Below are 115,343 nucleotides of genomic sequence, written 5' to 3' on the forward strand. Positions count from 1 at the left end.
TGAAACCTTCTTGTCTTCATCGGCAAGAATAGGGTAGTTAAGCTTGGTGCTTTGGGTTTCTTCAATATCGCCAACCCATCCCTTGTGAGATTCAACACCATCAACACTCAAAGCGATCGCTTTTATGTTGCGCTTATCAAATTCTGGCTTGAGCTTAGCAACGGTTCCTAGCTCAGTGGTACAAACAGGGGTGAAATCTTTAGGGTGCGAAAATAGAATTGCCCAGCTATCACCGATCCACTCATGAAAATTAATCACGCCATCAGTAGAGTCTTGAGTAAAATCGGGTACGGTATCGCCTAAACGCAGTGTCATAGTTTTAGTTCAGTCTTCGTTGTTACAAATCTAAGATACAAGATTACTGGGAAAATCGCCAGTCTTATAATGCGGTATTCCCATCGCTTTACTGTAGATTATGGCATAAAAACTATAAACTAGAGTTAGGCTTAACTTTACTTTATGGGTTTTGATTATTGACATTGTGCAATCTTTACAGCAAACTTGATATCTGCAAGTGAGAAGCAACATCTCACTTACAAGCTAACAGCTAATTGCTAACAGCTAATTGTAGTCCTAAAATACCAAACGCGGAACTGGCGGAATTGGTAGACGCGCATGTTTCAGGTACATGTGTCGAAAGACTTGGGGGTTCAAGTCCCCCGTTCCGCATCATACAGCGCTTTGCGCTCAAACCCAAACCAAGAAGAATTTTGAAAGCGTTGCAAAGCAACGCTTTCAAAATTCTTCTTGGGGTTCATTTACTCAGTAATTGCTGTAAAAAACTCGCTAGGCGAGCTTTTTTATTGTCGAAAGATAATTGCTTGATTGCCACCCTTTTGTAACTCGTAGGGAACTTGCACAATTTCTGAACTAATGCCTTCGCTAGCTAGAATGCTACATACTTGATCGATATAAGGCGATCGCACTTGAGCAAGCGTTAACAATGGAAAAATCCTGACTTCTTCGGCAATACGACAAAGTTCACGAATTGATTCTAAATGGAACTCAAAACTTAGATGCTCGGAATAGAGAAATAGAAAATGGGAACAGAGCGCAAGTTGAAATTGTTGATTAGGAAACTCTAGTTTCGGCAATTCAGCCTTGATATATCTGCCTTCAGCTTTCCCGCGATCATAATCTTCTAGAAATAGTGCGATCGCATTTTCGCGATTAGCACGTAAATCATCAGGGGACTTGTGATAGATCCATACCCAATTGTCTGGCGTATTCCGCACCTGCTCAATAATATCGTCTACACAAGCATCAAAGCGGCTTTTGATTTTGCTTGCCGTAAATTGATATATGGGATCTATCGATGTAACTTGATAACCTGCGGTGGTCATCTCAGCATTAAAGCTCGCAGGCCCATCACCAATACCAATGATGGATTTATGGCGATCGCCATCCGACAACCCAAACATCAACTCATATTCAGCCTTTGACCTTCCAAAAGGCACAATCTGATCTAATATCATTTTTCACTTTAGGCTCAAGTTACAGCGCTTTGCGCTTTCTTAAAACCCAGATAAATTTTGAAAAAGCTTGCTTCGCAAGCTTTTTCAAAATTTATCTGTACTACACAAACCCTAAATAGGCTGCAATAGATATTTAAGCTGTGCGAAGAACAGCTTAAATATCTATTAATTCAAATTACATAATTTCCAGTTGAGAATCATCACCGACGAGAAATCGTAATGCTTGTGGACGTTTCGGTGAAACCTGCATTTTTACCCTCTGTCCAAGCACACTATCAACAATGCGCTGATGGATACCCGTAATATTAGTGTCATTGAGGATCACGCTATGTTCAATATCAGTATCGATAATCGTGACGCGATCGCTAATGCTCGTATAGGGACCAATATAGGCATGTTCGAGGTGACAGTTTTCACCAATAACTACAGGTCCCCGAATTTTGCAGTTAGTAACTTTAGAGCCTACTCCAATTTCGACACGTCCGCTAATGTTGCTGTCAGCATCCACTTCACCTAGATTCTTAGACTTCAGTCGGGCATCCAGCACAATCTGGTTGGCAGCAAGAATGTCATCCTTTTTACCTGTATCTAGCCACCACCCCTCTAGCTCTGAAGCAGCTACATTTTTGTCAGTGTCAATTAGTTTCTGGATCGCATCGGTAATTTCTAATTCACCTCTAGCCGATGGTGCAATTTGAGAGATCGCCGTATGAATTGTGTTTTTGAAGAAATACACACCAACTAGCGCCAGATTTGATGCAGGATTCTTTGGTTTTTCCACTAGTTGCAGCACCTTGCCCGATTCGTCAACGGTTGCAACCCCAAAAGCAGTAGGATCAGCCACCTGCCGCAATAAGATAAGAGCATCTAGTTGTTTCTGCTGGAAATTGGCTAAAAACTTCTCCAATTGGGATTCGATTAAGTTATCACCAAGGAACATGATGAAAGAGTCATCACCAAGGAATGGCTGGGCAATTTTAACCGCATGGGCTAGTCCTAGAGGTTCAGCTTGCAGAATATATTCGATCTTTGCACCAAAGCGATCGCCATTGCCTGTTTTGGTTTTTACTTCCTCGCCAGTTTCAGGGCTAATGATAATGCCAATATCCGTAATCCCTGCCGCAACAATGCTTTCAATGCAATACCAAAGAATCGGCTTATTAGCGACGGGGACTAGTTGTTTTGCACCTGTATAGGTGAGTGGTCGTAATCTTGTGCCTTTACCACCAGAGAGAATGAGAGCTTTCATGTTTTTGGTTTTGGATAGTGAATACGAAGATGGGCAGTACCAAGCGCTGCCCATTCTAAAACTAACGATAGGATTTTTCGGTTAAATAAGCAGTCAGAGCTTCTTGCCAAGGACGCATCTTCAAAGTTGTGATGCTTTCTAAGCGATCGCTAGTAAGCGCCGAGTTCATCGGTCTAGTTGCCTTAGTAGGAAATGCCGAAGCAGGAATTGACTCAATGGGATGGGAGATATTGGCGAGCTTTAGAGCTTGAGTCGCAAACTCATGCCATGAGCAAATGCCTGTATTCGCTCCATGAATTACCCCGATAGTGCCTGATTGCAAAAGCTCATCTAACAATCTAGCAGCATCGTAGGTATAGGTCGGTGACATAAACATGTCATTGACTACCTTCAGGGGATCACCTGCCTTTGCTTTTTTGATGATTGTCTCGATAAAGTTGCCACCTTTCCCACTTGCCCCTGCCTTACCAAATACGCTAGAAATTCGCAAAATTAGGGATCGCGGCGTAGTTTGCCTAACTAGATTCTCACCTGCAAATTTGGATGCGCCATAAATGCTGATCGGATCTGGCAGATCTGATTCTGTATAGCCAGATGACTGATCGCCTCGAAAGACGTAATCAGTACTGATATACACAGAAAGAGCATCAATCTCGCGACAAGCCCTAGCTACATGTAAAGCACCGAAAGCATTGACCTTAAAAGCTGTTTCAACTTCTTGCTCACAATCATCAACCCTTACATAGGCAGCACTATTGATCACCACATCAAATTTTTGACTGGTTAAAGCTTTTTGTACTGACTCTGCTTGTGTGATATCCACATCAGCACGAGTCAAAGCCGTGAGTTGATAGCGATCGCTTTGCGAAAAGTGACTGACAATATCTGACCCTAACTGACCATTTGCCCCAATCAAAGCAACTTTGAGTACATTCGTCATCTGGCGTACCATTCTTTATAATGCTCTTGGAATACCTTTTTGTCTTTGACCGCTTGCCACCAATCAGCATTTTGTTGATACCAAGCAACGGTTTGGGCAATACCGCGTTTAAAGTCCCATTTCCGTTCCCATCCCAAGGTCTCAGCAGCACTAGGGTCAACGGAGTAGCGGTAGTCATGACCGGGGCGATCGCTGACATACTGCATTAATGATTCAGGGCGGTCAAGCAACCCTAAAACAGTTGTCGCAACTTCAATCCCATTGATTTGTACCCTCGCGCCAATGTTATAGGCGTTACCACTTTCACCCGCATGGAGTACCGTATCAATGCCTGAGCAATGGTCTTCTACATACAGATAATCCCGAACAGCTTCACCTTTACCATAGATGGGCAAAGACTTTGACTCTAGAGCGTTGGTAACAAAGAGCGGAATAATCTTTTCAGGATATTGATAAGGCCCATAGGTATTTGAACCACGAGTAATTACCACATCTAATCCGTAACTAATCCCATAGGAAAATACCAGATGCTCCGCTCCTGCCTTTGATGCAGCGTAAGGACTACGTGGTGACAGAGGATCGGTTTCCAAAGAGTGGCGATCGCTACCAACTAAATCCCCATAAACTTCATCAGTAGATACATGGAGGAATCGCTTGATTTGATGCTTGCGTGCTGCTTCTAATAGCAGTAATGTTCCCTCAATGTTGGTGCGAATGAAGGGCAAGGGATCACGTAGACTTCGATCAACATGGCTCTCAGCCGCAAAGTTGAGAATTGCATCCACACCATTTACCGCTTTTTCCACATCTTCGGGATTAGCAATATCCCCTTCAATGAAAGTAATGCGATCGCTAACATCCTTTAGATTATCAAGATTGCCCGCATAGGTAAGCTTATCGATTACCACAATCTCCCAAGTTGGATGATGGGTCAAGGCATAATGCACATAGTTAGAGCCAATGAAACCTGCTCCACCTGTGATGAGTACTTTTTGAAATCTTTCTGCTGAACTCATGCAAATAACTCCGCTTCTTTTAATAGTTTGCCAACAGCATCCTTAGCAGACACAATTGGTGTATCACTAAGTTGCCATGCGATCGCTACATCAGGATCGTTCCACAGTAGACAGCGATCCTCCGCAGGCGCATAGTAGTCTGTAGCTTTATAAGCTACTTCTGCCACGTCAGACAATACGGCAAAACCATGGGCAAAGCCTGCGGGAATCCACAATTGCTGATAGTTTTCGGCGCTGAGAATATAGCTAACTGATTGCCCAAAAGTTGGTGAACTTTTCCGTAAATCGACAGCAACATCTTGAATTGTGCCAACCAAAGCTCTCACTAATTTGCCTTGGGGCTTACCAATTTGATAATGCAATCCTCGCAAAACATTTTTTTGCGATCGGGAATGATTATCTTGAACAAAATTAATATCTAATCCTGTTTTTTCAACAAAAGTTTGATGATTATAGGACTCATAAAAAAATCCTCTCGCATCCGCAAATACTTTAGGAGTAATCAGTAAAACGTCGGGAATTGCTGTAATTTCAACTTTCATGCAATGTTGGTTAGATTCTATTCTAATTGAATGCGAGATTTTAAATTTATAACTATTCTACCTGTATTTTTCAAGAAACTTTTCAATAATTATTTAAGTAGATGGGCACAATTAAATATAAAGCCCCAAAACCTGCGGGGCACGATTTAATAAAGGTTTTGACTCTATTTTTTAATTATTCCCAGTTACTTAACCTACCTAACCATTAGCTTAATACTTAAGTAGTCATATCAATTTAGCTTTTTAGGGATTATAGTTAAGCGCCAATTCATCTACTAGACATTCTTGTGACAAATTTTGATAAAGAATTTATATTTGTGCGATCGCTTTCTTGATTGCGTCTTCTACCAACTCGGCCATTACTTCATATCCTTTAGTATTTGGATGTAGACCATCATCAGATAATTCTGTTCGTAGCCTGCCTGTATCATCTACCATATGGTTGTGATAGTCTAGATAAACATGTTGATGTTTTTGACAATAGTTTTTGAGCCAGCTATTCAAAGTGCAAATCTTTAGATTTGCCTGTGGTTCTGTCTGGTTAAGTGCACTCCAGTCATTAATGGGCAATACTGAACCAAAGATCACTTGAATATGGTTCATCTGAGCCAGTTCACTGAATGATATATAGTTGCCCTCTACCATGTCTAACGTTGTTGCCCCTGTATTACCAGCAATATCATTAATCCCAGCAAGGATCACTACAACCCTAGGCTGAAGTGACAGCACATCGGGGCGAAAGCGGACGAGCATTTGTGGTGTCGTTTGAGCCGATATACCCCTATTAATATATTTTTTATCAGGAAAAGTACTTTCTAAATCCCAAAATTCAGTGATAGAATCACCAAAAAAAACAATGCGGTTCTCACCTGTTGTCGGAGGAGGTAGGGCAAGATTATGTTGGTGATAAATTTGTAGTTGTGCCCAATCATCTAAACGAGATTTTTGCTGTTCCCATCGTTGCCATAAAATTGGTAAAATCAATTTGGCGATCGCAATAGCTATTAGCTTAAAAATATTTTTTGCTTGCTGCATCTGAATTATGGGAAATCAATTTCTGATAATTTAATTCTTTTAATAAAGCTTTTTGCGGAAAAATTATAATTCCTGAATCACATGTTTTCTAAGTCTAAATTATTTATTTTATCTATTTTTATTGTGCTATTTCTATGCATTGCTTCTCCTGTCCTAGCTCAAGAAAGTGGTGGAGAAGGTGGTAACAAACAAACTCCTGTACAAGTCATTGTCCAAATTGTTATCACAGCTATTGCCTTAAGCATTCTCAACAAATTTGACTTGCCCTAAATCTAACGTCAGTTCGGATTAAGCTGGCAAATTTCAAAAGCCCAAAAATAAAAGCCTTGCTTAGCAAGGTTTTTATTTTTGGGCTTTGAGAGAGGATTTGCTACGCAAACCCTCTCTCAAAGCCAGTTTCAAATTATCCCGAACTCGCGTTAAATCTATTAATATCTATTAATAGCAAGCAGCAGCTAGTTACTCTGAATTAAAAACAAGAGGAAATGTTGAAAGCGTAGCATTATTAAATATTAGATAAAAACCTAGTTTGTGTTGCAATTCTAATATCCTGCCACCCTAATCCAATCATACTAGCTACAAATAGGCTATATCCTGGTTCCTCAAGCTGTGAAAATATTAAACCAAATACGAATACTGTTAGCATTAGGTACTTAGAAAAATCAGTCACACAAACATAACGCCAGACTACAAATGCCATATAGAAATATGCTCCTAATCCCATAAAACCTAAATCTCCCCAAATACCAGCCCAACCAAATAGGGGTGAAAATAGACTCGATTGATCGCCCAACCAACTAGCAGCTACTGTTCGCCAAATCTCTTTGCTAACAGGATGTATAGTTGCGCCTAGTGGAGCTAGTAAATTCCAGTATGTCTCTAACATCCATCCACCTAATCTGCCAACTGTATGCCCAGGACCTAATCCAAATAACCAGTTAAAAGGAGAATGAAAATATTGAGGAACAAGACGAAAGGTTGCAAGTTTTAATCGAGTTGCTTCCCCATCTGGACCATAAATCTCTGGGCGAATCCACACTGTATAGGAAGTGAGATATTCAATATTATAAATTGCCCAATAGAAAACACTCAAAAATATAGATCCTAGTATTAAGTATATTAATGTTTTTCTAATATCCTTGATATTGATTAGATAAAGGAGTACATATCCAGCTATAAATGATAGTAACACCTGTTTTGTGTCTGAAATAATAATATGATTAAAACAAGCTAGAAATATCACAATGCGAAACCAAAGTGGTTTAGTTTTGGCTGTAACTAAGTAGTAACCCGCAAAAGTCATAGCAACAGAACCACCTAGCACATGCCCAGCTCCCTGCCCAATAAAAATCCCTTTGATATTGTCTTCTAAACCTTCTAGTTTTTCCATATGAAAAACATACTTTTGTACATAAGCAAATAGCATGTTAATCATGGCAGCTTGTAAAATCCATTTGCGAAATCGTTGATAGATTTCTATCGTCATCGGTATACTGACAATCGTTAAGATGACAATAAATGGTTCAGCAAGTAATAAATAATCGAGAACCGCATTAACCACACCTGCTTCATTTAATAAAGCACTAATAAAGACAACTATAAGAAAAAGGAATAAACTCAGTAATATAGTTTTGGAAATTGCAATTTGTTTAAGATCTTTACTCCGAGATTTCAGTAGTACTGATCCACAGGCAAGTGGAATTGTTACAAAATGTAAGAAGTTAATAGCAGTTGGTATCTTTAAAGCTGTAAAAACTCGAGGAAACAATGCTGTGCCAAGCCCAAACAAAGTTAAGCTTGAGTTTGTGATATACCCTTCTCTTTTGGGTGTTGTTTCTGCTAATGTTCTCATGTACTAGTCCATGTTTTGTTACTAAAAATATGGATGCCAGTTCATTTTTTTAGGATCGTCTGGTAAATCTCTATCAATCGTTTGTAGTTATCTTCAGCAGTATATTTAGCATCAAATTCATTTCTCGCATTCAGTCGCATCTGACTTAGCTCTTGGGGATGTGCCAATAACCACTTGATTTGCTCTGCTAAGTCTGTGGGATTACTTGGGCGAAAGAGCATTCCATTATGTTGATGTTCTATCAGCTCAGAGATCGCCCCAATATTTGAAGCTATTACTGGCGTACCTTTAGCAAAAGCTTCGATCGCTACTCGTCCAAAAGTTTCAAACCACTCAGAAGGAAATACCAGAAAAGCAGCCTTACCAACAATCTTATACACTTCTTCTAAGGGTCTGCGTCCCAACCACTCGATTTCTGGCATTTCCTTAGCAGCTTCAGTTACTAAACTTGCCATAGGACCATCTCCTAGAATTTTGAGAGGAATTTTACCTTCTAGTTGTCTCCATGCATCAAGCATTACGCCCAAGCCTTTTTCAACCGATAATCGACCGACAAACAAAGCATATCCACCATCACCGTTATCAGGCTCGGGGGCTGGGTGTAGAAAGTTTGTTTTGAAGGAAATTTTTTCGGCGGGCAATCCACCTTGGATGAATTTGTCCACAGCAAACTTGCTGTAGACAATAAATGTATCTACAGCATTGCTCCAAGTTCCTAGTAGCGAATGAAAGCTAATTGTTGCCGCAGTCATCGCACTAGCGCTACGACTATTTCGGTAGCATCCGTGAATTATTCCTGATATTGGTACTTTGCCCAAGCAATCTTCACAGATCCGACCTTCTCGAAAAAACAAAGCATTGGGGCATAGTAAACGATAGTTATGTAGAGTTTGAACTACAGCGACACCTTCATCTTTAGCTGCATAGTATGCCGAAGGGGAGATTAGGGGAAATGTATTATGAAAATGGGCAATTTGTGGCTTTTGTTCACGAATTAGCGATCGCAGATCACGATAAACCTTACCATTCCATAAAGTTTTTTTAGCCAAAAGTAATGGATTCACCTTGGCAATATCATCGTTATCAAGAGTATAACGAATAACCTCATGACCATGAGATTCTAGCAAGGCGCTTTCAGTAGCAAAAATTTGCTCTTCGCCACCAGGTTGTTGATAGTAGTTATGAATCGTTAGAATCCGCATCTATTCCTCCTTTTGTGACAAAACTTTTGCATAAACATCAACTAGGAACTTGCCCTTGGTTTCCCAATTAAATAGTTGATTGACTCTCTGCCGACCAGCAAGTCCCATTTGCGATCGCAAAGTTAGGTCAGTAGCTAAACGATTTATTGCCTGAGCTAATCCTGTCACAGCTTGTTCAGGATCCAGTGCAGGAATTTTAAAACCCGTCTGGTCAGTTACTTGAACTGATGGACCACCTAAATCAAGACAAATTACAGGTCTCCCTGCTGCCATCGCTTCTAAACACACAAAGCCACCTGATTCATGCAAACTAGGATGTACTAAAGCTATGCAACTAGCCAACTTTTGTAATAGTTCATCTCGTGGCATTTCAGCCAAAAACTTAACTTGATCTGCAATCCCTAAATCAGATGCCATCTGCAGTAAACGATCTTGTTCTGGACCATTACCAATCAGCCAATATTCTGCTTCTTTGGGTAAGTTTGCTTGAGCAAAAGCTCTTAGACCTAAGTGAAATCCTTTCCAATGCAAAAATCTACCAATACTAATAAATCGAAGGGGCACAGAATCGGGAAGTGGGAAGCTTGCTAAATAAGTTACTTCTTCGGGTAATAAACCTACCTGAGAAAGTACTTCAACTTTCTTTGCTCCTAGTTTCGTGAGCCGTTCCGATGTCTCTGGAGTTGTCGCCCAATTGAGAATACTGCGACGTACAGTCATACGAGTAAAAGGATCGTGCTCACCAACCCAGCGAGCACAGCCACGCAAAAACTCGTAAATTTTGCCGCGCCCGCTAAAGTTTTGCTCAAAAGCTTTAGGGGTTGATTCGCCGCCGCCGACTGGACCAAAAATAAATGGAATCGGTAATAGAGACAAGAAACTGGGAGTGGAATATTTGACAAAGGTAACATGATGAGCCAAATCAAAGCCTATTTCACGATGCAACTTGAGAGCTACAAAATATGCTTGAATCTGCCAAAGATAATAGTGAATTTGAAAGGCTCCCTGCCCCCATTTCCACCCAGCCCCCCAGATAGGCAGGGTAAAATAAACAAAGTGCAGATTAGGGACTGGATTCCGTTCTAGCTCAGCTTCGATCGCCTCACGCCCATCGTCAGGTCTAGTCAACACCCAAACTTCGTGATAACGTGCTACCTCGCGGGCAGTGTTCCAACCAACTCCTAACTCCGTACCACGTCCTGGTTCACAAGCATAGGCAGACAAAAGTATCTTCATCTTCCCAGTGCCTCCTTGTTGCGAGGAATATCCAACACCAATTGACAAAATTCTAGGTACTGCTTACTGATTTTTAAGTAATCAAAATCTTGCGATCGCTGTTTTGACTGCTCCCGATAATGTTGTTTTAATTCTGGTTGAGTCAGCACTTGCAGCATTCCTTGAGCTAAGGCATCAGGATCACCTGTTTTTACTAATATGCCATATTTGCCATAGTCAACAATATCTTTCATCCCACCAGGAGCATCAGTTACTACTACGGCTGCGCCACAAGCCATTGCTTCCTGCAAAGCGATCGGGCAACCCTCCCAAGCAGATGCCAATACAAATAAATCGCAATTTGCCATATAGCGATAGGGGTTGGGATCATATCCAGGCATACATACTGATTCTGCTATACCTAAGCTCTGACATAGAGATTCAAGCTCAGATCGCAAAGGTCCTTCTCCTAAAATTAGCAGTCTAGCTGGAGACACCTTAAGCACTTGGGCAAATGCTTGAATTAAAACATCAAGTTGTTTTTGTTTGGCTAATCTGGCGGCTGTGACAATAACTGGGACATCTGAGTTTTGGAACCAATCATGGTTAATGGTTTCCTGAGAGAGTTTGTCCACACTTTGAGGATTAATTGGATTCAAAATTACTTGCATGGGTATCTTTGCAGCAATCTTGAGTGTTTCTACTAAATCTGTGACTGTATCTTTAGATACTCCAATTAAACCATCTCCAAAAGGATAGGTGTAGCGCATCAAAACTGGGAGAAATCGGAGATGAAGTTTATCACGATGCTCAATACTAGCCTCAAGACTAATAATGTTATGTTCTCCTATAACTACCTTTGTCTTGGTTCCTGCTAAATATTTAGCCCAAATTGCTACAATATTAAAATACCAAGGCATCGGCAAAATTATATCTGGTTGATATTCTCGCAGATAACGGGCAGTTGCCAAGAGAGAGAAAGTAGTTCGTTTTACATTCAGAGTAATGACGGGAAGATCTCCGCATTTGGCTAATTCCGCATCACTAGCATTTAAAACAACGACGTTACAATCTACTCCTAACTCTTTAAATCCTCGCACAAGTGCGGTGCAGAGGTTGGTGAAAACACCTCCACCAATATTATGTGTCAGTATAGAAATCTTAGGTGTGCTCATTACTCTATTTACTGTATTTCTATCATTGTTATTGTGTTGACAAGCTCACCATTGATGTTTTGTAAATGCCCCGAATTATTTTCTCATCACCAGATTGGTGACATTGGCTAAACATTGTGCTGCGGCAACTGGATTGTACTGAGCCATAATTTGTCTAGAGCGATCGCCCATAGAAGCAATTAGTTCTGGATGATCTAAGAAGTTTTGAATTAGATCAGCTAACTTATTATGGTCATCTGGTGTAAATACATAGCCATTCTCGCCATCAATAATCAGTTCTGAAGTGCCCGCACCTTGAGAGCAAAGAATTGGTTTACCTAACAACATAGCTTCTAAAGTAACTACACCCCAAGTATCTTCCAATGTGGGGAATACAAAAATATCTGCATTGCGAAAATAGCTACCAATAAGATCATAGGCAACTCTTCCTGTCCATTGCACGCGATCGCTGAGATTATGTTCCTTGCAAAAGGCTTCTAATTCCTCACGTTGCTCACCATCTCCTACTACTAGAAGAGTGTAGTGGTTATAGCCTCTTTCTTGTAATACTGCAAAAGCTTGGAGAAGTAGTGGTAAACCCTTACGAGGAACTACTTGACCAACAAATATGAAGACAGGACGTTGGTCTGACGAGATATCTAACTCAAAACCTTCAACATAACTGGGAAGAGTACGCTCATCTGGTATTTCATAAGGTTGCACAAAAACCTTGTCCTTGTTAGCATTCAGTATTTCAATTAAGTAGTTTCCTCCTGTTTGGCTATTACTGATGTAGGCATCAGCCATCCAAACCATTAGTCTTCTCACGAATAACCTAATTGGCGAGTTGCGATAATCAACTCCTGGGGAACTTCCCTCATAAGCAATGATGACTCGCCACCAGAGAAACGGTTTTAGCAGCAAAGCTATAATTGTCCAAATACCAAATGAACTCGAAAATATAACCTTTGGTTTTAGTTTAATCAAATGATTGACAATTTTTAGCGATAAATTTGTGAAATTATTTCCATAATTACTGTTGTTTTTAGTAATCTCAATTACCTGAAACTTGCCTACAATCTCAATTTTGAACGTCCCTTCTAAGTTCCTAGCAAATCCAGGAAAAAGTCCTGTAAATACTGTCGTTTCAGGAAATAAACTAGTAAATTCACTTAAGACAGGTTGCCAATAAAACCATGCCACAGGAAGAAGCCACGCAATACGAAAACTGTCAACATTCTGCATTTTTCAGTAGTAATAATAAATAACTAAGTTGTAACAACAGATACAGCAATGGCGGTCAAAAATTAGAGTTTTGATTTAAAAAACTAGTAAATCCTAACATTGGGTATGGAGAAAACTAATTTAAGGAGATATCTAATATCATAATCCTGATAAGTAGCGAGGAAGAACTCTTCTATCATATTTTTTACTATTCTAACCTGATTGATTCGACACAGTAATATAGGCAATATTAACCTAGATGAATCAGTCTAAGAAATGGATACTACTACGGTTTAAGAAATATGTAAAAATTCTCATGGCTTTAATATCCGACATAAAGGGGAATATGCTTACCACTACCTGAGTAGTTTGGCAGACTGCGATCAAGCAGATTACGTGTGATCCTACCTTTTATTTCTCTCACATAAGTTGTGTAATTGAAACCATTACCGTAATTAATTTCTCCTAAAGTAATTGAAATAGAAGACTCATTATTGATGAACATAGGATAAATTTGAGTGCCATCAGGTGCAGGCGTGGTCGTATAAGCTAAACCGCCCAATAGTTCAGTTCTACCAGTATTTTTAGTGTCAATGAGCGTGCCTCCTCGTTCAGTTTTTAGTCCAAAAATCCAAAGATTACCACCATTATTTGTAATGTGAGTACCAGCATTTTCTACATTAAACTGTCTAGCCCAAATATTTTGTTTCCCAAATTGCCAATTACCACCTCCGACATCCTCAATAAATACATCACCAGGTCCTGTCATATCTCCTCTAATGTCAAGTAGATTTTTTAAAACTACAGTCCGTGAAGAAGCATTATCAACTGTTAGGGGAAAATCATAGCCATTTGCGATCCTTTCAATGACAACAACTTGGCTAGTCCCGTCAACTACCTTCAACTTCGCATCCTTGCTAATCGCTCTAACTCTACCTTCAGTTCCTAAAATTCGTCGTACATTATTGCGAATCAGAACCGTTCCCTGAATTTCAAATGTGCCTCCTGCAGGGAAATAAACAGTTGTCTTGCCAGAGTCGATCGCTGCTTGAATGGCAGATGTATCATCTTTCCCATCATTGGGAATTGCTCCGTAAGTAACAACATTTGCCCAGGGAGTTTGAACTGGATCATCCCAAGGAACATCAGGAGTCTCCTTAATCGGCAAATTCAGAGTTTTTAACGGAGAGTCAGACAATCTAACGACAGAACCAGTTACAAATTCAGATACCTTTGGTGCATTTACCCCATTTTTGCCGCTTTCAATGGCTACCCTATAACCTGACGTATTGATATTGCGAGCTAACATGCGATCTCCATTACCAATTGCAGGTTGAGATGATGCTTTACCCACGCCATTTAACGAGGAGTCAATGATTGTCATTTGCCCAAGCTTATTGTTAATTACGGGTACTGCATTGTAACTAGTCAAATTACGAATATTAATTACTTGACCGTAATTTAAAAAACCATAAACACTTTGATTTTCTAAATGGATATCCTCAAAAGTTTGGCTATTGACAGTACTAGAAGTCATAATGCCATACTGAAATCCTTTGACTGTTAATCCTTTGATCAAAAGTGGTCCAATCTCATCGGCAAAATCCATATCAAGACCGATCACCCCACGACCATCCCTAGATTGTATAGTTACATAACGCATCGTCCCTTGATTACTAGCATTAAACTGAATTCCACTAGCACCTAGATTTCCCGCACCTATATCCACCGTCAAATTTCTAATTGAATTCCCAAAGCGCTGTGCAGGAGCGGGACCTGTGAAGATAACAGCTTTTGGTGTATTGGGATCAGTAAAACCAGTAGCTCTATCTTTGAGCTTTATAATTACTCCCTTCTCACTTTGTCCTTGGAGAATGATATTTTTGTAATCATTACCTGTACCTGCTGTGCCACTAGCCCAATTTAAAGTCTTAGAAACTAAGTAGGTTCCATTTGGTAAGTAAATAATTCGCTTACCATTAGGATATGCATTCAGAGCTGTTTGGATCGCATTAGTATCATCAGTCACGCCATCTCCTTTAGCTCCATACTTGCTCTTAACATTAATAACACCCGCATCATCAGGAAAAGTAATATTTTCAGCCGATGCGCTTCTAATATTTAATATAGAAGAACAACCTGTGGTAATTACTGGAACTGCTGATAAGACAATTAATAAGAAGAAATCCTGCATAACCATCTGCAAACCAGACAAATTCAATTGTTGTAATGTAAATGGCTCTTTAGGAATTATTTGCCGATGCATATTAGGAACCTGATGCTCAAGTCAAGTAATTGATGAAGTCAATACGATGTTAAGAGTAATTAATTACCTATTTAAACTTGACGATTGTTCTCCCCAACCTGTATACCATATATATTGATCCTGACGCGTAAATAGCCAATTCAACCAAGTAACTAGAAGGATAATAGTCCCAAGTACAGGTATATTGGCTAAGCTAACAATCTTTGCCTTACGTTGCATAGAAGGAGTTTTATTACTCAAACTATTTGAACGAATACGATAGCGTAAAAGCATTTTAGGACATCTTGCCTTGCTCACAATCCCACTTGTACGGCTCCACCATTCACCACTTTCTTCTTGGCTTAAAGAAAAAGGAGCTTCAGTGAATGGATGTTGTTTCATAATTTCCGTTTTTACCATCCATGAAGATGGCATTGGAATATAGCGTGCAGGGGCAAGCGCACGTATTTCACCTTTTTCGTTGGTTAAGTAATGATCAGCGCCAACAAAGTCACATCCAGTAGCTTTAGCATGATTAAGTTGGATTAGTGTTTTTCCATTACACCAAACATCATCACCATCGCAATATGCGACCCAAGGCATACGAACATGATTTAAGGCTTTATTACGAACAGCCCCTAATGGAACTAGGGGAAGTCGAATTACTTCTAGTCTTGGATCGGAGACTAAAGAATTAAGTGTTGCATCAATCCAGTTGTTATTCTCTTCAATGCAAAGAACTATTTGACCAATAGCTAAATCTGAAAGAATGGACTCAATGGTGTCTCGTACAAACGGTTTTTCAGCGTCAGTCATGGCGGTAACGATCGCGGCTACTTCAAACTGAGTACCACTTTGATTATTGTCGCTCATATTTGTTCCTCTATAATTCAGCGCTCTGTTTTATTAAATGTTATATTTTTAGTGCTTACGCAAAAACTCCTTGAAGCTCTCATTTTATCGTAGTAGGAGCAATTCATGAATTGCTCCTAAATTTTGCTAGCAATTCTCATTATGAAAAATGAGATCTTTGAAACCCTTATACAAAGAGGCTTGAACAATTATTTATAATCTCGGAAATCGCTGAAAGTCTATAGACTCGTTCCATAATGAGAAATGAGAATTGCTGAGATTTTGCTTTAAGTGGTCTGTTAGTCTTAATGCAAATGCCACAATCATGAAGGTGGAATTTGCTTGTCCAGAAGTAACAAAAATAGAACTACTTGCTACAAATAAATTTTCCACCCCATGAACATTGCAGTTAGTTCCCACTACACCATCCTTAGGATTTGCTGACATTCTAGTAGTTCCAACTTGATGAAATCCATCTCCTGCCTTTTCCCAAACACTAGCTTCAGGATCATCAGTTACATACTTTAAATAACCACAGTTGTGTTTTCTTAAATGCTGATCCCAATATTTATGGGCTTGAACTACACCATCAATATCTTGCTGTGTAAATTGCAGATTAATATTGAGCTTTCTCATGCCTAACACATCACGTTCATCGGATAGGCTCACATTACTATTAATGTTAGGTACTTGCTCACTGTGATAATGTAGAGGATACTCGTTAGCAGCACTATATACAAATAATGCTGGAATTTTTCGTTTGGCAATATATCTACTGTAGCCAAAACTAGGAACAAAGGTAAGAGTTTGAGCGAAATCCCTCAAGACATTTCTTACATGCGCCCAATATATTCCTTGATCTTCCTTCCCGATCGCTGCTTTTCGCATCGCCGTTGAGGTTAAGTAGTTTTTGAGAATAGGCATAGTCAAGGCGAGGTATGCCGAAGATAAAATGCCGTTTTGATGAGATGGATCGCCAAACTTCGGAGATCCTAACCAAGCCACGATGTTTGGAATCTGCTTTTCATTTAAAAACTCACGAGTGAATGAGAAGCGACGACGTACATAGATGTTATCTGGATCGCGATCAAATCCATATACGGTATCTTTGGGTGGTGTTGTGAAATGGATAGCAGCAATATCACCTGAAAGATGTCCCATATAGAACTTTCCTAAGAGACCACTATGGTTACCAATACCTCCATGATGTTTGCTATCGGAAGCAAGTAGTAAACGCGTTGTATTTACAGCACCGCCTGCTAGGACATACTTTTGGCATTTAATGTAAACAGTCTTACCACCTATAGTCTTGCCTTGGATTAACTCAACGCGATCAGCTTGATCGTTAGTAAAAATTTCAGTACAAGTTAATCCATAAACTAGTTTTATTCTTGGAGATTGTTTTAAGTCATTAAAATATTCTTTGCCAAAATTGGTAGGGAGTGACCAGCGCTCTAATGTGGATGTTAAGACTTCGGTATCAGGTAATTTAGGGACAATCGATTTCTGCTCGATATTAGGAATATTCTTGATATTAAATTCTGATTTACCGCAAAAGAAATAGTCAGAAGCCCTTTGAAAGTAACCTTCAAGCTCTTCATAGGTTACCGGCCAATCAGATTTTGGGATATAGTCGCGTTTATCAAAATCTATTGGATCGTAAGGGACGCATCGCCCACCCCAGATGATCGAAGTTCCGCCCAGTTGCCGCCTTGTGCATTCCGACATTGGGGCATGCAAATTGGGATCGAAATAGCTCGGTTCAGCAAGATTTTGGATGTCCTCGGAAAAGTCTAAACGTCCACTCTCTATTAAAGCAACTTCAAATCCTGCTTTGGCTAACTCTAGGGCTACCACAATACCAGCAGGCCCTGAGCCAACTACCGCAACATCTGAATTCAAAATAGTCAGATTTTCAAGACTTTCGGCATCAATGAACATTCTGATTGTACCTTTAGTTAAATATCCAGTTAATTTAAAATGTTTTGCTTTACAAATCCTTGTTTCACGTAGATATCTTACCCCCTAGATTCAACATTAATTTATCTAAAAGTTATGAAAAAGTTATCTCTTAAAGTTATCGAATTAATACAGTTGACTAAATGTTTACTGCTTTAACGTCGGAGGTCTTTGATATCTGAAACATCCTTCATTAGAAGCATTGAGCTGTTTATCATGTTTGAACTCCCAGTAACACTTATAGAGCCAGCTTTATTTTTATTCAACTGTAATAATTCTTATAAAATCAAAATCTTAAATCGCTAATGTCCAATGTTTTCGATATAGGTAGTAAGCAAATAACCACCAAAATGCGAGAGTGCTTAAGCTAAAAAGAAATCCCGCAGTAGTGGGTTCAGCCCAGCTTAAAAACAAATGTTCTTCTAGCCAGTTATAGGTGGATTGAGCACTATTATCCGAGCCTACGTGTGTCTTTTCCAAAAGCTTAATCATTAATGAAGAACTGACATATACAAAGATAGAGTTTAATCCCAAAACCTTAGCTGGATAACTCCAACGATAGTATTTTCGTACTTCAATCAACTCAAAGCATACTGCTAATAGAATCAACGCAATTCCAACAGTAAACATAGCATAGGAGCTAGTCCATAATTTTTTATTAATTGGCATCCAGACATTCCAAATTTGTCCTAATGCCATGCAACAAATACCGAATAGTACAAGTGTCATGCTCTGATAGGAGCTAAGTAATTTTTTAACTTCTACTTCTGCATGAAGCCAAGCTCCAGCAAAATATCCCATCAGGACGATCGCGATCGAATTTATCATCCCAACCCAACTCATGAAGCCAAAAGTGCCCACCTCACCGTGAGGCATTCCATTAGCTACATATTTTGGTTCAGGGACAGGGAAAGCTGCGTAGGCAATCGCATATCCGATCAATAGCAATACTGTTACTCCCCATTGAGCTTTACGAGGCAATTTGAGGACGATTAAAGCGGTAGCTATATAGGATAAACTAATCCTCTGCAGTACTCCAGATATTTCAAATTTACCCCACTCATAAGTCCAAAAGCCATTAATCGCTAATCCTAAAACAAACAAGATGACACTGCGCCTAAGTAATCGCCAATACAAGGCTCTTCTTGGTTTATGGTCTTGTCTATATCTAGAGAGCGAAAATGCCATAGACACGCCAACGATAAATAGGAAGAAGGGAAATACCCAATCTGCCAAGGTACAACCATTCCAATAAGAATGGGATAACCAAGGATGAACTGACGGAGCCAAATCAGCGACATTGACGAGAATCATTGCAGCGATTGTGATGCCACGAAAAGCGTCTAGGGACTGTAGACGCAGAGATTGATTATGATTTTGAGGTTTCATAAACCAGCTCTTTAGCAATTTCAGAAGTTTGTTGCTTAGTGATTACTTTAGTCAGAAAGTATTTACGAATTATCTCAACATTTTTCTCCACTTCACGACGGGAATAGCGAGGATAAGTTGGCAAATAAATTAGTTCTTTTTCTACTTTCTTGGCGTTGGGACAATCGCGATAAAATTCGGCAAATTGCTCTGAATCAGCAGCGCTAGTGAAGTGTCCAGCTCCTACATGGCGACCTTGCTCAATCATAAATTTGATCAAATCCTCTCTCTGAGCATAGAGCATGGGGAACCAAAGATAGGTATGAGAACCATCATCGCGTGATGGAGGTAATACCAATCCTTCAATATCTTTTAGACCCTCATGATAAATATGGGCATATTCGATTCTCGTCTTGATATCACGATCAACGTTATTCAATTGTGATAAGCCAATTCGCGCTTGAAATGAAGTGTACTGAGATTTATAAATCTCAGGTAATTCCTTGCCAGGCTTGCTGGTCTGTGGCTTTCTCCGAACCTTGCTATTAATAAACTCAATATCATGGAGATAGCTAAATCTGATAATCGGATAGGTGAATAGTTGAAAGATTAGAGGTAGACTAGCCAGATCTTGGATCAAACCTTTTTTAACCTTTTGAGCGATTCCAGGGAGAGGAGGATAGGAAAAGTTTTTTAATTCAGCACGAATCTTATCAACTACATCTTGGCGATCAGAAACTATAAGTCCGCCTAACCATGTAGGGATGTTTTTGTGCATTTCAAAGCTGAACACACCAACATCACCAATTGTGCCAACTGGTTTTCCATCCTCTTTTACACCAAAGGATTGGGCGGCATCTTCAATCATTGGGATGCTAAAGCGATCGCAGATTTCTTTAATTCGATGCGCTTCAGCCGCAAGACCATGTAGGTGTGTAATTAGAACGGCTCCTGTGTTTGGGGTAATGAGACGCTCTACTTCAGATGCCGAGATATTACAAGTTTGATGATCAACATCCGCAAATACAGGGCGACCTCCCGCAAAGATTACCATATTGATCACATCAACAATGGTGTAGGGAGAAAGAATGACTTCTTGTCCTGGTTTGATTAGAGCTTTAACAGCGAGGTATATTCCTAAACGGCATTGATAAACACATAATGCATATTCAGTCCCAAATCTTTCGGCAAGTACTTTCTCAAAGGTATCAATTTTTTTGCTGTCTTTCTGAAATTGACCAATCAAGTTAAAGCTCAAAAATTCTAGGTAGCTGTTTAAATTTGTATATAACCGATTCTTAGGATTAGGACCAAAATTTAACATGTGTAGATTTCCTTAGTAAAGTACAGAATCTTGAAAAAATCAGGAATTGGGTTTTATAGAAAAAGGCAAAGTAATTAAGACAATTACGAAACCCTATACAAATTGTGCTGAACTAAATAGAACAGGTCTTTGAGGTTAACTCTTGTTCAAAGATTAAGACTAGTTCAACAAAGCTACATTAATAGATCTTCCTTCATTAATGCTTGAACTGTTACAATAATAACAATTGTTCATAAATTAGCTGTATAACCAAGTTATACAAAAGGTATAGTTTGGTTATATATAGCAATGTAAGTTTTGCTTAGAAGGTATTTATAAAATAATTGTTAAGCTAATGAATAGCCCTATCTACAAAGGCTTTAAGCATTAACTGGCAATTTGCTGGAAACTTAGTCCAAATATTTATACAGCAATGGGTTTAGTCAAATTAATATTTGAATTTACAAATACCTTCTAGGACATAAAAACCAAATAAGTGAAGGCGGCCGCCTTCACTTATTTGGTTTTTGATTTGTTCTAGCTATCTCTTACATTGCTATAGCTGCCTTAAATTTTAATGATGAGCTATAGCAGTACAAATTTTTCCTAGAGTGTAAAAACTAAAATAGGAATGGTGATGCGTCTCATTCTCATGCCTATTAACTCAAGGATTGATGTAATGATGTATCACTTAGCGAATCATTGATTTTAGCTGGATTTCTACTGCTTGACCTGAGGAATTTCTTTTGACTCCTTAGATTCTTTTGGTAAAATCTCCACCTTTAATTGAGTTCCATTTGGGAATGAGGAACCTAACTTTATATCTAGAGATTCACCTTTAATTTGGACATTTATTTGCTTACCATCCCAATTCCAGTCAACAAGGTTACCATCAAGCAGTTGATTTTTGATACTGATCGATTTATTCAGCCAATCTTTAGGAATACCTGCCCCAATGATTAAAGTTGGTGTATTTGTTGAACGATTAACATAACTCAACATGTCTAATTGCAGTAGTAGCATCTCAGCAGATGTCCAGTAATGGGGTGTCAGTTGGGTTGGGTTAACTCTACCGCGCAAACGCTGCCATTGAGAAAAACTCTTGGGTAACGCTCTATCACTGGGATCATCGCGATCGCTCGCCCAAGTATATAAACCTGATGATGCTTGATTTTGCCAAATCCATTTCAGTGCTTGCCATAGTCGGTCTGGCTGATCGAGCATCACCCATTGATGGGCTTCAGCAATATTAGCTTGCATTGATGGGGTGCTTGGACGAAATGCTCCAGTCTTATCTCGTAAACCTTCCCAACGTTTTTGAAATACTTGGTTAAGTGCATTGCGATCTCCTTCAGCAATACCACTGGGCCAAAGTCCATCGGTAAAGGCAGAAAATTCAGGTTGGGGAGCTTTTGATTTTGGTTGCTGAGGGGCTGATTGCGTAGATATAGGATTATCTTTTTGCCAAACTGCTTTTAACTTTTCGGCTTGCAATCGCCATAGTTTCGCAGACTCAGATTGCTTGAGGCGATCAGCTAAAGTAGCTGCATCAAGCAAAGCGCGATAACTAATTACATTAGCTGAAGGATCAATATTAATAGCATTAGGAACGTTTTCCATTTTTCCTGATGAAAGATCAACCCTCACCAATTCAGAGTTTTCGGCGAAGGGGAACTTAGCTGCGCTTAAGATCGGATAACCGGGGCGATTGGTAGCTAACATATCACCGATCAACTTGGCTTTGCGCTGAATATGTGACCATAACCAGCGATCATAGTCAGGCTGCTTGAGGGCGATCGCTACTTCTTCGAGCGCCCAAATCCCTAGTGCAGGAATATCGGCTTCAGGAAGGGTACTATTAATGAAATCATTTTCAGCAAAATAGGGAGATAGTTGCTTAGCTAAATCGAGTTGCCCTGCACGCGCTAGAGCGACCATTTGATAAGCGCCATCACGGAACCGCGATAGGGGATAGCTAACGGGATCGGTTGGGTAGGTGCGGTTTCCAACAATTCCCATCGTGAGATGTGCGATCTGAGATTTTAAGCTATCTACAAATTGGGGATCTGGTAAATCTAGGACGAGATTAGATGTGAGTGCGGTCGATGGCGTTTCTATATCAGCGATCGCCTGATTATCTTCAATGAGCACACTTGCATTGTCACTAGGATTAAGCTCAATGCGAGCATATCCCCAACCATGAGGGTCTTGCCATTGCGAACGGTTAGATTGCTCACGACTCCATCCTGATGTACTTTCACTACCTAGATATACCTTTGCCTGTTTAGGAATATCTTTAATTACCCAGCGATCGCTAATCAGCAGACGATTACCGTTCCAATCAAGGGAGGGAATGGCGGCTCCTGCGGGACCAACACTACGAATTGCGATAACTAGGCGATCGTCAGCACTAGTTAAGGATTTGAGATTAAGTTGCCAAATTCCTGCTTTGGGTAATGACCAAGATGCTTCGTAGTATTTAGTTTTTGTAAGGATTTTTGGTGCTTTTTGCGGGGCAAAATCGGTGAATTGCTGTTGAATTTCATTGACGGGAAGGCGATCGCTAGTTGTTTTGATATTTCCTTGGCGATCGACAACCCAAATCGAAACCCCGAAGCTGCCTGCCTGTGGACTAAAACTGCCACCGATATCATGAAAAGATTTATTGGTCGTAGAGCTGGTGGGACTTGCCAATACGACATGCCCTGCGTTACGCAAACCAAAATCGTCAGGACGTAGCTTTATTTGGGCTTCCACTTGCTGCTGGGGCGTGCCATAATTCCAAAGGTTCGCTGCAATAGTAGTAAACTGAGTGCGGTTATTGATCCCAGCACTGACAATCAGAATCACTGCGAGGATTAGACTGATTATTCGTAGGCGAGTTAGCAGACTAAAAGCAACAACGGTCAGTAATAAAGGGATGAAATGCAACGAGTAGATAAATGTTTCATCAGCACCATAGATGCTATGCATTCCAAGCTGAGCTAATAGCGTCAATCCCAGCACAATCCGTAGCTTGTTATGCTGCTTGATTGTCGCAAATGCCCATAAGCCCAAGCCCAATAAGGCAGTCCAACTGACGATAGCAGCAGTTCCCCACAAACTGCCTGATGCTGGAGCCAAAAGATTAGCCTCTATCTTTATCCAGTCAGGACGAATTGCAAAATCCCCAAACTGAGTGGCTGGCATGACCATCGTTTGGTAGAAGAAAGCACTTAGGAAAGATAAAATACCACCACTAGGCGTAGCAATAAACTTCTTCTCACCAATAAAAGTCCCTGGCTGAAACGGAAATCCAGAATTGGTAAATACAATCCGTTGCAAAATCCATAACCCTGTCGCTAGCAGTAAAGAACCGACAAAAATCTGGATTGCTTTTTTCCAGCGATTATTTACCAACGTTGCCAAAATGCCCACCATTGAGTTAGTAATGGTAATACTCACCGTGATCACATTAATGGCAATATACCAAGCCCCTGTAAACGGACGAAATTGAGCCAGAGTAACAAAAGCTAAACCTAAAATGAAGGTTAGAGAGGCGAGAGGAAATGACTCAGGAATAATCAGCCAAAAGATCGAAGCCGCACTTACTGCACCAACTAGACTCAGTAAGGTAGCATCCAGCCGATAGCAACCCATGATTCTAAACAAGGCGTAAAGCGCACCGATCCAAAATGTAGAGACACCAACAGCCACGAGTCTAGCGGCAGCAAGAGGATCGAGATGAAATAGTTTGCCCGTCAGAAAGACTAGGGGGAAAACGATGAGAGGGAATAGCGGATGTTTGTTATTGCGACCAAAATCACTATTCAGGCTGGTGAGATTACCAAAAACAGTGGGGATATCTCCACCAAACCAGACATCTTGTGCGTATAAATCAGTAAAAAGAGGTGTAGGAAGCTTATAAGTACCAATATAGGTTGAAATAGCGATCGCGATCGCTAGTCCTACTATTATGAGAATATCAATTCGATACTGGCGAATAAAGTTTGCTAATGGTGGAGCAAAGTTAAAATTAATTGCTTTTAGTTTGTTCATTTTTACCTGAAGTTACTCTCGCATCCTAATCTTTTTAGCAGGTATCCCACCAACAATAGAATAGGGTTCTACACTTTTCGTGACAACTGCTCCAGCCCCGATCACCGAGCCTTTACCAATTGTACATCCGTCTAGAATGGTTGCACCTGCTCCAATCCAAACATCATCTTCAATGATGATTCCTTTTAAGGTGGGAGTCTGCTGCCTAAATGGAATATTACGATCTTGTAATCCATAGTTAACAGGAACAATAGTTACCTGTGGACCAATCAAGCAACCATTACCAATAATCAGATCTCCATGTCCATAAAGAACCGTGAATGAGTTTACAAAAGATGAATGTCCAATCTGAATCTTGCCACCATAGGTTCGGAGGATAGCAAATGAGCTAATTAGAGTATTGTCGCCAATAGTAATTGTGGATTTATCTCCTTCAGATGGATCTGCTTCCAGTGACGCATATTTGCCGACATTGACATTATTGCCAATAAAAATTTTTTTCTTATTACCACGTATATCTGCCAATATACTTACATCAGCAGATTTACCAATCGCACCTAATCGAGATCTTTGGTATTGCCAAAAAAGCCACTTCAAAATCAATTTGGGCTTCATAAAACCACATCTTTGTTTGTAATTTTCATTAAATACTATATTTTATATTCAGAGCAAGTTTTTTAGAAAAATCTTAACCTTAAATAGGATTAAAGATATTTGCCTAACAGATTATTATATAAATGTCTTTGACCATTTATATCTTCTAAAAATCCAAGACAATAAAACTGATAATCCTAGAATTATCAGAAAGTTTATAATAATTTGTAATAAGAGTATGGAAGTAAAAATAGTATCAAAATTAAATGCCCCTTTAAATATAAAGAAAACATGGAATCCATAAATACCTAGGGAATACTTTGAAATAAATTTAATAAGTCTAGGTGCTTGATACTTTGATAAGATAGCAAGATATAATAGAAGCCAAGAACCAAAAACAAGAGAAAGTCTCATGTAGTGATCTAAAGGCGATTGATCGACCTGAACAAGAAAATGACTACTTGTAAGAACCCACTCCAAAACGAAAAATATTAATGATAAGCAAAACAATATAGTTAGTTTGATTTTTAACCATTTGTTGAGCTTATTTAACTTTCCCTCTTGATATTCTTGTGTAGTAATTATTGGTGTAAATATATAGGGTAGAAAATTCAAAGGATTATAGTCCCAATGAATAATATTATTAATAACTTTGATATAAGTCCCTTGCAATCCTATATAATTGCTAATTGATTCAATCGATGAAAAAACAAATATTAGTGTAGACGAAAGAAATAGTAGAGAGTAATTGATAATTAATTTGGTTGATCTCTTTTCACGTCTACTAATAAATGAATTTAAAATTGCAGCAAGAGTAGTTAGAAAAATCAAAGAGAAGAAGAAAAAATATGGTGTATTATTACCACTAACTATAAATTCGCCGAAAAGCTTAACTGATGATGTAGCTCTCTGTATTGCTTCAAGTTTACCTACAAATAGGATGTCGAAAATGGTGATTGCTCCTACCCAAAATGCATAAAGGGATATCAGCTTAGGTAGACGAGTTTTGATGAAATAGCTAATTCCTAAATTTGTACTTTTGTAATAGAAGAGGAAAAGAGAAATTTGAAGAAATACTGGAACTGCTAAAGCACCAAACATTCCACTTAATATATATGCACTTAAAGCATAAGTCCAACTATTTGCTATCAGAATTTCTGGGATATGGAAAACTTTTGTTTTATATGCAACTATAGCGATCGCAAAAATAGCCCGAAGGAAGTCAAATCCTTCAAATTTTTGTAGCTTGTCTGTAGTTGGATTTTCTGCAACTAAGCTTGATTGATAGCTCATAATAAATATGTTTTGAGTTTACAAAAACAAAAAATACACAAGAAATCTAAAAAATTGACTATCTATTTAGACAAATTAAATAGCTGATAAATTAATTATATAGTAATCCTAAATAGTTTGTGGAAGCACAACCCGAAGGGTTGTACTTCCACAAACCCAAAAATCTACAAATGATTTAGGACTGCTATAGCAATGTAAGGTTTACTTAGGACATAAAACCAAAATAAGTGAAGGCGGCACTTCGTGCCGCCTTCACTTATTTTGGTTTTGATTTGTCCTAGCTATCTCTTACACTGCTATATATGTAATTAACTGAAATTCAATAAATTTGTTTCTTGCTATTTTTTTGAACTTATTTCTTTGAAAATATAAACTTTACTAATTCCATAGGTCACTATAGAAGCAATTAATGACGCAATTATAAAAGCAATAGTATCTCGAAACTGAGCTAGTATAGTTATTGGGAATAGGAGATAACGAATTAATAGAGAAAACACAATTGTGACTCCCATGCCTAATAGTTGTACAACTGTATAGTAAGAAAATTTATATTTAAATGAACGAGTTTTCTTTTTGTTGTCTTTGAATGTAAATCTACTTTGCAAAAAATAACTTAGGATAGTGCCAACTACATACACAATAGCAATAGACATGACATATTCCCAAGCAGAACCATATAAGAACCTGCCAATAAAATCACGTAGAACAATAGTTACTAAAGTTACAAAACCACCTACTATAAAGTAGATAGGGTATCTAGAAAATATATTAAAAAATTTGCTTTTCATTATTTATTGTATTTTGTTATATTGATTTGTGTAACTTCAGTGATTTGTATTAATACCTACTCAAGCAAATAAATATATCTAGTCAATATATTATTTAACGAATTTTTGAAGAGATGAGTAGCTTAATAAATGAACAGTCGCCAAAGTAAGAATAATGGTTGGCAATGCATTAAAAACTGCTTGTAAATCAATTGGAAGTCCCATTATTAATACAGAGTTTGACCATCCTAATATGCTAAATAAATTTACAGTAATGATCGTCAAAATGTATAAGTAGTACTTGTGAATAGCAAAAATACCCAAAGAAAACTTCGACAAAAAAATAACAATTTGATTTGATTTTAGAGAATTAATATTGGTACAACTAGTAAAAACTGCTAAAGCTCCACAAACTATTGAAACTCGAGCATAAAGACCAATATTTACATGATATGACCTCAATAAAACATCTTGGCATCCAAACACAAAAAAGCATAGGTATAGCAATAATACATACTTCTTTCTGATTCTTTCATTTTGTTGATTAAATAAAAAATAAGCTATTGGAATATAAACAATAAAATTGTCCAATCTCCAATAAGCTATATATGTTCCTGTAACATTTAATATTTCAAAATAGACTAGGGATAATACGATTAATGATAAAGCTATATTGTTTTTAATGTTGTGTGATTTAATTTTCAAAAAATAATAGGTCATTACTGTTAAAACAATAAGAACAACTATAAAGTAAAACACTGAATCACCAACTATAGGTAATGGTGGAGAAGTTCCAGATAACAATTGGTATATTTGAAGATTAGGTATGTACCAAGAAAAAGTTGTATGTGACCATAGCGATTGTATAAATGATATGCAGTAGTAAATAGAAATATGTATAGTTGTCCAAAAAACAAATATCTCAAACAAACGCTTACATCTATTTATACAATATTCAATACCTGTAGATTGCAATTTTGCTATTAACAAAAATAAAGATGTTAAAATAAATAAAGGTACTGCTAATGGGGTTGATATTAAATATATTTGATCGAGAATAAAATTTGCAATCCCAGAATAACCTAATGTATCTTCACTAATTATACGTACTGGTCTTATATGTAAGATCAACACAAGACAAATACTGATTGCTTTTATAAGATCTAATCTAGTGTCTCTATGCTTATTATCTATTTTTTCTGTGTTTGACATATTCATATTTAGGTTGTATTTGGATTATCAAAATGTAATATTAAGCTTTAATTTAATCAAGCAGATTTTTTGCCTATTAGTAAAACTGACTTCCCTAAACTGTAGAAAATCAATGGATCAATTTTTCTGGATATAGGAACCATAAAATTATCCCAAAATTGGATCTGTTTTAGTGACGGTGTTCTTTGTTTTAAGAATAATTTGTTAACAATATTTGCTATCAATCCAACGCAATCTAAATAAATTAACTTTGTGATTTCAATATTATGTGGCAAGATTTTTCTTATCATTGATTTGTTGTAACGACGATAATGACCAATACTAGAATCGAATGAGGAAAAAAGGCATTGATGAGCTGGACTTAAAACAATCAAGCTACCATTAGTATTTAATAACTGAGTAGCTTTAATAAGTTCTGAGTTATCTTTGTATATGTGTTCTAATACATCTATGTATAAGATTGAATCAAATAAAATATTTTTCTCAAGATTATTAATAGTTCCATTTAGAAAATTATGTTTAGTTGACTGAGATAAATTAAAGTTTAATTTTAAAACTTGTAAAAGAGCATCATCTGGTTCTAAACATAACCATTTATAGTATTGGCAATTTAAAAACATAGTAGTGTTATTCCCTATGCCTGCACCAACCTCTAATACATAACCATGAATAAACTCGGCTATTAAAAACTTTATATAATTTTTCCAATTAGTTGCTTGAGCAAAACCATCTAATTCTTTGCCAATGTATTTAAAGTTAATCATGATTTTATCGACAAAAAACTATCAATGAAGTATTTATAATCACGGATAGGAATGAAGTTAGAGCTATTACGTGTAGATAGAATAATCATACTAAAGATAATTCCTGTAAGTACAAGCTGAAATAAAGTTAAAATTATAAAGCCAAATACGTTAGTAGCCCAACCTGGTATTGCTAAGTTTGTGCCAAATTTAACTACTATAGTGATAAGCAACACTAGCAATGCGATGGCTAATAGGGTAACAACAACCATTAAAATTCTCGTCCCTACAACATCACCATACACAGCGATCGAGCTTAGCCCATGTGTTACGAGCGATACAAGATTCATTTTCGGCTGACCAGCTAATCGCCTTGCTCTAGGTATAGCTACTTCAATATAGGGGATGCGAGAGCGCTGAATACTTGATGAATAGTGATTCCAAATTCCTGAGATAACTACTATATTTTTTAATATTGAATAAGGAATTAAACTGAAATTACCAAAACTTATTTCTTTCCCTACAAGTAATCGATAAATCCTCTTGTAAATTGAGTAAAATGTTTTGAATGTGAAATTTTCAGATCGTTTGCTTCGCTTAGCAAAAATAATTTTATTTTGATCTGTTTTGTCAAAGATATTGAGCAAGTTGTCGATTTCAAAAGGATTATCTTCTCCATCTCCATCCATGACAATAACTAAGTCTGTGGATAATTTTTGATATATGTGGCACAGACCGACAGCGATCGCTCTTTGATGACCAAGGTTGCAGCGTAGTCTAAGAATATTAACAGCTTGAATTTGATGGTACTGCTGATTAGCCAAAGATGTTGGTATTGGAGCTGTTGAATAGTCATCAACAATGACTATTTCTAAGTTCACTGCTTGAGTAAACTTTACTTCATCAATCAAAGGAAGCAATATCTCTAAAGCTTCCCAGTCATTGAACGATGGAATAAGTACGATTAATTTCTTTATTGTATTACTCATTATCTTTATCCTTCTTGCTGTAGTTTATTAGATATATCTGAATCTAGAAGTTTTTTTGACCTTCTAATTTGTTGTAGGAAGTAATTTTTTATTGAATCTGGATTAGTAAAATATACAATCATGATTATTCCAATTAATCGATGAAAACTAATGGGAAAAATATCAAAAGTAGGTACACAAAAAACTAAGAAAATGCCAATTGCTACTGGTATAGGTTTATCTGATCTTCTCGTTATAATCGCCCATAGTGCTACTGGAATTGCAACAATATAATGATGTTCATAAACTGATGGTGAAATTAATAGACCTAATGCAATAGCGTCCATAGAATGCCCGTAGAATCTAAATGCCTCATCCCAACTATCTGGACTTTCCGCGATCGTATATTGCCCTAATTCTTTATAAATTTTTTCTCTCTGAATAAACCGAATAGTGAACCAAACTAAAATTCCTAATGTAATTAGAGTAACAATAATTGGAACAATATCAAAAGAAGTATTGTTTAATTTATTAGGTATCTTAAAGAAGTTATAAATTACGCTGTTAATACTATTGTTTCGGTAAGGAGTTGGCTTGCTGACATTTTTCATGTAATCCAGAAAATACTTTATTAATGTCCAGTCTCGCCCAAAATTTGTCTGTAATATAGCAATAGCACCTATGCCGATAGATGTTGCTATAAGAAGTAGCCATCTTCTCATAGCAATCCAAGGAAGAATTAAAATGAATGGATATAGCTTAATGTGAATCCCAAGTGCTACAGCAAATCCACTAATGAATGGATAGCTTCTTTGGACAAGAAATGCAACTAGAAAACAGTTTAATATCCACAGATTGGTTTGATGAAAATTTAAAGTTCTAAGAACTGAGTTATTAAATAAAAATAGTGATGCAACAATTATAGAAGCAGGAATCGAGCCTAAATTCATTCTTCTAGCGAATTCATAGGTTAGGTAATAAGCTAAAATAACTAGTAGAAACTGACAACATTGAAACAGATAAAAAATTATTTGCCAACCTTGATCGTCATTATCAATAGGTAGGAATGGTATGTGAGTTACTATGGGATGTATGAATGCCATTACCTGTCCTACTAAAGGTGGATAGACATAAGGAGTATCCTGATTGATGTATGGATTAATTCCATTAACTATCGCCTTAGCTCCAAGTTCAAAAGCAATATAATCCGATTTAAATCTCCAATCAAAAGTTGATTCGGAAATATTAAAAAGAAAATTCAAACTTACCAATAGTCCTGCTATCGGTGGAAATATTTCTTTTAAGCTTTTATATCCTCTTTTTTTGATTTCAAACCAAGTAATCAAGGCAATAGTAAATGAGGCTAGTCCTCCGAATATTTCAAATGGCATTCCATTTAATCTTGTAAAGTTTAGAAATGGTGCTGCATTTATCTTTCTTAAGTGCCAAAAGAAAAGTGGTAACAAGACAATGATTGCTAACAGTAAAGAATAAATCAGTAGAGAGGGTATGTAATTTGTGAATCTATGTAATTGAGATGTACTTTTATAATCATCTAATTGTTTGTTTGTCATTATAGAATTTATATCTAGTAGCTTTCTAATGGTTTATTGTTGTTGATGTGCGTACAAAAAACAAAATATTTTAAGTTTAAGTTGAAATTATTAATGATTCGTTATGTATTAGACTTCAAGACGAAATAATTTTTCAGAAAATTCGGATTCGTGAAGTAAACAAGTATTGATAAGCCTAGTAATCTATGGAAGCTGAATGGAAATATTTCACTGGTAGGCATACAAAAAACTAGAAAGACACCACAGTATACTGCTAGAGAATGTTCAGTCCTATGAGTTATAACTGCCCATAATGCCAATGGTATGGCAATTACATAGTGATGTTCCCATACAGATGGGGAAATTAGAAGAATAAATGCGATCGCATCAATTGAGTTTCCATAAAGATAAAAAATTTCAGCAATATCATTCTTTATGATTTTATCATAAATTTGTTTGCGTTGAATAAATCGAATAATAAACCACACAGAGACTAAAAAAGTCAATATAGTAACAACTATAGGAACAAGCTTAAAAAGTATATCTAAATGCAAAACCTTATTAGGTATTTTAACCAAGTTAAATACTAAACTCCATATAGAATTGTTTCTATAATTAGTTGGCTTCTCAGGGTTACTAAGATATGAAAAAAATTGAGACCATAGACTCCAATCATTAAACCAATTTGTTTGAACTGAGACAATGGCTATAACTCCTACAAATGTCCCAATGATAGCTTTCCATCTTTTGGTCGCAATCCAAGGGAGTAATAGAACTAGGTTATAAAGCTTTATATGCGTACCTAAAGCAATAGCAAGCCCACTCAAAAATGGGTAGCGCCTAAGTAAAAGAATACCTAGTAGAAATGAGTTAAGAATCCATAAATTTATTTGATCAAATGTTATGGTTCTAACAAGGGGATAATTAAATAAAAAAATGCCTGAAATCAAAAATGATCCTGTCAGTTTTTTGATTTTTAGATCCTGTACGAATAGAAAGGTCAAATAGTAAGCTAGGGCTATTTGTAAAAACTGAGCGCACTGATAAATGTAAGAAACAGCAGTCCAAGCTTTAATATCATCCGCGAAGGCAAATATAGGGTTATAGACTAAAAATTGGTATAGATATGAGAGAATTTGTGCTGATAGAGGTGGATATAGGTAGCAGGGAGGAGTTCCAGTATAAGGATTAGCGGCATTAATAATTGCTCTGGCAGCATTTTCATAACACATGAAATCACTGCTTTTTACATGAACAGTTTCAACCAAAATAAAGAGATTATTTAAAAGAACTAGCACTGGCAAGACAATAGGAACTATTGTGGATATGCTTTTATTCTTTTGCTGCTTTATTTGTAGCCATGCTATGAATACGAGAATTATTGTAGTAAAGAAACCAAAAATTTCAAAAGGTTGACTATCAATTGTATTAGGAGCGCTTCCGTCATAGGTGGATTCAATGATTGGCAGCCTCAATTTCCAAATTATCAGTGGTAGTATAATTGTTGCTACTAATACTAGAAAAGAGGACAAGGCAAATTGTAATTTTATGATTACACTCTTATTCATGATTCTTACCTGTTTAGGGAGATATTAATAGTAACATACATAAATCATAAATACATCGGCAAAATAACAGGCAATTTGCAAATTTATCCGTCCTTTTTAATTTGTCAGGCTAATTTCCAAAGTACTGCCTCTATCAACTAATTTTTCCTAAGGCGATCGCTGAAATTCCACTCAACATTAGTCCAATCCCAAACCATTGAACAGTTGCCACCTTTTCTCCTAATAAAAAAGCTCCTGTCACTGTTGTTGCCAAAACCGTTAAACCAATGATGACTGGATAAGCGACAGAGAGATTAAACTTACCTAAAACCACAATGTAAAATACTGTACTCAACCCGTAAGCAGTTAACCCTCCTAATAAATAGAAATTCAATGGATTTTGACCAGAACCTAACTTAAGCAGTGCTTGGGCTATGGTATTTAGACCTACTGTAATTAAAATAAGTATTGATGAAATAAGAAAACTTTGCATAATTTACCAAAAAAGGACAGTCTATTTTTTATTGTGAATTGATGATTGGAAATCCCAAAGTTCAATTTGTTTGGGATAAGGTGTTTGCACATATTTACCTAATAGCTTTTCCCACCAGCGAGGTGGATGTGGGAGAGAGGCAACTTGAATGCTTCGACAACCCGATAGCCAAGCACCAAAAACATCTGTATGCCGACTATCGCCAATTACAACAACTTGTTTTGATGATAGTTGCATATGCTTCATCGCTTTGCGAAAAGCACTAGGAAATGGTTTCTTAGCTGGACTAATTGCAGGTATATTGAGATGATGCGACCAATATTCCACGCGATAACGCCTTTTGCCATTTGACAAAAAGAAAAATTGAAATTCTAAATCCTTTGCCTGTGCAATCCAATCTTCGGCATGAGGAGATAGATAGCGATCATCCTCAGAAACGATAGTGTTATCTAGATCGAGGATAACTCCCTTGATTCCCAAAGATACTAAACGATTAAGATCAATAGAAGCCAAAGTATCAGCCTTGCTTGGAAAGGAAGTCATTGTTTAACCTGTTGATTATTTATATTTAAATAAAATTTATATCTCACAAAGTTTTAAGTAATAAATCCGTATTTTTTCAAAACTAGAATGCCAAATGTTATAGCAACCCAAGTTAATACGGTTAGTAAGATCGGTTGATCATTTAGCAAGACTTCTTCTGGGCGCTCAGTTTGACCACCTACCTCGTTATCAGAATTGCGTCGAGCAATCTCTTGGGGATCACTTAACAACTGATAGCGAAAAACACCATACATGACAAAGGGTAATGTGATAAGCATCCATGATGTTGAGGCTCCACGTACAATCGGTCCAGAACTCCAAAGGGCATAGGTAATGATTGTTCCATTAGTTGCTACGGTTTCCATCCGATTCAATAGTGATAGAGAATAGCGTTGGAGGACAGCACGGGATTTCTTGCCCCTTAGTTCTGATAATCTCAGCTCAGCTTTGCGCTTTTCAATGCCTAAAAAAAGAGCAAGCATGGCAGTACAAAGGATGAACCATGAAGATAGGATGATCCCTGTAGCCGCAGCGCCAGCACAGGCTCTTAAAATAAAACCGATCGAAATGGCAACGACATCTAGAATGACAGTACGTTTGAGGCGGAGATTATAGGCAACTTGAAGAAGTGCATAACTTAAAATAGCTAAACCTAATCCTGAGTCCCGCCACCAACTGATAGCTAGAGCCGATAATAGAAAAGTTACTGCCATAGCGATCGCTGTTGGCACAGCAACTAATCCAGAAGCGATCGGACGTTTTGATTTAACTGGATGTTGGCGATCGGACTTTACGTCAAGAATATCGTTAATCAGGTAAAAACTACTGGACGTAGCACAAAAAAGGCAAAAGGCTAGTAGTCCACCCCATAAGGACTTGGTGGTAATTTCAAAGGCAAAAAGAGGAGCTGCAAATACAACTAAGTTCTTAGTCCACTGCTTAGGACGCAATGCTTTCAAATGGGCAGAAAATAACTTTAAACTTGATGCTTTGGGCATTTTTGGGGGATGACTTACGGTTAAGTCTTCGTCAAATTCTAGATTTTGCTCTTCTTTTTCGATTGCCATAAGTTTTGAGGAAGGTATGTAATGAGATCTTAAGTAGTTTTGGCGTTCAATACCTTTCGAGCTTAACTATTTAAACCTGATATATCTTTGTATAAAGATAAGTAACGGTGGGCTTGAACCTCAGGAGCAAACTCACGTAGGCTCTTAGCTCTAGCATCATACTGCAATTTCTGATAACGCTCTGCATCTTCTAACACCCACATAATTCCATGAGCTAGCTCTTCAATTTCAAATGGAGTCACTAGATAGCCATTGCGTTGATGATCAACAATATCTCTTAATCCAGTGTTGCTAAAAGCAACTACAGGAGTACCACAGGAAAGGGATTCAGAAGCTGTTTGACCAAATGCTTCTTGAATTGATGGCACGATGGTGACATCTGCGGCTGAATAGGCTATTGCTAGTGAGATATCATCCTGTAAATAGCCCAAATAATGAGTTCTAAATCCTAAATCAGTTTCTTGATCTGGCTTAGATGCACCAAACACAACTAGCTCTACCCGATCTTGCCAACCATTTTGAGCGATTTTCTGAAGAGCAGGCTGTAATAATTGAAATCCTTTGCGTGGATCAGAGGTTGGGTTGAGTGCTCCAAAAAGGATGAGTTGCTTGTCTTGGGGCAGATTGAGTAAGTTACGAGATACGGAGCGATCAATGGGTTTATATCTCTCAGTATCTAGCCCTAGAGGAATTGTTTCTATCCTTGTATTTTGAAAAATTGAGCTAGCTTTAGCGCATTCCGCCATCCATGAGGACGTTGCGACAATGGTTAGATTGAGATTGCTCCAAGCTTTAACTTTTCTTTCCCATATCCAATGGGACAGATCATTATGGCGATCACTATTTAATTGGGGACAACCACCACAAGATACCTTGTATTTTTCGCATTCTTGGGTATAGACGCAGCCTCCTGTAAAAGGCCACATATCATGTAATGTCCAAACTAGGGGCTTTTTAAACTTTGGCAATGTCTCAATTTGCAGATAGCCATTACAAACCCAGTGCAGATTAATAACATCTGGATTGATGTGAGCAACCTTTGCCGCAAGGACATCAGGAAACCACTGGGGAGAAAACATATCTGATTTATGTTTAGGATAGAGCCGCAGTGGTAGCCCAGAAACAGGTGGTCCCAACTTTGTCAGGAGTGATTTTTCAGGAATCACAGTGCGATCTTTACTAAATTTAGCTCGTACTAGCATTTGTGAAGAGCATCCTATGGACTGCAATCCCTGACTGAGCCTATATGCAGCTCTTGCGCCTCCATTATCAATATCGGAGGTACTCAGATGTAAAATTTTCATGTTTTAGAGAGTATTTGGAGCAAGAGTATCTTAGCTAGGCTTTTTAGTCTGCAATAATCCTTTACGCTCCATCTCTTTCAAAGATGCTTGCAAAACTTCTGGATTAAGTGGTTCTTGATGAAGATACCAATCTAGATATTGGGATAAACCATCCTTGAGAGATGTAGGTTGCCATTCGCCCAATTGAGTCTCATAGTGGCTCATATCAGCAACCGCATGGCGAATATCACCCACACGGAAACGTCCTGAGATCTTATACTCTGCTTTCTTATTTAAAAGTTGAGCGATCGTTTCAACAACATCAATTAACGTCACTGCCTTGCCACTACCGACATTAATCGTGGTGTTCAAAGTCTTTTCGGTAATGATCGATTTCACAACAGCATCAGCAATATCGCCAACAAATACAAAATCTCGTGTCACTAATCCATCTTCAAACAGTTCCAATGGACTTCCTTGAGAGATCGCATTGGTAAAAATACCAATAATGCCAGTATAGGGATTCCCTAACTCTTGTTTGGGACCATATACATTCTGAAAGCGCAACGTTACTAAATCGATCGCTTGACTCTCGCAATAAATTTCTAATAGTTGCTCTTGCCATAGTTTAGTTAATCCATACACAGAGGTAGGTTTGGTGAGATAGGTTTCTCGCATTGGCAAAGGCTGCAAAATCTCCCCTTCAGGACTACAAACCTCCCAGATGCCACGTTGTAGATTTTCTAGGAATCTTCCCTTAGGGTAAAGCACTGACTTGCCGTCAGTGTAAGCGCCATCACCATAGACGGCACGGCTTGAGGATAAAACTACACGGCGCGGTTTGTGATTAAGAGAGGAGATTAGCTCCAATAGTTTCGCTGTACCATTAGCATTGTCCTGTACATAGCGGCTAATTTCGTACATTGACTGTCCAGTACCAGTTTGGGCCACTAAATGAACAACGACATCAGTACCTTCAATTATCTCTTTGTAATTAGCAATGTCTTGGATATCTGCTTTAATACATTGAGCACGAGCTTTAATTTCTGGAGCGAAATCCTGTGACTTAGTATGAACCTGAGGATCTAGAGAATCGAGAACTATGACCTCAAATTCAGGTGGGATCTTTTCAATCAACCACTTGCCAATAAAACCTGCTCCACCAGTAATGAGGATCTTCATAAACATACTTCCTGTGAGTTAATATTTTGGGGGGACTTTAGATAGGCAGCATCCCTATCTATTTTGGTTAGTATTTCTTAAATGTGAAACGACTCATAGCCAGTTCATCTAGCTGTTTATGCTTAATTCTCAAGAACACTTTTCTAAGAAAGTAATAGGGAAAGAAAATGGAAATCTTGGCTTGTTCAAGTAAAAATGGAATTGTTTTCTCTTGATCTTTGGGCTGCTCCGCTTTAATAGAATAGTCATCCAAGATGCTACCAGTTGGCACTCTAAAACCTCGACGATAAACATTCATGTAATTTGAACCATGAACAACTTCGATCCAGACTGGTTTGCAAAATATCTTTTTAGAAGATTGACATACCTCATACAACTCCTTGTGAGGGCGGCACAAGCAAGTATTAAAGGATTCAGGATTATATTTTTCAATTAAACTAATGAAGTGATTGGCTAATTCAAAGTCAAAATAAAGCTTGCCTTCAGCTAATTGATAGCCAAAGAAAAAGTTTAACGTCTCTCCATTCTGTTCCTCGAAGTTGTCTTGAATCAGTTGGACATAGTCCTTATGAATAGCGTCATCATTATCGAGCCAAGTCGTAATTAGATATTCACAGTCGGCTGGAATATATTGACGAACGACATTTCTTACTTCGTCAGGGAATTCACCATAGGGTAAAGGACAATCTAAATATACTGGAACAAAGTTTTCCCATTGCTTGTTATAGTCAGCAATCTTTTGTTTAAAAGGTTCAGGTGTATCAACATCAAAAAAAACTAGCCATTTAAAATTTTGATTTGATTGATTGGAGACAGAGGGAAAACAGAATTGGTCAAATAGATTAAATCGTCTTTCTAACCAAGCAGGCTCACATCCTGGTCTAAGTTCTGGAAAACTTCTGACATTAAATTTAGTTAGAAAAAAATGATTAAACTGTCCCACTTTATTTTGTTTAGTAATTTTTTCAAGATTATTCTCAATCATTGGGTGATTCCTGTAATTTCTACTACTTGACCTGTTTTAGCGCTTTCGTAAGCTGCGTCGACAATCTGCATATTAATTGCTCCCTCAATTCCTCCAGATATAGGTGTAAGTTTAGTCCTAATACATTCAAAAAAATGTGCCATTTGGCGATCATACATCGATTGTGGGAAGTGAACCTTGCGCGGAAAATTAAAACCTGATTTTACCTCCACTATTTCTTCTTGTTTCTTGAATTTAGATAATACACGATTCCAGATGGAACGATCCGCTTCATTTTGTTTTTGGGTACAAGGTAATATTAACCGAGTAGGAAAGATTTGCCCAAATCCATTTGTTCCGTAAAGTTGAGTGCCTGCAAGAGGACTATCAACATAAGGTTGCCACCATCCTGATTCAATGTAGGAAGTTGTACCATTATCCCAATTAATAATGATTATGCTTGTATCATCTACATCGAAATTTTTGTAGTAAGTCCCAATTTTGGCAAACACACTTATAGGTTGTGGGTCATTGAGCAAAAATCTTGCTGTATCAATGGCATGAATACCCACATCAGCGATCGCACCGCCTCCTGCAAGTTTTTTGTCAAGAAACCATCCGCCTGGTCCCCAATGGGTATGGACACCACAGCCCTTAGTGCGAATAATTTTACCGAGTTTGTGGGTCTGAGAGCGCAACCATAAAACCTCTTCATCGAAACGCCAACAGTGGGCAACTACTAATACTGTGTTTGATCGTAAACTTGCTTCTATTACCTCCGCACTTTCAACAGCATTCATCGCCATCGGTTTCTCCACCATGACAGGGATTTTGGCGTTTAGAGCCGCGATCGTTTGGGGAGTATGCAAGAAATTGGGAGTACCAATGACTAAAGCGTCAAACTTCGCCTCAGAAATGGCTTCTTCGAGTGTGGAATACTGATGGGGTATCGCAAATTTTTGAGTAAAGGCAGCAGCTTTATCTAAAAATTTTTCAATTACTGCTACTACCTGTCCTCCTTGGTTTTTCACAGCTGAGGCATGAACATTTGCAATATGTCCTGCCCCAGCAATGGCAATCTTGAGAGTCATAATCTTTTCCTAGCTAATGTTGCAAAAAACTAGAGCAAACTCAACCAAAAAGTAAGGAGGTTGAGTTTGTCTTTACCAAACTCAACCTCCTTACTTTTTAAGAAATGCTTGAAATTGCTTTAATTGCGATAACCACTCTATGGAAAGACGACATCCTTCGTCAAAGGAAACAATTTGTTGATATCCCAGAATTCTCTCTGCTTTGTCAAAAGGAAGTTTATATTGAGATTGCTGTAGCTCTGCCATCATTTCGTTTACGACAGGCTCTGGTTTTTTCTCGGTTTTAGTCAACTCTTCAACCTGTGTTACTGAAGGTTTATTCCGTTTAGGAATTATATTCTTCAGGTTTTGTTTGAAATCTTCGGGGACTGATGCTAGAAATTTCTGTACAAATTGTGAATTTACAACTGAACCAATTAATTCTTGTTTGCGGCTATGTGTAAACTCAGGTACTACAAGATTGGGGATTTGGTTGGGATCAACTCCGAAAGCTTCAGCAAAGGGGCGGTAAAAATCAAACCATGTTACCTGTTCGCGATCGCCTACAAAAAATGCTTCGCCATCTGCTGCGGGAGTTGTCATTCCTAACTGAATTCCATGAATGAGGTTGTCAATATAGACGCTATTACAAACACCTTTACCCTCATTGATGAAGTAGGCTGTTCCTTGGCAAAGCTGATTTGCTAGCTCTGACACCCAACGCGATCGCGGACCAAATACAATTCCAGGTCGGAAAATTACTACCTCTACTGCGCCATTTTGCCTTAATTTCAACAATTTTCGTTCTGCATAGATCTTAGCGGGATGGGCAGGAAATTGTTGCTTTTCCACAAGAGGACTTGCTTCAGTAGTGCCAACCGCAGGCGCAGAACGATGGACAATCATAGAGCTTAAGTAAATTATGCGACGCACTCCTGCTTTCTGAGCTGCTTTATATGCAGGTTCAACACTGCCACGAATTAACCCAGGACTACCTAAGACTGAGTGAATGACTACATCACAACCTTTGAAGGCAGCCGCTAGTTGGGATTGATCAAAAGCACTAGCAATCTGATAATCTAAGTTTTTGGGGGTTAGGCGCTCAGCACTAGCCTGAGAACGCACAATTGGGCGGATTTCATGCCCTTGCTCATAAAATACTTCGGCGGCACGATTGCCAACAAATCCACTGGCTCCAACAATCCCAATTTTCATTTTTCACCTTAAACTCGCTAGGGTTCATAAAAGCATAATGCGTCAAATTAGCAGATCAATATATAGATATAGTCAAGTACATGATGGAATCTATATAGTGTTTCTCAGTCTAATGAAGTACTGGTTTGTGGAAACAACCTTCTGTACTGTGCTGTGCTATATCAAGGTTTTAATATGGTCTGCTAGTCTTAGGGATAGAGCGATGATGGTGAGAGTTGGGTTAGAGTAACCTGCTGTGGGAAAGACAGAACTACCAGCAACAAACAAGTTAGAAACACCATGAACTTTGCAATTAGCATCAACAACGCCTTGTTTAGGATCATTGTTCATACGAGTTGTGCCCATATGGTGATGCATTGCCAAGTTTTCAAATTTCCAGTTTTCGCGTTTGTTAGCAAACTCTAATTTACCAAGCCCAGCTTTATCGAATTCTTCTGCCCAGATTTCCTGTACCCGAATAGCATTTTGAATATCAATGGGATTTAATCGCCACTGAATTTCAACTTTATTTTGTCCTAGGAAATCTTTCTCTGCACTCAAAGTAATGCGGTTATTGGGATCAGGCGCTTGCTCCAGTTGGTAGAAAATTTCAAATTGTGAAAATCTCATTTTTTCATAGGGCAAATAAGACCAATCACCACGACGTAGAGCAGGAATTTTTCTAATGCCTGCCCAGAACCCTGCAGCAAGAATATAGTCACTGCCACTTAAAACTGTACTCAAATTTTTGGTGATATCTTGCAAGGGTTTGCGATCCCGTATTGCCAAAATCATAGAGCGTAATGCTAGGGTTGCTTTCCTCTGACGTTCTTGGGGCCTGGGGAAAAGCTGAGCACCGTTGTTCAAGATATGTTCTTGCCGCATCAGCTCTTCCGAGAGGCGCACCCTTGCCATTACAGGAATACCTTTGGTGCGGTAGATGTCATAAAGGGCTGTTTGCTCTAAAAGGCGATGGTCATAAGGAATCAATGAACAGCTCAGAATTGGACGATCCATGAAATATCGCCCCACTACATCATTTTGATTACCTAAGCCTAGTGTTTGTTGTTGGTTAGATGCTAGTAACAGGCGCGCATTCTCTAAACCTCCAGTTGCTAAAATGAAGATCTTTGCCTTTAACCAAAATTGTTTATCCTTTGATGCAGCAATACGCAGACTTGTCACAGTCTGATTACTTTCATCAGTGACGATCTCCACAACAGTGCCATAAATTATTGTGGTGATGTTATCAGTTTGCCTAATCTGCCTAGGGTATTCCTCTGTGAATGGATACCGAGGTGCATACTGGCTCATAGATGTGCCAATGCGATCGCTTTTAAAAGGTAGACGTACGGCGCGGCGATCTTCCCAATCTTCAGGCTTATAAGCATAGGGTCCTATTTGGCAAACTTGATGTGCTCTTTCATAAAAGGGATCAAGATGCTTTTTTGTAAATGGCCAACCACTATAAGGCAGCCAATCCCTTTGTTCAAAGTCGATCTCATCTAGTGGAAGACAACGAAATCCATATTCTTGATAACCATTTTGCCCTTCCCAAGTATGAGAAGTGCCGCCAAATTGACGCAACCTTGTACTACTGACTACGGGATAAGCATCACCAACGGCATTACCATCACTGAGGGATTGAATCTCTGGATCAAATTCAAAACCACCACTTTCTAGGACAGCTACTTGAAAATTTTGATTAGCAAACTCACGAGCAATGGTAAGCCCTGATGGACCAGAGCCAATAATACAAACATGGGTTTCTAGCGTTTCTTCAGGGGATAGCGATCTTGCATCAATAATCATGAGCGGCTTTTAATGTAGACTTCAAAATCACAAACAGAATCGGTTATGGTTATTTTCGCATTAGCATTTGTTCAACGTAAAAATAACCATAATTAGTAAAGAATATTAATCATCATGGCTTTGCCCCTCAATGACAATTTCTTGATAACTACCAGATCGCACAATTTGTCCATTACTCATTTCATAGACGCGATCACAATGTTCAACGGTTGTTAATCGATGAGCAATCACGATCATTGTTTTTGTACGTCCCAGTTCTCTAAGCGCTTCACTGATTAAACTTTCAGTTTCATTATCTAAGGCAGATGTCGCCTCGTCTAAGACTAAAATTTCGCGCTCGTAGTAGAGCGCCCTTGCAATACCAATTCTCTGACGTTGACCTCCAGATAGACGCACTCCATTCTCGCCAACAAAAGTATGCACACCCTCAGGCAATTGCTCAATTAACTCTGTAAGTTGTGATTTTTTAATTGCAGCGTCTAATTTTTGTTTGTCAATTTGTTCATCAGGTATGCCAAATGCAATATTCCTTTCAATAGTATCGTCCATTAAGAAAATAGACTGGGGAATATAGCCAATTAGATTTTGCCAAGATCTCAGGTCTTTGTATATCGACTCACCATCAACTTGAATATCTCCAGATTCAGGTATTAATAAACCTAAGAATATATCGCTGAGAGTTGTTTTACCTGCGCCTGATTTGCCAATTAGCGCAATTGACTCTCCTTTGCGAATTGTCAAAGAAACATCTTTTAAGGATTGTCTGGCAGCCCCAGGATATGAATAACTTAGCTCGTCGATAACAATTTTGTCTGTAAAAGGATGAACTTGAGTTGTTTTTGAGGAATTTACTTTCCTAGACATTCCTAGGTACTTTAATGACTCTGGGGTTTCTAATTCCTTTAAATCTAAGTAGATTCTATCAAGGGTGGGTTTATTATTCCGTAAGACTCCCATACAGGTTAACAACTGACTAGCTGATGGAATAATCCTTACCGATGCGATCGCGAAAATACCCAAGACAGAAACTAAGCTGTCAGAACGTTCGGCAATAACTAGTGATAAAGATACAAAACCAACTACAAATGTAATCAAAAGCGCTTCGACAACAATTCGAGGAAGTTGTTGGAAGGAGTGAAATAGACTAGCCGCTTTTGAGTACTTATTAGCTTGTGCAAGTAACTGATTTTCAAAAAAGCTCTCACAACCAATCAGTTTTGTCGTCTTTAACCCTCCAATTGCATGGTTGACAACTCGAATTGTTTCTGTATTAGCTTCTAAACCTTCCTTGCCCCAAAGCGCAACCCTATGCCTAAAGTAGTGAAATGGTACGATTGCTACTAAAAGTATTCCAAAAATACTAACTGTCGCCAGTAGATCAGTCTTTGCCATTAACAGCAAAATAACAGCTAGGACAAATGCATTAGCAATTGAGTTGAGAAGTGGCACTGCGATCGAATAAGTAAAGTTAGCAGACTCTGTACCGATATTCTGAATTACATGTGCTGAGTTTGTTTTTAAGTAAAATGTGTAAGGTAATGATAGATAAGTACGCAACATCCTGAGTCGAAGCCATACTTGCTGTGTATAGCAAAACTTTAATACATAATTCTGGATTCGATAGTAGAGAAATGACTTAAAGTAAAAAAGGATAATAATTGCTAATCCAATTAGTGCAATGAATTGATTAATACTTTTTAAGTTGAGATATCCATAAAGACTGTATAGCCATGCGCTACGTTCAATCGTCTCTGGCTTTACAGCTAAGCCAATAAATGGACCAATCAAACCTATACCTATGGCATCCAGCAAAGATATAACAACGAAGAAAAATACAATTAGCAGAAGATCTATTTTTCTAGTTGATATGACAAACAAAAATTGTGACAGATACTTCATTAATCAACGTATCCTTATATAGGATTTGGGGAAATAGTTTTTAAAAAATATTTTAACCTAAAACACAAGAAATTTAAATTTATGAAAAATAATTTATATAAATATACCAGTGATTGGACTTAAGTATGCACCCAAATTCCAAATTATTTTATGATTACTGTAAGTTCATAATATTTTAAAGTAAATAATAATAATCAAATTATTTTGACTATTCCAGATATACTCTCAAGAAGATGGCAAAGAAATATTTGTGAAGTTCTATCTAGTTTTTAAAAAAGCCCAAATTGTTTTAACAGGACATATTTGCTGATTTGCTGAACTGCCATATTCATGTTGACTACTGTCAAAAATCAAGTCGAAGGTGCTGAAATCAAAACACTAAAACAAAACCTATCAAATCTCAGGCTCTGATCATCTAAAGAATGATTGATGTATTTGCGCGCTTTTCATTGGTAAAAGATGGGTATTTTAGGATCTATTCTCTATTAGATAACCAGTGGCAAATCTCACAATCAAGAAAATGAAAGGCAGGAGTTTTGTAATTTAGACTACTTAAACGAATTTGTCTTCAAACGTAATTTAATCTCTTGTGAGCAACTAGATACTAAAAAGCCTGTTGACTAGCATAATATAGTTATAAAAGAAATGATTTTATCAAATACACCTACTCTGAATATTTCAATATGTTTTTATAAAAATACTCATTTCAATTTATACATAAATTCCCCAAACTGAGGTTATATAAAAGTTATGAAAAAGTTATAAGGTTATTTTGTCTTGGTTTGCAAATATTTTTAGCTCTTGTTCTCTTTGCCAAGATATGTACCAAGTAAAGAGTTAGGATTAATCTATAATTAAGTGTTTCAACAAGCAGATAAATTAGAAAATACCTTAATAAAAAACAATCTTTTTCTGTTTGTAACATCAACTATAAATCTAAAATCGTTTTGTACAAGTAATGCGGTCAAGAAATATGATAAGATTTGTAAAGTTTTGTTGGCTTTGCTGTTGATGTCAATATTTATAGTTCAGAATAATAGATAAATTTATCTGTTAAAATGATTAATACATCTGTTTTATGGTAGGAATCAAAAATGTTTTTAAAAGCGTTTATTTGATGGATTTGAACCTGTATACTTGCCTGTTTGATTTCATGATTATTTCCTATCCCTTATAAAAAGCTTACTACGTTATAATTTAAGAAAGTTCATTGCATATGCATAAAGATGCTATTCCTAGCCAAAATTTAATAGTTACTCCTGTATCTATATTATCCTTCGACGAGCAAATCAATCTGATGATAGACTGGGCGAATAAAAGCTTAAGTAAGATGGTTTGTGTTGCTAATGTTCATATGTTAGTTGAAGCTTGGCAAAATTCTCCTTTTGCAGATGTACTGAAAGATGCTGATTTAGTTACACCTGATGGTATGCCTTTAGTGTGGATGATGAAGATGCTAGGGCATCAAAAAGCTCAGAGAGTGGCGGGTATGGATATCTTTCAAGCAGTTTGTAAACAGGCACAGACAAACCAAATTAGTATCTTTCTGCTGGGATCAGAGACTTATGTACTTGATAAAATTAGCCAAAGATTACAAACAGAGTTTCCTGATTTGAAGGTAGCTGGAACCGAATCTCCGCCATTTCGCCCATTGTCTAATACAGCAGATATGGATATGGTACAAATCGTAAATGCCAGTGGAGCAAAAATTTTATTTGTTGCCCTAGGATGCCCTAAGCAAGAGTTATGGATGGCACAGCATCGTGACAAAATTCAAGCTGTTATGATTGGAGTAGGCGGAGTTTTTCCTGTTTATGCTGGAGTACTCAAAGAAACTCCAAAGTTTATGCAAGTGTCTGGGTTAGAGTGGGTATTTCGACTTTCTCAAGAACCTCGTAGGCTCTGGAAACGTTACGCTACAACTATTCCTATTTTTATATGGCTGATGATTAAACAAGTTGTTTATTCTAGTATTAACCAGCAGAAACGCAATACACTTAATTAAGGCTTTATAGATACTAAATAAATCCCAAAATGCTTTCCTTACAAGCATTTTGGGATTTACTAGGTTATGACATCAGGTTAAGATGCTGTATACAACTACTAAAAAATAAGCCTTAAATAGATAGTAAAAACACTACCTATTTAAGGCTTATACAAGCTAATAAACATGGCTATAGCTATATTTACTTGTAGTGATACAAGGATATATATTGACTCGGTCAAGCTTATTACCGTAAATTAAATCCAAGTTCTAATGGGTTAAGATATATATATTCCTTAAGTGTATACAATGCAAATTAGAGACTAATTTGAGATCATCCTTGACTTAGAGTTAGCACTGATCACTTAATCCTCGTATGTACGGAAATCAACATGCAAAGTGAACAACATTCTCAAATATCACCTCAAAAAAGTGATGTGAAGCGCTTTTGGACAACTAATTTAGCGAATGCACAATCGGTAGATGATGAGGGTGGGTTAAAATTTGGAAATGTATTGCAATCCTTGCAGAGACGATTACCTGTAATTGCTAGTGTAACTATTGTAGTGACTTCTTTAGCTGTATTTAGGTCTGCTACGAGTAAACCAAATTACCAATCTGGATTTGAAATTTTAGCCAAACCGATCACGGAAGAGACTCGTGTTATTTCTGCTGTAACCCTAAATAATAGAGATACAGAAGCTACAAAGGATACTAAAGAAGCTATTAGCCCTACGACATTAAAAATATTAAAGAGTTCTAGAATTCTTACTCCGATCGCGGAAAAGCTAAAGGCAAAATACCCAAATATTGATGATGATAGCCTGGCTGAAGGTCTAACGATAAAGACAGAAAATCAAGTTTTAAGTGTCAGTTATCAGGATAAAGACTCTAAAAAAGTCAAGGAAATTCTCGATTTAGTTTCTCAGGCATATCTTGCCTATAGTTTGGAAGAGCGTTTATCTGACGTGCAACAAGGACTTGACTTTGTAAATTCTCAATTACCACAAGTCCAAGAGAGAGTTAGTAATCTTCAGGATAAACTCCAAACTTTTAGACAACAATATAATCTTATTGATCCAGATTCCAGTAGTAAACAACTAGCGGCAGAAACTAGTACTATTGCTCAACAGAAGCTAGAAACTAAAGTCAAACTAGATGAAGCACGTTCGCTATACCAAGATCTAAGTCGGCAAGTATCTGAACCAGTGGATGAAACTAAGGTATCATCACTGCTCCAAGACAACCCAAGATATCAAGCAATTTTAACGCAGATCCAAGTTGTAGATGGTCAAATTGCCAAGGAACTGAGCATATATCAAGAAAATACTGATAAAGTTCAAGCATTAAAGGATCAACGTGCTAATTTGATTCCATTATTACGTCTTGAAGAGGAAAGAGCTAAAGAGCTAGTTGCAAGTCGCATTAGAGATTTAGAAGCACGTAGCGAAATATTAGCACAAGTAGAAGAGAAGCTAAATCAGGAAGTAAAACAGTTATCTAGCATATCTCGACAATATACCGATATTCAGCAAGAAATTAAAATTACTAACGATAATCTCAACCAGTTTTTAACAAAGCGCGAGGCTTTACGTATTGATGCTGGACAACGTAAAACACCTTGGCAAATTTTGACTCCAGTAAAAGACCCTGTATCTTCATCCGCTGATGTTAAACGGAATGGAGTCCTAGGAGCAATACTGGGGCTATTGTTAGGTTCTGGATTGGCTCTACTGCTAGACAAATTGAGTAATTTATTACGTACACCAGATGAAGTTAAAGATGTCGCTAAATTGCCTATTTTAGGAGTGATTCCATTTAACTCAGACTTAAATCAAGAGGAAATTATAGATGATACTTCGGAAATTATTCCTTTAGAGCGAAACTTGATAGAGAATGAGGCTTTACATACCCTTGGGAAACCAACAAAAATTGTGAACTTAAAATATTGGATAAATCGAGCAACTAAGGGGCGAAAGTCTGATTCTAGTTCTATAAAACCTTATTATATGACTTCTATCTTTTTAGAAGCTTTCCGAGCACTTTATACCAATATTCGTTTACTTAACCCTGATTTAGAAGTTCGTTCTATCGTTATTAGTTCCTCTATGCCAAGTGAAGGTAAATCAACATCTTCTGTCTACTTAGCACAGGCAGCAGCAGCATTGGGCAAAAGAGTTCTATTAGTAGATGCAGACTTGCGTCGCCCCAATATCCATGAACAATTGTTACTCAGCAATACTCTTGGACTTAGTAATCTAATTTCCACGGATCTAACTTTTGACCAGGTATTACAGCGATCGCCTATTGAACCAAACTTATCGATTCTTACTTCTGGACAAATACCCCCAGATCCGACGCGGTTACTTTCCTCCCAAAAAATGCAGAATTTGATGCAATTATTTCAGGAAAGTTTTGACTTAGTAATTTATGATACTCCTCCTTTATTAGGGTTGGTTGACTCAAAATTGATTGCTGCAAAAACAGATGGTATTGTTATTGTGGTTGGATTGGATAAGGCTAAAGCTTCTAATCTGACACAGGCTCTAGACCTACTAAGCAATTCTCCAATAGGAGTCTTTGGGGTAATTGTGAATGGTTCAAAAGATTATGATGCTGATCTCAATAAAACCTATAGTCTGTATTAGATTAAATAAAATTATTATTACATCTTTGCAAGTTACCCTTATTACTCTAATATTTGCCTTTAGGTAGATGCTTCCATACGTGAAGATATCTCTTAAGAGATTATGGAACCCTTGATTTTTTTTGCTGTTATTTGGTTATTGTGGTTGATTAGTTCTAGATCGTGGAAACGACGATTTGTACTGCCATTAGCTATTATCGGATTGCTTTACCTATTTATAACTTCTCCAATTATGCTTGCTTTGGCAAGCCAAGGGTTGACTTTTGCTATTCCTCAAGACTCTGGAGAGAATGCTGATGCTATTGTGATTTTAGGACGAGGTGAATCCTTACGATCGCCACGAGTGGATTTAGGTAATGAACTCTGGCAACAGAAGCGTGCTCCTAAAATATTTGTTAGTGGAATGCTGGATGCTCAGGAAATTGCTACACATCTAAAACAAAAAGGAGTACCCCATTTCAAAATTAGTGGAGAAAGTTGCTCGCAGAGTACGGAAGAAAATGCTCAATTTACGACAGCATTACTTTACCCACAAGGTATTCAGAAAATCTTACTGGTAACTGATGTTCCACATATGTTGCGATCGCAAATTTTATTTCAAAGCTATGGGTTTAAAGTTATTCCTCGTATGATTCCTTTACCTGTGCAATGGAGTAATAATAAGCAACTCAAGGCTGTTTTACGAGAATACGCAGCTTTAATTCATTATCAATGGAATGGGTATTTAAGAAATAGAACTCAAGAAGAAATTGTGAATCCATCTGAAAAGGTTAGCGATCGCCTTAAGAATTGGAATTGCCGAATTAACATCTAAAGTATAGTCGCATCTAGTTGATAGCTGGAACCAAGAAGAGAGTTGCGGCGCTTCGCGACACAACTCTCTTCTTGGTTTTATAGCTTAACTTGATTGGCTATAGCTATAGCTCTGAGTAGTTCGTAGCAAAGAATTTATATTGAGGTTTTACGGCAATACTCAAAACTAAATTAATTTAGTTTTGAGTATTGCCTGATCGGTAGATGTGATTTTTTCGATAGGGGCTAAAATATACTGAGATTAAAGTTTCTTAATATTTAGGCAATTGTATCGTGCTAATTCAATCAGACTGGCTCAAAAGGCTACGAGGTCACTCGTTTGACCTAGAGTTAGGGGCGATCGCTATTATTTATTTTGTCCAAGGCGCAATGGCAATCTCGCAGCTTGCCGTCAGTTTCTTTCTTAAGGATGACTTAGGTCTTAGCCCTGCGGAAGTTGCATCAATGGTGGGAATTACAATGATCCCTTGGACAATTAAGCCCCTCTATGGTCTGATTTCCGACGGATTCCCTATATTTGGTTATCGCCGCCGCCCATACCTACTAATTTCAAGTGTGCTAGGGATTTTTGCATGGTCAAGTATGGGGCTATGGGTGGCAACTCCGTTTTGGGCGATCGCCATGATTGCCTTCGGTTCTCTTTCACTAGCTTGTTCGGATGCAATTACTGATGCCTTGATTGTGCAGCGCGCAAGACTGGAGCCAGAGGGAGATGCAGGATCTTTGCAGTCATTTAGCTGGATTGCCTCATCCATTGGCGCAATTATGTCTGCCTATTTGAGTGGATATTTGCTAGAGCATTTCGGTGCGAAGTTTGTATTTGAGATTACGGCAATTTTGCCTCTATTGGTAGGGATTTCTGCCTTTGCGATCGCTGATCCACCGATGTCCACGGTATATATTGTTGCGCCTGACAAATCGGCAACTAATCTTGAATCGGCGACACCTGCGGCTCTATCTCGAAATTCACAGTTATGGATGTCGCTGAAGTTTAACTTTGGTCAGTTACGCCAAGCCTTTACCAACAAAGCCATTTGGCTCCCGACACTTTTCTTGTTTATCTGGCAAGCAACGCCCAGTTCAGATACTGCGTTTTTCTATTTCACTACTAATGAACTGAAGTTTAACCCTGAATTTTTAGGGACAATCAAGTTCTTTGCAAGCTGGGCAGGTTTACTCGGCGTATGGCTATTTCAACGCTTTTTTAAAGCAGTACCAACCCGCAAAATTTTCTTTTGGACTACGATTATTTCCACAGTTTTAGGACTAACCAGTTTATTACTTGTGACCCATACCAATAGAGCCTTAGGCATTGACGATCGCTGGTTTAGTCTTGGTGATAGTCTGATTTTGACGGTTGCGGGCAGAATTGCGTTTATGCCTGTTTTGGTTTTGGCAGCAAGGCTTTGCCCTGAAGGGATCGAAGCGACTTTATTTGCGTTGTTGATGTCGGTTATTAATATCTCAGCGCTCTGTTCATTTCAATTAGGGGCTGTGCTAACCCATTTTCTAGGGGTTACGGAATCCAATTTCGATAATCTTTGGTTATTGATTACAATTGCGAATATCAGTAGTCTCTTGCCACTGCCATTCTTAAAATGGTTGCCTGACGAAAAGAATGGTAAGTTTCACCAGTCTAATCAAACGACAGCTTTACCTGAGTCGCAATCTTTAGACATCAAAAATCCATTGGCTGGCGAGCAACCTGAAGTGGTTTTACAAGAAAATCCATAGATTAAAAAATGGAAATCGACTACATTGCTTTATTTGTTTCTGATGTGGGGCGATCTCTAATCTTTTATCGCGATGCGTTAGGATTTCGCTTTGAGAAACCTGCTAAACCTGATAGTGCTGAGGGTTATAGTGGCAATCTGAAAATAGGACTTTATGATCGCAGTTGGTTGCCAAAATTATTTGGCGATCGTGGTAAGCAAATTATCAGTGGTAATCCCTTTTTACTATCAATGACCGTTGATGATCTCGATCTGGTCTACCAAGAATTATGCGATCGGCAGACTCGTCATAATGTGGACATAATTGCACCGCCACAAGTTATGCCTTGGGGACAAAGAATTCTATTTTTGAGAGATCCTGATGGCAATCTTCTGGAAATTGTACAAGTTGTGAACTAAGGTACTGATTTCGCTAAACCGCTCAAGTCATGGAATAAATTCTAGGAGAGAGTTGCGGCAATTCGTGCCGCAACTCTCTCCTAGCTATCTCTTACATTTCTATATCATCAATGTTTTTTTCGCCACAGATGATAGACCATTGCCCCAAGAAATGCTCCCGTTAAAGCTAAGGGAATTAACATTAAAGGTAATAAAACTAGTCCTACACCTTCAGCCGCAGCAGGAGGGCTGTCTGAAGAACGTTGCAAACCGCCCCGCGATCGTACTGCTAAATCTAGTAAGTATACAAATCCCATCACAGAGACGATACAAAATAGTGTAGCCCCTATAAAAACAAAAATCCCTAGTATCATAGATCTCTCATGAAGTCCTGCAATGAAACCGCATACTATCCCCACAAAGGAGCCTATAGCAAAAGTGTAAGTCAATGTTTCAAGCATTAAGATTTACTCACTAAAAGTAATCCTATTATTTTATATAGCGTTTACCAGTCTAGTGAAGTATAGATTTGTTTCCCCGCCTTTGGCGGGGAAACAAATCTATGTACCTCGCTTGATTGAAAAACGCTATATCAACAGAAAAGCGATCACTTAGTTATATTGAGATACGAAATGAGGCTTACCTATTTTGTGTCTTGTTATGAGATTTAGAATTCACACTTTAAGCGAATTCTAATTTTGAGATTTACTGATATATATTTAACTGTGGTTAAAACTTTAAAGGTTTGCAACACCTATGCCTACCCAAAACGATATCCCCATTGCCCAGAGGGTCAGCGATCCCCAGCGATCGCCCCAAAAGCAAGTACCAGCCAATCCTGTTGTGCGATCGCTACAGGCGGTTCCTTGGTGGGGATATGGTTTAGCAGTATTAGCCTTTCTCTCGCCGATCGTGAGCACCCGCATTTGGTTTGCGCTAAATGCCAATGCCACCAATGCCCCGCAAGCAAATGTGTCCCCATCGGAAAAAGTTGCTTCAGAGCCAAAATCAGAACCTCAAACCGAGCGTCCTTCACCTATTCCGACAGTTGCACCATTTATCAGTACAAATACAGCAACTCCAGCTAATAAAGCCGCCAGTGATAATCCTGACGTAGTTGCCAATGAGCCTGATAGTCCTCCCGATCTCTTTGGACATCATCCTTACAAAGAAGCTCCTGCCAATCAACTACGCACCATTAGTAGAGCGAGTGACGGCTATGAAATCAAACTGAGGGAGGCGGCGGCAAAAAGTTATTTGAGTATGGAGGCAGCCGCCAAAGCTGATGGTGTTGATTTTGCGGTGATTTCTGGATTTCGGACGATCGCTGAGCAGCAGCAACTTTTCTTTGAGATTAGTAAGCAACGCAATCAGACCCCAGCCCAACGCGCTAAGGTCAGTGCGCCCCCCGGGCATAGTGAGCATCATACGGGCTATGCGATGGATATTGGTGACGCATCTGTACCAAGTGCCAATCTTTCAACCAGTTTCGAGAAAACTGCCGCTTTTCAATGGCTCCAAAGTAATGCAGCTAAGTACGGCTTTGAAATGTCATTCCCTCCAAACAATTCTCAGGGTGTGATGTATGAGCCTTGGCATTGGCGCTTTGTCGGTGATGATGACAGTCTGGCTACTTTCTACAAAAAGCAACCTCGTAGTGGTTCGTTTATTAAAAAGTCATGAACGTTACCACCACTGATTTACTAGCGATCGCCATTTTTACGATCACCATGATGTCCCTCGTCGGTACGATGGTGGGTTTATCGCCGATTGTCCCTGCGGTGATCGCAATTGCCTTAATCAGTGCATGGGGTATTGACATTGGCTTTTGGCAAGGTAAATTTGGTGCATACGCACAAGCATGGCTGAGGGCAAGAGATCCTAAATACCGCGAGCGTGTTTCCTATCACGAAGCAGGGCATTTTTTGGCGGCGCATGTCTTGGGCTTTAAAGTGATCAACTATGCGATCGCGGGAATTGTCGGTCAATCTTTGGGGGAAGTCTTAGCTAGCGAAAGTTTTAACGGTATCGAAGGCGGCGTAGAAATTGAAGTAGATCATTCTGCTAATTCCGTCAATCTCCTAGATCGTTATTGCACCGTCTACATGGCAGGAATCGCTGCCGAGCAACTCATGTGCGAAGGCGAAACGGAAGGCGGCTTAGATGATATTCAGCGTTTACGTCAAGCTATTTCGAGTTTGCCAAATCCAATGGTGCAAGAACGTTGGGCATTACTGAATGCCAAAAATTTACTTGGCGATCGCCGTTCCGTTTTAATTGCCCTTGCGGAACAGATGCAAAATGGAGCTTCCATCGAAGCCTGTTATCAAACAATCGAGCAGGCGGCTCTAACTATCAAATAAGGTGCTTTGCACCTTTAAAAGATTAGGGTTGCGGCGCTTTGCTCTGCAACCCTAATTCTTTAGTGGGAAGGGAGTATTTGACTAGACAATCTGATTAACTTTACCGACTACAAACTTTAAATAACGCCCTTCAGCAAAGGCGGCAGGGACAGGATGATCGATGGGTTGTCCTGCTTCATGGATAATTTGGATACGCCGATCGCTCGATTCCGCAGCAGTGGCAAGCATTTCCTTAAAGGCTTCGGGGCTAACTTGGCTAGTGCAACTTGCTGAAACTAGTAAACCATTGGGCGCGACGCATTTAAGGGCGATCGCATTTAGCTTGGTATAAGCACGAATTGCCGCAAAACGATTTTGCTTACTCTTGGCAAAAGTGGGTGGATCGAGGATCACAATATCAAAGGTTTGTTGCTCTTGTGCGTAGCGATGCAGCAGATCAAAACAATCCGCAGTTACAAAATTGTGGCGATCGCGATCGAAATTATTCAACCGCACATTCGTATCGGCAACAGACGCTAAATGTTTGCCAATATCGACATTAGTAACATGACTAGCGCCACCACGCAGGGCATAGAGCGAAAATGCCCCCGTATAGGAAAAACAATTCAGTACCGTTTTACCTTGGCTAATTTCCCCGACAAAGCGACGGTTTTCGCGATGGTCGAGAAATAGCCCCGTCTTTTGTCCAGTTTGCAAATTGACCTGAAACAATAGCCCATGTTCCTTGACCGTGATATCTCCCTTCGGCTCTTTACCCCATAGCAATTGAGTTTTGCTCTCTTGCGGATTTTCACTTTCAAAATTCTCTAAATGCTTTGTCCGCCATAAAATTCCCTGTAAGGGAACCACCGCTAACAAGGCATTCACTAACCAATCAAGGAGAACGCTTGCCCCCTCCATATAGGTTTGCACCACCGCATATTCCCCATACAGATCAACGGTAATCCCTGCCAAGCCATCCCCCTCACCAAAAAGCCATCGATAAGCGGTGCAGTTCTGTTCGCGCAAAGGCGATCGCAGTTCCCATGCCGCTTGTACTCGCGCTTTCAACCAACGCGGATCGGGTAACTGTCGCTGCGAAAATATCCGAATCGCGATCGGCCCTTTGTTATCCCAGAGTCCAAACCCTGTCCAGCCGCCACACTTGACCCGCACCCATTCCCCCGTCTCAAAACGTGCTTCTCTAGGCAATCTGTCTCGATAAATCCAAGGATGTCCTTGAGCCAAACGTTCTTTAAGTTGAGTAGAAACAATAATTTCGCGCAGCTTTGCCATTAATTTGTTCTTAATACAGTTACTAGTTGATTTTTATTTGTTGAAGTTTATCGATTAAATCACCACGTCGGAAAGTAGCAGATAGTTGCTGTAGGGAAGTTTCATTACTACCATACAAAGACTCGAGAGCTTGTTGAATATCCTGTACTGCATGATTAAAATATGCTTCTCCATTTTGTTCAATCAATTTTTGAGCTTGATGGAAATTGAGATGACTAATATCATTCATTTTAATTTGGAGATCGTGGAGCAGTCTCTTTCCCATTTGCATCGCAATAAAGCATGAAGCATAACGAATAAAGTCGGGATCTTGCGGTTCTGGGCGCTTGCGTCGATTTTCGGCAAGTCGATATAGTTGCACAGCTAGAACTACTTGCGCTCCATTGAGATTCTCGGTAAAGATTGAATCGTATAGCTTACCAAAGTGTTCACGCGAAAAGAATTTAGCTTGGTGCGGTTTTTCTCGCCAAACAGATAGTACTGCCTCTGCCGCCACTCCTGAACTAATATCTGTAGATCTAGCACCAGTTTCAGAACGCTTACGCCGATAGTTATATCCTAATTGTTGAATACTTATTTCTAATCTTTGTTGCAGATCATCATTAGCACGTAAATCCTTAAGATCTACTGGGTTTTGGCTATTAGTAGCATAGGTAATCTTTTGGACGAGATTAAGATTATCACTCGGTAATTCATAGAGTCTTAATAAGACATAAGCTTGAGTATCTTGGGGTAAGATTTTTTGGAATAAGTTTGGCTCCTGTATGGTTTTAGATATCGTCATACAGGTTTGTCCACCATTAATTATTTGGAGATTTTCAACACGTACTTTGTAATTACTGTCTTGCAATCCGTTATAAGAAAATTTATCGCAAATTAATGTGATTCCATTATTATAAAAATAAAAATTATCTTTTTCCTCACTATTCAAAGTATCACGAATACCTTCATTAACACGATTACCTTGTAATCCTAAATAACGACGAATATTCCTTTCAAGTAGCCGTTCTCCATGTCTTTCAATTAAAGATGCGATTTCCGTTACGGAAATCCTGCCCACAAGCACTCGGCTAAAGCTCATATCTTCGACGATCGCTTTACCACTTAACTGTAAGGTGTCTTTGACGGGTTTCGATGCTTGCAGAATGTTGACAAGGCGATCGTGATTGACATGTTCCCATGTCGCTTGATCCCCAAAGCCAGCGCGATCAATTGCTTCTTGGGCAGCATTATTCCATTTCAATCCATTATTACAAGCTAAGGCACGAATTTGAGGAATATATCCATCACGAATTAAACTACGTGCCTCTTCGACCTTGGCAAGAAGTCTCGGATTAATGTAATCCAGTCGGGCAGTAGGATTGAACAAATACTTAATGGCATTGATCAGACTTTCGATCCCATCTTCAGGGAAATTAGAATTTACCTCTAAATTATTCTTATACTTGGCTTGAAATAAACTAACTGTAAACTCTCCATCATGCTCCTCAGAGATATGCATAGCATCTACGCCAAAATCTCCCCCACCTTCGGTTAAACAATCAAAGGTTTGCTCGTCTTCTAAATCTAAAATAGTCTTGACACATAAGTACACAAATGCCAGTGATTTGAGCTTTGCCTCATCACGAATGCGAAGTTCTTCACTAGCTTGTTGGCGAATATTATCTATTACAGATGCTAAGCGTTGATCAATGATAGAAGCATTTATATTCATGGAATTGAGATGGTCAAGGTGAATCTGCGATTTAATAATGAACCAAGTTTGGGATGACGCGAATCCGTCGAGCCATACAAAACTTGGTTTACTGCAAAGCCCCTACTTGAGCATCTACAAATAGCATCGCCACTTGCAGACTTGTGTATTAGCCTAGAATAGAATAGCACTCCACATTTTCCCTATGACTGTCAATCCTACAATATCCCTAGAGACTGAGCTTACAAGTCCCATAATTAAAGCTCCTGAACTCCTTGCGCCTGCGGGGACTTGGGAATGTGCAAAGGCAGCAGTAGAAAATGGGGCGGATGCTATTTATTTTGGCTTGGAAAAATTTAATGCGCGGATGCGGGCGCACAACTTTACAGAAGCGGATTTGCCTGATTTGATGGCATTTCTGCACCGTCGCGGCGTGAAGGGATATGTGACCCTCAATACCTTGATTTTTACGTCAGAATTAGGCTCGGTGGAATCCTATTTGCGATCGATTATTGCGGCGGGAGTGGATGCAGCGATCGTGCAGGATGTGGGCTTGTGCCGCTTAATTCGCCATTTGTCGCCCGATTTCCCGATTCATGGCTCAACCCAGATGACGGTGACTAGTGGTGCAGGTGTTGAGTTTGCCAAGTCTTTGGGATGCGATTTGGTGGTGTTGGCGCGAGAATGCTCGATCGCCGAAATCCGTAAAATCCAAAAACAGATCGGTGATCGCCAAATTTCGCTACCCCTAGAAGTGTTTGTGCATGGGGCTTTGTGTGTCGCCTATTCGGGACAGTGTTTGACCAGTGAATCCTTGGGCGGGCGATCGGCAAATCGTGGCGAATGCGCCCAAGCCTGTCGGATGCCCTACGAAATGATTGTCGATGGTCAGCCGATAGATTTAGGCGATCGGCGCTATCTGCTCAGTCCTCAAGATTTGGCAGGGCTGGCAGTTCTGCCAGAGTTGATCGAGGCGGGAGTGGTATCCCTGAAAATTGAAGGACGTTTGAAGCATCCTGAATATGTGGCAAGTGTGACGCAGGTATATCGCCAAGCCATTGATCGCGTGGTGCAAGGTTTAGAAAATCAGGTTAGTGCAGGCGATCGCTACCAATTAGAAATGGCATTTTCGCGAGGTCTATACACAGGTTGGCTAGATGGTATCGACAATCAAGCCCTTGTCCATGCCCGATTTGGCAAAAAGCGCGGCGTATATTTGGGCGAAATTACCGAGATTCGCGATGGGCGCGATAAACAGGTGGTGCTACGGTTACAAGCTCCACTTAAAGCAGGAGATGGTGTCGTTTTCGATGCGGGTAAACCTGCCGATCGCGAAGAAGGTGGACGTATCTATGCAGTGAATTGCAGTGAATTGCGAGGAAAAGATACCATTGTCACCTTTGGGCGGCGCGATGTGGATTTGCGGCGTGTGCGCGTAGGCGATCTCCTCTGGAAAACCAACGATCCTGAACTCGATAAACAATTGCGCCAAACCTACACCAGCGAAAAGATTCTCTTTCAGCGTCCCATTGACATCGAAATTCATGGCGAAATTGGGCAGGCTCTAACTGTGATCGCCCGTGATGCTCAAGGAAATATCGCTCAAGTGGATTCTACAATGTCGTTAGAGGAAGCGAATAATAAACCCTTAACAACAGAACGTTTAACAGATCAGTTGGGAAGATTGGGAAATACGCCTTTCTGTTTGGGAACTCTGCACAATCATTTGCAAGGTGCGGTGATGCTTCCCGTCAGTGAGCTAAATCGTATCCGTCGCGAACTGGTCGAGCAGTTAGATATCCTTCGCAGCAGTCCGAAGCGTTGGCAATTAAATTCTCATTCCTATACTGATTTGTTACCCAAGACTGAATCTAGTCCTGAGATTGCTCCCCAAGCTATTGTTTTAGTGCGGAATTTAGAACAATTACAAGCAGTTCTCACTACCGATATTTCCACTATTTATTGCGAATTTGAAGACCCTACATCCTATCGGACTGCGATGGAAATGGCAAGACAAGCTACCCATGCACCGAGTATTTGGGTTGCTCCACCACGCATTACCAAGCCCAATGAGAACTATATTCTCAAGCAAGTTCTCTCTAGTAATGCCGATGGCTATCTGATTCGCAATTACGACCATTTACAATTTTTTGCCGAATCAAGAATCATCGCTGACTTCTCTTTTAATATCGCCAATCCTTTAACCGCCAATTATTTCAAGCAATCTTTTCCCCTAGAACGCCTCACTGCTTCCTACGATCTCAGCATCCATCAATTAGAATCCTTACTCAAAAAATGTCCTCCCCAATGGTTTGAAATCACCATCCATCAACATATGCCGATGTTCCACATGGAGCATTGTGTATTTTGTGCCTTTCTCTCGGAGGGAACTGATTACACTAATTGCGGTCGTCCCTGTGATAAGCATGAGGTAAAATTGCGCGATCGCACAGGAGCCGAACATGTCTTATTAGCGGATGCAGGCTGTCGAAATACTGTATTTAATAGCACTGCTCAAACGGGTGCAGAATTCGTGCAACGCTTTCTAGAAATAGGTGTGCGACATTTCCGTTTAGAGTTTGTTAATGAGTCGCCTTCGCAAGTATTAGAAACAATTAACCGCTATCAACAACTTTTAGCTGGCAAAATTTCTGGCTCTAAGCTTTGGAAAGATTTAAAGTTACAAAATCAACTCGGTGTAACTCGTGGTTCTTTAGAGGAGTAAACGTTTTGACGATTTTAAAACTGACTTAACATCTTTTATAGTAAGTATATATAGATAATTAATCTGCAATAAAAATATTCAAAATGCACATTCAACAAGTTAAAATCAAAAACTTTCGATGTTTTGAAGATCTGACGGTCAACTTAAATCCAGATGTAAATATATTTGTTGGCAATAATGGCTCTGGTAAAAGTGCAGTATTAGATGCGATCGCGGCGGCTATGTATCCTTATACAAATCAGTTTAAACAAATAGTAGGAAAAGAGTCCAATTCTCTAGACAAACCTTTTGTCTTTCAACAAGATTTGCCGATTAGATCTGATGACAAAACAAATAACAAGATAGAACTTACTGTTTTAACTACAGAGTTTCCAAGTTGGACAATTAATTACTATAAAAAAATTACTGATGATACTGCACGTTTAAGTGTAAGTAATGGAGATCCTTGGTTTCAAACAATTCGTCAGGGTATTAACAGCTATTTGAACGTTCTTAATAATGACATAGAATCCTATCTCTTTACCATTGCTTACTACAGAGGAAATCGAAACCTAACAAACATTACTGATATTGAAAATATTTCAAATAAATCTTTTGATAGATTTGATATTTTAAAAAATGCTTTTGATGCAACAGCTAATTTTACAGATTTAGCTAACTGGCTTTTTGTCCGTGAATTTCAAGAGCTAAGAGAAGGCAAAAAAAAGGGAGACATTAATTTTGAACTTTCTGATTTGAAGCAGGTACGTAAAGCGATTTCTACTATTATTGCTCCTCATGCCCGTGTATATTTTTCGCAGACAACTTCAGCCAAACTAATGGTTGAATGGGAAAATGAGGTAGGCGAAAAAATAGAACTATCACTAAGTCAACTAAGTACAGGCTATCGCAATATGTTAGCCCTTGTGATGGATTTTGCACGACGATTGGCACAAGCAAACCCAGAGATGGAAAATCCACTGGAAGCCAAAGCCGTATTAATGATTGACGAGATAGATTTACACCTACATCCCACTTGGCAACAAAAAATTATTCCCGACCTCCGCAAAGTATTTCCTAATACTCAAATCATCGCCACCACCCATAGCCCCGAAATTGTCACTACTGTAAAACGCCATCAGGTCAAAATTTTAGAAGATTATCAAATCAAAGAATGTCCCTCACCGACTAGAGGCATGAAAAGCTCTGATGTTGTGCGCTATGTTTTAGGGCTAGATAATTTACGACCAGATACCGAAGAATCAAGGACATTAACAGCACTTTTTGACGCGATCGATAATGGTAATTTAGAAGAAGCAAAACGATTGCGAGATAAATTACAAGACTGGAAATCATTTGATCCAGATATTACTAGAGCCGACATGCAAATCCGTCGATTGGAGCGTGAAATGACCGCATGAAAAATGTGCTTAAATCTTCAGAACCTGATGAGTTTCAGAAATACAAAAAGAAAAATAATTCTCAATCTAAAACATGGAAAAGTTTCAAACGAACTAGTGCTTATAATTCTGTCCGTGAAACACTTGTAATTGATCAAAAAGGACTTTGTGCTTATTGTGAAATCGATCTTCATCCCAATGATCGTTGTGTCGAGCATTTTATTCCGCGAAATCAATCCACTCCAGAAAACAACTACGATCTAGATTGGCAGAATATGTTAGCCAATTGTAGAGGAGGTATGGAAACTATTGATATTTCCGAAGAAGAAAATGAACGTAGAATCTCACAACCACCCAACAGAGTTGCCTGTTGTAGTGCTGCTAAAGCTGATTTTATTCCCGATGGCAAATTATTAAATCCCCTTGAATTACCAATATTAAGACTATTTCGTTTTAGCAGTTTAGATGGTGAAATCAGACCTGACGAAAATGCTTGTAAAAATGCTGGTATTCCCATTGAATATGTGCAATTCACCATTCAAAAATTGGGACTCAATGTTCAACGATTAAAAAATGAAAGAGTAGCTATAATTAGCGAAATAACCCAAGAGCTTGATGATCGAGATGATGGGTTAATTAATCCAATTTTACTAAAAAAGCAAATTGCCGCAGAACGTTTCGGTGATGGCAAACATGACTGGCCAGCATTCTTCACAACTATTCGTTGGATTCTAGGAGAAGGTGCAGAAAAGCATTTAACCACTATTTCTTATTTGGGGTAGCTGGGGTCAAAACTTGTTCAGCAGTTAAGTTCAAATTTGGAAATGTGGGCAAAACGATCGCATCATTACCGCGAAACAAATTAAAATTTTAGCTCTAGATCAAGGAAGGACATGTGAAGCGCCTCATTCCTTGATCTGGGACTTATAAAAAGCGATTGGGAGAAAGTAGTTGGATAATCTCATCGGGCTTACCTGTGACATGGGCAGCAAACCTTTGCGCTAAGGGCAAAGCATAGACAGTGGGACTAGTAAATCCTGAGAATAAGTGGAGATTTTCATATTCCTTGACTGCACCAATGAGAGGTAAGCTGTCATTACTGAAGGCAACTAAACAATGTCGCCATTTACCTTTTAGTTCTCCTACTTTTGGCAAAATCTGACTCACAGAAGCACGAATATTTGCTTCGCTTTCAACAGGATCGATCACTGCGTAGGGATCTGTCAAAACGCGGCTCAATTGCCCAAATCTGACATGGCGATCACGAAATTGAATTGCGCCCGCATCAATTGAAGGTGGCAAAAGTTCCTGTCCTTTTATATCCCACAGTCGATCCTTTTCCGCGTCAGTTGTAGCTGCTTCTAGGGAATAACGCTTTGTCGAAGCAGGCATAACCATAGCGCGTAATTCCAGATCTACAGGTTCCGTCTCGATCGCTTCGGCATGGGTAAAATAAATTCTGGCGTTAATCCCTGATGCTTTGAGTAAAGTGCGTGACATTCCACCTGCACAGACACATACCTGAGCAGCCTGAAAATTTCCCTCCGTAGTGCTTACCCCAGTAATGCGATCGCCTGAAATTAACAAGTTTTCAACTTTGGCATAGATAACTTTGCCACCTAATCTTTGAAAAGCTATGGTACAAGCCTCAACAAAACAATCGAGATTGAGATGGGCATGGGGAAATTGTAATGCGCCACTAATTCCTTGAGTATTGAGTAAGGGTTCGCGTTCGTGAGCTTCTTTGGCATCAAGTAAGGTCGGCGCGATCGCACAGTGGGTATATTGAGCAAAAATTGCTTGGGAATCAGCTTCAGGTTCCAGCGTTAATAGGAGGTCTAACTCGCGAAACTCTGTATCCATTCCCAATTCATTAGATAAATTGCGTTGTCGGGTAATTCCTTCTTCACTGAGAATACGGGTAATCGCTGTGGTTGCACCCCAATAGGAAATACCGCCATAGCCAAGACTGCTAGAGCCTTGAAGTTGCTGATGCTGCTCAATGAGTAATACTGAGCATCCTGCTTTTTGCAGTTCATAACTCAGAGCTAGCCCTGTAATTCCACCACCAATGACAATCCAATCAGGCATTATTATTTACCTCTTGCAGTTCGATGTCTTCTAATAAATTATCGCCAGCACCTTGATGTTGAGTCTTTACCCATTTGAGAAGCTTCGGCTGGACGCACATCCGCAAAGTGACACAGGCGATCACAGGAATCCAATGCAACATATAGATCATTGCCGAAGCCGTTTGCCCGATCGCTTGACTCCATGAAACTTGATAGGAACGACGTAATGCCACAGCCATTGTCACAGCCGTGAGGGCAAGTGAGAATCCTGCAATTGGGGGTAACATCGGATTATGCTTGAGAGCGATCGCAGCGATGGTATCGGGAATGAAGGCAACAGTCAGTAAATATTGATTGATATAAAATAGGCAACCGTCAAATGTTTTCCAGAATCCCATTTTGCCACTAAGCAATAGTTTCCCATAGTCAAGATAGCGCTGAAATCCCCCTTCTGCCCAACGGTTGCGCTGATGCCAGAGTTGTTTAAATGTTAAGACCCCTTCTTCTTGTACCGCAGGGAAATTTAAACAGGCGATGTCCCATTGGCATAGATGTAGACGAATGGTGAGATCAAGATCATCGGTAATAGTCTGCTCATTCCAACCGCCACAATCATCGAGGGCAATACGGCGTACAAATTGACCATTCCCGCGCAACTCGCCGACACCGCCAACACGCACACGCAAATCCTGTAAGCACAAATCTAGCGCCATTTCCGCCGATTGTCCTGCTGTCCACCAGTTATCCGTCGCATTAGCGATCGCCTTTCGCAACTGCACTGCCCCAATTTTCGACTGTTGAAATACTGGTACTAGTGATCGCAACACATCCGCAGGCACTTGAGCATCAGCATCAAACACCCCGATAATATCGCCCTTAGTTAAAGCTAGAACTTGGTTTAATGCTCCTGACTTGCCACCCTGAGCCTCATCACCTCGACGCAAAGTTTTCAGTTGTGGATATTTTTGCTTAAGGAGATTGAGTACATCGGACGTGCGATCGCTACTATTGTCATCAACGATCCACACTTCAAAGCGATCGCTGGGATAGTCGATTTGACAGAGATTCTTCACCAAATTTCCAATTACCGCTTCCTCATTTTTTGCCGAAGCTAATAGAGAGAAAAATGGAAATTCTGAGGATCGCTCATTTTGATGATTAATTTCAGGATTTGCAGCGATCGCAGATAGAGGGGGCGCAAAAATTAACCGTAATGCATGAATACCAAATAATCCCAGTAGCACCCAACGCCACCAAGGGGCAAAATGCAAACCAATTGTCAATCCATAAACAATAATTAGAACAAGGATTGTCTTGATTCTACGGTAATTGCCTCCTGACTGAAGGCTGCTACGAAAGTCAGTCTCGTGCATTTGCGGTTTATATGTTACGAAATATTTAGATGAATATACTCAGGATACCGCTTTATCATCAAAGGTTTTCACAATTATCAAAACCTGAACATCCCAAAAAAGAATAATTTTGTAGCTTCAGCTACATTTAATGACTGAAATCAAGAGTAATCAACCATTTGCGTTAAATCGCTAATATAGTGTGAAGGGGTAATGCTTGGCATTGTCCCTTCACACAAACAGTAATTTAAGACCTATAACTGAATGTTCGGCTTTCTAAAACGCAAATTTCGCAAAAAAATCGCACGCATTGAAATTACAGGGGCGATCGGGGCAAGTACCAGAACCCGCGTTCTTGAAGCCCTTGAATTTGTTGAAGAAAACAAATTTCCTGCCCTCCTACTTCGCATCGATAGTCCTGGGGGAACCGTTGGCGATTCTCAAGAAATCTATGCAGCCCTCAAGCGTCTCAGAGAAAAGTCTAAGGTCAAAATAGTTGCCAGTTTTGGCAATATTTCCGCCAGTGGTGGCGTATATATCGGTGTTGGTGCAGATTACATTGTGTCTAATCCCGGAACGATTACAGGTAGCATTGGCGTAATTTTACGTGGTAACAACATTGAAAAGTTACTCGATAAAATTGGCGTTTCCTTTAAAGTAATCAAATCAGGAACTTACAAAGATATTCTCTCTTTTGATCGAGATATCACTGAAGAAGAGAGAGAAATCCTCCAATCACTAATTGATTCTAGCTATCACCAATTTGTGGAAACCGTTGCTGAAGGTCGCAAACTTAGCCCCGCCACTGTGCGTTCCTTTGCGGATGGACGAGTGTTTACAGGTGAGCAGGCTCTTACCCTCGGCTTAGTCGATCGCCTTGGTACCGAGGAAGATGCCAGAATTTGGGCATCGGAATTAGTAGGACTCGATCCTAAAAACACTAAGGTATTTACAATCAAGCCTCCCAAAACCTTTGCAAGTAAGTTTCTACCTAACGGATCAGAAAGTGCGATCGCCCGCTTGCAATTTGAAACGGAAACAAGTGGAATGCCGCTCTGGATGTGGCAATAAATTAAAAGGAGTGCAAAGCACTCCTTTTAATTTGAGTTTTAGTTGTGACCTAGATAACAGGTATTCGTGATTAGGATCGCTAGTTTAGTGAGATAGGGATCGCTAATTATAAGCTTTTCAAGTCACAAGAAGAATTGGGAACTAGATGCACAATATATGAGTCGGTTTAAGGGAGGGTAAACCTTATGACTCCTGTGCAACTAGAGAGAACTCAAAAGATGTTAACTGAACCCCAGTTTCGATTATTTTTTAGGCTTAGCAAAATGCGTGATTGGTTAGGAGAGCTATATTTAGAATTTATTTTGTCACAAGATGAAATTGAATATATCTACCATTCAGAGACGAATATTTGTAATCAAACAAATAAAGACCAAGATAAGCGATCGCCTTACTTAATGAGGTAATGATTATGTAGTCTTTAATTGCTGAAAATCCCCATTTATCAAATACTCTCTTAAAAACCGAGAGACTCTAAATCATCCAAAGTTACTAGGGAAGGATCGGGCACACTCACATCATTGAGAGCGATAGTATCCATATTGCCCAAGATTCGCTCTATCGTGATTGCGCCTAAATCTAAATTTGTTGAGTTCTCAGACAAAGATTTTTTTTCTGAATCTAGTTGTTTCGCTGACTCATTCTTTTCATTATCTGAAGATTTGGCATCATCATTGAGAGCTTCTTCATCCATTAATAGTAGTAATTTATCTAGATTCTGTTTAGGAATTCTAGATTTAATGGCATTGATATCACTCTCCAACTCTGTAATATCTGATTTCAAAACCTGTGAATTATCTACTTTAATAGATCGATCATCAAACCCAAAGTTATTAAATAAATCATCATCTAAATCTGTCGGCACAGTTTCATCATTCACCTGCTGAAGTATAGTCGGTTGCACAGCCGAAAATTCTTCACCTAAATCATCACCAAGATTCCCAATCTCAAATTCTTGATTACTACTAGTTGAGCGAGTACCCATAAACTCATCAAATAGTGAGTCGGAACCTTGAGAATCTGTATTTACTTCTGGAACAGTAGATGAAGATACTGGAGACGAGACTATTGGTGTCGAGTCTGGAAAATCATCAAATAGTGCATTGGCTGTAGTTGCCTCTAAGCTCGAACCCGATGCTGAAATTGGAGAAGTAGGTTCTGGAAAATCATCAAATAATGCATCTAATATGTCTGATTCTTTGCTAGATGTTAGTTGTGAATCCTCTTGAGCCTTTAACGGAGATTCGACAATTTCAGAATTACTGGTCGAGTTAGCTTCAGGTGTGGATGTCTCTAAAACAGGATAAATAATCGCTTGTGGTATAGAGGGTGACTCTGGTTGACGGGACTCTATAACAGGATAAGCATTAGACTGAGGTGGAGCTTCTTGTAAGTCTAGGGTAATGCCTTGGTGTTTAGTTTCTGGACTATCCTGATCTTGAGCAGGTTCTAAAAAGATTTTGGTAACAAGTCTAATTTTGGCTTTTTGCCATTGCTGCCCCGGTTGTAATATCGATAGATTGGTAATTACCTGATCGCCATGCTCATCAGTCTTGCTAGATTCGGCGATCGTATCTAGTAAACTCCGTAAATTGGGGTTGGAGGCAACTGCGGCAAACAAAAAGCTAGGTTTACTAATTACTTGGATTAATTCCGTGAGTGTAGTTAAGCATCGGACAGTGCCAACATGCTCATCGGTAAATCGCACAATAATGTCTTGATATTCTTGCAAGTTTTGCTGAATTTGCGACAACTTCTGTACTAGGATAACCCCTTTTGGATTACTGACAAGATTCATATTTTGATCTTGTACTAAATTTGCTGAGTTGGTAATTTGTGAATTTGTTAATGGTTTGCTGGGAGAGGGATCTAAGGAAAGTTCATGTTGCCAAGCTAAGTAATTATTATCAGAGCGGTAGGTTAAGATTTTGACACGTTTGATTTGCTCAACTTGCAAAATCATCATGCCCCTTTGAATAATTGTAATTACCGCTTTTTGATTCGGTATCTGTAGTGCTTGCAAAGAAATTTTGAGGCATTCCCCTTCCAGCTCAGCTTGAGCATGGATGCCTTTAGATTCTAGCGATCGATTTATCAAAGTAGCGATCGCTTGGGGATCACCTTTCTTTGCCAACTCCATAACGCTCAGTTGTGTCATACCCTATTCCCAATTGGCTACAAATTTCCCTAATGACTATCAGTTGAATATCATCGTCTTGCAATTATTATGATTTTCTCATTGATATGGAGAATATTAAACCGCAAATTAACTCAACTATTAGGCTTTCCAATTTTCACAATGTAACTGACAAATTTACAAATTTACGAATTTAGAGACAAATTTTAGCGTAATCTCGCAATGTAAGTTTGAAAACCTCAAATAGTGGCGTTGCTTTGCGCCACCACTATTTAATTAACGTCAGTTCGGGTTAAGCTGGCAAATTTTAAAAGCCTAAAAGTAAAAGCCTTGCGTAGCAAGGCTTTTACTTTTAGGCTTTGAGAGAGGGTTGGCTACGCCAACCCTCTCTCAAAATGCAAAGCACTGTATAAATAAATGACTGTGCCTCAACAAAAGAGAGGCAACGCTTGGCGCTGCCTCTCTTTTGCGAATTTTGACAGAACATGCCTTGGGCATATCTTTTTTGGAGATGTTTGGATGATTAATCTTCGTACAAACGGCATTCAGCAGCGTCAGGATTGTCATCGCAATAAATTTCAAGGGAGTTTTTAGGCTTATCTTGCTTTTGGTGCGATGCTTCAGCTTGCAACTCTTCTACTGCATCCCATGCAGCAGCACATTCTTTAGAATCAGTACCGCTAACTTCGCAGGTTTCTCTGGCTTGTTGGACTTCTTCTAGAATCTTTTCTTTAATATTGCTCATGTATTTTTTTACTTTTACTATCTTTAATCTAGATCCTAACAGACTTAAGGCTTGCTAGCCATCATACGTCAGGAGTAGGAAACTCACATTGCAATAGCGTTGCAATAGTTCAGAGAGTTAGCCAATAATCCCTAGAGTGGATGGAATCATTCCCGCCAATATGATAAAGCCGATCCATACATTTTGACCAAACGCTTTTTGGTATAACTCGGTAGGAATTTCTGCTTGGCTTAGTCTGTTACATTGCCATATCCATATTACTCCTGCCGTCAAGCAAGCAAAGTAGTGTGTGTAACCGAGTTGCACCTCCCATCCTAGCCAAAGCAAGCTTCCGAGGGTAATCGCTAAAAATATTGCGATCGCAAATGTTACATATCTTCCAAAAAAGAGAGCACTAGAGTTAACTCCAACCTTGAGATCATCTTCGCGATCGCTCATAGCGTAAATTGTGTCAAATCCCATCGTCCAAGCAATTACCGCTAGCCATAATCCCCAAGCATAGCGATCCAGTCCACCTGTAACAGCACTCCAAGGGATTAATACCGTAAATCCCCATGCAATTGACAGAACTAGTTGCGGTACTGGGAAAAAGCGCTTACAGGCAGGATAAATCGCAATCACAGGTACAGCCGCAAAACAAAGTCCAAAACTGAGGGGATTTAAGTAGGTTGATAGTAAGAATGCACAGAGTCCTGAGACTAACAGAACAGCGATCCCCACTTGAATCGATAGCGATCGCTCGGCGAGGGGACGATTTTTAGTGCGATCGACTTGTGGATCGATATCACGATCCCAGAGGTCATTGATGACACAACCTGCGGCGCTAGTTGCCAAGCTACCAAGGATGACTACGCCTAATAAATCTAAGGGAGGTAGTTGATGAATTGATTTGGCGGCCGCCACCGTTGCCCACAGCGCAGGCAACATCAAAATCAGTCTGCCTGCGGGTTTATGCCAGCGCAAGAGCCGCACGATTTTCTGAAATGTTGATTCATTATTGGTGATGCCTGAGTTCATAGTAAATGCTTGCCAAGTTGGCTAAATGATAATTTTAGTGGTTGGTCGGCGCGAAGCATTGACCAACCCAATCTCAATAGCGTGAGCTATTTCATATTTTAGGCAAAGTTGCTGATTACAAAACTTTTCATCATTGTTACGCTCATTTTGGGACTACGAGCATCTCTGTAGATAGCTAAAAGCAGAAACAGAAACAATTAGCAAAATCACGAGGTTTTGAGATGCAAGCAATTAATCAACATATTTCTGAATTTACTAAGAAGCCTATTTCTCCAAAGCCTTTGACTTCTTTATTGTTAGGGTTTTCGCTCTTTCTGCTTACTGGTATATGTGGGGGCAGAGCTACAGCCGAAACCTTAGTCACTGGATTGACCGATGAGTTAACTAATGACAAAACCTGTGAGGGGACAGGTGGAACTATTGCCTATGCAGAAACCAAGGACTACTCCTTGTATATTTGTGCTGACATTAAGAATCCTTCACAGCCAAAACATTATCGCAGTGTGAATAAAAATGGTACTCCGGGGATAAAACTTACTGCTAAGACCTATAACCCAAATCAAGGTACTTACTTTGAGTTTCACAATGGTGATTATGTCTATATGCTGCAAATTCCCTCCGAGACGATTAAAAAGCCTGTGCTAATGGTTGAGTTTCCTGATGGTTCGGGATATGAGCAGCAAATAACCCGTTTTTTAATGCGTAGTGAGTCGCGATCGCCTGTTTCTGTCAGTAAATAACAAGGCGGCACTGAGTACTGCCTTGTTATTTAAAATATGCTAGTATATATAGCCTATTGGGGAATTAGCTCAGTTGGTAGAGTGCTGCGATCGCACCGCAGAGGTCAGGGGTTCGAGCCTCCTATTCTCCATTTTTTCCCAACTATTTATAGTTAGTTATCCAAGCGTAGATTCAGATGATTAGTGTAAACACAATCATGCTTACAGTTAATCTATCCAATTAAAGTCAATTGATCGTATAGAGCTTGGTTTTGTTCGTCAGTGCCAACAGTAATTCGCAATTTATCAGCCAGTCCTGCTTGATTGAAATAGCGCACTAAAATACCAGATTCTTTGAGCTTTAAATAAATCTCTTCAGCATTGCCCTTGGGAGGAGTAGCGAGGACAAAATTACCGTAAGACCTTGGGACTGTATAGCCAATATTCTTTAGATCGTGGATGAGACGAGATCGCGAAGTTTTAACTTTATTGGCATTAGCATTTTTATATTCTTGATCTCGCATTGCAGCAGTACCCACAGCGATCGCAACAGCATCAATGTTATAGCTATCTTTAACCTTAAATAGCCCTGACAAGAGCTTGGGATTAGCAATACCAAAGCCTAAGCGCAAACCTGCCAAGGAATAGCCCTTCGATAAAGTGCGTAATACGATCACATTGTCAAATTCCTGCACCAAGGGCAAAGCTGAATATTCAGCAAAATCCACATAGGCTTCATCGATCGCCACAATACCTGAGACTTGTTGCGCCAATTTGCGTAAATCTTCGAGAGATACAGAGTGACCTGATGGACTATTGGGCGAAGCAATAAAAGTTACAGCACCATTGGCGGCGACGAGTTGCTCAATGGGTAATTCAAAATTTTCCCCATAAGGGACTTCTACGGTCTCCGATGGTTGCATTGCTGCTAGGGTGCGGTAAAGCACGTAAGTTGGCATCGGATAAACCACCTTGCGATCGCGTCCTTCAGCACAAGCCCTGATCAAAATATTTAAAACATCATCGCTGCCATTGCCAACAATTACCCAATCCTTAGGCACACCAATAGCTTCACTCACCGCTTGACAAAATTCATGAGCAAAGGGATCGGGATAGCGTCGTAAAGAGTCACTATCAATAGTTTGCAAAGCAGCGATCGCTTTGGGTGAAGGGGGATAGGGATTTTCGTTAGTATTCAGTTTAATAACTTTGATCCCCGACTTGGGTTGTTCCCCAGGAACATAGCCAGTCATTGCATCAATAGCAGGGCGGAAGTAGCTCATAGCAAGAAGGTGAAAACTTAAGTCAGGTCTACCATTGTATCGCAATTGCCATAACGCTTATCACGCTTTGCCCCCATCGAAAAGTAATAAGTAGCTAGGCGTAAATCATTTGTAGATTTTTGGGTTTGTGGAAGCACACCCCTTCGGGGTGTGCTTCCACAAACCATTTTAGGATTTCTATATTCAGAATTATGTGGCGCGGTTTCACCGCGCCACATAATTCTGAAAACCCTTATGGCTTGTCTCGAAAAATTGGCAAGACCTCGTTACAAAAGGCTTCCGTTGCCTTGGAGCGATAACGATTTGGATTCCGAATTTGTAAGAGCATTCGCTTGATGACCACCCCATCAATCCTCATTTGCTTTAAAGCCCCCATTTGCAACTCTTTTTCGATCGCAGTTACCGACAAAAATGCTGCTCCCAACCCTGCCTGCACCGCATTTTTAATCGCCTCAATCGAATTTAGCTCCATCGCGATCTCTAACTGTCTTGGATCTACCCCACTATCCAATAAGACGCGATCAATTGCCTTACGAATGGTTGATTGTGAATCAAGGGTAATAAATTGCATCTTGTATAGCTCATCAATAGGCAAGGCTTCCACCTGTGCCAACGCATGAGAAGTTGGTAGAATTAGCGCTAGCTCATCTTCAGCGTAGGGTGTAATCTCTAAAGAATCCAGCAAATCCGCAGGAATTTCACCTCCAATAATTGCCAAGTCTACCTGTCCATTCGCAACACTCCATGCCGTTCGCCTTGTAGAATGAACATGGAGTTGCACCGAGACTTCAGGGTATTTCTTACGAAATAAGCCAATCATCTGCGGCATTAGATAGGTTCCAGTCGTCTGACTAGCACCTATAATGAGAGTCCCACCATTGAGATTTTGTAAATCATCAATGGCGCGGCAAGTTTCCTGACAAAGGCTTAAAATGCGATCGCCATAGGAAAGTAGCAACTGTCCTGCCTCCGTCAACTGTGCTCTTCGGCCCCCGCGATCGAACAAAGGTACATCTAGCTGTCGTTCTAGATGTTGGACTTGCAAGCTAACGGCGGGTTGGGATACATAAAGGCTATCGGCGGCGCGTTTAAAGCTACCTTCAGCAGCGATCGCCTTGAGAATGCGTAATTGGTCTAGGGTGAACGGTATGTCGATCATAGAAGCAGCGTGAGAAAAGATGAGTCGGGAGGTTATTCAAGATTTTTTGAATTTGGCAGGAGTTGTGGGAATTGCTCTCACAAACCGCCGTATGCGCCCATATTTCTACGGATTAGACTCCGTATTAGATAGGACAAAGCAAGCATTAGGTCAAGGAGTGCTGCAAGTTGTCGAAAACGTACCAGAAGGATTTGAGTCTTTTGAGTTTCACTTCACTGGTCATGTTGTGTTTATTTATAAGCTGACTCATGGGCTAGTGTTACTAGTACTTACAGATAGCGCTCTAGAATTAGTTGACTATAGACGGGGTATCACCAAAATCAAGTATTTGATCGAGACAGATACATACAACACAGTTGCATACTTTAAGCTTCTATTGGGTTCAGTGACCCAGCATTCTTTGCCCAATACGGACTGGGATGCCAATAGCGCCAAAGCAACAGCTCCAGTAACAGATCAATCCAAAAACCGCAGTTTCACTAATCCTATTGCAAATCCTCAGCCAGAAAAATTTGCGAATTTATCTAGTAATTCAGCGCCTAATCCTAGAAACTCAAGTCGGCAACAAACCAATACAATATCCAATTCAACTTCAAGCACAAATGCACAAGCTCAGGCAAATGTAATTAAGCCGAGCATAACTAAGCCCCAAACACCTCCTACTCCGTCTGTATCATTACCAAATAACGCAACTGCTACCAACAACCATACAAAAGCTACTGATAACCATACTAAGCAAGTATCAGCGAAAACTGACACACAAGAGTATAAGTTAGATGAACTTTTATCAGCCTTAAACAAACTCAGTCACTTCACTACCCAATATCTAGGCAAGGTGGTTGTGACCAATTATTGGAAATCAAGTCGTCCAGAGTCAACTTGGCTTAAGGAATTTGAAGTCGATCGCAATGGACAAATATCCCATCCAAAACAAAATGCGATCGCCTGTACCCCCGAACAGATTGCTCAGATTCAGGAATGGGTGCAGGCCTATATCAAACGATGCAAACAAGTAATTCGTAACTTTGATCAAATGTTGGAGCAAGACTGTTTAGACAGTCGCCAAAAAGCAATACTGCTATAAGTATCTGGTCGGCTTTGAGAGAGGGTTGGCGTAGTCAACCCTCTCTCAAAGCCCAAAAGTAAAAGCCTTGCTACGCAAGGCTTTTACTTTTGGGCTTATAAAATTTGCAATCTTAACTCGAACTGACGTTACTTAGGATTCCTGTTGGTTATTTAGAGAACAAAATATTTAGCAAACCTAAAAAACAAACTTAACTCTGCTTAACAATTCTAAGCAATTTGGCGGTAAGTACTCTACGTATACACCTCAAATGGGTTAAACTAAATTTTATTATTAAGGGGAACCATCGCAGAGGCAAGCTAAAAAATGGCTAAGCGTGTAAGAATTGAGCCTATTGCTCAGACAGCAGATATTGCAACAAATGGTGCATTGCTATCTGGATTAATGGGGGACGAGTTAAATATTTTAAAAGAATGCGGTGGACGTGGCATGTGTGCGACCTGTCACGTTTATATCCAAGAGGGTATGTCTTCACTTAGCCCGATGGGTAAACGCGAGCAACGTACTTTAGAAGTTATTACTACCTGTAAACCGAACTCACGACTTGCTTGCCAAGCAAAGGTCATGGGTGAAGGAATTGTCGTTGAACTGCCTGTGGGTATGTATGTTCAATCGATTCAAGACATTGAAGCGCTGATTGGACGACGCTGTGAAAAACCATTACTTAGTCCGATCACAGGTCAGACTCTGGTGGAAGTTGGACAGCTAATTACAAGATCTGTTGTACGTCAATTAGAAAATACTAACTTTAGTGTTGGCGAACAATTGGCAAACACTAAACGTGCTGATATTTTTGAGTAAAAATAGTCGCAGCGCTTAAGCAATTTCCCAAACTTCCCCCCATTAGCTACTACTTAAGCTACTAAAATTTTTTGGATTAGGAGTATTAAATTATGACTGTTGCTGTAGATCGTCCCAATAGTGCTGCATCCAAACATAAAAGAAAAAATAATCATTACAGTTTGCAAGACTTCTTTCAGCCTAATCTGGAAAAAGGCATCATTGAGGATTGGAATGGACTCAGAAATATTTTCACGAGTGAAGATTTTATCATTGGGCTTCAAGAAGGATTAGAAGATGAGGTGGGCGATGCCTCAGCAGCAGTTATGTACTCGATTGGCTGTGAATGGGGCTTGCAAGATGCACTATTTTTTACAAAATGGTTTGAAAAGGATTTTGGTCGCAGCATTCGCCAAACAAATCTACCTTTCTTGTTAGAAACATGGTGGTGGCCCTTCACCTCTCAGGGCTGGGGACGATGGCAAGTAGATATGAGCGATCGCAAGCAGGGATTCATGTTTATTAGTGTATTTGACTCCGCCGTAGCCCGTAGCCTTGGTGATGTCGGTAAACCTGTCTGCCACTTGTATGCAGGTTTGTTTTCAGGATTTTTTACGCATCTAGTCAACAAAGAACTAGAGTGCATTGAGATTCAATGCTATTCGATGGGTGAAAACTATTGCAAATTCCTCCTTGGTGGTAAAAACCGCATTGATGCTGCATCATTCTGGCTCAATGAAGGTGCTACCACTCGTGACATCGAAGGTCGTTTACGCAATGGAGAATTCCTCAAATGAGCACTTCAGATTGGCGCTTACAACCATTACGCAGTTTTTGGCAGGGTGTAAATTGGGAAAATCAAGCGATCGCTCCAGTGGTTGTCAATGCTCCTAATGGCAGCTATCCGACCTTGAGCTTCTTAATGCCTGTACGACAATATTTCCGAGCGATCGCTTGGAATGGTGTGCCTGAAATTGCGGCAACAGTCAATCAACCTGAAGCTAACAACGCTATTGATGAGAATAGCGAAACCCTTGAAAATTTTCTGGACGATATTTCCAAATTCTTTTAAAAATGAAGATTGGGAAAATCAAGGCAATTTAAGGCAGTTAATTTAGATAAATAGTGACAAACTAATGGCAAGCTAAACAGTTCAAATGTATAAGTTGAAATACTTGCCAATAGTCACTATCTAGATAGGGCTTAACATCTACCTATAGCTACTTTGTTGAAGAAACTAAAATCTCAATAATTCTCATTGTAAGAAATATGATTCCGAAGATTCAAGAACTAATTAACCAAGCGCAGGATCGGTATCTTGCATCGGATGAGCTGGGACTCATGGAAAGCTATGTGAGTTCATTACCCGATCGCCTCAAGCTCTATAAACTCATCCGCGATCGCGAAATTGATATTTTGCAAAGCGTTGCCGATCAAGTACCATCGGAACTACCTAACGTAACCGTAGAAGATCTAGAACTAGGTATTAAAAATCTTGTCCTCGTTCTGCGATACAGCTCAATGGCGATGTTGTTGAATGATGAAAACTTTTTAAAGGAAAGGCTGCTCAGTTGGTTGGAAGGAATTATGTCCATGCGAGATCTCCGTCGGCTCAACGATACTCTCTATAAATTACTAAATCAAACATTGAGACAACAGTTCAGCCCCTCACAACTTGCTTTACTTCAACCTTTGATTACTGCTGCCCAAGTCACACTAATTTACTAGGAGACTAACTATGATTTCTGTTGCCGATCTCATCAAAGAAAATCGCATACCTGCTAACTTTTTTGACTATAACGCCTATGTCAAAGGTGATCTAGAAATAGGTATCCTAGAAAACCGTCGTGGCGATCGCCTATTAGCAGTTCCTGACACCTTAATTGCTTCATTATATTCAGGGCTAGCGAAAGAAACAGGACAAGCATCTAGACTAGTTCTATTTAATTGCGGTAAATGGTGGGGTAAGAATTTTTATACAAGGTTTACTGAATCCCTTGAAGAATACTACTGTCAGACATTAGCTGAAATGGATATGATCACCTTCATTCAAAGTTTAAAAGAATGTTGGAAAACTCACGGGTGGGGAATCTTTGAGTTCGATCCTCAATATCAGGCTCAAGGATTCATTTTTGTTAAAACCTACAATTCTCCCTATGTCCGTAAAATTGAAGGAAATAAGTTGCCAACAGGATATTTAGAAGCAGGTATTCTTACTTCATTCTTTAGCCGTTTAACAGGTCGCGAACTATTGGCAGTCCAAACAACCTGTGAATCTCTAGGGGCTAGCAACAATACCTACATCATTGGTTTACCTGAAAGACTCCAAATTGTTGACTCTTTCCTTTCCGACGGGTTAGATCACGAGACAATCCTACAAAAGCTTCTTAAATAAATTAATCAAATGGATATGGCGTTGCGAAGCAACGCCATATCCACTGGAAACTGCCTAAGTCAAACAAAAAGCCGCCTCAGGCGGTTTTTTGTTTATTTATTGTTAGACTGCTGAGGAGTTTGCTTTTGAGACTTCCAAGCCTCTCGTAAATAGCCAAAGTTTTTCTTGAATTCTTCGCCGCCCCACCAGCTACCAACACGACCTTCATCCCAAGAAGCCGAAATAGCGCCGTAGCTTAGACCGACTACTCCCAATCCTAAAAACAACATACTTAGCAGCACTACTACCGAAGTTGGTAGCTCAAATATGTGTTTGCTCACAACAATGTAGCTCACAACAAAAGTAGTAAGACCTAGACTTGTCGGGATACCACAGAATAAAGCTGCCCGTCTAACGATACGACGATTGACTTCATCAGGGATTCCTAAAGGATCATTTCGTTTAGGGGACGGTTTTGTACTTGTGTTGTTACTTATGTTGGGTTTCGAGCCACTTATATTTTTAGTAACAGGTGCAATAGGTGGCTTTTTAGTTTCCTTGCCTTTTGCTTTCTTACTACGATTATTTGGCTCGAAAGGGATACGTTCAGTTGGCTTGCTCACTTGATGTTCCTCACTAGCGCTAAAGAAGTTGTAATAGTATTCATGCAATTCATACGAAACACAAATACTATTTAAAAACTAGCCTCTTACACCCAAGCTTTGGATGAGTTGTTTGTAATGAGCGCGATCTTGGCTACGAACATAAGCTAGTAAACGCTTACGTTGACCAATGATCTTGAGCAAACTGCGGCGAGATGAGAAATCTTTAGGATGTAGCTTAAGGTGAGTGGTCAATTGGTTTACACGCTCGGTGAGCAATGCAACCTGAACATCAGATGAACCAGTATCGGTAGGATGCTTTTGGTATTCAGCGAAAATTTCGAGCTTGCGTTCTTGCAAAAGTGCCATGATAAAAACTTGAACGTGTTTTGAGGTGGACGTGACTAAACCCGACAATCAACGCACTTAGGAGTTAGAGAGCGAGTTCCCAACCTCACGATTGGGCTTTCCTAGTTATTCCCATCTCTGGGTTTGCGCCACTTATCGAGAGCAATGTGTTTGCTAACTCGACAGATCGACTGCATAGGCGGTTTCCGTTTCTCAGTAGTCTCTGAGTAGGATGTATGGAGATCGCCAATTCTTTAAAGATATTAGCTTTCAGACAGACTAGCTTAACATGTTGACCACATATTTTTGTACGCTATTAAAAAATAAAGCGGTGCAAAGCACCGCTTTATTTTTTAATGGGCAGAACCATTGCCGTGATATTTATCGGTGTCGTAAAAGCCGTTACGAGTGCCGAAAAATAGACAGCTAATGGTAAAGACAATAGTTAGGACAGGCAAAATAACTTTGAGATCGAGCATGGTTTCAATATCTGAAAGAATGATGACCTATATATTTTAGTCTGAACCCAAGAAGTAGAAAGTAGCTTATAGGTGCTTTCTTAACAATTACAGGTTTTTGCTCTATCTTGACACCCAGATAAATTGCCAAAAAGATTGCTTCGCAATCTTTTTGGCAATTTATCTGGGTTATAAAAAAAGGAGAGTGCATTGCACTCTCCTTTTTTTAATTGTTTAAATCTGTATTATCAGCGGCGCTATCTGCATTAGGACGATAGCTTTGCTCAAAGGCATAGCGCACAATCTGGGAACGATTTTCCAAATTCAGCTTAGTCATGATGCTGCTGAGGTGAGTTTGGACTGTGCGTGGACTAATTTGCAGACGTTTACCAATTTCTTTGTTAGTAAAGCCTTGGACTACTTGCCAGAACACGCGCTCTTCAGAAGGCGTAAGTGTAGTGCGGGAAACAGGAGCAGTGGGCTGATGGAATAACCGCATATGCTCACTAGGTGTGCGGTGAGGCTCACGTTTGTGAGGTGAGAAGAAATCAATATCAGTTTTGCCAATGGTCATGCGATCGCCGCTCTTTAGCAAAATTGGGAAGGTAATTCTCTGTCCACGCATGAATGAGCCATTACGACTACCAAAATCTACTAGATAAAAGCTACCTGACTCATTGTTAGTATTGCGAGGTTTAGCTTCGCTCCTCATCGACGAGTCAAAACCATCATTTTTGGACGCTCCAACGATCTGCAATGTGGCGTGATAGCGCGATACCCATTTATCTGTTAATACAATTGAGTTATCATAGCCCCTCCCAATTGTCCAAAAATCTGCGTTGATAAGTGGGATCATCTGTTGCCCCTCATCTGCATGAACGATCAGATAGGGGTGTGGGTGTAGAAGAGTCACTGAACTGTTAGACAACTTTGTTGTGTGCATCTCAATCAATTGCCAATATAACCTATTTATATATTGTGAGACGTGTTTAATAAATTTTGAGTTCCTTTTTCAGATTCATGGCTTTTGCTGACATATTCTGTCACTTGCTGAAACTGAATTTAGATTAGGCAAAATCTACTAATATTCTACCCTTTTTATCGCAATTAGATAACATCGGGATCGCTAGCAGGTTGGAGGTATAAAGACTTATTAGTCTCTATTTGGTCTCTGTGATAGGTAGATCAACGATCGCCACTTCGATAGGATTACTATATACTCCTCATAGAATTAAAAATTGTTATAAATAAAACCAGTCAAAAAATCACTAAAAACAAATCAAGTTGAAAAAATTTAACCTGTTGCACTTTTTTCTCTACATTACAAATCTTAAAAATTCTATGGGTTCTTGTTAAAAAACAATGATTTGGATTGCGATCGCCATACAGTTAACACTTAGTGCAGGATTGCTATGGGCAGCATGGCAGGTCTGGATGTTAAAAAAAGCACTCACTGCTACAGTCAAAACTGTAGATGGTTGGACAGAAGCTTGCCAAAATGGGTTGCAGGTATCTTCGCCAAGTCTTGAGATTGCCCGTGGTGGCGTAGGATCTTTGCGGGAGCAGTATCAGAAGCTGCAAATGCAGTTGGAAAGAATTCGGAAGTTATTGTCTGTGCTTGGACGTGGTGTATCCTTTTTAGGGAGTCGTTGGCAAAAGTCTAGCAAAGGTTCGTCAAACTCCTTAAACAACAAATCAAGTAATAGGTCGTCAGGCAGCAGATCGTCAGGGAGTAAGCATAATGTCAAACGGCGCAGGTAAATTTTTTGGTGGAGTAATCGTGGGTACTGTAATCGGTGCGGCAGTAGGTATTTTATTTGCACCCCGCTCAGGTAAAGAAACTCGTCAGGTTCTAAAGCGATCAGCTAAAGACCTACCCAAACTAGCTGAGGAAGTCAGTGCTAATGTGCAATATCAAGCCGATCGCTTGACTGTGCAGGCTCAACGTACTATTGATGAGGCTCTGATAAGATTGCAAGAGGCGATCGCGACTGGGCAGGAGGCTAGCCGCAAACTCCAAGATGAATTAATTCTCTCGATGGCAAATACATCTAATAACTCATCCATCGAAATAGACGATATTCCAGTTGAAGATGAAGATTAGACAATTAAAGAGCAAGTACTTAGTCAAGCACTTATAAGAAATTATGTCAGAAGCTATCTTCCTACTAGGTTTATCATTTTTATTAGTGGTCGTTTGCCTGACAATTCTTCTGCTCACGGCAATTCCTACATTCCAAGAGTTAGGGAAAGCTGCTAATAGCGTAGTTCGCTTAGCTGATACCTTGACTAGAGAACTACCTGCCACCCTTGAAGCCATTCGTATGACTGGTTTAGAGCTAAGTGAGCTAAGTGATGAACTAAATCAAGGTGCAAAAAGTGCAGGTGAGGCAGTTAAGCAGGTTAATGATGGGATCAAAGGTGTACGCCAGAGTGCATCTAGTGCCACGATCGCTACTAAGAGTGCATTTGCTGGTATTAAGGCTGGTTTAAAATCTTTGGGTCGTCCGCGTCGTCAAAGGCGCTCAGATCCCTATCAAGAAAAAATCCGCAGCAATAATCAATCGATTCGTGATTTAGAAAGCTTTAGCGATGATGAAGATGATGCTTCTAATCAAGGAAGATTAATTACACCCGATGACATCCGTTCTGAGGGGTTTATGGGTGATTTAAATTCAGAAGATTAAAAAAATGAGGGCGTTACGCCCTCATTTTTTTAATGAAATCATTGGTTGCAGCGATCGCAGATACCGCTGACGGTCACTTCATAATTATCAACTTTTAGTCCTGACCGAATTTGCTGGAAGCCTAGTCCTTCAAAGGCATTCCACGCAATATCTTCGATTTCACCACAGCATTTGCATCGGAAGTGGTGATGTGGCTCCACATTGGCATCATAGCGACATACGCCTTGTTCTAATAAGACTTCGCGGACGAGTCCTGCATCTCGCAAAGTTTGCAACGACAGATAAACCGTTGCCTGTGATGAGGTGGGGGCATTTTGGTTGAGATCGTTCAAAATTTGCTCAGCAGTAGGGTGATCTTGGCGATCGAGTAAGTTTGCATAAACGGCAAAGCGTTGTGGCGTGACCCGCAACCCCTTAGATTTCAAAATTTGTACTACCCGATCCGCTTGCTTTTGCATATAAACCTCCTCCTGAGTTTCGCGAAATCCTCTAACTAAGCTCCTACTGACTCAACTTGTCATCTTGAAACTTAGGAAAATTTAGCGATCAATCTTCAAAAATGTCCCAAATAATAGCAATTTAAAATTGATTCAAAAAATAGCTACTCTTGTAATTACTTGTCTAGGTAATATATCACCTCTATCTAGGAATCACAAATTTATTAATATTTTTCAAATAATTAACTAATTATGGCTATTGACTAATTTCTAAATAAGAATTATTCTTAGTTTGTTCAGATAAAGCATTAACTTTAGAGAAAAATATGGCAGTTATCGAAACCGTACCAAGCGTTGTATTTAAGACTCGTGTACGTGATGAGTCCGTAGGTGGGCCTAATCCTTATCGTTGGGAAGACAAAACCACTGGAGATCTTTTTGCTGGTAAAAAAGTAGTAGTTTTCTCTCTCCCTGGTGCATTTACTCCTACCTGCTCCTCCAACCACTTACCTCGCTATGAAGAGCTTTATGATGAATTCAAAGCGCTAGGTGTTGATGCAGTTATTTGTGTATCTGTTAACGATGCTTTCGTAATGTTCAAGTGGGGCAAAGAAATCGGAGCTAAGAATGTATTCTTGCTACCCGATGGTGCTGGCGAATTTACCCGCAAGATGGGTATGTTGGTTGACAAGTCCAACATTGGTTTCGGTCTTCGCTCTTGGCGCTATTCCATGTTCGTAAACGATAGCAAGATTGAGAAGATCTTCGTTGAGCCTGGTTTCTCTGATAACTGCCCAACCGATCCTTTTGAAGTCTCTGACGCTGACACCATGTTGGCTTACTTGAAGGGTGCTGCACCTGCTGGTGTTTCTGCTCCTCGCTTAGCATTTGAAGGTTAAATTAAAGTGTGCGAAGCACACTTTAATTTAACAACACAAGAGAAGTGTGCGTTGCACACTTCTCTATCGTTGATGTAATTTAAAAATGGGGTGGCTATGAAACTCTCTAGCAAAAATCTAAACGAGCGCCTTGATACTGTCTACGATGCGATCGTGGTTGGTGGTGGCATGGGTGGACTATCGGCGGCAATCTATTTGGCTCGCTATGGTCTGAAGTGCCTAATTGTCGAAAAAGGCAAGGGGCGATCGCTATGGATGCAAGATTTACGTAATTATGTCGGACTTGACCCCACCACCCCAGGGCGCGACATTTTAAATCATGGTACAAAGACGGCTGTGGATTGGGGAGCCGATCATTTGCGTGGCTATGTCGAAGAAGTCGTCGATGAAGGCGAAACCTTTGCCGTGAAAGTAAAAGTTGGCAAAACTAACAGTATTTATCCTATATTTCGTAGCAAGTATTTAATTGCCGCTTCAGGAATTATCGACAATTTGCCCCAATTAGAAGATATGCAAAATGTCTATGATTATGCAGGCTATACGCTTCATGTCTGCATGATCTGCGATGGTTTTGATATGTGGGATCAGAAAGCTGTGTTAATCGCGAATACAGAAGGACAAATTGGTGCTGCCTTTGTCTTAAACTGGTTCACTCCCTATATTTCTGTCTTGACTCACGGATTATGTGAAGTTAGCGATAAAACAAAACAGAAGCTTGCAGAGCATGGCTATCCCTTGTACGAAGCCCCGATCGCTAAATTCCACGGTGAAAATCATCAACTCAGTGGTGTAGAACTTACCGACGGCACAATTGTGGAAGCAACCACTGGCTTAGTGGGTATGGGTTCGATTTACCACAATCAATACCTCAAGGGCATTGAAGGGTTGGAATATGATGGGCAGAATCTTGTGACTAATGATATGTGCAAGACTAGCCACGATCGCATTTTTGCCCTTGGCGATTTGAAGAGAGGCTTGAATCAAGTTTCGATCGCTGTAGCGGATGGAACTTTAGCCGCAACTCAAATTTGGCGAAATATCCGCCGTGCTAGTCCTCCTCGCAAATGGGAAGAAAATATCAAAGTTCCTGCTACTTTGACCTAATGGAATGCGGCGCAAAGCGCCGCATTCCATTTTTTAATTAATTTGTTCTGAACTCACTTGGTCGTTTGCTTCTTCATCAAGATCGATAATCTGTCCATTAAAGAATTCTGCCATATTCCTCACAATCCTCTCTTCTTCCGATAAAACAGCAAATCCTCTGGGTTGTGTCGGCGCAGGAGGTTCGGGTTGATTTGTAGATGAGTTTATCGACGGCATTGGTGGAGCGATCGCTGTAGCAGGCTGAATGACTGGATTGGGGGATGGTACTTGTGAATTTTGGCTTGGTGGGGGAGGTGAGATCGCTGGCGAGTGGGGTAAAGGTGCAGGAACTTGTACCTGTGTTTGTTCTGATGGAGAAGGAGATGCAATAAACTTAAACATCACCTTAATTGGGCGTTTCAGCAATTGAGAGCAAGCATTTTCTAGCTCAGGACGCTTTTGAACAGCAATATTTTTAGTGGTTTCATCACGCTTACCGCCTAAACCGATTTTGACGCTATTGGTATCAACTTCTAAGAAGCGAGCTTCCATTTGCACAAAGATTGCTCTCGTTGGTGATGGCAACATTGGCAAAAGGTTTTGCCATAGTTGATCAAGGTCATATCCCACTGAAGCAAAATCATTTAGATCGTCATTTCGAGAAGAAATTGGAGCTTCGACATTTGGCAAAGAGATAGAAGCAGGGATAGATGTTTCAGGGCTATTTTTTGTAACAGGCTGTTCAATAGGAAGATGGGAAATCGTCTCTGGAGCAACAGATGGTAAATCTTGTTTTGGGTTGGATGATGCCTGTGGAATGGGATTCTGTTTAGTCAGTTGAGAGATAGGTTGTGGGCTAATATTGCGTGGAGGAGTAGCCTGAGATGTAAATGTGTTTGATGATTGCGGATGAGATAGCGCGATCGCGCCTTGTGCAGAAGGTAATAAACCCATCAAGGTCACTTCTAACCACAAACGTGGTTGGGTGGAGTTACGAATTTGTAATTCTGCCGATCGCAAATGCTGCTGACCAAGCAAGATATTGGGAGTTGGCAAGGTCTGAGCTAGCTGTACTAGGCGTTCCCAGCCTGAACTGGTCATTGCTACGAGATCACTGCGATCGCTGGCGGTTTTCGCAATTAATAAATCCCGATACACATTCGCCAAGTTCTGCAACACGATCAAGGGTTCACGTCCCCGATCCATAATCCGCCGCACATAGTCAATTAATTGCGTGGAATGATCTGTGGCGATCGCTTCAATTAATGACAGCAAATCCTGTTCTGGTACAGAGCCAACTAAATCCCAAACTGCCTCAACCGTAATCTCTCCATCTAATAAACTCAACTGGTCAAGTAGAGATTCGGCATCACGTAGTCCTCCCTGTGCAATTTGGGCAACGAGAGTGAGGGCTTCAATATGAATATTAATGTTCTCATTGGCGGCGATCTTCCCTAAATGCTTGACCATCGAATCAAGGGGAATTCGCCGAAAGTCAAAACGCTGACAACGCGAAATAATTGTCGGTAATACGCGCTGCGGGTCGGTTGTAGCAAGTATAAAGGTAACGCGATCGGGGGGTTCTTCTAAGGTTTTCAGTAATGCATTAAATGCTGCTGTGCTCAACATATGACAGTTATGAACTAGCAGCCCATTAGCGACAAAGTTATGATTGTCTTCTACTTCAATGTCATAAACTGGCTCATCACCAACGACTGTTACAGATTCTACCCTCTCCAAATTTGTACTCCATTGAGGGGATAGAGTATTGCTGTAGATCTGACAGCCATTTTCTACTGGCATTTGCCCCCATGCAAATGTAGTTATAGGTTTTAGTTCCTCTTGTGTAGGACTGAACTTTAGCTGCATATCCGATTGACTGCAACCAAGATTCAATAAGTTGATTTTCTTCCCAAGAATATCCTTCTGTAGATAAGTGAATGGTTGGACTTCCCTCTGGGGTGAGCATAAGCGCTCCATCATCCATATACCACCATGCCAAACCTTCAGGAGTAATTTGCTCAAGCCATTCCATAGAAACGTTTTTGGTAGTTCCTGTGGACTTAACCACATCAAATACGGTATTGAGTTGGGGATGGCACATGGTGCTGCTACAGACTGAGATATCCCCATAGCCATCATTCTTGGCAATACGGAAATTTGGGCGTAATTCTGACAATCTACTAATTTTGTATTCCAGCCACTCTTTTTGTTTATAACCGTGTGTCCAAGCAATTCTTGGGAATCGACTATGCTTATTTGGGTAGGTAATGGCAGCATCTCCCAATAATGTGCCATAGATGAGTCCCAGTATTTCAACGGAGATTGTTCCTGCTGCTGCACGATAATTGTCTGTGCGGCGTTCCCAGATTCCGTGACTTTTTTTGTAGGGATGTCGCTTCCAGTAGGACAAGATGCTCTGTAATCCTCTACCTTTTTGAAGTAAGAATTGAGGGACTTCAAGCCTTTCCCCGCATCCACAGGCGCAGGGGACAATATGTTCATCCCAACTTTGATATTGCTTGCTGCTGTCCATCCTGATTCTGTTCTAATTAAATGATTACCTGTACATTGAAGCGATCGCTGATTGGTTTTAATAATTAACGTAGGTTTTACGCCACGATCTAGCCAACGTAAAACCTTTTTGTATTCCCATGTTGACAAAAACTCGTTATAGCTAAGTACCTGCTTCCCCAACAGATCTTGATTGTCAATACGCATTAAACCTGTATCGGTCTGGACAAGGGTATCGCCCGTCAAACATTCGTCAATAATATAAACCTTAAACCGAGCCTTAACTGGCGCAAATTGGGCGCGTTCGATTAATTCGCGAATATTATCGACACCCGTATTACTTGCTGCGTCGATTTCGGTAATATCTAGGGCGTTGCCATTTGCAATACTATGGCATAGCTCACACTTGCCGCAGGGATGAGGAGTAGGACTATCAGAGCTTAGGCAATTGAGCGACTTTGCCATGATCCGCGCACTCGATGTTTTGCCAGTCCCCCTTGCGCCTGTAAATAAGTATGCAGGAGCGATGCGCTTAGTATTTAAGGCATTGGTTAGGGTATGCGCGATCGCTTCTTGTCCGACGAGGTCGGCAAAGATCTGCGGGCGATATTTGTGGTGGAGTGGCTCATAGCCCATAGGAACACGGGGATGCTCAAGCGCTAGTCAAATATGCAAGTATACCATTTGATTTAGGACAGTTATACTTGTTGACAGTTTAAGTGCTAGTAATTATGACAGCACCAACACCAGAGGAAAATAGTCGGAATTTAGGGTCTGCAACTCAGTCTCGGCAACAGTTGCGACATGAAAGGGTTCAAAAGGTCGTCAAGGGATTGGGGATTGGCGCTGGTGGGTCTGAACTTTTGGGGATGGGTTGGTTAATTTTTTTGGGTCAGCCGAATTAAGTATTAATATTAATGTTTACCTTAAATTGTTCTAATGCTTGCCGAATTTCTATAGCGATCACATTTTCTAATTCGCTTGTGTCAGCATGGCGATCGCTAGTAGACTTCATCGTGAGTACCAATATCAAGTAGAACTATTACTTCTGTCTGTTCTTCAGAAATTTCTATAGTAAATAAAATTCTACAGTCATAGCCACAGGAACAGGCTTTTAATCCTGCTAATTTTCCTTGCAGTGAATGGGTACTTAACTGGGTTGCAAAAACGTCCTCTTTCATCAATTGTAATATTTGAATTAGTCTTGGTTCAAGCTGAGAATTACGCTTGACAAATTTCCGAAATGCTCGTTTGAATTTTGGCGTTAAAACTAGTTCTCTCATTCTTCTGCCAAAGTTGCTTTTAGTTCAGAAATGATTTCTTCTATGGGTTGAGGTTTTAACTCTCCACGATGAAAGGCAGCGATCGCTTCTTTGGCATCTTGAGCAATTTCCTCTCGACGAGCTTCAATCATTTGATTCTTAACAATTTCTAAAAGCATTTCTCTTTGCTCAATTGAAAGCTGATTAACTGTTAAAATTGCTTCTTCTAATGTAACCATTTTAGATCTCCTAATAGGTTTAAACGTCTTGATTATAGCCAAACCTCAAATTTTTTGCTCTTTTTCCTTTCTACTTTTTCCTTATCATCTCTCTCCTTCCACTATTTTAATCTCTTCTTCTGTCAACCCATAAAGTTGATAAACTAAAGCATTAATTGCCTTTTCTAATTCGCTTGTATCAGCGTGGCGATCGCCTTTTTTGACCGTTCATAATTAAATCGGTAAGTATCTTAATCGAATTGAAACATCGCTTACAGAGATGATTACACCATTTGTAAGTTCTGTGGCATAGTCATTAATGATTGCTAACAAATGACGGTTAACGACTTCTCTGCTTACATTTCCTAGACGAAATAAAATAACACTGGGTAAGCTTTCGCCGCTAATTGCTAATAGTTGGGCAAAGTCTAAATCTACAGTAAGTAATATTCGTTCCTCTTGGCGAGCTTTTTCTAAAATATTGGGATCTGTCATCTTTTCTAGATTCTCTTCAATCAGGTGGATTGCGTCATAGCCTTGTTCTCTCAAAAGTGCAATTGTGCGGGGAGAGATGCCCATATCACCTAAGAATTTCATACTGCTTGGGGGATTTGCCAAAAGATGACTCGCTCTTGAGTGAGCCAAGCGGCATATCTAAGCGCTTGCTGAATGTCTTCTGGTTCGAGATAGGGATAGTCTTCAATTATTTCGGCTGTTGATAAGCCGTTGGCGATGAGGTTGATGACTACTGATACGGGTATCCGCATTCCGCGAATGCAAGCTTGACCTGCCATAATTTTGGGGTCAAAGGTTATGCGATCTAGTCCTGCTATTGTTTTCATTGTTTTTTACCTTTTACTCTATTTAAATTGCTGTGTATTCTTGTTCTGTTATTTCAAATTCTGGGTCGATGATTTTTACTTCTTCATAGGTGAGTTGATAGAGTTTATAAACTAAGCGATCGCACTTCTTTTCTAATTCGCTCGTATCAGCATGGCGATCGCCTTACAGTTGACAGTTTTATATCGATGGTAATTTGATTCTAATGAATTGTTTTTCTATAGTCTCAAATTGAGAGAGATGATTATGTATGGCTTGGGCAATTTTTTCCCAGTTGGTGCTACTTCGACTAATCACGATGCCTTTATGTTGAGGTGTTTGTGCGTGTAAACGAATAAAATCCCGACGATTCATGGTTAAGATGGCTCGATTGGGGCTAATGGCATAGTGCAGGACTTCAGGGTCGGGTATTTTTTGTTCTGCTTTTCCTGCGTCTTGTACGGTCAGAATGTCATACCCTAAAGCACGCAAAATTTTGACGACAGGCAATGGGAATTGCTCATCTGCATAGAGTTTGAACATTGCCTAATCTGCCTCGTTTTCAAGGATTGCTGTGGCAATTTCTTGGGGATGGCTTTCGGCGTATATCCAAGCATTTGCTAGATCAACGGCGTTTAGGGTTGGATATGCTTCTAATATTTTTGCGTCACTAAGCCCTTGTTGTTGGTAGCTGACTAATAGCCAAACGGGGATTCTGGTGTTACGGATACAGGCATCACCGCCACATACGTTTAATGTTTTCTCAATGCCGTGCCAACTATTTAATAAGCTATTAAGGATTAGTTGAATTGCTTGGGATTTTTCTGTGGGTGAGAGTGCGAGTAGTTGAGGTTCTAGTTCTTTAAGTGTCATAGTTTTTTAATTGGATATTTATAAAGTTACTCTAATTTTTCCTTTTTCCTTTCTACTTTTTCCTTGTCACCTCTCTCCTTCTACTATTTTAATCTCTTCTTCTGTCAACCCATAAAGTTGATAAACTAGAGCGTCGATCGCATTTTCTTCTTTTACCGTATCAGCATGGCGATCGCCTTACTCGTCTTGTAGCTTTTCTAAGTCGGCTAAATCTTGTAGTCGCCCAGAGGCTAATTTATTTTTTTTGAGGTTGTCAAGATTAATAATTGTATAAACTCTTTGAAATCTTGGTTGAGCATTGTATTTATATTGGTGATATTCTTGGCGGATTTGTTCGAGTGCTTCTAGGCGTTTTTGGGGTGTTTGCTTTTGCCAGTAGTGGAAATCGCTGGTTTGTTTTTTGAGTGAGACTTTATTAATAACTTTTTCCATAGTTTTTTATCTTGTTTTAATTGCTGTGTATTCTTATTCTGTGAGTTCAAATTCTGGATCAATAATTTTTACTTCGTCATAGGTGAGTTGATAGAGTTTGTAAACTAAGCGATCAATCACCTTTTTTAAATCGCTTGTATCAGCAATAGATTTTTATTCTACGTCTGATTGTCAGGATGCAACAAAGGTAAAAGCAATGTATTTTCTATTTTCTGTCTAACTTCACGACTAACATTACAATCACTCTTCATGCATTCCACTAAAAGTTGATTGGCTTTATAGTAATTGTTTAATTTTTGTTCTTGTTCTTCTGTAAATTTCCACTCATGTCCAATATTGTAATACTGAATAATTAATAAACGCAGCTTTTCAGTCCATTCTTGAGCATTAGTTAACCACCAAGAGTTAAAAGAATCTAAATTTTGATTCGGATCAGGCATTAAATCTCTTAGATCTTGTAGGCACTGATATTCTCTATCTCCTTTAATTGTCTTTGTATATTTAAGAATATGATCAAATGCAGTTTGCAATTCTCTTTCTAGATTAAGCTGAATATAGTTGATAAGGTCAAGACTTTCATCGTAATGTAATGAGTCAAAAAGCTTTAGCATAGTGATAACATCATTGTCTTCCCTACTTATGAAAGATAGATCACCTTTCCTAAGAAGTTCACGGTTAACAAGTAATATCATATATGTTTCTATCGTTCTAAAAAGGTCAAATTCGTATTTTTGATTAATATTTTTTATATTGAAATGTTGAATCTTCTTTTTGCGCGTAATATTTCTATCTATATTAGAAGAAAGATCAAGATCAAGTGCAAGTTCTCTACTCATTTCATATTGCTTCTCACCAGCGAATGTAAAGCTAATACTGAAAGAAAAACAATAAAATGACAAGTAGTAAGCTCGAATTGCTTCAAGTTTATAGGGAGATGTCACTGCTATAGACTTTTCATTAACCCAGTGCAAAAAGCTTTGTAACTTCTCATCCTCTGCCAATAAATTATCAATTGCTATCTTCATTTTTAATAACAAATGATTAGCACTACGTTGAGGTGACATTTCTACTGTTAACAAAAATACCTCACGCCACTTTTTATCAAATAAGTGTGAAACTAGCTCTTCCAAAATCTCTGGCGAAGACTGTTGCACTCGTACAATCTCATACGCTGTAAAATATTCATGAAATGTGAGGTGAGAAAAAGAGTAAACCCCATCAAACCTTTCCGTTAATAGTCCATGTTGTGATTCTATTGAAGTTACAATTTTACGCCCATTTGCTAATAATGCCTCACGATCTCCAATTACATCTCTTAAGTCTTTAATCTAAGTACAGGACAAAAATTTAATGGAGTTAAAGAAGGCTTGAGAATTGAGATGTAAGTCAAAGATGATGTGACGAAGGAAATCAAAACCAAGGCGAAAAATGCTTTTAGGAAGACGACCGTGTTTTTTAGGCTTGAGGGGATTTAGTTGAGCCAACCAAAGCCCAGAAGAAAAAGCCCAACATAAAGCCAGAGTAAGCAAAGCAATTAGTTTGGAAAGACGTTCAGGATCTTGAAGATGAGTGGACTCCAAACAAAAGCCACGGGTTTTAAAGCACCCGAATAAAGTCTCAATAGCCCAACGCTTAGCATAGTCAGCAATAGCCGTATCAGGGTCATGAGTCGTCGCGACAATTAATAAATCGCCATCATCAAGACGCATAGCGGCTATACGAAGCCAATGGTTCCAAACCTTTCTGGGCTTGGACAATACTTTGGACTGACCAACTTGGAGGTCTTGAAAACAAATGTCGGCACGCAGTTTTTTCTGCCCGTCATTGAGCAAAGTATTTTTACGAATGCGGATACGAAAACGGTTACATGGTTCACACAACAAGTAATCTAACCAATCCTCACCGACAAACTCTCGGTCTGCACTCAAAAAGTCGATTTTGCGGTCTCCAAATATTTCCAGAAATCGATTACACAATTCACAGCGCTCACGGGTGTTTGAGTTACCTTTTTTGTCCAGCATCATCCATACCAACGGGAATGCAATACCGTAATGCACTATTCCCAATGTCAGCACATTAAACACGGTTTTACCGAATTCCCAATCGGTGCGGTCGATAGAAATTACCCAAGGTTCGGGGATTTGCATGACTTTGACGACCATGAGTGCGATCTTTTCATAGTCCACTTCAAAGTCTCGAAAAAATCTCTGTAACCTCTTATAGTGTGATTCGACTTTGGCATAACCACTAAATCCTGTGGCAATTTCAGCTAGGTTTACTGTCTTTACTCGCATTAGCGCGATCAAGAACATGGACACAAAGGCTAGTCTTGCTCTATTCCATTGCAGATGTTGCTGCAACTTTTCTCGGAATAGGTTAATCTCTTTCATAGGGGTTTTATTTACGATGTGGTTATCTTTTATAAAACCCCTCCCTGCCTACTTTTGCAACTTTTTGTCCTGTACTAAGGTCTTTAATGTAAGTAGCAATAGAATTAGCAGCACGATCTCGTGAAAATAATAGTAGCTCTTCCTGAAAAGTCTCAAAAGCTAACAGGCTTAACATTTCTTCCTTTCGTTGAGTTGAAAGCCCTTTGTAAACTGCATCCCGCTCTTTCTCTCGGCTACTATCCCAGCGCTCCATTAGGAGGTCAATACCTTTTTCATAAAGTAGTGCACGATTTTCATAGAAATCATTCCTGTCTTCAAAAATTAAACATAAGAACGTTAACAACAAAGGATTTGAAGCTTGATGTTTAATTCGAGGACGTTCTTCTAATTTCGCAAAAAACTTTGAGATTCTCTCTTTGTCTTGCTCAAACCATTTTGAGACAAAAGATTGTATTTGCCATTTATCAAATTCAGCAACTTGAACCTCTCGAAATTTTGGAAAAATATATTCCTTTGCTGCTATTCGACAGGTAACAACAATCCGCGCCTGATCGTATGCCCCAGCTAAATTTTCAATTGCCCTAATTACAGCTAAGCGACGACTTTCAATAACTTCATCTAGCCCATCAAGCAATATCAAAGCCTGACCCGATTCTAAAATATCCTTCAACACTAATGGATCGCTAATTCCACAATCTTCATTCCATTTTCTGCGAATAAATGACTCTAGAGATTCTTCATTTCGTGCATAATCCTGCAAAGTTACAAAAATCGGCACACGCTCAGGCTCAAATTTCTCTGAATTGCACAAAATAGCTAAATGCTTGAGAAATGTAGTCTTTCCTGCCCCCGGTCTACCCAAAACCATCAATCTCAAAAATTGACTAACAACTTCTAATCCATCTAAACGATCTTTACGCAGTTCTAATCCCGCAAAACCAGTTTGTTCCCAATCTGTCGGATCTAGCTCGGCAAGATACTCTTTTTCAGTCAGAAACCTTTTACCCAGAACACGATCAAAAAGTTTGACATCCGTATAAATTTCTCCTAGCCCTATTTCTTGAGGCATCGTTAAAATTTGCATCGTCCCGCAACGTTTGAGAATATCCGCAGCACATTGCTTTCGTGCTAGTTGTACCAATGACTCAATATCTATACTTTCTTTCGCCGCCGATTTCTTAGACTGCGATGAGAGTCTTCCAGAGACTTCTTGCCAATTAATTTCTAGATTTTCGCAGATTGTGACAAAGATTTGGCGATCTACAGGTTTACCCGTGAAGAAATTGGAAATTGTAGAGCGTGACTGCACATCAACTAATTCCATTAGCTTCTCTTGCGTTAACTTCTTACCCGTCAAAGCATTTTTCGCGAGATTGATACCTGCCTTTGTTGCAATTAAAGATTGATCGCTCACAACCCAAAATCCTCACAAAAACCTTACCAGATTTATTTTATCCAAATTAACCAGCCGTAGGGGCAGAGCATTCCTGTAAATATCTATAAACCTCACCACCATCACCAAATCAGGAATGCTCTGCCCAAACCCCTCGCAATTTACAACCATCTACCAACCGCAAAGAGGATTTAGCATTTGCCAACAGAGAGTGTTGCGAGAATTCTAAAACATTGCCGCAAATGCTAAACCCCTACCAAAATATCCAAAACACCAATAAAAACATAAGTCAGACATAACGCAAACACAACTTAGACATAGCTCAAACCTAGCTCAGGTCGATGTTTTTAGCGATCGCACCTAACATAGATTTCATCGAATTAAATCAAGACAATGAAAAACACACAAACGACCGAACCCGCAACTAGCGCTAACCCCAACCTCGACATCACTCCGCTAATCATGCCCATCAGCTACTCTGTATCAGGAGCGATCTCCCTTGCTGCGATCGCTGCCTTTCTCCGTCAACTATTCAACCTCGGCAGAGAATAGTCATGAGTGCAATTGCGATCGCTATACTCATAAACCTATCAACAAGCAATCAAGCGATCGCTAACTAAACACCATCTAAACACTATCTAAACAACGCAATCTTGAAAATGTTTAAAATCTATACTTAAGTAAGCAAGAGAATTCTAAACAGAAAGATATACCTTGTCAGAGTAGAGAAATAGGTTGATGATTTGACTATCACAGCAATTGCTTGATACTTCATCGACTCAAAAGGAAGTAGAAATCTCCATGCTACAAGGATGGATGCAGATAGGAATTACACTGTTGCTGATTGTAGCGATCGCACCGATATTTGGTCGTTACATCGCACGGGTGTTTTTAGGACAAAAGACATTTCTAGATAAAGTTCTGACACCATTAGAGAATTTGATTTTTAGTCTCAGTGGTGTGCAGTCAAAGGTGCAAATGACGGGCTGGCAATATGCTCGTGCGATTTTGTATAGCAATTTGGTCATGGCGATCATGCTATTCCTGATGATCATGTTTCAGGGAGCATTACCGCTAAATCCTACAGGCTTGGGCGCTCCTAGTTGGGATACCGCCTTACATACCACGATTTCCTTTATTACCAATACTGACCAGCAGCACTATGCTGGTGAAACCACTCTCAGTTACTTCACGCAGACCTTGGGTTTAGGATTTTTATTCTTTACCTCTGCGGGTACGGGATTAGCGATTGGAATTGCCTTTATTCGTGGGTTAACTGGGCGATCGCTTGGTAATTTCTATGTAGATTTAACGCAGTCGATTACGAGAATCCTGTTACCGATTAGCATTATTGGCTCAATTATATTCATCGCCGCAGGTGTCCCCGAAACCCTATCGGCTCCCGTAGTTGTGCCAACTTTAGAGGATGCAAATATTAGTCAAGCGATCGCGATCGGCCCTGTCGCCCATTTCGAGATTATTAAGCAACTGGGCGAAAATGGTGGCGGATTTTTTAGCGCTAATTCCACCCATCCCTTTGAGAATCCCAATGGCTTTACGAATCTGATTCAGATTTTGGCGATGATTTCCATTCCTACGGCGCTAATTTTTGCCTATGGTGAAATTGCCCATAATCGGAAGCAAGCTTGGCTCATTTTTGGAATGGTATTTATTCTCTATGTAATTTTTATTGTCGTGGTAGGAATTGGCGAATACCAAGGCAATCCTCTGGTAAATGCGTTACTTGGTTCTCAAAGCCCTAACCTTGAAGGGAAAGAAGTTCGTTTTGGTTGGGCGCAGTCGGCTCTATTTGCCGTGACCACCACAGGAACGATGACAGGTGCAGTGAATTCCATGCACGATTCGCTGATGCCTAGTGGTGGTTTTATCACTCTGTCAAATCTATTCCTACAAATCATTTGGGGCGGACAGGGAACGGGAACCGCCTATCTATTTGCCTACTTAATTTTGGCGGTATTTGTGACAGGGCTAATGGTGGGTAGAACGCCAGAATTCTTTGGACGCAAGATTGAGAAAAATGAAGTGGTTTTAACGAGTTTCTTGATTTTGCTAATCCATCCAATTTTTATTCTGATTCCCAGTGCGATCGCCTTAGCATTTCCCGATCAGTTGGCAGGGATTAGTAATTCTGGATTTCATGGACTCTCGCAAGTTGTCTATGAATATGCTTCAGCCGCCGCCAATAATGGTTCTGGTTTTGAAGGCTTAGCCGACACCCAACCCGCAAGCTCTGCTCTATGGTGGAATCTCAGCACTTCCGCCAGTTTGTTAGGCGGGCGATATATTCCTGCGATCGCTTTATTACTTCTAGCGGATGGCATCTCACGTAAGCAACCTGTGGCGATGACCACAGGCACATTGAGAACCGATACCGTCCTATTTACTAGCGTTACGGCTGGTGTGATTTTGATTATGGGAGCTTTAACTTTCTTTCCAGTACTGGCACTTGGTTCAATTGCCGAAGCTTTCTTAATTGCTAGAGGTGGAGGTTGAGATCCCCATTGCTAGAGGTGGAGGTTGAGATCCCCGACTTTTTCTGCCAAATCAAAGATAACTTGTAAATTCACACAAAAAGTCGGGGATCTGGATAGTCACAGATAATTTCAAATTCTATGAATAATTCTTCAATAAAACCCATGCCTAGCGGCACTCGCGACTCGCGTAAACATACGCCCAAAGCATCAATGGCGGGACTATATCAACGTGCTATTCGCGATGCGTTCCGTAAACTGAATCCTAAAATTGCGGTGCGAAATCCTGTCATGTTTATGGTTTGGGTTGGGACATTGGTGACTTTGCTTGTCACCATCGATCCGAATCTCTTTGGCAATGTCCAAGCCGATCCCAATCAACAACGGCTTCTCAATGGCGCGATTACGATCATTCTCTTTTTTACAGTGGTATTTGCCAACTTTGCCGAGGCGATCGCCGAGGGACGGGGTAAGGCTCAGGCTGATTCCCTACGCACCACGCGATCGGATACGATCGCTCGTAAAGTTCTGCCCGATGGCACGGTTCAGCCCACAAGCTCTACGGAATTGCGGCGTGGTGATTTGGTGAAAGTAGCGATCGGTGAGATGATTCCTGCCGATGGTGAAGTGATCGCAGGTTTAGCTTCTGTTGATGAATCTGCGATCACAGGCGAATCGGCTCCCGTTCTCAAACAACCGGGGACAGATATCGCTAGTTCCGTTACAGGCGGTACTCGCGTAGTGTCCGATGAATTGACGATTCGGATTACTGCCGACCCCGGACAGGGATTTATCGATCGCATGATTGCCCTAGTCGAAGGAGCCGAGCGCACAAAAACGCCTAACGAAATTGCCTTGACGGTACTGCTAACGGTGCTAACACAGGTATTTCTGATTGTCGTAGCCACGATGACTCCCCTTGCGAATTATGTGAATACGCCCACCACGATCGCAATTCTGGTTTCCCTTTTAGTTGCGCTGATTCCGACGACGATTGGCGGCTTACTCAGTGCGATCGGCATTGCAGGTATGGATCGAGTCGCTCAGTTTAATGTGATTGCCACCTCTGGGCGTGCTGTCGAAGCTTGCGGTGATATTAACACCCTCGTTCTCGATAAAACTGGCACAATTACCCTTGGCAATCGCCTCGCCGATGAGTTTATCCCCGTTAATGGTCACAGACTCGCTGAAGTTGCCACGGTTGCCCTCGCCGCAAGCATCTTTGATGAAACCCCTGAAGGGCGATCGATTGTGCAGTTAGCCGAACAATCGGGAGCCGTGCTTAAATTCGATCGCGACCAAGCTAAAGGCATTGACTTCTCCGCCCGTACCCGCATGAGTGGTACAGATTTACCCGATAATATCGAAGTTCGCAAGGGAGCCGTAGATGCAATTCGAGGCTTTGTGAGATCGCGTGCTGGACATGTTCCAGAGGAATTTGAATCTGCCTATGAGAAAGTCTCCAAACTAGGCGGCACTCCCTTGGGCTTATGTCAGGGCGGCGACCTCTACGGAGTCATTTATCTCAAAGATATTGTCAAACCCGGATTACGCGAACGTTTTGACCAACTGCGGCGCATGGGTGTCCGTACGATCATGCTCACAGGCGATAACCAGATTACTGCTTCCGTAATTGCTAAAGAGGCAGGGGTTGACGACTTCATCGCTGAGGCAACTCCCGAAGATAAAATCGAAGTCATTCGTAGCGAACAGGCTCAGGGCAAACTAGTAGCGATGACAGGGGATGGCACAAATGACGCTCCTGCCTTGGCTCAGGCAAATGTAGGTGTAGCGATGAACTCAGGCACACAAGCCGCCAAGGAAGCTGCAAATATGGTGGATTTGGATAGCGATCCGACAAAGTTAATTGATCTTGTAGCGATCGGTAAACAATTACTGATTACTCGCGGTGCATTGACCACTTTTTCGATCGCCAATGACATCGCCAAATACTTCGCAATTATCCCCACGATCTTTGCTGCCGCAGGAATTGGCGCATTAAATATCATGGGTCTCAAGAGTCCCCAATCGGCAATTCTCTCAGCATTGATCTACAACGCTTTGATCATTCCTGCCCTAATTCCCTTAGCCCTCAAAGGTGTCAAATTTCGACCTCTCACCGCCGATCAACTCCTCCAGCGCAATATTCTGCTTTACGGACTAGGCGGCGTAATCGCTCCATTTATTGCCATCAAATTCATTGATATTCTTCTACCAATTGTTTGAACACTGATTAAACGGATTATTTGATTTCACGGATTTTGATCCTATTTCAATAAGCTAACAGTCAAATCTAGAAATCTGCGTAATCCCTTAATCTGTCTAATCTGTGATTCTGACTTTTAGTTTATTTTTAATCTACTATGAACAAATTTCTGTCCGATCTATGGCAACTGGCTCTCAAGAAAAAATATCCCAAATATCTCTTCTTTGCCCTCTGCCTCAACCTCATTGTTGCGCCCGCTGTCTATGCCGCTAATGCTGAAAGCTTCACCAAATTCCAAGCCTACGCTCTAGGACTTTTAGGAATTGCCACCTTTGCCTTTTCCATCTATCTCTTTGTCGTCATGTTTCAACCTGAGAAGTTTTAGTTTTGGGCTGTTAGCGATTAGCTGTTAGCGATTAGCGATTAGCTGTTAGCTAATAAAGCCTATACCTAAACTTGAACCTTCAATTACCAATCACCAATCAGCAATTACCAAAAAGCTAAAAGCTAAAAGCTAAAGGCTAAAAGCTAATCCCACAAACCTATGAACGAAATTATTAAAGCTATTCGTGCCACACTTGTTCTCTGGATACTCGTCGCTGTAATTTATCCGTTTGGAATATTAGCGATCGCGCAATTACCATTTCTCTCAAATCAAGCCAATGGTAGCCTCATCCGTAATGCTCAAGGTCAAATAGTTGGTTCTGCATTGATCGGACAACCATTTACCAGTGACAAATATTTCAATAGTCGCCCTAGTACCACCAACTACAGCACCGTTAATCCTCAAAAAGATGATGCTGGTATTTTGAAAACTGGAGTTTCAGGCGCGAGTAATTTAGCTCCTAGCAATCCCGATTTGCTAAATCGCATTAAAGGTAAGTCCGATCCCGATCCTAGTAAGGCGATCGCGGGAGATATCCCAAGACTGCAAACAGCAGGCATTAAACCCACCGCAGATTTGATTTATACTTCTGGTTCTAGTCTCGATCCTCACATCACACCTGAAGCCGCGAAAGCTCAAATCCAAAAAGTAGCTCTAGCTCGCAAAGTTGAACCTAGTAAGCTAGAAACATTAATTCAACAAAATACTGATCGTCGTTTTCTCGGTATCTTTGGCGAAGATGGTGTGAATGTTTTGAAGTTAAACCTAGCCTTAGATAGTTTATGATTAAAACCCATCGACGCGGTAAGCATAAAATCTTTATTGGTATGAGTCCGGGAGTCGGGAAAACCTATCGGATGCTAGAGGAAGGGCATCGGCTTCGTGCTGAGGGAATTGATGTGGTCATTGGACTATTGGAAACCCATAACCGTATTGAAACCGCAGAAAAGGCAAAAGGATTGGAACTAGTTCCCCGTCAACAGATTACTTGTAATTCTGTGACTCTTACGGAAATGGATACGGATGCAATTCTCAAACGTCAGCCACAGCTAGCACTTGTAGATGAATTGGCTCATACGAATGTGCCAAATTCTGAACGGGAAAAGCGTTATCAGGATGTAGAAATACTTCTCGAAGCAGGGATTGATGTCTATTCCACTGTAAATATTCAGCATATTGAGAGCCTAAATGACACAGTGGCAAAGATTACAGGCATAATTGTGCGGGAGCGCATTCCCGATCGCATCTTAGAAGTTGCCGATGAAGTCGTTGTCGTTGATGTTACCCCTGAAACCCTCCAAGAACGGCTACGCGACGGTAAAATCTATGCTCCTGAAAAAATCGATCAATCTCTGAATAATTTCTTTCAGCGTCGCCATTTGATTGCTTTACGAGAGTTAGCGCTGCGGGAAATTGCCGATAACATCGAAGATGATCTGGAAGCTCATGATCAGTCATTGTCCTCAGCAAACCCTATTTGTAATATTCACGAACGAGTTTTAGTCTGCGTTTCTACCTATCCTAATTCGCTACAATTACTGCGAAGAGGGGCAAGGATTGCCAACTATATGCACGCTCAGTTATATGTGCTATTTGTTGACGATCCCGATCGCTTTTTGACTAAAGCCGAAAGTTTGCACATTGAAACCTGTGAACGCCTATGTAAGGAATTTGAGGGGACTTTTATCCGTGTGCGTGATGGTAATGCCTTGAAAGCGATCGTCGATACTGCAAAAAGCTATCGAGTCACGCAGATTGTCATGGGCGAGAGTCAGAAATCACGCTGGCAAATTTTATTTAAGGGTTCTCTCACCCAAAGGATTTTAAGGCTTCTCAAAAATGTTGACATTCACATCATTTCCACAAGTAAGACCTCAGATATTTAGATAGAATGCACGACATTCTATCTATGGAACAGCGATCCGTCTCTTACGCTTGCGAAGGAACGATTTGCGAAGTTCCTCTGCACCTAGCAAAATCGGAGGACAGATTAGCAAGAGTGACCATTGCCAAATAGTCAAGGGAGCAGTCGCAAAGATCTGGCGTAGGGGCGAAAATTCAATGATTGAGATAATCAAGATCCATTCTGTGGCAATTCCTAACCAGATGAAAGGATTAGAGAAGAAACCGATTCGGAAGATCGAAGTCTGCTCGGAACGACAGGCAAAAACATTACCATCTTGACAAGCTACGATGATCGCTAAGGTCATAGTGGTTGCTTGAGCATAAATGAAAGTGATTTCTGGGTTAGTAGTATGGGAAAGAATGGCAGGGGCGATCGCTTGCAGGGAGTTAAAGTCATAGCCATAGCTATGCCATACCCAGAAGAATCCGAACATCCCTAAGGTTGCCTCGATGAGTCCTAAGAAACAGTAAGCGCGTAATAACAAAGAGCGATCGAGCAATGGTTTCGATTTGGCGCGGGGTGGCAACTGCATCGTTCCTAATTCTGCGCGTTCGGTTCCCAAGGCGAGAGCAGGCAAAATATCCGTTCCTAAATCAACGATTAGAATCTGCATAATGATCAAAGCAGGGGGGATTTTGAAGATCACCATCGCTAGAAATGGCACTAGTTCCGCCACATTGGATGCCAAAATGTAGGTCATAAACTTGCGAATATTTTGATATACCGATCGCCCCTGCTCGATCGCTACAACAATCGTCGCGAAGTTATCATCGGTCAGCACAATATCAGCAGCCTCTCGCGCCACATCCGTGCCATTCTGCCCCATTGCCACGCCAATATTCGCCGCACGTAGGGCAGGCGCATCATTTACACCATCACCTGTGACCGCCACGATTTCGCCAATATCCTTATAGGCTTGCACCAAGCGCAATTTATGCTCAGGGGACATCCGTGCAAACACCAGTCCATGTCGATATTTCACAACTTGGCGCAGTTGTGCGTCGGAGAGATGCCCCATACCTTCGCCAGTGACAACCCGCACGCGATCGCCAACTAGACCAATTTGATGGGCGATCGCCTCAGCAGTAAGTCCGTAATCTCCCGTTACCATCGTGACTTTGATCCCTGCTTGATGACATTGGGCGATCGCCTTGGGTACTTCATCGCGAGGTGGGTCGAACATGGCAACTAAACCGATGAAGATCAGATTTTGCTCTAGATCCTGTGCCTTAAGATCGATCAGTTCCTGTCCACCCCGTCGCGCCGCCAGACCTAGTACCCGAAAACCTTGCTTAGCCAAATCATCATTTGCCGTGACCACCTCCTGCCAATAGTCATGGGTCAATTCCTGTTGCTCACCATCACGCAAAATCCAATGACAATGTTTAAGAACTTCTAAGGGTGCGCCTTTGGTAAAGGCAAGATTGGGAAGTTCGTCCTTCCATAATGCTGATGACTGCCAATTCAAAATGACGGTCATCATGAGGCGGCGCGAGTCAAAGGGAATTTCCCTTAGGCGAGGGAACTGTTTTTGTAATTCTTCTAAATTTAATTCTGCTTTCGCTGCTGCCACTAAGAGAGCCGCTTCCGTGGGATCTCCAATTTCTTGCCAGCGACTGGGGGCGTTGAGATGGACTAAACGGGCATTAGAGCAAAGTGCAGAACCAATGAGCAGAATTTTGGCTTTCCATGCAATTTCGGAATCTGCGGGGAGATGGACTTTCCCACTGGTGGGATCGTAACCTGCACCTGTGACTTCAATTAGGCGGTTTTGATTGGTAATCGCATGATCAGCCTCGCCATCGGGTTGCGTTGGTAGCCAGAGATAACGCACTGTCATTTCATTTTTGGTTAATGTGCCTGTTTTATCAGTGCAAATGACCGTAGTAGCACTCAGAGATTCCACAGCCGAAAGTCTTCTTACCAAAGCATTCTTTCTTGCCATGCGGCGGACACCGATCGCTAAAGACAAGGTGACAGTCGGTAATAATCCCTCTGGGACTAGAGCCACAATAATACCGATCGCGAAAATAAAGCTTTCTTTGACTTCTATGCCAACGAGAAAGTATGCCAATAAAAAGATCAGTACACCCATACTGACTGCGATCGCGGTAATGATTCGCACGATCCTTGCCACTTGCACTTCTAGGGTGCTGGGATCGCGCTTCACCACAGTGGTCAAATGTGCGACCTGTCCAAACTCAGTTTCTGCGCCCGTCGAATAAACCACGGCTACGGCTCGACCAGCCGCCACGGTGGAGCCTGCTAAAACAAGGTTGGCAATTTCTGAGGGATTAACCTTTTCCTGTAAGGGCTGTTCCCCTTGGCGGAGCATCGTCTTACCACCACGCACTGAAACGGCTTCCCGTAACCTTACAGGGTAAGCATTCCGAGCTACAGGAAGAGATTCCCCCGTCATCACTGACACATCGAGATATAGACTTTCTGCGGAAATTAAACGGGCATCTGCGGAAATGCGATCGCCTTCTTCCAATTGCATGACATCGCCACGCACCAGTTCTCGCGCGGGAATCTGCTTGAGTTCGCCATTGCGATAAACCTTGACCTGCATCGGTAATACTTTTTTTAAGGCTGACAAGGCTTTCTCTGCTTGGAACTCTTGCCAAAAGCTAAAAATTCCATTAATCCAGATGACTGACCAAATTGCCCAACCCAGTTCAGGAGTCCGTGAAATAAAAGCTAAAATTCCTGCAACCCATAGCAACAGAGCCATGAAGTGGGTCAATTGATCCAGAAATCTGAGCCACAATGGACGCTGCACAGGCTCAGGCAATTCATTTGCACCAAACTTCTCTAATCTCTCTCTCGCTTCGTCCTGAGATAATCCGTTGGCATGAGTGTTGAGGGATTCATAGACTTCTTCAAAGGATAATGCCCAGATTGGTTGATGAAGTGATGCCATACCTGTCTACTCCTTGTTAATCATATCTCTGTAGAGATGTGATTAAACCTAGCACCAGATACTTTTATGAAACCTTAAATCAAACTAACATATGGTGAGCAGTCCTAAAATTTATTGAGAGAGCGTTGGCTTAGCAAACGCTCTCTCAAATCCCTAAATCAAAAGCTTTGCGTAGCAAGGCTTTTGATTTAGGGATTATAAAATTTGCAATTTTAACTCGCACTGACGTTAAAAAGAAAACTCTTAGCAAACTGACAAAAAAGCTCGCAAAGCGAGCTTTTTTGTCAGTTTGTAAATGCTTTAGGCATGAAGCCAAGCTTCTGTGGCAATTCCTAATTTGCTAGCGGTATCAATTAACTGATGTAGCTCTAAATTAGAAATACCTTCACAAAGATTAATCTCAATATGGATTGGTTGTTTTTCAACGGATTCTAAATCGAGAATCTGTCTAGCGAGGACACATTGGGGAGCAATCCTTTTGAATAGATAATTCAGAAAGGCTTCCTGCGAGAGATTGAGATTGAGTTTCAGATTGAGGCGATCGCTAATCGCTAGGGCTTCCTCAATTTGATTGAGATGATCAAATAAGGCCTTCTCATGGAGATCCTGAATCTTAGAAAGTTCCTGAATCTGTCTCAAAATATATTTTTCGAGGATCTTGGCATCTTCTACATGGGTAAACTTACAGCCGAGATTAATTGCCTCAATCGCCACTGCATCTAGTCCCACATTCGGTAATGATGTTCCTGTTTCCAGTTTCTTCAGTTCCTCCGTAAGACGATTGTTGAGCACGATATCGGCAGCTACTTGCAGTTCAGGCGGCACGGGCAAATCGTCACGACGGAAGGAAATTAATATTCCGTAATTATCGCGATAGACTTGCTCGTATAGCTGATCGAGTCGGGTCAATGTCTCATCAGCTAGCATTTGCAGAATCCGATGACGCTCCTCAGCAAATAGATGATGCAGACTGAACTGTTCACCACTAAAGGTACTTGCCATTGCCAAGATCACCGCCGCAGTATTCGCCTGTTTGAGAGTTTTAAAGAGAGTTGCTTTAATCTCTTCATATTCTCTTCGCCCTGTGAAGGGCTGAATGCAGCAATGGAAATCATCGCCGCCCAGATGTAGCACCGCGAAAATGTAACTAACCGACTCTTGGGTAATCCGCGAAGTTAAGTGAATCTGCCCGATCGCTAAGGACATCGAGCCAATTCTTTGCAGTTGATAGTCTTGCTGTTGGATTTGGTAGCAATAGATTTGTTGCGATCGCCCATAATTTCCCAGCGTCGAACTCAGGGCATATTGAGCCGCAACCTGCGCGAGGCTAATCCGATTGGTAATTACCTGTTTGCGATATACGCCTTCGCCATCCTTAAACTCAGCGAGATTGCTCGGAGCCTTTGCCATACGATGAATAAATTCATCCTCTAGCAATACTCCTGCAACATCGGCGGCTAGCTCGATCGCTCTAGCGGCATAGCGCAAAATCTGCACAGTTTCAGGTCGCGACAATTCCTCAAAGAACCAACCGCAACTGGTAAACATCAGTAGGGCATGGCGTTGCATTTCCAATAGGCGCAGAGCGTCAATTTTCTGGGCTGAAGAATTTACCTTGTTACCACATTGCTGTTCAAAGAACTTTTCTAAAATTGGCGAAAGATCAGGAATGTTATCGCGCAATGAATATTGCAAAACTTCGATATAGCGATCGCGGGCTTCCCAAGGATCATTAAAATATTTACGTCCGATGTCTACATAAACCGTCGCAAGGCGATCACGTAGCCAGTTAAGACTATCGCGCAGAGGTCGCCGCCAGAGCTGCTGATAGCCCGATCCTTCACCGCCACAGGTACAGCCACCTTGCCAGCGATCGACTCCGTGGGCGCAACTCCAAGCGGTGACAGATTTCAGTTCTGCTTCGTAGGTGGGCGGGAATAGGCTCAAATAATGGGCGTAATTGGTCACTGTCCAGCCACGCTTAGGAAATTCCTCCACAAAGGCATAGGAGAGCGTCTTCTCGGTGAAATGCTTGTGATGTCCGAAGGTTTCGCCATCGGTTGCCACAGAAACCATTTGATGCGGACGATTATCATTCCTGACGGCTTGACTGAGACGTTTAGCAAAATTGTGGGAACTGCCTAAGAGATCCCCAAAGCCCATGTCGCGTGAAATCGGCCCGTCATAGAAAAATACATCGATATAAGCATCAGTATCGGGTGGCAAATGGAACTGCCCAAGTTCCGATACATTCCCCTTCGTATTGCTATGGCGACGTAAGTAGCAACGGTAGGGACGATTAGGGTCAATCTGTGCGCCACCTACTTCTTCCCATGCAGGATTGGGATTGTCTTTGGTGGGCATGGGACGACAGCGCTGTGCCTGCGAAGGAGCCAGCACAATAAACTTGATCCCCTCTAGTACCAGAGCCTCAAGGGTTTCATAGTCAACGGCAGTTTCCGCTAGCCACATTCCTTCGGGATCACGCCCAAATCGAGATTTAAAATCTTCCTTTCCCCAGCGAATCTGTGTCAATTTGTCGCGCCAATTGGCGAGGGGCAAAATGATGTGGTTATAGACCTGCGCGATCGCATTGCCATGACCATTTAGGCGATCGGCACTGCGTTTATCGGCATCGAGAATCGCTTGATAGGTATCGCGATCGTAGAATTCCATCCATGAGAGCAGCGTTGGTCCCATGTTGAAACTCATGTACTCGTAGTTATTGACAATCTTGACGATTTTGCCATCATGACGCTCGATCCGTGAGAATGCATTGGGACGATAGCATTCATGGTGAATCCGCGCATTCCAGTCATGAAAGGGAGCCGCGCTTTCTTGCCGCTCGATCGCATTGAGGTAAGGATTTTCACGCGGAGGCTGGTAAAAGTGACCGTGAATTGTAATATAAATTCCCGAATCAGTCGGACTCTGGACATCAGGCGAAGAAACAGAAGCAGCAACAGTCACGCAAATCTTCCCTTATAAGCAAACGATATATATTCTATCTTGGCAGATCTGCTTAGTGGTTCGCAAGGAAGTATAGAAAAGTTTTAGAAATGCCAATAAAAAAGCAGCCAATAAAAAAGCTGCACCTAGTGCAGCTTTTTTATTAGTTTAAGCATTGGCGGCGCTTCGCACCGTTCATCTTTACTGAGATTGCAATCTAACCGAGAACTTTGCGTGAAGTTGCGACAACGTTATCAACGGTGAAGCCGAACTTCTCATAAACAACTGGGCCAGGAGCCGAAGCACCGAAGGTATCCATACCGATAACTGCGCCTTCAGAACCGACATACTTATGCCAGCCAAAGGTGCTACCAGCTTCAACACTGACGCGCTTCTTAACGGATGCAGGAAGTACGGATTCTTTGTACTCATCAGATTGCTCGTTGAAGAGTTCTTGACAAGGCATCGAGACAACACGCACAGCCTTACCTTCACCAGCGAGAATAGCCGCCGCCTTGGTTGCCAACTCAAGTTCAGAACCTGTGGCGATGATGATTAATTCAGGATTGGCAACATCAACAACACTATAAGCACCCTTCTTCGCACCTTCGATGGAAGTACCTGCAAGGTTCTTTACATTTTGACGGGTAAAGGCGAGGAAGCTAGGACGCTTACGGTTAGCGATCGCCACTTGATAAGCAGCTACGGTTTCATTAGCATCCGCAGGACGGATGGTCAGAGCGTTAGGAATTACACGTAAGGAAGCAATGGTTTCTACGGGTTGGTGAGTAGGCCCATCTTCACCGAGCATTACGGAGTCATGGGTCAAGATGTACAATGCACCGATTTCCGCCAATGCCGAGAGACGCATTGCGCCACGCATATAGTCAGCGAATACGAGGAAGGTTGCACCATAGGGGATTGTACCGCCATGAAGCGCCATACCGTTCATGATTGCGCCCATACCATGTTCGCGCACACCAAAGCGGAAGTTACGACCTTCGTAGGAACCGTATTGGAAGTCAGGCAGACCCTTAACATAGGTCATGTTGGAGTGAGCCAAGTCCGCAGAACCGCCCAAAAATTCGGGAAGCACAGGAGACAATGCGTTCAAGCAAGCTTCAGAAAGAAGACGGGTTGAGGTTTCCTTTTGAGCAACGGGTTCAAGTGCCTTTTCCCATCCTTCAGGAAGTTCGCCAGCCATGATCCGCTTAAATTCAGCAGCTTCAGCAGGGTAGGCAGCTTCGTAAGCAGCAAAGCGCTCATTCCACTCAGCTTCAGCTTTAGCACCTTTCTCGATCGCTTGACGGAAACGAGCTAGAGCATCAGCAGGCACTTCAAAGGGTGCATATTCCCAGCCGAGGTTAGCACGAGTTGCAGCAACTTCATCCGTACCAAGAGCCGCACCGTGAACGCCAGAAGTACCAGCTTTCTTAGGAGAACCGTAACCAATGGTGGTGGTAACAACGATCAAGCTAGGCTTGTCGGTCACAGATTTTGCTTCTTCGAGAGCCTTAGCGATCGCATCGAGGTCTTCGTTACCATCAGCAACATAGGTAACATGCCAACCGTAAGCTTCGTAGCGCTTGCCAACGTCTTCAGTAAAGGCAAGATCGGTGCTGCCATCGATGGAAATGCTGTTGCTGTCATACATCATGATCAGCTTGCCGAGCTTGAGGTGACCACCCAAGGAAGCAGCTTCAGAGGCTACGCCTTCCATGTTGCAACCATCGCCAAGAATGACGTAGGTATAGTGATCAACAATGTTATGTCCGGGCTTGTTGAAACGGGCAGCCAAATGTGCTTCGGCGATCGCTAAACCAACGGCATTACCAACACCTTGACCGAGAGGACCTGTGGTAACTTCTACGCCTGCGGTTTCAAAGTTTTCAGGGTGTCCGGGGGTAGAGCTGCCCCACTGACGGAATTGTTTAATATCTTCAATACCGACACTGTCATAGCCAGTGAGGTGTAGCAAGGAGTATTGCAACATGCAACCATGTCCTGCGGAGAGGACAAAGCGATCGCGATCAACCCACTTAGGATTTTTAGGATTAAACTTTAAAAACTGATCGAACAGCACAAAAGCCATTGGTGCTGCCCCCATCGGCAGACCGGGGTGACCAGATTTTGCTTTTTCGACCGCATCGATCGACAAAAAGCGGATGGAGTTAATGCAGAGGGTCTCAAGAGTTTGAGGTTTCGAGGGTGCAGCGACCATAGTTACAATTGCTTAGAAAATTTTTGTACTCAATCAGGTACATTTTCCCTCAAAACTGTCCCATAACAATAACAAATTTTAATATTTGGTAGCGTCTTACTCAATTGATCTCTTCAAAGTTCGTTAGACACAGCTCAAAATTCTGCATCTACTCACTTCTAACTCAAGAATTATTTGGTGCGGTGCGAAGCACCGCACCAATAATTTGTCTATAGAGACATTCAAGACAAAGCTGAAACAAAAATATAAAAATTTAAGTCTGTACTTCTCTCGGCGATCGCCATTGGTTTTATAGAAGTTTTTCAAATGAGCATATGCTTATTTGAAAACACAAAATCAATCTTATTTAAGGTTTTTGAGCTTTCACGATGCTGGCACTATTCTTGCTGTCTCAAGCTGCTACACTTTATGCCCCAATATCTGCTGTGGTAACACAACATCAGCAATCAGTAGTTTTTCCTAAAAATCAAAATAGTATTACATCTGCTTCAACTCTGATGGCAGATGCCCAAATCTCAAAAGTTAGTAATTCCCCAAAAACTGCGATCGCTCAATGCTCCCCTGATGAATTCAAGAGCTTTTTTGAGTTGTTTGTGCGTGACTCTTTGGGGAGAGATAAGAAACTATTTAAGAATTACATGACACATAAAATTTCGTTTAAAAGTCTACCAATAGCCCCCCTAAATCCCCCAATTCTGGGGGACTTGAATCTGGTTTCCCCCAGAATTGGGGGGCTAGGGGGGCTAAGATTACAATTCTTAAATGGTTTCTAAATATGTTTCGTCAGAATTCCAAATTCGAGACTATCAAGATCCGAGTTTGCTAGTGATGGTGATCAGAGACAAAGACTACGTGGATTTTAGAATTGGGGCGATCGGCAATAAATATGTCAATCTTGCTCCTTTTCCCAAATATACTGGCGATGGTGAGGTATTAAAAAATCGATTAAAACTAGACTTTCAAAGAATCGATGCCAAAACGTTTCGCGTGAATTACATCAGAGCTGAGTTTCTTAATGACAAGAAAGATGGAGATGGAACTCTAGTTAGAACTTATGGAAGCCCAGAAGCTTATATCTTTGAGCATCGTGATGGATGTTGGCTTTTGACCCAATCATTACGGCATTATAAGGCTTGGAAAGAATCAAGGACAAACAATACGTTTACCAAAACCCCTTTGGTGATTACCATACGTGACGGCAATCTACGTGGCGTTCGTTTAGGTAAGGATGATAGTACATATCGTTATGATCGCGTCATAACTGCATATACAGATTTTTTGTACTATAAAAAGCTTGATGGATTTGGATATGCGAGGTCAGAACAACGGGATCATTGGCGTGAATGGAATGTAATTCGTGATGCCGTCAATTCTGAGTTGATCAGTAGACCATTTCGTAGAATGGTGAAATGCTCTGGCAAAGATACTTATACATATGAATTACCAGAATATGACGATTTATCAGGTACATATACTAGTCAATCGCTCGATCGCATTGCTATGGCAATTGTGGAATATCAGGCTTCTCAATCCGCAATAAGGTTGAGTCCAGAAGCATTAAAAGATCGATGGTTAGAGATTCGCAAAAAGATATCTATCAATACAAACATTGCATGTGTGATGGCGAGAGGTTAGATAACCCAGAGCTTTTTACAAGGTTTCTGCAAAAAATATTCCCACTTAGTAAGTGAAGGTGGCACGAAGTGCCACCTTCACTTATTTGCTTTTTATGCCGTTACCGCAGGGCGGGACAGTTTATTGAAAAATTGGTGGATCAAGAGAAATTAATCTAAACCTGTGTCGAAATTCAAACAATTGTTACGGCAGCTTAAAATCAGTGATCCCTAACAATTTAAGTATTACCATATACATAGATAGGAAAAAAATCCTAAATCAAGTTCTCTAGATATTCCTCTAAGGGTGATAGTTATGAACGGCTTAACACAAAAATTCATGAATATGGTGGAATATTTAAGCGATGCGATCGCTAAAATTTTCACTCCTAGTAAAGATGATTTTCCTGCTACAGGGGAACAACCTTTCACTGGTGATCCTGCCTCTGACCATTCTAAGTAAGTCTAGATCTAAGGTGTAGGGGTGTACTTAGTTTTTCATCTTTATCCCTAAATTGAAGTATTGCTAGTTTTTATAAAAAAGGGTTTCACTAATTAATTTGTAGTGAAACCCTTTTTGCTTAATCCTTATGTCTCGACGCTTTGATTTGATCGATAAAAAATTCTTCTAAGGTTTGACGCGCTAAATCGATCGCGATCACCTTTGCGCCAATGCTAGCAAGATAGGTCAAAAATTCGGGTAAGTCCTTGGCTAATTGACCATGCCAAGTATCTCCTTGAAAAATAAGATGTTGTAACCAAGGTTGTAACTCTGCCTCAGTGCCCCCATGTCCGCTAACCTGATAGGACTGCTCAGTACCGAGTAATTCATTGAGTGTTCCCATGGCGACGAGTTCGCCCTTATTGAGAATACCAATGCGATCGCAGATTAACTCCACATCTGACAAGATATGACTGTTGAAAAATACAGTTTTGCCCTGTTTCTTGAGCATGAGAATAATTTCCCGCACTTGATAACGTCCTACGGGATCTAGCCCAGACATCGGTTCGTCTAAGAAAACCACTTCAGGATCATTGATCAGCGCTTGAGCAACTCCAATTCTTTGTACCATCCCCTTAGAATATTGACGCAATTGCTTTTTGCGTGCAACGGATTGGGATAGCCCCACAAGGTCAAGTAAATCGGCAATCCTCTGACGACGCAAGGATGGCTCCACACCAAACAAGCTCCCAATAAAATCGAGTAGCTCCCAGCCTGTTAAATAGTCATAGTAATAAGCATTTTCAGGTAAATAACCAATAGACTGCTTTGCTGTGCGATCGCCAAGGGGATACCCTAAGATTTCACCCGTTCCTGATGTGGGCTGCACGATACCAAGCAGAATCTTTAATAATGTTGTTTTTCCAGCACCGTTAGGACCTAATACACCAAAAGTCTCGCCTTTACTAATGGTCAGCGACAAAGACTGTAAAGAACTAATTTTTTGATTTAGCCAAAAACCAGTACGGTAAACTTTGCTCAACCCATCAGCCATGATGGCGTTGCTTTGGATAATTTGTTTTTGGGATTCGTTAGTCAATACTTCTACCATAGCTGCGATCAAAGCTGCCAAGTTCATGCTTTCAAGCAATATTTTAAATCACTATTCGCATTACAGTACTTTGCACTAACTCAAAAATCTAAGAGTTTTATAAAAGTGGGCTAACTTAGCCCACTTTTATAAAACTCTTAGATTTTTAAACATCACTCGCGTTACTTAGCGAAAATCCCTTGATTTTTTTGGATCACCTTGCATCGAGAGATCAAAAATTTGATAGCAGGATTTACCCATTGATTTAGCTCGATACATGGCAATATCAGCATCGACGAGGATTTCTTTAGGACTGTGATAGCTTTCCACACTAAACGCCATGCCCATACTGATGGAAATTTTAATATCCTGCTCCGCTAAACGACAGGTGGGTTCCATTGATGCTTGAATTCGTTCAGCCGTAATAATCGCATCCTGTCTTTCTTTTAAATTCTCTAATAAAATCACAAATTCATCTCCTCCCAATCTCGCCACGGTATCGCCCATCCGCACTGATGCACATAACCTTTGCGATACCTCGATCAAAAGGCGATCGCCAATGAGATGCCCTAAATTATCATTAATCGCTTTAAATCCATCCATGTCCAGCAGAATTAATGCAAAGAGATAACCATGTCTTTGGTATAGCGAAATGGCATGTTCGATGCGATCGTTTAATAGATTACGATTAGCTAACCCCGTCAAATTATCGTGAAAAGCATCATAGGCAAGCTTGGAGTTGATTTGTTGGAGATGTTGCTTGGTTTCAATTTGACGTTGAATAATACTACTAACGCCTATTGTCATTATTAAAGTGATCGGCATGGCAATAGGTATCCAGTAACCATAGGAAAAACTCACAAAAGCACAAATTCCCCATCCACCAATAAGAATCAATAAAACCGCAAACTGTTGCAATGTTTTGCTAGACCGCATTACCCAAGCAATAACAGTCCCACCTAATAAAATCAAACCCCAATTCCAATGCTCAGGAAGAACTCGTAGCGCGTTTTGTTGCAAAAGATTTTGGAGGATAGTGGCATGTAAATGAACACCATAAGTAGATTGAGCTTGATCAAATGGTGTAATTAAAGGTTCCGAGCCAGTTGCGGTTAGCCCAATCAGTACAATTTTGTTTTGAAAATTTTGTTGAGAAATTCGATCTTCGAGCACATCTACAAAGGAATATTGGCGCATTTTTTGCGGTCGATGCGACCAATTAATGCCATAGGGAAGATTGGGCTCGGGCATCGGGACTGTCCCTTGCACTAGGTTATAGGCTTGCAAGGTTGCCATCGCTAGCGATGGGGTATCTTCCATATATAGATGGGTCTGACGCACAATGCCATCACTATCTTTAGTCTCAACAATCTGCCCAATACCGATCGCTGATTCCGCCAAAATTGATACTGGTTGCAATTGTTTGCCATTTGCCCCCCAAGCCTGAGCGAGCACTACTCTTTGATTTGCTGTGATAGCTTTGGCTAGTTGTGTATCGGCAGGGCTAGATTCTGACCACAACAAATTGATCGTAATTGTGCTTGCACCTGCCTTGGTAAGTTTTTGGATAATGGGAATATAGCGATCGCGTGACCAAGGAAAGCGTCCTAGTTTTTCGATACTGACATCATCGATCGCAATAATTACTAAACGCTCATCCCAATGGCGATTGCTCCGTAAATTGGTAAAGCGATTGTAGGCAAAATATTCAAGGGGCTGAAAAGCTCCAAGCTTGAACAGGATTGCTACCATCGCAGTTGATATTGCCCAAGGAATATATTTCCAACCTATCGGTACTATTGGTTTAGTAGATGACAAGATCATAGGTGCGCTGCTTGCCCGAAGGTGAGGTGACAATTACCTGAATTTCTGCCCGATAAATGGAATTAGTAGTTAGTACTGCTCGAAACTGACCATCTCGATCTACATTTTGCGCTACCCCATCAATTGATACTGTATTCGCAAAGTCAACATTGCCAACCAAGATTACCTGTCGCTCTCCATTCTCAAAAAGTTTGATGACTTGATAATCTATGTCGGTGTTATCTTGAATTGGGACAGGTTGTGAAGGTGGTTCACCAACTATAGTCTGATTTTGAAATCCTTTATTTACTAGAACATCTATATTTTGAGCAGAGGTATTGACAGCACCATCAAGTGTAGCAAGGACAGTCCGCCCATCATTTTTGACATTAACCACATACTCTGTGCCACGTACACCTGTAATCACCGCAGGTGTCTGGATGTCAAATCTTGAACTAGGATTCGTAAAACGTCTGATCCGCAAGCGTACTATGCCCCTTGGTACTAGAAGGTTAGTAATTCTTCCATTGTCATTGCTAATCTGCAAGGAATTGATCCGCACCGTTGTTTGTTCGGCAACATTGACAAACCCCACTCCCGTATCAACACTCAAGACGGCTGTTGATTGTCCCGATGTCACAATTTCATCGCCAATATTTGTGAGGCGATCGCCTTTACGGGCAGGACGATTAGTATTCTGATTACGAAAGAATACATTGCCTTGTATTTGCTCTACTTGTAAATAACGATTGGTTTTGACCTGCACTTGTGACTGAGCACTGCTCAATTCTACTTTTCCGCATAGCACCAAAATACAAGCTGCACTACTATAGCAAAGTACACCCAAAAACTTTTTGTTCCAGAATCTTTGACGAGTAAGACTATTGCTCATACTTAGGTATAAAGATGAAATACAAAAACTAAATATTTATGTAGCGCTTTTCAAGCAGACGAGTTACATAGGTTTATTTCCTCGCCTTCGGTGGAGAAATAAACTTGTACTTCACTAGAATGGAAAACTCTATATACCTAGATTAAGCCTTTATTAGACGTAAAAAAGTTAATTTCAGTAACAAACTAAACAAATCTAAGACAAAAAATTAAAAAGGCATCAAAATACTAGAGAATAATTTGCATTAGTGAGACAAACTAATTGCGAGTTCTAATAGCCTAAGCAATCTCTAAAACCTATGGATACTTTGGTTTAGGGGGTTGGCTTTACTTTCAATTTGAAAGAATTAAACAGTTCTAAGTAGCTAAACATA

102 protein-coding genes, 2 tRNA genes and 2 pseudogenes (1 of these 106 running past the window's edge) are annotated in these 115,343 nt (G+C 40.4%); 36 read left to right on the forward strand and 70 right to left on the reverse strand.

The window, feature by feature from the left end:
- Nucleotides 1-315, reverse strand: the beginning of a protein-coding gene (locus HC246_RS21525) for a peroxiredoxin (RefSeq protein WP_169365476.1). 327 nt of this gene lie to the left of the window's left edge; the window shows 315 of its 642 coding nt (coding positions 1-315); its start codon is at nucleotides 313-315; the stop codon falls past the left edge of the window.
- 272 nt (nucleotides 316-587) lie between these two features.
- Here HC246_RS21525 and HC246_RS21530 point away from each other — a divergent pair.
- Nucleotides 588-669, forward strand: a tRNA-Leu gene (locus tag HC246_RS21530).
- A 131-nt stretch (nucleotides 670-800) separates the two neighbouring features.
- Here the strand turns inward: HC246_RS21530 and HC246_RS21535 are convergent.
- The 6 genes from HC246_RS21535 to HC246_RS21560 all read right to left on the reverse strand — a co-directional run bounded on the left by HC246_RS21535 (nucleotide 801) and on the right by HC246_RS21560 (nucleotide 6,257).
- Complete coding sequence (locus tag HC246_RS21535; protein ID WP_169365477.1) at nucleotides 801-1,475, reverse strand: SAM-dependent methyltransferase; 675 nt, start codon at nucleotides 1,473-1,475, stop codon at nucleotides 801-803.
- 175 nt (nucleotides 1,476-1,650) lie between these two features.
- Entirely contained in the window at nucleotides 1,651-2,724 is a 1,074-nt protein-coding gene (locus HC246_RS21540) for a glucose-1-phosphate thymidylyltransferase (protein WP_169365478.1), read from the reverse strand.
- Nucleotides 2,725-2,785: 61 nt separating this feature from the next.
- The gene (gene rfbD, locus HC246_RS21545) at nucleotides 2,786-3,664 is read right to left on the reverse strand and encodes a dTDP-4-dehydrorhamnose reductase (RefSeq protein WP_169365479.1); all 879 of its coding nucleotides are present in this window, start codon (nucleotides 3,662-3,664) and stop codon (nucleotides 2,786-2,788) included.
- The gene (rfbB, locus tag HC246_RS21550; RefSeq protein ID WP_169365480.1) at nucleotides 3,661-4,680 is read right to left on the reverse strand and encodes a dTDP-glucose 4,6-dehydratase; all 1,020 of its coding nucleotides are present in this window, start codon (nucleotides 4,678-4,680) and stop codon (nucleotides 3,661-3,663) included. Before rfbB ends, rfbD begins: the two co-directional genes overlap by 4 nt.
- Nucleotides 4,677-5,222 carry a dTDP-4-dehydrorhamnose 3,5-epimerase gene (gene rfbC, locus HC246_RS21555; protein ID WP_169365481.1) on the reverse strand — a complete coding sequence of 182 codons (546 nt, stop codon included), beginning with the start codon at nucleotides 5,220-5,222 and terminating at the stop codon, nucleotides 4,677-4,679. The genes rfbB and rfbC overlap by 4 nt, the downstream gene beginning before the upstream one ends.
- A gap of 309 nt (nucleotides 5,223-5,531) precedes the next feature.
- A complete protein-coding gene (locus HC246_RS21560) occupies nucleotides 5,532-6,257 on the reverse strand; it encodes a GDSL-type esterase/lipase family protein (protein WP_169365482.1) in 726 nt (241 codons plus the stop codon).
- An 81-nt stretch (nucleotides 6,258-6,338) separates the two neighbouring features.
- Between HC246_RS21560 and HC246_RS21565 the strand changes: the two genes are divergently transcribed.
- Nucleotides 6,339-6,527 (forward strand): hypothetical protein, encoded by a 189-nt coding sequence (locus HC246_RS21565; RefSeq protein WP_169365483.1) that lies wholly within the window; start codon nucleotides 6,339-6,341, stop codon nucleotides 6,525-6,527.
- A 235-nt stretch (nucleotides 6,528-6,762) separates the two neighbouring features.
- On the opposite strand, the gene HC246_RS21570 is transcribed toward HC246_RS21565, so the two are convergent.
- The 29 genes from HC246_RS21570 to HC246_RS21710 all read right to left on the reverse strand — a co-directional run bounded on the left by HC246_RS21570 (nucleotide 6,763) and on the right by HC246_RS21710 (nucleotide 44,853).
- A complete protein-coding gene (locus tag HC246_RS21570) occupies nucleotides 6,763-8,109 on the reverse strand; it encodes a hypothetical protein (protein WP_169365484.1) in 1,347 nt (448 codons plus the stop codon).
- 41 nt (nucleotides 8,110-8,150) lie between these two features.
- A complete protein-coding gene (locus tag HC246_RS21575; protein ID WP_169365485.1) occupies nucleotides 8,151-9,311 on the reverse strand; it encodes a glycosyltransferase in 1,161 nt (386 codons plus the stop codon).
- Nucleotides 9,312-10,547: a glycosyltransferase family 4 protein gene (locus HC246_RS21580; protein ID WP_169365486.1), complete on the reverse strand. Its 1,236-nt coding sequence runs from the start codon at nucleotides 10,545-10,547 to the stop codon at nucleotides 9,312-9,314. It abuts the gene before it with no gap.
- Nucleotides 10,544-11,701, reverse strand: coding sequence for a glycosyltransferase (locus HC246_RS21585; protein ID WP_169365487.1), 1,158 nt, complete (start codon nucleotides 11,699-11,701; stop codon nucleotides 10,544-10,546). Before HC246_RS21585 ends, HC246_RS21580 begins: the two co-directional genes overlap by 4 nt.
- Nucleotides 11,702-11,776: 75 nt before the next feature.
- Nucleotides 11,777-12,925, reverse strand: coding sequence for a glycosyltransferase family 4 protein (locus HC246_RS21590; protein ID WP_169365488.1), 1,149 nt, complete (start codon nucleotides 12,923-12,925; stop codon nucleotides 11,777-11,779).
- A gap of 301 nt (nucleotides 12,926-13,226) precedes the next feature.
- Entirely contained in the window at nucleotides 13,227-15,170 is a 1,944-nt protein-coding gene (locus HC246_RS21595; RefSeq protein WP_225903077.1) for a glycoside hydrolase family 55 protein, read from the reverse strand.
- A gap of 63 nt (nucleotides 15,171-15,233) precedes the next feature.
- Nucleotides 15,234-16,022, reverse strand: a complete 789-nt coding sequence (locus HC246_RS21600; protein WP_169365489.1) for a glycosyltransferase — start codon at nucleotides 16,020-16,022, stop codon at nucleotides 15,234-15,236.
- Nucleotides 16,023-16,214: 192 nt separating this feature from the next.
- Entirely contained in the window at nucleotides 16,215-17,942 is a 1,728-nt protein-coding gene (locus tag HC246_RS21605) for a GMC oxidoreductase (RefSeq protein ID WP_169365490.1), read from the reverse strand.
- Between the two features lie 312 nt (nucleotides 17,943-18,254).
- Entirely contained in the window at nucleotides 18,255-19,349 is a 1,095-nt protein-coding gene (locus HC246_RS21610; protein WP_211167901.1) for an acyltransferase family protein, read from the reverse strand.
- Nucleotides 19,330-20,652 (reverse strand): DegT/DnrJ/EryC1/StrS family aminotransferase, encoded by a 1,323-nt coding sequence (locus tag HC246_RS21615; RefSeq protein WP_169365491.1) that lies wholly within the window; start codon nucleotides 20,650-20,652, stop codon nucleotides 19,330-19,332. Before HC246_RS21615 ends, HC246_RS21610 begins: the two co-directional genes overlap by 20 nt.
- 699 nt (nucleotides 20,653-21,351) lie before the next feature.
- Complete coding sequence (locus tag HC246_RS21620; RefSeq protein ID WP_169365492.1) at nucleotides 21,352-24,669, reverse strand: hypothetical protein; 3,318 nt, start codon at nucleotides 24,667-24,669, stop codon at nucleotides 21,352-21,354.
- A 12-nt stretch (nucleotides 24,670-24,681) separates the two neighbouring features.
- A complete protein-coding gene (locus HC246_RS26765; RefSeq protein ID WP_169365493.1) occupies nucleotides 24,682-25,284 on the reverse strand; it encodes an acyltransferase in 603 nt (200 codons plus the stop codon).
- A 114-nt stretch (nucleotides 25,285-25,398) separates the two neighbouring features.
- Complete coding sequence (locus HC246_RS21630) at nucleotides 25,399-26,556, reverse strand: acyltransferase family protein (protein WP_169365494.1); 1,158 nt, start codon at nucleotides 26,554-26,556, stop codon at nucleotides 25,399-25,401.
- Between the two features lie 338 nt (nucleotides 26,557-26,894).
- Complete coding sequence (locus HC246_RS21635) at nucleotides 26,895-27,344, reverse strand: GtrA family protein (protein ID WP_169365495.1); 450 nt, start codon at nucleotides 27,342-27,344, stop codon at nucleotides 26,895-26,897.
- Between the two features lie 90 nt (nucleotides 27,345-27,434).
- Entirely contained in the window at nucleotides 27,435-28,535 is a 1,101-nt protein-coding gene (locus HC246_RS21640) for an acyltransferase family protein (RefSeq protein ID WP_169365496.1), read from the reverse strand.
- A 56-nt stretch (nucleotides 28,536-28,591) separates the two neighbouring features.
- Nucleotides 28,592-29,299, reverse strand: a complete 708-nt coding sequence (locus HC246_RS21645; RefSeq protein WP_169365497.1) for a class I SAM-dependent methyltransferase — start codon at nucleotides 29,297-29,299, stop codon at nucleotides 28,592-28,594.
- Nucleotides 29,296-30,267 (reverse strand): glycosyltransferase, encoded by a 972-nt coding sequence (locus tag HC246_RS21650; protein WP_169365498.1) that lies wholly within the window; start codon nucleotides 30,265-30,267, stop codon nucleotides 29,296-29,298. The genes HC246_RS21645 and HC246_RS21650 overlap by 4 nt, the downstream gene beginning before the upstream one ends.
- Before the next feature lie 5 nt (nucleotides 30,268-30,272).
- A complete protein-coding gene (locus HC246_RS21655; RefSeq protein WP_169365499.1) occupies nucleotides 30,273-31,820 on the reverse strand; it encodes a glycosyltransferase family 87 protein in 1,548 nt (515 codons plus the stop codon).
- Nucleotides 31,821-31,921: 101 nt separating this feature from the next.
- On the reverse strand, nucleotides 31,922-33,367 hold the full coding sequence (locus HC246_RS21660; protein WP_169365500.1) for a glycosyltransferase family 87 protein: 1,446 nt from the start codon (nucleotides 33,365-33,367) through the stop codon (nucleotides 31,922-31,924).
- A gap of 133 nt (nucleotides 33,368-33,500) precedes the next feature.
- Nucleotides 33,501-33,839, reverse strand: coding sequence for an SMR family transporter (locus HC246_RS21665; protein WP_169365501.1), 339 nt, complete (start codon nucleotides 33,837-33,839; stop codon nucleotides 33,501-33,503).
- A gap of 21 nt (nucleotides 33,840-33,860) precedes the next feature.
- On the reverse strand, nucleotides 33,861-34,382 hold the full coding sequence (locus HC246_RS21670) for a YqeG family HAD IIIA-type phosphatase (RefSeq protein WP_169365502.1): 522 nt from the start codon (nucleotides 34,380-34,382) through the stop codon (nucleotides 33,861-33,863).
- 53 nt (nucleotides 34,383-34,435) lie between these two features.
- A complete protein-coding gene (locus HC246_RS21675) occupies nucleotides 34,436-35,380 on the reverse strand; it encodes a decaprenyl-phosphate phosphoribosyltransferase (RefSeq protein ID WP_169365641.1) in 945 nt (314 codons plus the stop codon).
- A 131-nt stretch (nucleotides 35,381-35,511) separates the two neighbouring features.
- Complete coding sequence (locus HC246_RS21680) at nucleotides 35,512-36,753, reverse strand: glycosyltransferase family 4 protein (RefSeq protein WP_169365503.1); 1,242 nt, start codon at nucleotides 36,751-36,753, stop codon at nucleotides 35,512-35,514.
- Nucleotides 36,754-36,783: 30 nt separating this feature from the next.
- The gene (locus HC246_RS21685) at nucleotides 36,784-37,914 is read right to left on the reverse strand and encodes an NAD-dependent epimerase/dehydratase family protein (RefSeq protein WP_169365504.1); all 1,131 of its coding nucleotides are present in this window, start codon (nucleotides 37,912-37,914) and stop codon (nucleotides 36,784-36,786) included.
- A gap of 67 nt (nucleotides 37,915-37,981) precedes the next feature.
- Nucleotides 37,982-38,899 carry a glycosyltransferase gene (locus tag HC246_RS21690; protein WP_211167902.1) on the reverse strand — a complete coding sequence of 306 codons (918 nt, stop codon included), beginning with the start codon at nucleotides 38,897-38,899 and terminating at the stop codon, nucleotides 37,982-37,984.
- Nucleotides 38,896-39,969, reverse strand: coding sequence for a Gfo/Idh/MocA family protein (locus tag HC246_RS21695; protein ID WP_169365505.1), 1,074 nt, complete (start codon nucleotides 39,967-39,969; stop codon nucleotides 38,896-38,898). Before HC246_RS21695 ends, HC246_RS21690 begins: the two co-directional genes overlap by 4 nt.
- 90 nt (nucleotides 39,970-40,059) lie before the next feature.
- Nucleotides 40,060-41,163 carry an NAD-dependent epimerase/dehydratase family protein gene (locus HC246_RS21700; RefSeq protein ID WP_169365506.1) on the reverse strand — a complete coding sequence of 368 codons (1,104 nt, stop codon included), beginning with the start codon at nucleotides 41,161-41,163 and terminating at the stop codon, nucleotides 40,060-40,062.
- Nucleotides 41,164-41,319: 156 nt separating this feature from the next.
- The gene (locus HC246_RS21705; protein WP_169365507.1) at nucleotides 41,320-42,954 is read right to left on the reverse strand and encodes a GMC oxidoreductase; all 1,635 of its coding nucleotides are present in this window, start codon (nucleotides 42,952-42,954) and stop codon (nucleotides 41,320-41,322) included.
- Between the two features lie 105 nt (nucleotides 42,955-43,059).
- Nucleotides 43,060-44,853 (reverse strand): ABC transporter ATP-binding protein, encoded by a 1,794-nt coding sequence (locus tag HC246_RS21710; protein WP_169365508.1) that lies wholly within the window; start codon nucleotides 44,851-44,853, stop codon nucleotides 43,060-43,062.
- Nucleotides 44,854-46,069: 1,216 nt separating this feature from the next.
- Here HC246_RS21710 and HC246_RS21715 point away from each other — a divergent pair.
- The 5 genes from HC246_RS21715 to HC246_RS21735 all read left to right on the forward strand — a co-directional run bounded on the left by HC246_RS21715 (nucleotide 46,070) and on the right by HC246_RS21735 (nucleotide 52,429).
- On the forward strand, nucleotides 46,070-46,858 hold the full coding sequence (locus HC246_RS21715) for a WecB/TagA/CpsF family glycosyltransferase (RefSeq protein ID WP_169365509.1): 789 nt from the start codon (nucleotides 46,070-46,072) through the stop codon (nucleotides 46,856-46,858).
- Nucleotides 46,859-47,229: 371 nt separating this feature from the next.
- A complete protein-coding gene (locus HC246_RS21720) occupies nucleotides 47,230-49,485 on the forward strand; it encodes a GumC family protein (protein WP_169365510.1) in 2,256 nt (751 codons plus the stop codon).
- Between the two features lie 102 nt (nucleotides 49,486-49,587).
- Nucleotides 49,588-50,298, forward strand: coding sequence for a YdcF family protein (locus HC246_RS21725; RefSeq protein ID WP_169365511.1), 711 nt, complete (start codon nucleotides 49,588-49,590; stop codon nucleotides 50,296-50,298).
- A 272-nt stretch (nucleotides 50,299-50,570) separates the two neighbouring features.
- Nucleotides 50,571-52,031: a folate/biopterin family MFS transporter gene (locus HC246_RS21730; RefSeq protein WP_169365512.1), complete on the forward strand. Its 1,461-nt coding sequence runs from the start codon at nucleotides 50,571-50,573 to the stop codon at nucleotides 52,029-52,031.
- Nucleotides 52,032-52,039: 8 nt separating this feature from the next.
- Nucleotides 52,040-52,429, forward strand: coding sequence for a VOC family protein (locus tag HC246_RS21735; protein ID WP_169365513.1), 390 nt, complete (start codon nucleotides 52,040-52,042; stop codon nucleotides 52,427-52,429).
- A 107-nt stretch (nucleotides 52,430-52,536) separates the two neighbouring features.
- Here the strand turns inward: HC246_RS21735 and HC246_RS21740 are convergent, their stop codons facing one another.
- On the reverse strand, nucleotides 52,537-52,725 hold the full coding sequence (locus HC246_RS21740) for a hypothetical protein (protein ID WP_169365514.1): 189 nt from the start codon (nucleotides 52,723-52,725) through the stop codon (nucleotides 52,537-52,539).
- Between the two features lie 439 nt (nucleotides 52,726-53,164).
- Between HC246_RS21740 and HC246_RS21745 the strand changes: the two genes are divergently transcribed.
- Complete coding sequence (locus tag HC246_RS21745; RefSeq protein ID WP_169365515.1) at nucleotides 53,165-54,091, forward strand: M15 family metallopeptidase; 927 nt, start codon at nucleotides 53,165-53,167, stop codon at nucleotides 54,089-54,091.
- Nucleotides 54,088-54,771 (forward strand): hypothetical protein, encoded by a 684-nt coding sequence (locus tag HC246_RS21750; protein WP_169365516.1) that lies wholly within the window; start codon nucleotides 54,088-54,090, stop codon nucleotides 54,769-54,771. Before HC246_RS21745 ends, HC246_RS21750 begins: the two co-directional genes overlap by 4 nt.
- Nucleotides 54,772-54,852: 81 nt before the next feature.
- On the opposite strand, the gene HC246_RS21755 is transcribed toward HC246_RS21750, so the two are convergent.
- Nucleotides 54,853-56,046: a class I SAM-dependent rRNA methyltransferase gene (locus HC246_RS21755; protein ID WP_169365517.1), complete on the reverse strand. Its 1,194-nt coding sequence runs from the start codon at nucleotides 56,044-56,046 to the stop codon at nucleotides 54,853-54,855.
- Between the two features lie 22 nt (nucleotides 56,047-56,068).
- Nucleotides 56,069-57,760, reverse strand: a complete 1,692-nt coding sequence (locus tag HC246_RS21760) for an AIPR family protein (RefSeq protein WP_169365518.1) — start codon at nucleotides 57,758-57,760, stop codon at nucleotides 56,069-56,071.
- Between the two features lie 184 nt (nucleotides 57,761-57,944).
- Here HC246_RS21760 and HC246_RS21765 point away from each other — a divergent pair, with 184 nt between their 5' ends.
- From HC246_RS21765 to HC246_RS21775, 3 genes are all read left to right on the forward strand, one after another.
- Nucleotides 57,945-60,464, forward strand: a complete 2,520-nt coding sequence (locus HC246_RS21765; protein WP_169365519.1) for a U32 family peptidase — start codon at nucleotides 57,945-57,947, stop codon at nucleotides 60,462-60,464.
- An 83-nt stretch (nucleotides 60,465-60,547) separates the two neighbouring features.
- The gene (locus HC246_RS21770) at nucleotides 60,548-61,864 is read left to right on the forward strand and encodes an AAA family ATPase (protein WP_169365520.1); all 1,317 of its coding nucleotides are present in this window, start codon (nucleotides 60,548-60,550) and stop codon (nucleotides 61,862-61,864) included.
- Complete coding sequence (locus HC246_RS21775) at nucleotides 61,861-62,625, forward strand: retron system putative HNH endonuclease (protein ID WP_169365521.1); 765 nt, start codon at nucleotides 61,861-61,863, stop codon at nucleotides 62,623-62,625. Before HC246_RS21770 ends, HC246_RS21775 begins: the two co-directional genes overlap by 4 nt.
- Nucleotides 62,626-62,767: 142 nt before the next feature.
- Here the strand turns inward: HC246_RS21775 and HC246_RS21780 are convergent, their stop codons facing one another.
- Together HC246_RS21780 and HC246_RS21785 are read right to left on the reverse strand one after the other, a co-directional pair.
- Complete coding sequence (locus tag HC246_RS21780) at nucleotides 62,768-63,934, reverse strand: NAD(P)/FAD-dependent oxidoreductase (protein ID WP_169365522.1); 1,167 nt, start codon at nucleotides 63,932-63,934, stop codon at nucleotides 62,768-62,770.
- Entirely contained in the window at nucleotides 63,927-65,288 is a 1,362-nt protein-coding gene (locus HC246_RS21785) for a glycosyltransferase (protein WP_169365523.1), read from the reverse strand. The genes HC246_RS21780 and HC246_RS21785 overlap by 8 nt, the downstream gene beginning before the upstream one ends.
- A gap of 243 nt (nucleotides 65,289-65,531) precedes the next feature.
- Between HC246_RS21785 and sppA the strand changes: the two genes are divergently transcribed.
- Entirely contained in the window at nucleotides 65,532-66,338 is an 807-nt protein-coding gene (sppA, locus tag HC246_RS21790) for a signal peptide peptidase SppA (RefSeq protein WP_169365524.1), read from the forward strand.
- A 185-nt stretch (nucleotides 66,339-66,523) separates the two neighbouring features.
- Nucleotides 66,524-66,742 carry a hypothetical protein gene (locus HC246_RS21795; protein WP_169365525.1) on the forward strand — a complete coding sequence of 73 codons (219 nt, stop codon included), beginning with the start codon at nucleotides 66,524-66,526 and terminating at the stop codon, nucleotides 66,740-66,742.
- Nucleotides 66,743-66,792: 50 nt separating this feature from the next.
- Here HC246_RS21795 and HC246_RS21800 read toward each other — a convergent pair whose 3' ends face one another.
- From HC246_RS21800 to HC246_RS21810, 3 genes are all read right to left on the reverse strand, one after another.
- The gene (locus HC246_RS21800) at nucleotides 66,793-68,493 is read right to left on the reverse strand and encodes a hypothetical protein (protein ID WP_169365526.1); all 1,701 of its coding nucleotides are present in this window, start codon (nucleotides 68,491-68,493) and stop codon (nucleotides 66,793-66,795) included.
- 502 nt (nucleotides 68,494-68,995) lie between these two features.
- A complete protein-coding gene (locus tag HC246_RS21805; protein ID WP_169365527.1) occupies nucleotides 68,996-69,217 on the reverse strand; it encodes a Calvin cycle protein CP12 in 222 nt (73 codons plus the stop codon).
- A 117-nt stretch (nucleotides 69,218-69,334) separates the two neighbouring features.
- On the reverse strand, nucleotides 69,335-70,234 hold the full coding sequence (locus HC246_RS21810; protein WP_169365528.1) for a 4-hydroxybenzoate solanesyltransferase: 900 nt from the start codon (nucleotides 70,232-70,234) through the stop codon (nucleotides 69,335-69,337).
- Between the two features lie 221 nt (nucleotides 70,235-70,455).
- On the opposite strand from HC246_RS21810, the gene HC246_RS21815 reads away from it, so the two are divergent.
- Nucleotides 70,456-70,974, forward strand: a complete 519-nt coding sequence (locus HC246_RS21815) for a hypothetical protein (protein ID WP_169365529.1) — start codon at nucleotides 70,456-70,458, stop codon at nucleotides 70,972-70,974.
- A 58-nt stretch (nucleotides 70,975-71,032) separates the two neighbouring features.
- Nucleotides 71,033-71,105: transfer RNA gene (locus HC246_RS21820), tRNA-Ala, on the forward strand.
- Nucleotides 71,106-71,186: 81 nt separating this feature from the next.
- Here the strand turns inward: HC246_RS21820 and hisC are convergent.
- Both hisC and HC246_RS21830 read right to left on the reverse strand, forming a co-directional pair.
- Nucleotides 71,187-72,236 (reverse strand): histidinol-phosphate transaminase, encoded by a 1,050-nt coding sequence (hisC, locus tag HC246_RS21825; RefSeq protein ID WP_169365530.1) that lies wholly within the window; start codon nucleotides 72,234-72,236, stop codon nucleotides 71,187-71,189.
- A gap of 232 nt (nucleotides 72,237-72,468) precedes the next feature.
- Entirely contained in the window at nucleotides 72,469-73,395 is a 927-nt protein-coding gene (locus tag HC246_RS21830) for a LysR family transcriptional regulator (protein WP_169365531.1), read from the reverse strand.
- A 19-nt stretch (nucleotides 73,396-73,414) separates the two neighbouring features.
- Here HC246_RS21830 and HC246_RS21835 point away from each other — a divergent pair, with 19 nt between their 5' ends.
- The 6 genes from HC246_RS21835 to HC246_RS21860 all read left to right on the forward strand — a co-directional run bounded on the left by HC246_RS21835 (nucleotide 73,415) and on the right by HC246_RS21860 (nucleotide 77,654).
- Nucleotides 73,415-74,479, forward strand: coding sequence for a hypothetical protein (locus HC246_RS21835; protein ID WP_169365532.1), 1,065 nt, complete (start codon nucleotides 73,415-73,417; stop codon nucleotides 74,477-74,479).
- 306 nt (nucleotides 74,480-74,785) lie between these two features.
- Nucleotides 74,786-75,280 carry a 2Fe-2S iron-sulfur cluster-binding protein gene (locus HC246_RS21840; protein ID WP_169365533.1) on the forward strand — a complete coding sequence of 165 codons (495 nt, stop codon included), beginning with the start codon at nucleotides 74,786-74,788 and terminating at the stop codon, nucleotides 75,278-75,280.
- A 92-nt stretch (nucleotides 75,281-75,372) separates the two neighbouring features.
- Nucleotides 75,373-76,056, forward strand: a complete 684-nt coding sequence (locus tag HC246_RS21845; protein WP_169365534.1) for a V4R domain-containing protein — start codon at nucleotides 75,373-75,375, stop codon at nucleotides 76,054-76,056.
- Nucleotides 76,053-76,331, forward strand: a complete 279-nt coding sequence (locus HC246_RS21850) for a hypothetical protein (RefSeq protein ID WP_169365535.1) — start codon at nucleotides 76,053-76,055, stop codon at nucleotides 76,329-76,331. Before HC246_RS21845 ends, HC246_RS21850 begins: the two co-directional genes overlap by 4 nt.
- Before the next feature lie 197 nt (nucleotides 76,332-76,528).
- The gene (locus tag HC246_RS21855; RefSeq protein ID WP_169365536.1) at nucleotides 76,529-76,987 is read left to right on the forward strand and encodes a globin family protein; all 459 of its coding nucleotides are present in this window, start codon (nucleotides 76,529-76,531) and stop codon (nucleotides 76,985-76,987) included.
- Between the two features lie 10 nt (nucleotides 76,988-76,997).
- Complete coding sequence (locus HC246_RS21860) at nucleotides 76,998-77,654, forward strand: V4R domain-containing protein (protein WP_169365537.1); 657 nt, start codon at nucleotides 76,998-77,000, stop codon at nucleotides 77,652-77,654.
- Between the two features lie 92 nt (nucleotides 77,655-77,746).
- On the opposite strand, the gene HC246_RS21865 is transcribed toward HC246_RS21860, so the two are convergent.
- The 4 genes from HC246_RS21865 to HC246_RS21875 all read right to left on the reverse strand — a co-directional run bounded on the left by HC246_RS21865 (nucleotide 77,747) and on the right by HC246_RS21875 (nucleotide 79,984).
- Nucleotides 77,747-78,256, reverse strand: a complete 510-nt coding sequence (locus tag HC246_RS21865) for a PAM68 family protein (protein WP_169365538.1) — start codon at nucleotides 78,254-78,256, stop codon at nucleotides 77,747-77,749.
- Nucleotides 78,257-78,334: 78 nt separating this feature from the next.
- Complete coding sequence (gene rpsO, locus HC246_RS21870) at nucleotides 78,335-78,604, reverse strand: 30S ribosomal protein S15 (RefSeq protein ID WP_169365539.1); 270 nt, start codon at nucleotides 78,602-78,604, stop codon at nucleotides 78,335-78,337.
- A gap of 332 nt (nucleotides 78,605-78,936) precedes the next feature.
- Nucleotides 78,937-79,062 (reverse strand): hypothetical protein, encoded by a 126-nt coding sequence (locus HC246_RS26560; RefSeq protein WP_263972134.1) that lies wholly within the window; start codon nucleotides 79,060-79,062, stop codon nucleotides 78,937-78,939.
- Nucleotides 79,063-79,267: 205 nt separating this feature from the next.
- Entirely contained in the window at nucleotides 79,268-79,984 is a 717-nt protein-coding gene (locus HC246_RS21875) for a LuxR C-terminal-related transcriptional regulator (RefSeq protein ID WP_169365540.1), read from the reverse strand.
- Between the two features lie 419 nt (nucleotides 79,985-80,403).
- Between HC246_RS21875 and HC246_RS21880 the strand changes: the two genes are divergently transcribed.
- The 3 genes from HC246_RS21880 to HC246_RS21890 are packed head-to-tail and all read left to right on the forward strand — an operon-like array spanning nucleotide 80,404 to nucleotide 81,728.
- Nucleotides 80,404-80,802, forward strand: a complete 399-nt coding sequence (locus HC246_RS21880; protein WP_169365541.1) for a hypothetical protein — start codon at nucleotides 80,404-80,406, stop codon at nucleotides 80,800-80,802.
- A complete protein-coding gene (locus HC246_RS21885; RefSeq protein ID WP_169365542.1) occupies nucleotides 80,783-81,145 on the forward strand; it encodes a YtxH domain-containing protein in 363 nt (120 codons plus the stop codon). Before HC246_RS21880 ends, HC246_RS21885 begins: the two co-directional genes overlap by 20 nt.
- A gap of 43 nt (nucleotides 81,146-81,188) precedes the next feature.
- On the forward strand, nucleotides 81,189-81,728 hold the full coding sequence (locus HC246_RS21890) for a DUF948 domain-containing protein (protein ID WP_169365543.1): 540 nt from the start codon (nucleotides 81,189-81,191) through the stop codon (nucleotides 81,726-81,728).
- A 38-nt stretch (nucleotides 81,729-81,766) separates the two neighbouring features.
- On the opposite strand, the gene HC246_RS21895 is transcribed toward HC246_RS21890, so the two are convergent.
- Nucleotides 81,767-82,186 carry a Fur family transcriptional regulator gene (locus tag HC246_RS21895; protein ID WP_169365544.1) on the reverse strand — a complete coding sequence of 140 codons (420 nt, stop codon included), beginning with the start codon at nucleotides 82,184-82,186 and terminating at the stop codon, nucleotides 81,767-81,769.
- A gap of 305 nt (nucleotides 82,187-82,491) precedes the next feature.
- On the opposite strand from HC246_RS21895, the gene HC246_RS21900 reads away from it, so the two are divergent.
- Both HC246_RS21900 and HC246_RS21905 read left to right on the forward strand, forming a co-directional pair.
- Nucleotides 82,492-83,064: a peroxiredoxin gene (locus tag HC246_RS21900; RefSeq protein ID WP_169365545.1), complete on the forward strand. Its 573-nt coding sequence runs from the start codon at nucleotides 82,492-82,494 to the stop codon at nucleotides 83,062-83,064.
- A gap of 96 nt (nucleotides 83,065-83,160) precedes the next feature.
- The gene (locus tag HC246_RS21905; protein WP_169365546.1) at nucleotides 83,161-84,168 is read left to right on the forward strand and encodes an NAD(P)/FAD-dependent oxidoreductase; all 1,008 of its coding nucleotides are present in this window, start codon (nucleotides 83,161-83,163) and stop codon (nucleotides 84,166-84,168) included.
- Nucleotides 84,169-84,201: 33 nt separating this feature from the next.
- On the opposite strand, the gene dnaX is transcribed toward HC246_RS21905, so the two are convergent.
- A complete protein-coding gene (gene dnaX / locus HC246_RS26085; RefSeq protein WP_169365547.1) occupies nucleotides 84,202-87,297 on the reverse strand; it encodes a DNA polymerase III subunit gamma/tau in 3,096 nt (1,031 codons plus the stop codon).
- 95 nt (nucleotides 87,298-87,392) lie between these two features.
- Here dnaX and HC246_RS21915 point away from each other — a divergent pair, with 95 nt between their 5' ends.
- Nucleotides 87,393-87,566, forward strand: coding sequence for a hypothetical protein (locus tag HC246_RS21915; protein ID WP_169365548.1), 174 nt, complete (start codon nucleotides 87,393-87,395; stop codon nucleotides 87,564-87,566).
- Between the two features lie 96 nt (nucleotides 87,567-87,662).
- Here HC246_RS21915 and HC246_RS21920 read toward each other — a convergent pair whose 3' ends face one another.
- From HC246_RS21920 to HC246_RS26770, 12 genes and pseudogenes are all read right to left on the reverse strand, one after another.
- Complete coding sequence (locus HC246_RS21920; RefSeq protein WP_169365549.1) at nucleotides 87,663-87,944, reverse strand: type II toxin-antitoxin system RelE/ParE family toxin; 282 nt, start codon at nucleotides 87,942-87,944, stop codon at nucleotides 87,663-87,665.
- Entirely contained in the window at nucleotides 87,941-88,162 is a 222-nt protein-coding gene (locus HC246_RS21925) for a hypothetical protein (protein WP_169365550.1), read from the reverse strand. Before HC246_RS21925 ends, HC246_RS21920 begins: the two co-directional genes overlap by 4 nt.
- Nucleotides 88,163-88,246: 84 nt before the next feature.
- Nucleotides 88,247-88,363: pseudogene (locus tag HC246_RS27160) on the reverse strand (hypothetical protein); the annotation flags it as partial.
- A 12-nt stretch (nucleotides 88,364-88,375) separates the two neighbouring features.
- Nucleotides 88,376-88,738 (reverse strand): DUF5615 family PIN-like protein, encoded by a 363-nt coding sequence (locus HC246_RS21930; protein ID WP_169365551.1) that lies wholly within the window; start codon nucleotides 88,736-88,738, stop codon nucleotides 88,376-88,378.
- The gene (locus HC246_RS21935; RefSeq protein ID WP_169365552.1) at nucleotides 88,735-88,983 is read right to left on the reverse strand and encodes a DUF433 domain-containing protein; all 249 of its coding nucleotides are present in this window, start codon (nucleotides 88,981-88,983) and stop codon (nucleotides 88,735-88,737) included. The genes HC246_RS21930 and HC246_RS21935 overlap by 4 nt, the downstream gene beginning before the upstream one ends.
- Nucleotides 88,984-89,161: 178 nt before the next feature.
- The gene (locus HC246_RS21940) at nucleotides 89,162-89,503 is read right to left on the reverse strand and encodes a DUF5615 family PIN-like protein (RefSeq protein WP_169365553.1); all 342 of its coding nucleotides are present in this window, start codon (nucleotides 89,501-89,503) and stop codon (nucleotides 89,162-89,164) included.
- Between the two features lie 3 nt (nucleotides 89,504-89,506).
- A complete protein-coding gene (locus tag HC246_RS21945; protein WP_169365554.1) occupies nucleotides 89,507-89,833 on the reverse strand; it encodes a DUF433 domain-containing protein in 327 nt (108 codons plus the stop codon).
- Between the two features lie 66 nt (nucleotides 89,834-89,899).
- Nucleotides 89,900-90,007: pseudogene (locus tag HC246_RS27055) on the reverse strand (hypothetical protein); the annotation flags it as partial.
- Between the two features lie 3 nt (nucleotides 90,008-90,010).
- The gene (locus HC246_RS21950; protein ID WP_169365555.1) at nucleotides 90,011-90,265 is read right to left on the reverse strand and encodes a hypothetical protein; all 255 of its coding nucleotides are present in this window, start codon (nucleotides 90,263-90,265) and stop codon (nucleotides 90,011-90,013) included.
- A 158-nt stretch (nucleotides 90,266-90,423) separates the two neighbouring features.
- Complete coding sequence (locus HC246_RS21955; protein WP_169365556.1) at nucleotides 90,424-91,419, reverse strand: NACHT C-terminal helical domain 2-containing protein; 996 nt, start codon at nucleotides 91,417-91,419, stop codon at nucleotides 90,424-90,426.
- A gap of 174 nt (nucleotides 91,420-91,593) precedes the next feature.
- Nucleotides 91,594-92,655 carry an IS4 family transposase gene (locus HC246_RS21960; protein WP_169362074.1) on the reverse strand — a complete coding sequence of 354 codons (1,062 nt, stop codon included), beginning with the start codon at nucleotides 92,653-92,655 and terminating at the stop codon, nucleotides 91,594-91,596.
- A 22-nt stretch (nucleotides 92,656-92,677) separates the two neighbouring features.
- Entirely contained in the window at nucleotides 92,678-94,069 is a 1,392-nt protein-coding gene (locus HC246_RS26770) for an NACHT domain-containing protein (protein WP_169365557.1), read from the reverse strand.
- 372 nt (nucleotides 94,070-94,441) lie between these two features.
- Here HC246_RS26770 and HC246_RS21970 point away from each other — a divergent pair, with 372 nt between their 5' ends.
- The 6 genes from HC246_RS21970 (at nucleotide 94,442) to HC246_RS21995 (ending at nucleotide 101,017) form a co-directional block, all read left to right on the forward strand.
- Nucleotides 94,442-94,600, forward strand: a complete 159-nt coding sequence (locus tag HC246_RS21970; protein ID WP_169365558.1) for a hypothetical protein — start codon at nucleotides 94,442-94,444, stop codon at nucleotides 94,598-94,600.
- A gap of 249 nt (nucleotides 94,601-94,849) precedes the next feature.
- Nucleotides 94,850-96,562 carry a potassium-transporting ATPase subunit KdpA gene (gene kdpA / locus HC246_RS21975; protein WP_169365559.1) on the forward strand — a complete coding sequence of 571 codons (1,713 nt, stop codon included), beginning with the start codon at nucleotides 94,850-94,852 and terminating at the stop codon, nucleotides 96,560-96,562.
- A gap of 119 nt (nucleotides 96,563-96,681) precedes the next feature.
- Nucleotides 96,682-98,766, forward strand: a complete 2,085-nt coding sequence (gene kdpB, locus HC246_RS21980; RefSeq protein ID WP_169365560.1) for a potassium-transporting ATPase subunit KdpB — start codon at nucleotides 96,682-96,684, stop codon at nucleotides 98,764-98,766.
- Between the two features lie 137 nt (nucleotides 98,767-98,903).
- Nucleotides 98,904-99,131: a potassium-transporting ATPase subunit F gene (locus tag HC246_RS21985; protein ID WP_169365561.1), complete on the forward strand. Its 228-nt coding sequence runs from the start codon at nucleotides 98,904-98,906 to the stop codon at nucleotides 99,129-99,131.
- A gap of 159 nt (nucleotides 99,132-99,290) precedes the next feature.
- Entirely contained in the window at nucleotides 99,291-99,917 is a 627-nt protein-coding gene (kdpC, locus tag HC246_RS21990) for a K(+)-transporting ATPase subunit C (protein ID WP_169365562.1), read from the forward strand.
- Entirely contained in the window at nucleotides 99,914-101,017 is a 1,104-nt protein-coding gene (locus HC246_RS21995; RefSeq protein ID WP_211167904.1) for a universal stress protein, read from the forward strand. The genes kdpC and HC246_RS21995 overlap by 4 nt, the downstream gene beginning before the upstream one ends.
- Nucleotides 101,018-101,038: 21 nt before the next feature.
- On the opposite strand, the gene HC246_RS22000 is transcribed toward HC246_RS21995, so the two are convergent.
- From HC246_RS22000 to tkt, 3 genes are all read right to left on the reverse strand, one after another.
- The gene (locus HC246_RS22000; RefSeq protein WP_169365563.1) at nucleotides 101,039-103,960 is read right to left on the reverse strand and encodes a cation-translocating P-type ATPase; all 2,922 of its coding nucleotides are present in this window, start codon (nucleotides 103,958-103,960) and stop codon (nucleotides 101,039-101,041) included.
- Nucleotides 103,961-104,260: 300 nt separating this feature from the next.
- Entirely contained in the window at nucleotides 104,261-106,930 is a 2,670-nt protein-coding gene (locus tag HC246_RS22005; RefSeq protein ID WP_169365564.1) for a DUF3536 domain-containing protein, read from the reverse strand.
- A 196-nt stretch (nucleotides 106,931-107,126) separates the two neighbouring features.
- Nucleotides 107,127-109,130, reverse strand: a complete 2,004-nt coding sequence (tkt, locus tag HC246_RS22010; protein WP_169365565.1) for a transketolase — start codon at nucleotides 109,128-109,130, stop codon at nucleotides 107,127-107,129.
- 762 nt (nucleotides 109,131-109,892) lie between these two features.
- Here tkt and HC246_RS22015 point away from each other — a divergent pair.
- Nucleotides 109,893-110,765 (forward strand): hypothetical protein, encoded by an 873-nt coding sequence (locus HC246_RS22015; RefSeq protein WP_169365566.1) that lies wholly within the window; start codon nucleotides 109,893-109,895, stop codon nucleotides 110,763-110,765.
- A 294-nt stretch (nucleotides 110,766-111,059) separates the two neighbouring features.
- Entirely contained in the window at nucleotides 111,060-111,206 is a 147-nt protein-coding gene (locus HC246_RS22020; protein WP_169365567.1) for a hypothetical protein, read from the forward strand.
- Between the two features lie 118 nt (nucleotides 111,207-111,324).
- On the opposite strand, the gene HC246_RS22025 is transcribed toward HC246_RS22020, so the two are convergent.
- The 3 genes from HC246_RS22025 to HC246_RS22035 all read right to left on the reverse strand — a co-directional run bounded on the left by HC246_RS22025 (nucleotide 111,325) and on the right by HC246_RS22035 (nucleotide 114,970).
- The gene (locus HC246_RS22025) at nucleotides 111,325-112,296 is read right to left on the reverse strand and encodes an ABC transporter ATP-binding protein (protein WP_169365644.1); all 972 of its coding nucleotides are present in this window, start codon (nucleotides 112,294-112,296) and stop codon (nucleotides 111,325-111,327) included.
- A 165-nt stretch (nucleotides 112,297-112,461) separates the two neighbouring features.
- Nucleotides 112,462-114,099 carry a CHASE2 domain-containing protein gene (locus HC246_RS22030; RefSeq protein ID WP_169365568.1) on the reverse strand — a complete coding sequence of 546 codons (1,638 nt, stop codon included), beginning with the start codon at nucleotides 114,097-114,099 and terminating at the stop codon, nucleotides 112,462-112,464.
- Entirely contained in the window at nucleotides 114,080-114,970 is an 891-nt protein-coding gene (locus tag HC246_RS22035) for a FecR family protein (protein WP_169365569.1), read from the reverse strand. The genes HC246_RS22030 and HC246_RS22035 overlap by 20 nt, the downstream gene beginning before the upstream one ends.
- Between the last annotated feature and the right edge of the window lie 373 nt (nucleotides 114,971-115,343).

Origin of the sequence: Pseudanabaena yagii GIHE-NHR1 (genome assembly GCF_012863495.1) — a bacterium.
Classification (GTDB): domain Bacteria; phylum Cyanobacteriota; class Cyanobacteriia; order Pseudanabaenales; family Pseudanabaenaceae; genus Pseudanabaena; species Pseudanabaena yagii.

Bases quoted from the DNA above. Each gene is read 5' to 3' on its own strand.
- HC246_RS21535 (WP_169365477.1), bottom strand. From the start codon at position 1,475: ATGATATTAGATCAGATTGTGCCTTTTGGAAGGTCAAAGGCTGAATAT.
- HC246_RS21540 (WP_169365478.1), bottom strand. From the start codon at position 2,724: ATGAAAGCTCTCATTCTCTCTGGTGGTAAAGGCACAAGATTACGACCA.
- rfbD (WP_169365479.1), bottom strand. From the start codon at position 3,664: ATGACGAATGTACTCAAAGTTGCTTTGATTGGGGCAAATGGTCAGTTA.
- rfbB (WP_169365480.1), bottom strand. From the start codon at position 4,680: ATGAGTTCAGCAGAAAGATTTCAAAAAGTACTCATCACAGGTGGAGCA.
- rfbC (WP_169365481.1), bottom strand. From the start codon at position 5,222: ATGAAAGTTGAAATTACAGCAATTCCCGACGTTTTACTGATTACTCCT.
- HC246_RS21560 (WP_169365482.1), bottom strand. From the start codon at position 6,257: ATGCAGCAAGCAAAAAATATTTTTAAGCTAATAGCTATTGCGATCGCC.
- HC246_RS21565 (WP_169365483.1), top strand. From the start codon at position 6,339: ATGTTTTCTAAGTCTAAATTATTTATTTTATCTATTTTTATTGTGCTA.
- HC246_RS21570 (WP_169365484.1), bottom strand. From the start codon at position 8,109: ATGAGAACATTAGCAGAAACAACACCCAAAAGAGAAGGGTATATCACA.
- HC246_RS21575 (WP_169365485.1), bottom strand. From the start codon at position 9,311: ATGCGGATTCTAACGATTCATAACTACTATCAACAACCTGGTGGCGAA.
- HC246_RS21580 (WP_169365486.1), bottom strand. From the start codon at position 10,547: ATGAAGATACTTTTGTCTGCCTATGCTTGTGAACCAGGACGTGGTACG.
- HC246_RS21585 (WP_169365487.1), bottom strand. From the start codon at position 11,701: ATGAGCACACCTAAGATTTCTATACTGACACATAATATTGGTGGAGGT.
- HC246_RS21590 (WP_169365488.1), bottom strand. From the start codon at position 12,925: ATGCAGAATGTTGACAGTTTTCGTATTGCGTGGCTTCTTCCTGTGGCA.
- HC246_RS21595 (WP_225903077.1), bottom strand. From the start codon at position 15,170: ATGCATCGGCAAATAATTCCTAAAGAGCCATTTACATTACAACAATTG.
- HC246_RS21600 (WP_169365489.1), bottom strand. From the start codon at position 16,022: ATGAGCGACAATAATCAAAGTGGTACTCAGTTTGAAGTAGCCGCGATC.
- HC246_RS21605 (WP_169365490.1), bottom strand. From the start codon at position 17,942: ATGTTCATTGATGCCGAAAGTCTTGAAAATCTGACTATTTTGAATTCA.
- HC246_RS21610 (WP_211167901.1), bottom strand. From the start codon at position 19,349: ATGAAACCTCAAAATCATAATCAATCTCTGCGTCTACAGTCCCTAGAC.
- HC246_RS21615 (WP_169365491.1), bottom strand. From the start codon at position 20,652: ATGTTAAATTTTGGTCCTAATCCTAAGAATCGGTTATATACAAATTTA.
- HC246_RS21620 (WP_169365492.1), bottom strand. From the start codon at position 24,669: ATGAACAAACTAAAAGCAATTAATTTTAACTTTGCTCCACCATTAGCA.
- HC246_RS26765 (WP_169365493.1), bottom strand. From the start codon at position 25,284: ATGAAGCCCAAATTGATTTTGAAGTGGCTTTTTTGGCAATACCAAAGA.
- HC246_RS21630 (WP_169365494.1), bottom strand. From the start codon at position 26,556: ATGAGCTATCAATCAAGCTTAGTTGCAGAAAATCCAACTACAGACAAG.
- HC246_RS21635 (WP_169365495.1), bottom strand. From the start codon at position 27,344: ATGAAAAGCAAATTTTTTAATATATTTTCTAGATACCCTATCTACTTT.
- HC246_RS21640 (WP_169365496.1), bottom strand. From the start codon at position 28,535: ATGTCAAACACAGAAAAAATAGATAATAAGCATAGAGACACTAGATTA.
- HC246_RS21645 (WP_169365497.1), bottom strand. From the start codon at position 29,299: ATGATTAACTTTAAATACATTGGCAAAGAATTAGATGGTTTTGCTCAA.
- HC246_RS21650 (WP_169365498.1), bottom strand. From the start codon at position 30,267: ATGAGTAATACAATAAAGAAATTAATCGTACTTATTCCATCGTTCAAT.
- HC246_RS21655 (WP_169365499.1), bottom strand. From the start codon at position 31,820: ATGACAAACAAACAATTAGATGATTATAAAAGTACATCTCAATTACAT.
- HC246_RS21660 (WP_169365500.1), bottom strand. From the start codon at position 33,367: ATGAATAAGAGTGTAATCATAAAATTACAATTTGCCTTGTCCTCTTTT.
- HC246_RS21665 (WP_169365501.1), bottom strand. From the start codon at position 33,839: ATGCAAAGTTTTCTTATTTCATCAATACTTATTTTAATTACAGTAGGT.
- HC246_RS21670 (WP_169365502.1), bottom strand. From the start codon at position 34,382: ATGACTTCCTTTCCAAGCAAGGCTGATACTTTGGCTTCTATTGATCTT.
- HC246_RS21675 (WP_169365641.1), bottom strand. From the start codon at position 35,380: ATGCCCAAAGCATCAAGTTTAAAGTTATTTTCTGCCCATTTGAAAGCA.
- HC246_RS21680 (WP_169365503.1), bottom strand. From the start codon at position 36,753: ATGAAAATTTTACATCTGAGTACCTCCGATATTGATAATGGAGGCGCA.
- HC246_RS21685 (WP_169365504.1), bottom strand. From the start codon at position 37,914: ATGAAGATCCTCATTACTGGTGGAGCAGGTTTTATTGGCAAGTGGTTG.
- HC246_RS21690 (WP_211167902.1), bottom strand. From the start codon at position 38,899: ATGATTGAGAATAATCTTGAAAAAATTACTAAACAAAATAAAGTGGGA.
- HC246_RS21695 (WP_169365505.1), bottom strand. From the start codon at position 39,969: ATGACTCTCAAGATTGCCATTGCTGGGGCAGGACATATTGCAAATGTT.
- HC246_RS21700 (WP_169365506.1), bottom strand. From the start codon at position 41,163: ATGAAAATTGGGATTGTTGGAGCCAGTGGATTTGTTGGCAATCGTGCC.
- HC246_RS21705 (WP_169365507.1), bottom strand. From the start codon at position 42,954: ATGATTATTGATGCAAGATCGCTATCCCCTGAAGAAACGCTAGAAACC.
- HC246_RS21710 (WP_169365508.1), bottom strand. From the start codon at position 44,853: ATGAAGTATCTGTCACAATTTTTGTTTGTCATATCAACTAGAAAAATA.
- HC246_RS21715 (WP_169365509.1), top strand. From the start codon at position 46,070: ATGCATAAAGATGCTATTCCTAGCCAAAATTTAATAGTTACTCCTGTA.
- HC246_RS21720 (WP_169365510.1), top strand. From the start codon at position 47,230: ATGCAAAGTGAACAACATTCTCAAATATCACCTCAAAAAAGTGATGTG.
- HC246_RS21725 (WP_169365511.1), top strand. From the start codon at position 49,588: ATGGAACCCTTGATTTTTTTTGCTGTTATTTGGTTATTGTGGTTGATT.
- HC246_RS21735 (WP_169365513.1), top strand. From the start codon at position 52,040: ATGGAAATCGACTACATTGCTTTATTTGTTTCTGATGTGGGGCGATCT.
- HC246_RS21740 (WP_169365514.1), bottom strand. From the start codon at position 52,725: ATGGGATTTGTATACTTACTAGATTTAGCAGTACGATCGCGGGGCGGT.
- HC246_RS21745 (WP_169365515.1), top strand. From the start codon at position 53,165: ATGCCTACCCAAAACGATATCCCCATTGCCCAGAGGGTCAGCGATCCC.
- HC246_RS21750 (WP_169365516.1), top strand. From the start codon at position 54,088: ATGAACGTTACCACCACTGATTTACTAGCGATCGCCATTTTTACGATC.
- HC246_RS21755 (WP_169365517.1), bottom strand. From the start codon at position 56,046: ATGGCAAAGCTGCGCGAAATTATTGTTTCTACTCAACTTAAAGAACGT.
- HC246_RS21760 (WP_169365518.1), bottom strand. From the start codon at position 57,760: ATGAATATAAATGCTTCTATCATTGATCAACGCTTAGCATCTGTAATA.
- HC246_RS21765 (WP_169365519.1), top strand. From the start codon at position 57,945: ATGACTGTCAATCCTACAATATCCCTAGAGACTGAGCTTACAAGTCCC.
- HC246_RS21770 (WP_169365520.1), top strand. From the start codon at position 60,548: ATGCACATTCAACAAGTTAAAATCAAAAACTTTCGATGTTTTGAAGAT.
- HC246_RS21775 (WP_169365521.1), top strand. From the start codon at position 61,861: ATGAAAAATGTGCTTAAATCTTCAGAACCTGATGAGTTTCAGAAATAC.
- HC246_RS21780 (WP_169365522.1), bottom strand. From the start codon at position 63,934: ATGCCTGATTGGATTGTCATTGGTGGTGGAATTACAGGGCTAGCTCTG.
- HC246_RS21785 (WP_169365523.1), bottom strand. From the start codon at position 65,288: ATGCACGAGACTGACTTTCGTAGCAGCCTTCAGTCAGGAGGCAATTAC.
- sppA (WP_169365524.1), top strand. From the start codon at position 65,532: ATGTTCGGCTTTCTAAAACGCAAATTTCGCAAAAAAATCGCACGCATT.
- HC246_RS21795 (WP_169365525.1), top strand. From the start codon at position 66,524: ATGACTCCTGTGCAACTAGAGAGAACTCAAAAGATGTTAACTGAACCC.
- HC246_RS21800 (WP_169365526.1), bottom strand. From the start codon at position 68,493: ATGACACAACTGAGCGTTATGGAGTTGGCAAAGAAAGGTGATCCCCAA.
- HC246_RS21805 (WP_169365527.1), bottom strand. From the start codon at position 69,217: ATGAGCAATATTAAAGAAAAGATTCTAGAAGAAGTCCAACAAGCCAGA.
- HC246_RS21810 (WP_169365528.1), bottom strand. From the start codon at position 70,234: ATGAACTCAGGCATCACCAATAATGAATCAACATTTCAGAAAATCGTG.
- HC246_RS21815 (WP_169365529.1), top strand. From the start codon at position 70,456: ATGCAAGCAATTAATCAACATATTTCTGAATTTACTAAGAAGCCTATT.
- hisC (WP_169365530.1), bottom strand. From the start codon at position 72,236: ATGAGCTACTTCCGCCCTGCTATTGATGCAATGACTGGCTATGTTCCT.
- HC246_RS21830 (WP_169365531.1), bottom strand. From the start codon at position 73,395: ATGATCGACATACCGTTCACCCTAGACCAATTACGCATTCTCAAGGCG.
- HC246_RS21835 (WP_169365532.1), top strand. From the start codon at position 73,415: ATGAGTCGGGAGGTTATTCAAGATTTTTTGAATTTGGCAGGAGTTGTG.
- HC246_RS21840 (WP_169365533.1), top strand. From the start codon at position 74,786: ATGGCTAAGCGTGTAAGAATTGAGCCTATTGCTCAGACAGCAGATATT.
- HC246_RS21845 (WP_169365534.1), top strand. From the start codon at position 75,373: ATGACTGTTGCTGTAGATCGTCCCAATAGTGCTGCATCCAAACATAAA.
- HC246_RS21850 (WP_169365535.1), top strand. From the start codon at position 76,053: ATGAGCACTTCAGATTGGCGCTTACAACCATTACGCAGTTTTTGGCAG.
- HC246_RS21855 (WP_169365536.1), top strand. From the start codon at position 76,529: ATGATTCCGAAGATTCAAGAACTAATTAACCAAGCGCAGGATCGGTAT.
- HC246_RS21860 (WP_169365537.1), top strand. From the start codon at position 76,998: ATGATTTCTGTTGCCGATCTCATCAAAGAAAATCGCATACCTGCTAAC.
- rpsO (WP_169365539.1), bottom strand. From the start codon at position 78,604: ATGGCACTTTTGCAAGAACGCAAGCTCGAAATTTTCGCTGAATACCAA.
- HC246_RS26560 (WP_263972134.1), bottom strand. From the start codon at position 79,062: ATGCTCGATCTCAAAGTTATTTTGCCTGTCCTAACTATTGTCTTTACC.
- HC246_RS21875 (WP_169365540.1), bottom strand. From the start codon at position 79,984: ATGCACACAACAAAGTTGTCTAACAGTTCAGTGACTCTTCTACACCCA.
- HC246_RS21880 (WP_169365541.1), top strand. From the start codon at position 80,404: ATGATTTGGATTGCGATCGCCATACAGTTAACACTTAGTGCAGGATTG.
- HC246_RS21885 (WP_169365542.1), top strand. From the start codon at position 80,783: ATGTCAAACGGCGCAGGTAAATTTTTTGGTGGAGTAATCGTGGGTACT.
- HC246_RS21890 (WP_169365543.1), top strand. From the start codon at position 81,189: ATGTCAGAAGCTATCTTCCTACTAGGTTTATCATTTTTATTAGTGGTC.
- HC246_RS21895 (WP_169365544.1), bottom strand. From the start codon at position 82,186: ATGCAAAAGCAAGCGGATCGGGTAGTACAAATTTTGAAATCTAAGGGG.
- HC246_RS21900 (WP_169365545.1), top strand. From the start codon at position 82,492: ATGGCAGTTATCGAAACCGTACCAAGCGTTGTATTTAAGACTCGTGTA.
- HC246_RS21905 (WP_169365546.1), top strand. From the start codon at position 83,161: ATGAAACTCTCTAGCAAAAATCTAAACGAGCGCCTTGATACTGTCTAC.
- dnaX (WP_169365547.1), bottom strand. From the start codon at position 87,297: ATGGGCTATGAGCCACTCCACCACAAATATCGCCCGCAGATCTTTGCC.
- HC246_RS21915 (WP_169365548.1), top strand. From the start codon at position 87,393: ATGACAGCACCAACACCAGAGGAAAATAGTCGGAATTTAGGGTCTGCA.
- HC246_RS21920 (WP_169365549.1), bottom strand. From the start codon at position 87,944: ATGAGAGAACTAGTTTTAACGCCAAAATTCAAACGAGCATTTCGGAAA.
- HC246_RS21925 (WP_169365550.1), bottom strand. From the start codon at position 88,162: ATGGTTACATTAGAAGAAGCAATTTTAACAGTTAATCAGCTTTCAATT.
- HC246_RS21930 (WP_169365551.1), bottom strand. From the start codon at position 88,738: ATGAAATTCTTAGGTGATATGGGCATCTCTCCCCGCACAATTGCACTT.
- HC246_RS21935 (WP_169365552.1), bottom strand. From the start codon at position 88,983: ATGAAAACAATAGCAGGACTAGATCGCATAACCTTTGACCCCAAAATT.
- HC246_RS21940 (WP_169365553.1), bottom strand. From the start codon at position 89,503: ATGTTCAAACTCTATGCAGATGAGCAATTCCCATTGCCTGTCGTCAAA.
- HC246_RS21945 (WP_169365554.1), bottom strand. From the start codon at position 89,833: ATGACACTTAAAGAACTAGAACCTCAACTACTCGCACTCTCACCCACA.
- HC246_RS21950 (WP_169365555.1), bottom strand. From the start codon at position 90,265: ATGGAAAAAGTTATTAATAAAGTCTCACTCAAAAAACAAACCAGCGAT.
- HC246_RS21960 (WP_169362074.1), bottom strand. From the start codon at position 92,655: ATGAAAGAGATTAACCTATTCCGAGAAAAGTTGCAGCAACATCTGCAA.
- HC246_RS21970 (WP_169365558.1), top strand. From the start codon at position 94,442: ATGAAAAACACACAAACGACCGAACCCGCAACTAGCGCTAACCCCAAC.
- kdpA (WP_169365559.1), top strand. From the start codon at position 94,850: ATGCTACAAGGATGGATGCAGATAGGAATTACACTGTTGCTGATTGTA.
- kdpB (WP_169365560.1), top strand. From the start codon at position 96,682: ATGAATAATTCTTCAATAAAACCCATGCCTAGCGGCACTCGCGACTCG.
- HC246_RS21985 (WP_169365561.1), top strand. From the start codon at position 98,904: ATGAACAAATTTCTGTCCGATCTATGGCAACTGGCTCTCAAGAAAAAA.
- kdpC (WP_169365562.1), top strand. From the start codon at position 99,291: ATGAACGAAATTATTAAAGCTATTCGTGCCACACTTGTTCTCTGGATA.
- HC246_RS21995 (WP_211167904.1), top strand. From the start codon at position 99,914: ATGATTAAAACCCATCGACGCGGTAAGCATAAAATCTTTATTGGTATG.
- HC246_RS22000 (WP_169365563.1), bottom strand. From the start codon at position 103,960: ATGGCATCACTTCATCAACCAATCTGGGCATTATCCTTTGAAGAAGTC.
- tkt (WP_169365565.1), bottom strand. From the start codon at position 109,130: ATGGTCGCTGCACCCTCGAAACCTCAAACTCTTGAGACCCTCTGCATT.
- HC246_RS22015 (WP_169365566.1), top strand. From the start codon at position 109,893: ATGGTTTCTAAATATGTTTCGTCAGAATTCCAAATTCGAGACTATCAA.
- HC246_RS22020 (WP_169365567.1), top strand. From the start codon at position 111,060: ATGAACGGCTTAACACAAAAATTCATGAATATGGTGGAATATTTAAGC.
- HC246_RS22025 (WP_169365644.1), bottom strand. From the start codon at position 112,296: ATGGTAGAAGTATTGACTAACGAATCCCAAAAACAAATTATCCAAAGC.
- HC246_RS22030 (WP_169365568.1), bottom strand. From the start codon at position 114,099: ATGATCTTGTCATCTACTAAACCAATAGTACCGATAGGTTGGAAATAT.
- HC246_RS22035 (WP_169365569.1), bottom strand. From the start codon at position 114,970: ATGAGCAATAGTCTTACTCGTCAAAGATTCTGGAACAAAAAGTTTTTG.